Origin of the sequence: Amycolatopsis sp. 505 (genome assembly GCF_031625235.1) — a bacterium.
In the GTDB taxonomy this organism is placed as follows: domain Bacteria; phylum Actinomycetota; class Actinomycetes; order Mycobacteriales; family Pseudonocardiaceae; genus Amycolatopsis.
Genome location: NZ_JACKQP010000003.1, coordinates 634388 through 725300, shown reverse-complemented (window position 1 = coordinate 725300; position 90913 = coordinate 634388). Strand labels below are relative to the sequence as shown.

Here is a 90913-nt window from a genome sequence, read left to right as displayed (position 1 = left end):
TGGAACTCCTGGAACTCCTTCGCCGGGGCGATCGACCACACCGTCATCGAGCAGCAGGCGGACGCGCTCGTGTCCTCCGGCATGAAGGACGCGGGCTACGAATACGTCAACATCGACGACGGCTGGTGGACCGGCAGCCGCGACGCGAACGGCAACATCACCGTCGACACCGCGAAGTGGCCGGGCGGGATGTCCGCCATCACCGCCTACATCCACAGCAAGGGCCTCAAAGCGGGCATCTACACCGACGCCGGCCGCAACGGCTGCGGCTACTACTACCCCACCGGGCACCCCGCCTACCCCGGCACCGGCGCCGAAGGCCACTACGACCAGGACTTCCTCCAGTTCTCCCGCTGGGGCTTCGACTACGTGAAGGTCGACTGGTGCGGCGGCAACGCCGAAGGCCTCAACGCCCGCACCGCCTACACCCAGATCAGCGACTCCATCTCGCGCGCCACCGCCCAGACCGGCCGCCCGATGACCTTCTCCGTCTGCGAATGGGGCGGCAACCAGCCCTGGAACTGGGCGCCCGGCATCGCCAACCTGTGGCGCACCAGCGGCGACATCATCTACTGGGGCGAGCGGCCCTCGATGTCGAAGATGCTGGCCAACTTCGACGCCGCACAGCACCCCAGCGCGCAGAGTCCCGGCCACTACAACGATCCCGACATGCTCATCGCCGGCCTGCCCGGCTTCTCCGACGCGCAGAACCGCACCCACCTGAGCCTCTGGGCGATCTCCGGCGCCCCCCTGATCGCGGGCAACAAGCCCAGCGACATGAGCGCCGCCACGCGCGCGACGCTGACCAACCGCGAGATGATCGCCATCGACCAGGACTCGCTCGGCCGTCAGGGCACCAAGGTCGCCGAGGACGCCTCGGGCCTGCAGGTCTACCAGAAGGTGCTGTCCGGCACCGGCCGCCGGGCCGTCGTCCTGCTCAACCGCACCGGCTCGGCCGCCACCATCACCGCCCGGTGGTCGGCGCTGGGCCTGTCGGGCCCGGCGGTCGTCCGCGACGTCTGGGCCGGCGCCGACCGTGGCACCTTCACCTCGAGCTACGCCACCTCGGTTCCGGCCGGGGAGGCGTTCCTGCTCACCGTAACCGGCACCGACGGCACGCCCCCGGCCGGTGGCGGGCCGATCACCGGCAAGCAGTCCGGCCGCTGCCTCGACGTGCCCAACGCGACCACGGCGAACGGCACCCAGCTGCAACTCCTGGACTGCCAGGGCGGCCCGGGGCAGACCTGGACCCGCACGGCGAGCCGCCAGCTGACGGTCTACGGCAACAAGTGCCTCGACGCATCCGGCCAGGGCACCGCCAACGGGACGGCGGTGGTCATCTGGGACTGCAACGGCCAGGCCAACCAGCAGTGGACGGTCAACACGAACGGCACGATCACCGGCGTCCAGTCGAACCTCTGCCTGGACGCCAGCGGCCAGGGCACCGCGAACGGCACCAAGGTGCTCCTGTGGTCCTGCAACGGCCAGGCGAACCAGCAGTGGACCGCGCCCGCGGCGTGAGTGTCACCTCCGAGCGGCGCCTCGGCGGGTCGCCCAGCGGAAAAGCTCGTCCGCGGCCCACACGATCACCGGCATCGGGAGCAACATCGCCACCACCCAAGCCGGTAGGGCCGCGGTCCCGAACAGCGCCTGCAGCGGCGGCAGGTAGATCAGCGCCGCCGCGAACACCAGCTCGAACACGATTCCGCCCAGCAGCAACCGGTTCGTCGTCAGGCCCACCGAGCGCAGGGACACGCGCTCGGTGCGGGCCGCGAACGCCGTGCCCACCTGGCAGAACACGATGGCCGCGAAGCTCGCCGTCGTCGCCTGCAAGTACGCCGCGTGCAACGCGCCCGAGGAGACGTCCGCGCCCGGGTGCCAGCCCGCCGCGTACAGCACCGCGAAGAACGCGCCCAGCACCAGCACTCCCGACAACAGTCCCATGATTCCCCAGGCACGCAGGAGCATCCGCCCGGTGACCACGCCTTCGGAACGCCGTCGCGGCCGTCGCGACATCAGCCCCGGCTCCGCGGGTTCACGACCCAGTGCCAGCGCGGGCAAGGTCTCCGTGCCCAGGTCGATCGCCAGGATCTGCAACACCGTCAAGGGCAACGGGATCATCCCGCCCGACACCGCGAACAGCAGGAACGGCAGCACCTCCGGCACCGCGTGCGCGAAAATGTACAGCACGAACTTCCGGACGTTGTCGAAGACCCGGCGCCCTTCGCGGACATCTCGGCCGGGCTCATCGGCGCCGTCTGCATCACGTGCAGCAGCAGGCCCGGGTCGACCGAACCGGACCGGGTGGCCATCATGGCGCCCTCGAGCGGGGTGAAGCCCATGCTCGTGTCGACGCCGTGGCCGTCGCGGATCGCCGTCACCGACACCCCGGCGCCGACGTGGGCGCACACCAGCTGCAGGTCCTCCGGCGCGCGGCCCAGCAGCTCGCCGGTCCGGTGCAGGGCGTACTGGCAGGACAGGCCGTGGAATCCGTAGCGGCGCAAGCGGTTCTGCGCGGTCCACGCTCGCGGGAGCGGGTACCGGGCGGCGGCTTCGGGCATCCGGGCGTGGAAGGCCGTGTCGAAGCAGGCCACCACCGGAACGTCCGGCAGCAGGCGGCGGACTTCCCGCGTGACCGCCAGCGACAGCGGCTGGTGGTTGGGCGCCAGGGAGGTGAGCCGTTCGAGGTTGGCGAGCAGGGCGTCGTCCACGCGCGCTGGTGCCTTCTGCGAGCCACCGTGGACGAACCGGACCGCGATCGCGTCCACATCGGACCACCTGCGGACCGCGTGGCCCACGACGGCCGGGTCGGTCAGGTCCCAGGCGGCCCAGCCGACGGCGGTGCCGTCGGCGACCAGCGACACCTTCACGCTCGACGAGCCGGGGTTCAAGGTCAGCACACGCACAGGTCGCTCCTTCAGTCTCGCAGCCGGCGCAGGAACGGGTCTTCCGCCGCGACGGGCTCCAGGCGGGCGCGGACGTCCAGGGCCACGCACCCTTCCGAGCGCACGCGCACCGGGTTGAGGTCCAGTTCGGCCAGTTCCGGCACCAGCTCGGCCAGCCGGCTGACCTTCAGCAGCAGCTCGCGCAGCGCCGCCCGGTCCAGGCCGGACGCCCAGAGCGCCTTCGACGCCCGCAGCCCGTCCAGGAGCAGGTCCGCGTCGGCGCCGGTGAGCGGGGCGAGCCGGGCGGCGTGGTCGGCGATCAAATCGGTGTCGACGCCGCCGAGGCCGAACACGACCAGCGGCCCGAACACCGGGTCCGAGCGCACGCCGACCAGCAGCTCGCGGCCGGGTTCGGCCATCGGCTGGACCGTCACGCCCCGCAGGGCGGATCCGAAGCGGGAACGCAGGACCCGGAACGCTTCCATGGTCCGGTCGGCGCCGCGCACGTTGAGCAGGACACCGCCGCCGGCGGTCTTGTGCAGCAGGCCCTCGGCATCGGCCTTGAGGACCACCGGCGAGCCGAGGTCGGCGGCCGCGGCGTCCATCGAGTCCCCGGCTTCCACGTAGTGGGTCTCCACCATCGGGATGTCGGCGAGACGAAGCAGTTCAACGGCGTCGGCGGGCGGGAGCCAACCTTCGCGCTCGGCTACGAAGGCCCGCAGGGCGTCCGGATCTTCGAGGGGCTCGACATGCTCGTCCGCTTCGGGCCGGTTGAGCCACTGTTCGTAGCGGACGAGCCGAGCCAGCACCGCCGCGGCCGCGGCGGGGTCGTCGTAGCAGGCCGTGACACCGCGGCCGGGCACCAGCGGGGCCACCCGGGCGCGTTGCCCGGGCCGGACCGCGAAGACGGTCTTGTACTCGGGCGGGAGCACCGCGGCGAGCGACGTGCCGGGATCGCCGACCGCGGTGGGCACGGTCGCGGCGATGACCGCCTCGACACCGTCGTCGTCGAGGACGGCGCGCAGGGCGCCGGCGAACACCTCGGGCGGGACGGCCGCGGTCGTGTCGACCGGGTTGCGCACCGCCGCTTCGGCGGGCAGCAGCTTCGCGAGGCGGTCCCGGGTGTCCTGGGACAGCTCGGCCATGACCAGGCCTTCGCGTTCGCAGGCGTCGGCGGCGAGGACTCCGGCGCCTCCGGCGTTGCTCACGACGGCCACTCGCGGGCCACCGGGCAGGAGCTGCCAGGACAGCCCGGCGATGACGTCGACCAACTCGGCGACGGTGTCGACGGCGATGACGCCGGCCTGCTCGAACAGCGCGTCCCGGGTGACGGCGGGGGTGGCGGCCGCGGCGGTGTGCGAGGCGGCCGCGCGCTGGGCGGTGTCGCCGCTGCCGGAGCGGACGGCGAGCACCGGGCGGGTGCGGGCGAGGCGGCGGGCCAGCCGGCTGAACTTGCGCGGGTTGCCGAACGATTCGAGGTACAGCACGGCCAGTTCGGTGCGGAGATCGGCGGCCCACCACATCAGCAGGTCGTTGCCGCTGACGTCGTACTTGTCCCCGGTCGAGACCAGCGAGGACACGCCGAGGCCGAGATCGCCGAGCGATTCGGCCAGCGCGATGCCGACCCCGCCGGACTGGGTGACGACGCCGATGTTGCCCCGCCGGACCGGCGTGGCGAGGAACGTGAGGTCGTAGGGGCAGGCCGGGTCGGTGGAGACGACGCCGAGGCAGTTCGGGCCGACCAGCCGCAGGCCGTAGTCGCGCACGGCGGCGTGGACGCGCTCGCCCGCGCCGGTACCGGTCAATCCGGAGGAGATGATGACGACGGCCCGGACCCCGCGCTTCCCGCACTCTTCGACCGCCTGCGCGGCGGCCGGTGCGGGCAGGCAGATCACCGCGAGGTCGGGGGTGCGGGTCAGCGCCGCGACGGACGGCACGCTCGGCACACCGAGGATCACGTCCGCGTGCGGGTTCACCACCTCGACGGGACCGGGGAAGCCGGAGCCGACCAGGTTGCCGAGGACCGCGTGCCCGACCGAGCCCGGCCGTCGTCCCGCGCCGATCACGGCGATCGAGGACGGCTTGAACAGGTGGGCCAGGCTGGCGGCGTCGGCGACCGAGTCGCGCTCGAGCACCGCCTCGACATACGCGGGATCGTCTTCGAGGATCATCACGACGTCACGCTCGGGGCCGCCGATGCTGGCCTCGAAGCGCAGGCCGAGGTCACGGAAGACGTGGATGACGTTGGCGTTCTCGGCGAGGACTTCGGCGAGGAACCGCTTCAGGCCGGTCTTGCGGGCGTGGGAGACGAGGTGTTCCATCAGCAGGGTCGCCACGCCCTGGGTCCGCATGGTCGCGTCGACCACCAAGGCGACTTCGGCGTCCGCGGAGTCGTGCAAAACCTCGTAGTTCGCGACGCCGACGAGCTCGCCACGCCGGTAGCAGCCCACGGCGTAATGACCCGGGCCGGGGTCGGCGGCGATTCCAGCCGCCAGTTTGTCCAAACCGGACGGAGTACCGAAGAACCGGAAGTAGGTGTCCTGCTGGGTCAGCCGCGTGTGCAGGGCGAGCACCTCGGCGGTGTCGCCCGGGTGCAACGGGCGCACGAGCACCACGTCACCGTGCGCGAGCAGGGCCCGGGTCATCGCATCTCCTCGGGGCATGGGGGTGGGCGCGGCCGACCGAGGGCCGCGCCCACCGCGGAGGGTCACCTAGTCCTTGGTGACCTGGATCTTCACGTGCTTGTCGCGCGGGTGCTCCGAAACCGGCATCGAGATCTCGAGGATGCCGTCGGCGTACGTCGCTTTGACCTTCGCCGGGTCGGCCCCGGCCGGCAGGCTGACCGTGCGGCTGAAGGTGCCGTAGAAGAACTCGCTACGGCCTTCGCCGGTCTCCTTCGCCTCACGCTCGGCGGAGATGGTCAGCAGCCCGTTGTGCGTGGTCACGGAGATGTGCTTCTCCGGGTCGAAGCCGGGCAGTTCGGCCCGCACGAGGTACTTGCCGTCCTCAGTGGACTCCTCGATCCGGACCGGGTTGTGCTCGGCGAACGGCCAGGGGTTCTCCAGCCACGCCGCGATGCTCGGCAACGCCAGGCGTGAGCCCGGCACCAGGGCAGTCATCCGTTCCTCCTTCCGTGCGACATCCGGTGTCGCAGGACAAGGAGACCTCGGTTCGGTGGCCGCGCGACGCGGCCGGATTGCCCGAACCGGGAGGACCTTCGTCACCAAGCTGGAACGCTTGCCGACAGCTACACAGGCTGGCTAGTTACCAAGCCCCGTAGGCAGCAACCGGCCGCCAGCCGTTCGTCCATGAACATGGCTTCTAACCAGTCGTTTGATCACGTGGCATATTCCATGGGCCCAGCCATACAGTTTCATCAGTATCGGGATCATACCCCTCAAACACACGGCGATCACTGATGTCCGCATCACGCTCGTCATACTTCGCAATACCCAACAGGAGCGGCGAGGCCAAGAACCGCAACTTTGACTTTCGCTTGGTCGTCGGCGGTTCAGATGGCGTCATCCGCCTCTTGATCAAACAAAGTCCAGCAAGCCGCACCGCACCTGCGCCAAAGTCAGTAAAGGCGGAATTTGTCGTTATCAGGCTCGGATCCAATTGCATGATCACCCGCACACCGCTACGTTCGAAATATGCAATCGGATCGATATCCAAATTACCTGTCAGAGTTCGGCTTTCATTCGGCATTGCACCGTGCAACGTACGGATCTGTCGATCAAAAACAAGCAGGTCACCCGGATTGAGAGTACGAAGGTCGAAATCCAGAGTAAGACGTCGAGTCTCAAGTTGAACCTGACTCATCGCTTCGAGCACTGCAGCAAGCCACTGATTCATCCCGACGATCCCTGCCGGCGGACCCCCACTCGGCAAGGAGACATTCTGCCCGTGGAACAAAGCCAACTGGGCCAGTCTGACCGGATTCGCATAGTTGAGCGACATCAACTTCGGCAGATGTTGACGCAGTCCGACAGCATGCGTCCGCAACGCTTCGTCACGCATCGCCTGAAGTTGTTGCATAGTCTTCACAGTCACCCCCTCCCTCAGCTCTCGACCATGCCGCCCACATAGCAAGACGACGTTACTCTCCGCATTTACTTTTTCCTCAGCTGCGGGAACTGTCCGTTGATCGAGGGAATCACGGTCAGCCTGGATGACCGAACCAAGGAAGCGTTCGTCACCCACTCTATTGCTCATCAATGGATTGCGACACCCAGCGAAGGCGCAGACATTGCCGAAACGCGCACTAAGGAGACCCACCGAGTCCTCAGCAGCCAGCGGCTCACCCTCAGGAATTCCTCCAGCTTGAGTATTGCGATTACCGCGCCTAGCCTGATTCTCAGCATGAGCACCTCGATAAAGACGCAGAATTTTAGAACGTTCTTCCAGCGATAACGGAGCACCACGCCCCTTCGCAAGATCGGATAACACGCTGACAAGCACTTCCACAACACGCCGATCAGCCGGAACACTTTTGCCTCGAAACCAGTCACTAAGTGATGATCGATTCATCTTCGCCCGCAGCGGCTTGGCATCTCCGGCGCGGTCGACGATCGCCTGAGCGGTCGGGTTGCCAGCACGCATGCGCAACTCCGTGAGCGCGGCCTTGAACTGCTGCCCCGCCCCCACCTCGCTCACAGAGCGAGTCCAATCAGGTGCGGAACGTTCCGAAATCCGGTCCGGACCCGGTCCGGAATTCCGGGCACCCCTCGTGACCTGCACATCTGTACACCGTAGCGCGAGGAGACCTCGCCGGACACGGCTAAGAAGGGGCACAACTGAGGGCGACAGATCTGCTCTCTGGTTTGGAGACCAACATGACGAACCTGCCGCAGCTCCTTCACGACGGCGCCCTCGCAGCCGCTGCTGTGCCGCTTACCTACGCTGCGTCGGTTGCAGCCGCCGCGATGACAGCACTTTTGGCGCGCACGGCGGCCCGCCGGAAGTCAGCTCGCGAAGTTCTGGCGCTTCTTCTTCGTCGGCGGCAGTAGGCGCCCTCTCCGGGCGCCTGACCGGGAATCGACGCAATCACTGGTCAGGCGACCGGCGCCGACCATTCGATCCTGACCCCGCCCTCGGGGCCGTTGTCCAGCGAGAACGTGCCGCCAGAAGCCTCCGCGCGATCGCGCAGGTTCCCCAGCCCGCTCGGCGAGATCCCTTCCGCGAGCCCCTTGCCGTCGTCGACCACGACAACGCGGATCGCCTCGTCCCGCACCGCGATCGACACCGACACCGCCGACGCGTTCGCGTGCCGCACGGCGTTGCTGACCGCCTCCCGCACCACCGCTTCGACGTGCTCGGCCAGCTGGGTCGGGACCGTGTCGATCGGGCCGGACATGCTGACAGTCGGCTGTAGCGGTGCGTCGTCGGTCAGCTCGGCGATCGCGTCATGCAGGCGGTGCCGCAGCCGCATCCCTGTCTCGCCCGCCGCGCCGCCGTGGAGGTCGAAGATCGCCGTGCGGATCTCCTGGACGATCTCGTGCATCTGCTCGATGCTGTCCCCGAGCCGCTTCTGCAGCTCCGGCGACTTCGTCCGCCGCTGGGTGCTCTGCATCGACAGCCCGACCGCGAACAGCCGCTGGATGACGTGGTCGTGCAGGTCACGGGCGATGCGGTCGCGGTCGCCGAGCACGTCCAGCTCGCGTGCCGCCCGCTGTTGCGCCGCCAGCTGCAGGGCCAGTGCCGCCTGGTCGGCGAAGGACGCCACCACCGAGAGCTGGGCCGCTTCGAACCCGGAGGAACCGGCCTCGCGCGCCGCGATGAGCACGCCCGTCGTCCGGTCGCCCGCCCGCAGCGGCACCACCATCGCCGGCCCGAACCGGTGCTCGCGCAGCGCGAGCTCGGGCACGCTGCGCGGCGTCCGGTCCCGGTACACCGAGCCCGGCACGCTCTCCTCGATGTCGATGCGCGTCCCCGACAGCTCGGCCGCCCGCGTACCCGCGCACACCGTGACCGTCAGGTCGTCGACGTCGTCACCCCAGTCCTCGTCGACGTCGAGACGCCCGGAATTCGGCAGGGCGAGCATCGTGACGTCGGAGCCGGTCAGCTCCAGCGCGCGGCTGGCGATGAGGTTGAGCGCCTCCGCCGGGTCGGTGCCGCCGAGCAGCTCCGTCGTCACCTCGCTGGTCGCGGCCAGCCACTGCTGCCGGACCCGCGCCTGCTCGTAGAGGTGCGCGTTCTCAATCGCGATCCCGGCCGCAGCGGCCAAGGCCTGGACGACGACCTCGTCGTCGTCGGTGAACGGCTCCCCGTTCTTCTTTTCCGTCAGGTACAGCCGGCCGAACACCTCGTCGCGCACGCGCACCGGCACGCCGAGGAAGGTGTGCATCGGCGGGTGGTGGGCGGGGAAGCCGACCGAGGCCGGGTGCGCGGAGATCTCCTCCAGCCGCAGCGGCTTCGCCTCCTCGATCACCACGCCCAGCACGCCGTGTCCTTCGGGCAGGTCACCGATGAGCCGGCGGGTCTCGTCGTCGATGCCGATGTAGAGGAATTCGGACAGGCTGCCGTCTTCGGCGAGCACGCCTAGCGCGCCGTACTTGGCCTCGCCCAGTTCGATCGCCGCCTGCACGATCCGGGTCAGCGTCGTGTCCAGCTCGAGCCCGGAGGCGACGGCCAGCACGGCGTCGAGCAGGCCGTCCATCTTGTCGCGGGTGCCGATCAGCAGCTCGATCCGGTCCTGCAGGTCGCGCAGCAGCTCGCGCAGCCGCAGGCCGGACAGCGTGCCCGCCATCCGCCGTGGCCCCTGCCCGGCTTCGCTCACCACGGCCTCCGCATCATCGGTGACTTTGTCCCCTTTCCGCGGCACTGCGGTGCGAGAGACCGTCGAACCAAGCTTTCGGATCACCAGTGTGCCGCCTCGCGGCACGAGGGGAAACCATGACACTACCCATCACTTCGATCGGCTTGCTGGACTCCGATCAGGTGAAGTCCGTCATCGGCGCTGCGGTGCTGGCGCCGTCGACGCACAATACGCAGCCATGGCGCTACCGCTGCACGCGCGCGGGCCTGGAGCTGCACGCCGATCCGGACCGCGCCCTGCCGGTGGCCGACGCCGACCGGCGCGAACTGCTGCTGTCCTGCGGGGCCGCGCTGTTCAACGTGCGCGCCGCCATCCACGCACTGGGCGCCCACCCCGCGACGACGCTGTTCCCCCGGCGTGACGACCCGACTTTGCTGGCCGTGGTCCGGCCGTTCTCGGCACGGAAACCCGACCGGCGGATGGTCGAGCTGGCGGACGCGATCCCCCGCCGTCACACGAACCGGACGCCGTTCGAGACGGACGCGATCCCCGCGTCCGTGGTCGCCGAGCTGCGCCACGCCGCCGAGGTCGAGCAGGCGTGGCTGCCGCGGCTGACCGGGAACCAGCTGGAAGGCCTGCGCGAACTGGTCCACAAGGGCCACCACGCCCAGTTCACGGACCCGGCGTTCCTGGCCGAGTGGCGGCAGTGGACCGGGCGTGACCGGGACAGCCGCGACGGGGTCCCCGAGTACGCGGCCGGGTCGATGCCCTCGAACAACGGCGGCTGGGTGCTACGCGACTTCGGCACCCGGGACCGCGGCCGGCGCGACGACTCCGAGCCGCTGGTCGTGGTCATCGGCTCGTTCGACGACACCCGCGTCGACCGGCTCCGGGCGGGTCAGGCGATGCAGCGGGTCCTGCTGACGGCGACGGTGGCCGGGCTCGATGCGTCGTTCATCTCCCAGCCGGTCGAGGTCTCGGCGGTCCGGGCCGAACTGCGCCAGCTGCTCGGCGGCGGCCTGTGGCCCCAGATCGTGCTGCGCCTGGGCCGCGGCGCGCCCGTGCCGTGGACACCGCGGCGGTCGCTGGCGGACGTCCTGATGGAGCCCACCGCATTGAGCACCTGACCGTCAGGCGGTCAGGACCACGACCTTGCCGTGCACGGCACCTTCGGCAGCCCGGGCGTGCAGCGCGGCCAGGTCGGCCAGCGGCACCCGCTCGGCGACATCGATCCGCAGCTCGCCCCGGTCGACCTGGGCGACCAGCTCGGCCAGCTGACCGGCGTCGCTGCGGACGAACAGGTCGATGCCGCGGACACCGCGTTCTTCGTCGCCGGGTGCGGGCATCCAGACCGTCGTGTTCACCAGGACATCGCCGGGGCGGATCACCGTCACCAGCGCCGCCAGCTGCTCGGGGGTGACCGGGGCCAGGTTGAGGACGACGTCGACCGGCTCGGTCACCGCCGCGGGCACATCGGTGCTCGTGTGGTCGATGACCTCGTCGGCAGCCGTGACGCTGCTGCGCGGCCCGGCGACCGCGATGACGTGCGCGCCCGCGTTGTGCGCCAGCTGCACCGCATACCCACCAACCGCTCCCCCGGCCCCGTTGATCAGCACCCGCTGCCCGGCCGTCAGCTTGCCGTGGTCGAACAGCCCCTGGCGAGCGGTCAGCCCGACCACCGGTAGCGCGGCGGCATCGGCCAACGGGACGCTCTTCGGCGCCGCGGTCAGCACTTCGGCCGGAGCCAGCACGTAGTCGGCAGCAGCGCCGGGCTTGTCCATCGGCAGGAAACCGACGACCGGGTCACCGACCTCGAAGCCGGTCACACCCTCGCCGAGCGCGTCCACCGCGCCGGCGACGTCGAGACCCGGGGTGTGCGGCAACTCCACCGGGATCGGCCCCTGCATGAATCCGCCGCGGATGTTGCCGTCGACGGAGTTGAACGACGTTCCGGCCACCCGGACCCGGACCTGCCCGGCACCCGGCGCCGGAAGCTCCGCGTCTTCGTGACGCAGGACGCTCGGGTCGCCGTACTCGTGGAAACGCACTGCCTTCATCGGAAACTCCTTCAGGTTCTTTGCTTCGAGTTCGAAGCAACTGACGACGACAGTACAACTGCTTCGAACTCGAAGCAAGTGAGGTCGGTCACGCTCTCTTCGAATTCGAAGCAGTAGACTGGGCGCATGTCGCCGTCGCTCGATCCCGTGCAGCTGGGTGCCTACTTCGACCTGATCGAGGTGACCAGCCTGCTGCGCCACGCCGTAGAGCAGCAGCTGAAGGAAGCGGGGGACATCAGCTACGTGCAGTTCCAGCTCCTGGCCCGGCTCGGCGACTCCCCGACCGGCAGCCACCGCATGACCGACCTCGCCGACGGCGTCGTCTACAGCCGCAGCGGCCTGACCTACCAGGCGGGGCTGCTCGAAAAGGCCGGCCTGGTCGAGCGGACAACTTCCCCGGACGACGAACGCAGTGTCACGGTCACCATCACCGACGCCGGACGCGCACTGCTCGCGAAGGTGCTGCCGGGGCACGTCGAGGTCGTCAGCGGCCTGCTGTTCGAGCCGCTCTCGCGCGACGACGTGAAAGCCCTCGCCGGCCTCCTGGCCCCGGTGCGCGAACACATGCGCGCGACACCGCCGCGCTCGGCCGCGCCTCGCCGCCGCAAAGGCTGAGGCGCGTCAGGGCGAGCCGCTCAGCCGCCCTGGTTGCGCAGTTCGGTGGCGAGCACCGCGGCCTGCGTCCGCCGTTCCATGCCCAGCTTGGTCAGCAGCCGCGAGACGTAGTTCTTGACCGTCTTCTCGGCCAGGAACATCCGCTCGGAGATCTGCCGGTTGGTCAGCCCCTCGCCGATCAGCTCCAGCAGCTTCCGTTCCTGGTCGGAAAGGTCGGCCAGCGGCCCCTTCTTCGCCTGGCTGTCGCGCAGTTTCGCCATCAGCGCCGCGGCGGCGTGGGCGTCGAGCAGGGACTTGCCCGCGCCGACGTCCTGCACCGCCGAGACCAGGTCCATGCCCTTGATGTCCTTGATCACGAACCCGCTCGCCCCGGCCATCACCGCGTCGAGCATGGCCTGCTCGTCGGTGTAGCTGGTCAGCATCAGGCACTTCAGCTCGGGCAGCTTGGACCGCAGCTCGCGGGCCAGCTCGATGCCGTTGCCGTCCGGCAGGCGGACGTCCAGCACGGCCACGTCCGGGTTCAGCGCCGGGATGCGGGCCAGCGCCTGCGAGACGCTGCCGGCCTGGCCGACCACGGTGAGGTTCTCGTCCTCGTCCAGCAGGTCGGCAACGCCACGGCGGACGACCTCGTGGTCGTCGACCAGGAACACACGAAGCATGAAGAGCCTCCCAAAGACGGGTCGGACAGCATCAGCGTACGACCACAGGACCCTCGGCGGCAGGGACCCGGGACCGTCCGGGAAGTGACCAAGGACCCTAAGGCCGGACGCCGTCGGCACCGGATGCTCGCCGGGTAACCCGCGAACGAGCAGGAGATACCGGATGAGCGCCCTGGACCTCGCCCGATGGCAGTTCGGGATCACCACCGTCTACCACTTCATCTTCGTCCCGCTGACCATCGGGCTGTCCTTCCTGGTCGCCGGGATGCAGACGGCCTGGGTGCGCACGGGCAACGACAAGTACCGCCGGATGACGAAGTTCTGGGGGAAGCTGTTCCTCATCAACTTCGCCATGGGCGTGGCGACCGGCATCGTGCAGGAGTTCCAGTTCGGGATGAACTGGTCGGACTACAGCACCTTCGTCGGCGACATCTTCGGCGCGCCGCTGGCCATCGAGGGCCTGCTCGCGTTCTTCCTCGAATCGACGTTCCTCGGCCTGTGGATCTTCGGCTGGGACAAGCTGCCGAAGAAGCTGCACCTGGCCACCATCTGGCTCGCCGCGATCGGCACGCTGCTTTCGGCGTACTTCATCCTCGCCGCCAACTCCTGGATGCAGCACCCGGTCGGCTACGCGGTCAACCCCGCCACCGGCCGTGCGGAGCTCAAGGACTTCGGCGCCGTGCTCACGAACTCGACCGCCATCGGCGCCTTCGCGCACACCATCACCGCGTGCTTCCTCACCGCGGGGATGTTCGTCGTGGGGATCAGCGCGTGGCAGCTCCGCCGACAAAAGAACGCCGACGTGTTCCGGCCGTCGATGAAGCTCGCCCTGGTCACCGTGCTGATCGCCAGCCTCGGCGTCATCGTCACCGGTGACCTGCAGGCCCGGCTGATGACACAGCAGCAGCCGATGAAGATGGCCGCCGCCGAAGCGCTCTACGACACCGTCGCGCCCGCGTCGTTCTCACTGTTCACGATCGGCTCGCTCGACGGCTCGCAGGAGAAGTTCAGCATCCGCGTCCCCGGCGTGCTTTCCTTCATGGCCACCGGGAAGTTCGACGGGCAGGTCGAAGGCATCAACGACCTCCAAGCCGCCGAACAGCAGACCTACGGGCCCGGCGAGTACCGGCCGGACATCCCGGTCGCCTACTGGACGTTCCGCCTGATGATCGGCTTCGGCTTCCTCTGCCTGCTGATCTCCCTGGTGGGGCTCTGGCTGTTCCGCCGCGGCCGCACCCCGCGCGCCCGCTGGTTCTTCCCCGCCGCCGTCGCCGGGATCGCGCTGCCGTTCCTGGCCAACAGCGTCGGCTGGATCTTCACCGAGATGGGCCGCCAGCCCTGGTCGGTGTTCGGCGTGCTCAAGACCGCCGATTCGGTGTCGCCCACGGTTTCCGCGGGCAGCGTGCTGACCTCGCTGATCGTGTTCACCCTGCTCTACGGCGTGCTCGCGGTCGTGGACGGCGTCCTGATGGTCCGCTACGCCAAGGCCGGTCCCCCGCCGCCCGAAGCACCTCACGAGCCCGAGTCCGACGAGCCGCGCCCCGCGGCCTTCGCCTACTGAGCCGGAGACCCGTCATGGCCCTCACCGACATCTGGTTCCTGCTCATCGCGGTCCTCTGGACCGGCTACTTCGTCCTCGAAGGCTTCGACTTCGGCGTCGGCACGCTGCTGCGCGTCCTCGGCCACGACGACACCGACCGCCGCGTGCTGATCAACACGATCGGCCCGGTCTGGGACGGCAACGAGGTCTGGCTGCTCGTCGCCGGCGGCGCCACCTTCGCCGCCTTCCCGCTCTGGTATTCGAGCCTGTTCTCCGGCTTCTACCTGGCCCTGCTGCTCGTGCTGGTCGCGCTGATCCTGCGCGGGGTGGCGTTCGAGTTCCGCGGCAAGCTCGACAGCCCGCGCTGGCGGAACACCTGGGACTGGGTCATCGTCTTCGGCTCCGCCGCCCCCGCCCTGCTGTGGGGCGTGGCGTTCGGCAACATCGTCCACGGCGTCCCGCTCGACGCCCAGCACCACTTCACCGGCACGTTCTTCACCCTGCTCAACCCGTACGCCCTGCTCGGCGGCCTGGCCACGCTCAGCCTGTTCTCCTTCCACGGCGCGGTGTTCCTGACGCTGAAGACGACCGACGCCCTGCGCGACCGGGCCCGGACGCTCGCCCGCGCGCTCGGCGGCACGGCGATCGTCTTCGGCGGCGTCTTCCTCGCCTACACCGCGATCGAACACGGCGGCTGGGCGTGGCTGTCGTCGGCCCTCGCCGCGCTGCTCCTCGTCGCGGCGGTCCTGTTCGCCGCCGGTGAGCGCGACGGGTACGCCTTCGCGAGCACCGCCGCCGCGATCATCGCGGTCACCTTCACGCTGTTCTGGTCGCTCTACCCGAACGTCCTGCCCTCGACGACCGACCCGGCCTTCGGCTTGACCACGACCAACGCGTCGTCGACGCCGTACACGCTGCAGATCATGACCTGGGTCGCGGTCGTGTTCACCCCGATCGTGCTGGCCTACCAGGCCTGGACGTACTGGGTGTTCCGCAAGCGGATCAGCCGGGCGTCGATCCCGGCGGGCGGCGGCCTGCCCGCGGGCCGCCGGTGAAGCCCCTCGACCCGCGGCTGCTGCGCCACGCGAAGGCAGTCCGGCCGTTCGTCGTCGCCTGCGCCGCGCTGGGTGTGTTCACCGCGATGCTGGTGCTCGCCCAGGCGGAATTGCTGGCGAAGACGATCACGTGGGCCTTCCTCGACGGCTTCGGCGCCCGGAGCCTGGCGCTGCCGCTCGGCCTGCTGACCCTGGTGGTCCTGGCGAGGGCCGGGATTTCCTGGCTGGCCGAGACGACCGCGCACCGCGCCGCCGCCCGAGCGTTGTCCCAGCTGCGCGAGACGGTCATCGCGGCCGCGCTGCGGATCGGGCCCCGGCGGGCGGACCGCTCCCCCGCCGAGGTCGCCGCCCTGGCCACCCACGGCGTCGACCGCCTGGAAGGGTACTTCTCGCGGTACCTGCCGCAGCTGCTGATCGCGGCGGTCGTCCCGCTGGTCGTCGGGGTGCGGATCCTGGCCGCCGACTGGGTCGCCGCGGTGATCGTCGGCCTGACGGTGCCGCTCATCCCGGTGTTCATGATCCTCATCGGCCTCTACACCCAGCGCGACGTCCGGCGGCAGTGGAAGACCCTGTCCGTGCTGGGGAACCACTTCCTCGACCTCGTCGCCGGACTCGCCGAGCTGACCGCGTTCGGCCGGGCGCGGGCGCAGATCCGGTCGCTGCGGGAAATCACCGGGCAGTACCGCGCGCACACGATGCGGACGCTGCGCGTCGCCTTCCTCTCCGCGCTGGCCCTGGAACTGCTGGCGACGCTGTCGGTGGCGGTCGTCGCCGTGTCGATCGGCCTGCGGCTGCTGGCCGGCGAACTCGACCTGCAGACCGCGCTCACCGTGCTGATCCTCGCTCCGGAGGTCTACCTGCCGCTGCGCGCGGTCGGCGCGCGGTTCCACGACAGCGCCGAAGGTCTCGCCGCGGCCGAGGAGATCATCGCGCTCGCCGACACGCCCAGTGGCGACCACGGCACGGGTGTGGTCCCCGACTTGGAGCGAGTCGCCTTGCGCTGCGAAGACGTCACGGTCGACGGCCGGTCCGGACCGATCCTGGACGGCTTCAGCCTGCGCCTGCCACCCGGCGAGGTGGTCGGAGTGACAGGGCCGAGCGGGGCGGGGAAGTCGACGTTGATCGACCTGCTCCTCGGCTGGCGACGACCCGACGGCGGCCGGATCCTCGTCGGCGACACCGACCTCGCCGACATCGGCCGCGCGACCTGGCACCGGCACCTGGCCTGGGTGCCGCAGCAGCCGCACCTGGTTGCCGGGACCGTGGCCGACAACATCCGCCTCGGCTCCCCCGACGCAACCGACGACGCCGTGCTCGCCGCCGCCGACACCGCGGCGCTCGACGTCCCGCTTTCCACAGTGGTCGGTGAGCTGGGCGCCGGGCTGTCGACCGGGCAACGCCGGCGCGTCGCACTGGCCCGTGCGGTGCTGCTCGACCGGCCGCTGATCCTGCTGGACGAGCCCACCGAGGGCGTCGACGCGGAGACCGAGGCCGCCATCCTGGAGCGGCTGCCCAAGGTCCTGTCCGGGCGGACCTCGGTGATCGTCAGCCACCACCCGGCGGTACTGGCCCGCTGCGACCGGGTGATCTCGCTCGGCGAGCCGGCCGTCCTTCCTGCTGTCCCGGACGCCGTTGCGCCGCGGCCGATTTCGCGACCGGCTGCGCCTCCGATCTCTTCTTCGTCCACAGTGGATGTTTCCCGGTGGCGGCCGCTGCGGGAGGCGATCCGGCCCCACCGGATGCGGCTGGTCCTTGCCTGTTTGGCCGCGACGGCCGCCCTGGGCTCCGGAGTCGCCCTCACGGCGACGTCGTCGTGGCTGATCGCGAGCGCAGCCCTGCACCCACCGGTGCTGAGCTTGATGGTGGCGATCGTCGCAGTCCGGACGTTCGGCCTGGCCAAGGGCATCTTCCGCTACACCGAGCGGCTGCTGTCCCACGACGTCGCCTTGCGTGCCCTGGCGGAGCTGCGGGTCCGGGTGTGGGCACAGCTGGTCCGGATCGGCCCGGCGGGCACCGCCCGGCTCCGGCGCGGCGACCTGCTGCACCGGCTGGTGTCCGATGTGGACAGCCAGCAGGACGTTCTGGTCCGCGGCCTGGTCCCGGGGGTGTCGACGTTCCTGGTGCTGACGGCCACCGCGGTCACCCTCGGCGTGATCCTGCCGGGCGCACTTCTCGCGGCGGCTCTCGGTCTGGCTGTCGCAGGCGTGTTGGCCCCACTTGTCGCGGCGCTGGCGGCTCGGCGGGCACAGCGCGAAACGGCCCGGCTGCGGGCGGACCTGACCGCGGGAACGGTGGAGCTCCTGCAGGCGTCGGCCGACCTGATCACCCACGACGCGGCAACCCGGCGGCATTCGCGACTGCGCGAACTCGACGCCGTCCTGACGGCCTTCCAACGCCGGTCCGCGGTGTGGCGCGGCCTGGGCGGCGGCATCGCCACGCTCGGCGTCGGGCTGACGTCGGTGTCGTGCCTGGTGCTAGGCATCCTGGCCGGGGTTCCGGGTCCCGCGCTGGCGGTGCTGGCGCTGATCCCGCTGGCGACGGCCGAGCTGGTGGCCGGCCTGCCGGAGGCGGCCCAGCGGCTGCTCGGCGCGTCGGGTTCTGCCCGCCGTCTCGCCGAGCTGGACGTTCTTCCCGCGCCTTGCGGCCCGGCCACCGCACTCGCCCCGGAGGCCACGCGATTGGCGGCCGAGCACCTGTCGGTCCGCTGGCCGGATACCTCGGTCGACGCGGTCCAGGACGTGGACCTCCACCTCGGCCACGGCCGCCGGCTCGCGTTGACAGGCCGATCGGGCGCGGGCAAGAGCACGGTGATCGCGGCACTGATGCGCTACCTCGACCCCTCGGCGGGCCGCATCCTGCTGGACGAGACGAACACGCTGACCTGCGACGGCGACTCGGTCCGCGAGCGCATCGCCTGGTGCGGCCCGGACACGCACCTGTTCGACAGCACGCTGCGCGAAAACCTCCGCCTGGCCCGCCCTTCGGCCACCGACACCGAGCTGCGGACCGCTCTCGGGCAGGCTCAGCTTTCGCCGTGGCTCTCGGGCCTGCCGGACGGCCTCGACACCGCACTAGGAACACACGGAACCCCGGTGTCCGGCGGCGAGCGGCAGCGCCTCGGCGTGGCAAGGGCGTTGCTGTCGGACCGTCCGATCCTGCTGCTGGACGAGCCGACGGCCCACCTGGACGCGCCGACGGCGTCGGCGCTGGCGGCCGACGTACTGAAGGCGACCGAGAGCCGGTCAGCTTTGGTGGTGACGCACCGGCCGGCGGAGTTCACGTCGCTACCGACGATCGTCCTCGCAGTCCCAGGCGGATCGTCGCCGTCCGGATCGCGACCGATGTGAAGGGACAGTCAGTCATGACTCATCTCGTAACCCGGCTTCGCCGTCGATGAAGGATTCCCAGGGCATCTCGTTCACGTGCTCGTCGAGCCAACGGCCCGATTCCAGCCCCACCGCTTCGAGCAGCGCTCGTGTGGCCTTGGCTTTCTCGTCGTTCGCCGACCAACGCCAATAGGCCGTGTGCGCCAACGGTGTCCGCCGGCGGATCCAGCGTGACGTGGTCACCGGGAGATCCTTGATCCCGCAGCCCAGAACCGGTGCCAGGGGACCACCGATCGGGTCTCCGAAGACCAGCCATCGCGCCGGGAAGTACAAGTTCGTCCAGCGCACCAACGCGAACGGCGCTCCATGCGTCGGCATTTTGATCGACCTTATGTGTCCGTCCACAAGGAACTTCTCGTTCACAGTGAGCTCGTCAGCGTCGCATCGTGGCGGGCAGACCGGCAACTCGAACTGAGCAACCCGGGTCTGCAGTTCTTCCGGCGACCGAGCCAGCAACGTCTCCGCGTAGGTCAGCGGGCTGCCCAAAGTCACCAGATCCGTGATCAGCCACGGCTGGCCCATTCGCCGGTAATCCCGCCACAAGTCTCGTTGCGCCTTGCGGTAACCATCCAAGTCGTCCTGTGTGACGATCGGCTTGCCGAGCCGCTCGAGGAAACCGGGCAAAGCGGTTTGCCGGACGACCAGCGGCCGGCCGTGGGACCGGTGCACCTCGAGCCAGTACCGGCAGATCAGGTCGTAGCCTATGACACTGCCCAGGGAATGCCCCACAACGACGATACGATCGAATTTTCCTTCCTTGTGCAGTCTGCGCAACAGGGACATCCCGCTCTCGCGAATCGACTGGCGGACGGCGATGTTGTCCGGCGCGTCATCGAAGTACCGGGCGGCGTCCCCCAGAGTGGAGATGATCACCGTGTTCGCCGCGGCGCCGACGACCGACAACAGGAGGCTGACCCACCCGATCTTCGCCAGGGCCGCCACGCCGGACACCAGGTGGTTCACCCCGTCCACGCCCACAGCGGCAGCCAGCGCCACAACAGCGATCACCAAGGCGAGGAGCACGCCGTAGGAAAGGTAGAACACCGGACGCAGCCGCCGGCTGACAAGGGCCGGACGGCGAAGCATCAACGAGCGAAGCCAGGCCGTGATCTGCTTCAGTTTCGTCCCGGGTACTTTGTCCGCCCAGTAGAGTTCGAAGATGTCGGTGCGAGGCCGGAAGTGCGTACGTCGCAGCTGATGCCGCCGCAGCTCGTAGGAACGGGAAACCCGATCCGGTTTGCTCCACATTTCGCTGGGGCCGGCCAGCGCGGCCGTGAACCGCCTGAGGGTCGCCATTGGCCGCTGGTTCCCGATCCCGTGGATGACCACCACGGCCTGTCTGGCGTTACGCCTCTTCCTCACCTCGTCGATCAGGTACTGCGCCCCGGTCAAGACAGCCGACCACCCCTCAGCTGCAGCTGCAGCGCCACCTCGAACGGTCACGACCAGTTCGCTGCGTTTCCCAGCGGCAACGATTTCCAATGAAGCCCGCTCACCTCCGGGAAAAATCACGTGGAAGACGGCACCCAGTCCGACCTCTGCGATCTGACCTGGCATGCTCCCTCTACGAGGAAAGGTCGCACCGACCTCCATCCCCGGATGCGACGGGTCGGCGAGCCACCGCCGCATTCCCACCCGACTGCTCAGCACCTGCCACGCCGCTTCCGCCGGGACGGCGAACCCGCGGCGCACGACGCATGAAACCTCTTCCGTCACGATGCGGCCCTCCATCCGCGCTCACCGATGCGAAACGGGAGCAAGAAAGGATACCATCTACCTATGAGCGACGCGGAAATCCGGATGAATCTGGCTACCTTGGTCGTCGATGCACTGGAACTGGGCACCGGCAAGAATGAGCGGGACGTTATTGACGACCTGTTCGCGGCATTCGGGCTGGAATTCGCAACCCTGGACAAAAGCTTCCCCCGGCAAACGCCCAGACGCGCCTCAGCTCTCCGGACGGCTGCCGCGGAGCAGCTCGCCGGCGCCGCACCCACAGCGGGTGCTCTGCTCAACGAAGTCGTGCGCTGCGGCGGCCGCTTCGTGGCCATGGTCGATGAGATCTACCGCTACCTGGCCGCGTATTCCGCAACCACAACGGGAACAAGCGATACGTTCCACCTGCAGCGAGGCGATGTGGACGAGGAGCAACTGGTCATCAGTCCGGAATTCATCGAGCAGGTGCGAAGCCTTGAGCAGCGTCTCACGACACTCGAGATCGGGCTGATCGACCACGACGCGCTCCAGCGGTTCACTGTAGCCGACAACGGTGCCTTCTACGGAAGTTGGCCGATCCGGTCCAACGACGGAATCCGGCTCCTGGACGGCTTGCTCGCCCTTGCCTGGATTCGTCCCGAGATCGATTCCCGCGCGACCGGGACGACCGTCCAGGTGTACGTTCACGCTCCCGTCGGCTGGGAGGTCGCGGCCCGTGCCGCGGCCGAGGCCGCGGCGGCCGGCGAACGGCTGGTCTCGACCGCTCAATGGCTTATCCGAGCATACACGGCCCACATCGACGCCCTGCCGATGGAGCCCATCGAGCTCACCGGTGAGTTGTTCACCATCACCGACCACTATGATTGGCTTCCCAGACGGGTGCAATCGGAGGTCGAGCGATACCGGAGCGCGCGGGTGATCACCACCGGAGCAGAGCCGACATCAGTCTCGAACATCAAACGTCGCATGGATCTCGGCCTCGACCACGACCTGCGGCCGGTCGCTGTCGAGGCAGTGGACAGCTACGGAACGGCCATGGGACACCTGGCGGGCTTCGTCGCCGAATGGCGCAGTGGCCGGTGGCGGCCACAATCCCGCCGTGAGCTCGAGCGTGAGCTCCTCGACGATCCGGCCGCCCTCACGCTCTGGCTGAACACACTGGCCGACGCGAGCCGCGAAGCGGCCGACTGGCTGGCTTCCGAGGTCTTTCACCCGACCGGGTCCACCGATGCCACCGTACTCCTCGACTCCATCGAGGAGTTCCTGAACCTCCCGCTCTGGCGGCAGCGGGAACTGCTCTATGAAGTGTGGGTGCTCTGCACCACCATCGACGTCTGCGAGCAGGGCGGCTGGGTGCCGCGCCTGGTCCGCGCTCCAGGTTCGGACGGGGTGTGGGTGCTGTCCCGAGGGGCCACCGAGGAACCGGTCTGCCGGCTGGAACACGGGAAGGATCGGAGCCTGACGTTGGACGTGTGGCACGAGCCCCGGTGCCGAACCACGGACGGCGAGCTGACCCCGGACGTCACCGTGTCGACGCCACCGCCGTACCGTCGGGAACTGGTCGTCATAGAGGCAAAGGACCGCATCAAGATGCCCCGGGGCCGCCATCACGGGGACACCCGCTCCTCGACCGCGTGGGGGGTCGCCGATCGCTACGCGTCCAGCCTCCGGCCACATGTGACTTGGGTGGTCAACCACTGCGATTACCGTCAGAACAGCGATCCCGACGCCGAGTACGGCGGCAGCGTGTGGGCACAGGTCCGGCTCGCCGAGCAGTTCCGGCCCGGCAACGTGCCCGCGGCATTCGTGAACACTCTCCAGGTGGCGACCACTCCACCGGGCGTCACGACGCAGGAACCGGTCAACGGCCTCGTTCTGGTGGTCGACCGGACGGGGAGCATGAACGGCCGGCTGAGGCAGGCACGGAAATCCGTGCTGCTCGACGACGTGTTCGCGCCTGACTACCACGAATTCCGTATCATCGCCTACACCGATCACAACGATGGCGAACCTTTCCTCGTCCGCTCGCTGGGGCCGTTCCCGTCTCTCGCCGACGCCCTCGATGCAGCCGAAGGGTTGCCGTTGGGAGGCGGCGGCGACTTCGAAGAAGCCCTTGAAGACGCTCTGCAGCGTTGCCGTGAACTCGTCACCGACGTCGGCCCCCGGACGATCCTCGTCCTCACGGACGCCCCGGCGCACGACACCCGGAGCTGTCCCTATCGGATCGACGCGCAGGAGGAGACGGAGGCGCTGCTCGACCTCGGTTGCCGTGTGCTCGTCGCCGACGACTGGCTGCGCCGGCCGGATCCGACGTGGACGGCCGTCGCGAAATCGCCGGGCTTCGCCCTGCTGCCGTTGACTTCTATCGTGTCACCGACCCGGACGAGCCCGGCTTGACCGAACCAGATTTCGCGGCGCCTCAGCCCTCCCAGGCCCAGTCGCGGATCTCGGGCAGATCCTCGCCGTGGGCCCGGATCCAGCGACTGTGGTGTCCCTGGGCCTCGGTCATCTTCTGCCGCAGCACGCCCGCCGTCGCGACGAGGCCCGGCACCCGGTCGATCACGTCGATCACCAGCTGGAACCGGTCCATGTGGTTGAGCACCAGCATGTCGAACGGCGTGGTCGTCGTGCCGTGTTCGGTGTAGCCGCGCACGTGCATCCCCGCGTGGTTCGTGCGCCGGTAAGCCAGGCGGTGGATCAGCCACGGGTAGCCGTGGTAAGCGAAGATCACCGGGCGGTCCGGCGTGAACAACGCGTCGAACTCCCGATCCGAGAGCCCGTGCGGGTGCTCGACCTCCGGCTGCAGGCGCATCAGGTCCACGACGTTCACCACGCGCACCGCCAGGTCCGGCAACTCCGAACGCAGAATCTTCGCCGCGGCCAGGATTTCCAAGGTCGGGGCGTCACCCGCGCAGGCGAGGACGACGTCCGGCTCCCGGTCGGTGTGGCTGCTCGCCCACTCCCAGATGCTCACCCCACGCTGGCAGTGCAGCGCGGCCTGCTCGGCGTCCAGCCAGTTCGGCGTGTCGTTCTTGCCCGCCACCACCACGTTCACGTAATCGCGAGAACGCAGGCAGTGCGCCGCGACCTCCAGCAGCGTGTTCGTGTCCGGCGGGAAGTACACCCGCACGACTTCGGAGCTCTTGTTCGCGACGTGGTCGACGAACCCGGGGTCCTGGTGGGAGAACCCGTTGTGGTCCTGCCGCCACACGTGCGAGGTGAGCAGGTAGTTCAGCGACGCGATCGGGCGCCGCCACGGGATCTGCCGGTGCACCCGCAGCCACTTGATGTGCTGGTTGACCATCGAGTCGACAATGTGCACGAACGCCTCGTAGCACGAAAAGAGCCCGTGCCGGCCCGACAGCAGGTAGCCCTCGAGCCAGCCCTGGCACAGGTGCTCCGACAGCACCTCGAGCACGCGCCCGTCGCGCGCCAGGTGCTCGTCGACCGGTTCGATCGCCGCCTGCCATTCCTTGGCGGTGACGTCGTAAACCGCGTCGAGCCGGTTGGACGCCGTCTCGTCCGGCCCGAACAGGCGGAAGTTCGCCCGGTCGGCATTGAGCGCGAAGACGTCCCGCAGGAACCGGCCCAGTACCCGGGTCGGCTCGGCGGCCGTCGCGCCCGGCGTGCCGACGGCGACGGCGTGGGCCGCGGTGTCCGGCAGCGTCAGGGGCCGCAGCAGCACACCGCCGTTAGCGTTCGGGTTCGCGCCCATCCGCCGCTCCCCCACCGGGAGCAGCGCCGTGACTTCCGCGACCGGACGGCCGCGGGAGTCGAACAGCTCCTCCGGATGGTACGAGCGCAGCCACTCCTCCAGCTGCTTCAGGTGATCGGGGTTGTGCCGGACTTCGGCGAGCGGGACCTGGTGGGACCGCCAGGTTCCCTCCACCGGCTTACCGTCCACAACGGACGGTCCGGTCCAGCCCTTGGGGCTGCGCAGCACGATCATCGGGCGCCTGCCGAGATCGGCGATCGCCGAGTCGAGGGCCGCGGCCATCGCCTGGTGCATCGTCTCCGGGTCGCTGCCTTCGACGTAGATGGGCGCGTACCCGTAGCCGCGCAGCAGGGCGTCTAACTCGGCCGGACTGATGCGCGAAAGCAGCGTCGGATTAGCGATCTTGTAGCCGTTCAGATGCAGGATCGGCAGCACCGCGCCGTCACGGGCGGGGTCGAGGAACTTGTTGGCGTGCCAGGACGTGGCAAGGGGGCCGGTCTCGGCTTCGCCGTCCCCGACCACGCAGGCGACGAGCAGCCCCGGGTTGTCGAACGCGGCTCCGTAGGCGTGCGCGAGGGAATATCCCAGCTCGCCGCCTTCGTGGATCGAGCCCGGCACCTGCGGCGCCACGTGACTCGGCACACCGCCCGGGAAGGAGAACTGCCGGAACAGCTCGGCCATCCCGGCGGCGTCCCGCGTCACCTCCGGCCACGCGTCGGTGTAGCTGCCTTCGAGCCACGTGTTGGCCAGCAGGGCCGGGCCGCCGTGGCCCGGGCCGGTGACCAGCATCGCGTTCAGGTCGTGGGTGAGGATCGCGCGGTTGAGGTGGGCGTAGACGAAGTTGAGCCCGGGCGAAGTGCCCCAGTGCCCGAGCAGCCGCGGCTTGACGTGCTCGGGCCGCAGCCCCTCACGCAGCAGCGGGTTCGCCATCAGGTAGATCTGGCCGGCCGAGAGGTAGTTCGCGGCCCGCCAGAGGGCGTCCACCTGGGCGAGTTCGGTGCCGCCCAGCACCGCGGGGCGTGCTTCGACGGCGGTCATGCCTTCCGCTCCGGGCGGACCACGAGCACCGGGCACTGCGCGTGCTGGACCAGCGCCTGGCTCGTCGAGCCCAGGAGCATCCCGGTGAAGCCACCCCGGCCACGGCTGCCCACGACGACCAGCTGCGCTTCCGCGGAGATTTCGAGCAGCGCATGCCGGGGCCGGTCGCGCACGAGCACCCGCCGGACCTCGACGTCCGGGTACTTCTCCGGCCAGCCCGCGAGCCGCTCGGTCAGCAACCGATCTTCGCCTTCTTCCAGGCTTTCCGGCTGGGTCAGGATGCGGGCGGTGCCGCGCGTGTCCTCGTAGACGATGTCGTTCCAGGCGTGCACCGCGACCAGCGGGACGCCGCGCAGGGAGGCTTCCTCGAACGCGACGCCGATGGCTTGCTCGCTGTTCGGGCTGCCGTCGATGCCGACCGCCACCGGGCCGGCCTCCGGGACCGCCGTCGAGTCGTGGCGCCCGCGGATCACCGCCACCGGGCAGTGTGCGTGCGCGGCCACCGTCGCGGCGGTTCCGCCCACCAGGATGCCGGGGAATCCCCCGGTCCCGGTCCGCCCGACGACGAGCATCCTGGCGTGCCGGGACTCGTCGATCAGCATCGGCACCGGCGGGTCGTTGGGCAAATCAGTCACGATGACCAGGTCCTTGTCGACCGACGCGGCGAGGGCGCGGGCGTCGGCGATGGCCCGCTCGCCGTCCTTCTGGACCGCCTCGAACAGCGTCGCCGCGCCGATGCCGGTCATGCCGCCGCCGTAGTACAGGCCGGCGACCTGCAGGCCGTGCACGATCTTGAGCTGCAGGTGGCGCCGGGAGGCGAGTTCCGCCGCCCACGTGACGGCGGCGGTCGACCCCGCCGAGCCGTCGACGCCCACGGTGATCCTCGGGTCGTTGGCGGTCATCGTTTCTGCTCCTCACCCGCATAAGCGGTTTCCGCGGCGACGACCCCCGGGACGGCGAGCGCCAGCAACTGGGCGACGTGCCGGTCGGAGTCGTCGTCGAACTGGTCGGTGATGTGCACGAACCCGTCGTGGACGTCGACGTGCCAGCGGCCGCTGCCGCCGTAGATCTCCAGGCGGTGCTTGACGTCCCGGGCGATGTCGGCGTCATCCCGCGCGAGCACCCGCACGACGTCACCGCGGGTCACGATGCCGACGACGGCCGAGCCGTCGACGATCGGCACCGCCCGGATCCGGGCGTCGACCAGCGCCTGGCACAGGTCGGCGACGTCGGTGCCGGTGCTCATCGCGGTAACCGGAGTGGTCATCAGGTCGCCGACGGCCTTGCCGGTTTGGGGCGCCTCGTACGGTTCGCGAATGTAACGGGGGTCGGCCGGGATGCGGCCGCGGATCAGGTCGGCCTCGGTGACGATGCCGGCCAGCCGGTCGTCGTCGTCGACCACCGGCAGTGCGGTGAAACCGTGTGCCGCCAGCAGCTCGGCCGCCTCCTTGGCGGACGTCCACGGGTGCACGGTGATCACCGGCGCGGTCATCAAGTCGCGTGCTCGCATCGGGAATTCCTTTCCGGTCCCCATCAATCTAGGAAGACCGGTCCCCGCCCACCGCCGTCATCGGTCACCGGTCGCGAGGACTTACGTCCTTTCGCCCGGTCAGGTCCACAAAGGACCGAGGTCGATGCGCCGCCAGGCTGCGGGCAGCTCGTCCGCGCACCGCCCGGCCGTCTCCGCTTCGGCGGTCAGGATCGCGCCGAACCCGCCGTGGCGCGCCTGGAGGACGCGCAGGTGCGGGCGACCACGGCGTCCTGGAACTCGCCGAGCAGGTCCTGGAAGGCCCGCAGCGCCTTCACGTCGACGGGAAGGCCAGCCGCCCCGGCTTCGAGGGCGTACCGCAGCCGTTTGGCGGCCTTCCGGATGTCGTGGACGGCCCGTTCCCGGTCGGGCGCCGTGGCCAGAGCGGCAACCCGCCCGTCCACGTCTTCGGCCACCGCGCGGGCCAGCCGGGGCAGGACCTTCGCGGCCGGACGGCGGGCGGCTTTGGGCCACTCGTGGCGTGGTTGTTCCCTGAGCACCACCCGCCGAGGGTGATCGGGCCGTCCGGGGTGTCGAGGCACCACCGGCCGTCCCGGATCCCCAGCGTGAGGTGGTGCCGGAGCAGGCGCAGCGAGTCGGTGTCGAAGAACTCCGTCTCGTGCAGGCTCGTCACGGTGGCGCTCATGACGACCCCAGCCGGCGGCGGGCCAGCAGCGCGAGCCCGACCAGCACCACGAGGAGCGCCACGGTCACCCACTGGACCGGGGCACGCACCCCGATCACGCCGAACTGGATGGCCAGCCAGCCGGTGAGCACCGCGCCGGCGGCCAGGGCCGCGATCGGCGCCCGGAAGTCGATCCGCCAGGCGAACACCGACGCCGCGGCCAGCGACCCGCCGACGACGAGCACGAGCGCGACGCCCGGCAGCGCCCAGCTGGTCAGGCCGAGGGGTGCCAGCCATTCGACCGGCATGGTGAATCCCGGAGCTCCGGCGATCAGGGCGATCCCGCCGTAGACCGCGCTCGCGGCGAGCAGGGTCTCGAACGTCGCCAGCAGGCGCATCGTGGCGCGGGTCCGGGCCGTGGTCATCGCGGGCTCCCGACCGGCCGCACCACCGCCACCGGGCACGGCGAGTGCGCGATCAGCGCCTGGCTCGTCGAGCCGAGCAGCATGCCGGTGAACCCGCCGCGCCCACGGCTGCCGACCACGATGAGCTGCGCCTCCTCACCGCGCTCCAACAGTGTGCGCACCGGTCGCCCGCGGACGACCTCCAGCTCGATCGCCAGCTCCGGGTACTTGCGCTGCCAACCCGCGACCTGCTCGGCCAGCTTGCCGCGCTCGGCGGCGACGATTTCGGCCGGGTCTTCCTGCAGCGGGTGCGGGCGCAGCATGCCGTCGGCGAGGACGTCGCTCCACGTGTGCACCACGACCAGCGCCGTGCCACGAAGCCTCGCCTCATCGCAGGCGAACGCGATGGCGGCCTCGCTGTCGGGCGAGCCGTCGGACCCGACGACCACCGGCCCGGTGCTCGGCGGCGGATCGTGCGGAGTCCGGCCGCGGACGACGACGATCGGGCAGTGCGTGTGCGCGGCCACCGCGACGGCGGTCGAGCCGACGAGCAGCCCGGTGAACCCGCCCAGCCCGCGGGAGCCGAGCACGATCAGCTCGGCGTGCTGAGACTCCTGGACCAGCGCGGTGACCGGGCTCCACTCCCGGGCCGCGGTGCCGACTTCCAGGCCGGGGTGCTCGGCGAGCACCGCGGCCTTCGCCTCGGCCAGCCAGCCCTCGGCCCGCTCGGCCAGCCCGGCCCGCACCTGCTCGTGGGTACCGAACGCCACGGGCGCCTTCACCTGCGGCAGCGCGTAGACCTGGACCAGCCGCAGCGGACGCCCCCGGCGGACGGCTTCCGCGCCCGCCCACACGGCGGCCTGCACCGCCGAACTCGAACCGTCGATCCCGGCGACGACCGCGCCGTCAACGAACCCGGACATGGCCACCCTCCTCGTGGAGGTACCGCCGGACCCGGTCGAACCGGGTGCGGGCGTGGTCTTCGGCCGCCCGTTCCTCCTCGGCGGTCAGCACGACCGCGTCGGGGCCGGGGAAGACCGTCGACACGTGGTCGTCGGCCGTCCAGCGGACGACGTACGGCGGTGTCCCGTCGGCCGAGTGGACCTCGATGATCCGGCCGCGCTGTTCGGGCGCGTCGACCCACGGTCCCTTGACGACGAGCCAGTCGCCCGGCTGTGCATGCATGATCGTTCCTTCCTCAAGCGTCCACAGTGGATGGCTCAGCGGCGTTCGGGCGGTGCGAAGCCCGGTGCGCGGCGACGCCGATCAGCACCACCCCGCCGGCCAGCACGACGAGACCGGACACCAGCAGCGCCAGGGCGATCCAGCCGAGGGCGGGCGCGGTCGCGCCTGCTTCGGCGCGCACGGAGATCCCGCGCGCGGCGTCCGCGTTCATCACGACCGCGGTCCACTGCCCGTTCAGCACCGGCCAGGTGACGGTCTGCGTGCCCGCGCCGGACGCGCTCGCGACCCACACGCCGGCGTCGCCGGGCGAGACGGCCAGGGCGCCGCCGGGGTGTGTGCGGTTGCCCGGGGTTGTGTACTCGGTAGCGGCCAGGTAGCGCTCGACGTCGGCGGTGCGGCCGATACCGACGAAGACCGGACGGCCGGCGGTGTCCGTCACCCGGATCCGGACGTCACCGATGAAGCCCTCGAACTTCGGCACCGACACGCCCTCCAGCCGCACCGGATCGGTGGCGACGGCGTACCCGCCGGAGACGAAGGTGGTGGACGCGGTGAGGTAGCCGTCCGCGTCGCGCTGGGTCCGGTCGGCCCACAGCACAGCCGCGCCACCGGTGACCAGGCCCATCGAGCCGAGCACCAGCACGGCACCGGTGATCGCGGCGGCGATCCGCCCGGCGGTCCAGCCCGACGCGTGCGGGTGGGGCGGCTGCGGGTGCGGGGGTTCGTGGCCGGCCTCGGCGCCACCCATGTCGAGCCGGAACGGCGGGTACTCGTCGGTCATCAGCGACACGTACGCGGCCACGCGCAGGACCCAGCGGTCCATGCCGAGGACGAAGTCGAAGATCGGCCGCGGGTAGCGGCCGGTGAACAGCAGCACCACACCGGCCACGAGGACCAGCACGCCGACGAGGCCACCGGCGGCCCAGTCGAAGGTGCCGTCGCTCGTGCGGGACGCCAGCCAGGTGCCGCCGCCGACGAACAGGCCGACGACGATGAAGTGCGGGATGGCCAGCAGCCACCACTTCACCAGCACCAGGCCGCGCGAAAGCCGTTCGGGGTAGGCGATTTCGAGCCGGGCCGGGTAGTCCGGGACGTCGGCCAGGGTGAACGGCGGGTACCGGTCGGTCCCGAGCGCGGCGTAGGAGTAGTACTGCACCCGCCAGCTCCAGCGCAGCACGCCGGAGGTGAACTCGAACTGCGGCCGCGGGTACCGGCCGGTGACGAGGATCGCGAAGAAGGCCGCGATCGTGGCGAACGGGTAAGCGAACCAGAGGAACGCCAACACGATGTAGTGCGGGACGGCGAGCAGCCACTTCACCAGCCAGAGCCCGCGGGACAGCGGCTCGTCCAGCGTCGCCTCGACGCGGACCGGGTATTCGGTCATGACACGCTCCTTTCCAAGCGGGCGAGGTTCGTCCCGATCTCGCGGCCCCAGGCGCGGATCGTGGGCCAGTCACGGTTGTCGGCGTCGGCGACCCGCAGCGCCGTCACGACGGCGCGCTCGGGGAACTTGAGGGTGCGGCGATCGATCTTGCCGCCGAACAGGCGGTGCCCGCGGGCGTTCAACCGCTGCGCCAGATCCTCGACGGCGACCGGCTCTTCGGCGGGCCGCTTCGGTTCCCCGACGGGTCCGCTGGAGAACAACCAGACCGGAACCCGGCGCAGTTCGTCCGAAAAGGACTCCACGAGTTCCCTGGCCGGTTCCAGCCAGTGCCCCAGGTAGACGGCGCTGCCGATGACCACGGCGTCGAAGCCGTCGACCGAACGGACGAGGCCCGCGTCACGCACCTCGACCTGCGCGCCCACTCCGGCGTCGGTCGGCGCGGCGCCGAGCGCGGTGGCCACGCTTTCGGCGATTTCCCTGGTGGCACCGTGCCGGGTGGCCACCGCGACGAGGATCTTCATGTCCGCACCGACGCTTCTTCCCACAGCTCCACGCCGACGACGCCGTAGACCGTCTTCGCCAACGCCGTCACGACCCGGCGCTCGGCCTCGTCGGTGAAAGTGCCGCGGATGGTAACCATGCCGCCGGTGACCGAGACGGCCCACCGGTCGCGGTGCCCGCTGTAGTCCGTGAGCAAGGCGTTGAGGTGCGAAGCGATCGAGTCGTCCTGGCGCACCAGTGGGCTGAGCATGTCGCGGCGGCTGACGATGCCGACGAGGACGCCCTCGTCGTCGACCACCGGGATGCTGCGGCGCCGGTCGCCCAGCATGCGCCGGGCGATCTCGGTGATGTCCGTGTCCAGCCGCACCGTCTCCGCGGGTGTGGTCATCTTCGTGGCCACCAGCACGTCGGGCGCCGCACCGGTGAGGCCGCTGCGGAGTGCGTCGGCTTCGGTGAACACGCCGAGCACCGTGTCGTCCTCGCCCACCACCGGCAACGCCGCGACGCAGTGCTCGGTGAGCAGCACGATGGCTTCGCGGACCGGCGTCGCGGGCCCGACCCGGACCACCGGCCTCGTCATGATGTCGCGTGCCTTCACTTCGGCTCCTTTCAGTGCACGACCGCAACCGGGCAGGCCGCGTGCGCCAGCAGGGCGTTGCCGGTCGAGCCGAGGATTCCGCCGGCGACCGGGCCGCGGCCTCGGGTGCCGACGACGATCAGCCGGGCGTCCGGGGCGGCGTGCTGCAGCGCGCGGGCCGGTACCCGCTCCCGCACGACCTGCGTACGGACCTCCAAATCCGGGTACTTGCGCTGCCAGCCGGCGACCCGGGCCGCCAGTTCGGCGTCGTCGTCCCCCGCGTGCACGATCAGCACCGGCGCCCGCGTCGCGGCCGCCTCTTCGAAGGCGAACCGCAACGCGTGCTCGCTCGATTCGGACCGGTCGACCCCGGCGACGACCGGTCCCGTCCGGGTCGGCTGGTGCCCGGGCACCACGACGACGGGGCACGGCGCCTCCGCGGCCACGCGCAGGGCGACCGAACCGATCAGTGCGCCCCGCAGGCCACCGAGGCCGTGCGAACCGAGGACGACGAGTGCCGCGTCCGCCGCCTCCTCGAGCAGCAGGTCGGCGGCGAGCCCGAGCCGGACGGCCGTCTCGACCCGCACGCCGGGCGCCCAGTCGCGGGCGATCCCGGCCGCGCGGTGCAGCCGGCGGTAGATGTGTTCCAGCAGGAGCTCGTCGTGCTCGTGCGCGGGCGCGTCCTCGAAGATGCAGGCGTGCAGCAGGCGCAGCGTGGTGTCGCGCCGCCCTGCTTCCCTGGCCGCCCAGCGGACGGCGGCGTACGAGGGCTCGGAAGCGTCCACCCCGGCGAGCACCGGCCGGTTTGCGGTCATGAGTTCCTCCTGGGGGTCCGGGAGGTTCAGCATGGGTGGGGCCGGTAGTGGCCGGTCAGGGCCCGAAGTCCTTTTCACCGGGGACCAAATCCGCCTGTCCGCACGGCCGCCGTCGCCGACGCTGGGACGATGACCACACCTGATCTGTTCATCGACCACTTCCTGCCGCACCCGCACTTCGAGCTGGTGCGCACGACGATCGTGGACGCGCCGGTGAAGGAGACCTACTCCGCGGCGCGCGACCTCGACTTCACCGACGTCCGGGGCGGCATCGTCTCGGCAGCAGGGTGGCTGCGCACGCTGCCCGAACGCTGGCACAACCGGCGGCACGGCCCGCCTCGCCGGCCGACCCGCCTGACGGCCGACGACCTCGACGCCGGCTCCGAATGGACACTGCTCGGCGACCGGCCGGGCGCCGAATTCGCGCTCGGCGCCGCAGGCAAGTTCTGGAAGCCGGTGATCACGTGGCGCCGGGTGGAGGCCGACGACTTCGCGGCGTTCGACGAGCCCGGCTTCGGGAAGCTCGTGATGGCCGTGTCGGTCGCGCCCTACGGCGCGCACCGCACGGTGCTCACGGTGCACACCCGGGTCCGGATGAGCGATCCGGAGAGCTGGCTGAAGTTCCGCCGCTACTGGCGGATCGCCCGGCCGGCCATCGGGTCCGTGCACACGGCGCTCATCCGCACGATAGCCGCGAAAGCCCGGGAAAGGGCCCTCGCGGCCTACACGCGCACCGATCAGCCCTGACGTTCGCCCGCCGGTTGCCGCGGTTCGTCCGCGGCAACCGGAGGAAGGTCTTCTTCGTTCTCCTTGATCGCGTGGTGTTCGACCACGTGCAGGTACCGGCCCACCTTCGGCCCGTGCCGGCCGCGCTCGGCGACATCGCGGCGTGCCTCGGCTTCGATGGCCGCCTTTTCCTTGTCGTCCATGGTTTCTCCTCTGTTCAGCGCGGCAGCAGGGTCGCCGCGTGATCGGGAACGTAGGTCTGCAGCCGCCGGTCGGGCCGGAAGTAGCCCGTCGGCTCCGGCCGTGGGGGCAACGACACAGCCTGGCGGGGCACCTCGAAGTACGGGACGCTCGAAAGCAGGTGCGCGATCATGTTCAGCCGCCCGCGCCGCTTTTCCTCGCTTTCCACGACGTGCCAGGGGGATTCGGCGGTGTCGGTGTGCACGAACATGTCGTCCTTCGCCCGCGAGTAGTCCTCCCAGTGCGTCACGGACCGCAGGTCGATGGTCGAGAGCTTCCAGCGGCGCATGGGGTCGTCGAGGCGGGCGCGGAACCGGCGTTCCTGCTCGTCGACGCTGACGGAGAACCAGTACTTGCGGAGCAGGATGCCGTCGTCGACGAGCAGCCGTTCGAAGATCGGGCACTGCTGCAGGGACCGCCGATGCTCCTCCGGCGTGCAGAACCCCATCACCCGCTCGACGCCGGCGCGGTTGTACCAGCTGCGGTCGAACAGCACGATCTCCCCCGCGGCGGGCAGGTGCTCGATGTAGCGCTGGAAGTACCACTGCGTCCGCTCGCGCTCGGTCGGGCTGGGCAACGCGGCGATCCGCACCACGCGGGGGTTGAGGTGCTCGGTGACGCGCTTGATGGTGCTGCCCTTGCCGGCGGCGTCCCTGCCCTCGAACACCACGACCAGCCGCGCCCCTTCGGCCCGGACCCATTCCTGGAGCTTCACGAGTTCGGCCTGCAGGCGCAGCAGTTCACGCTCGTAGACCGCGCGCGGGAGCTTCTTGGTACCGGGCATGCCCCCGACGCTACGAACCCGGCAGTCGTCCGTGCTGCGGCCGGACGTCGGCGGAGCAGGGGTCTTTGGTCCCTCGCTCCGGAGCGGTGCGGCCCTCGTTCGCGCGCGCCCGCGGGAGGACGGTCGGAAGATGAACGCCACCTTCCCGCTCGGGCGCCCGGCCGGTATCCGGGTCGGCGCGCACTGGTCCGTGCTCCTGACCATGACCCTGCTGGCGTGGCTCCTGGCCCGGTCACTGCTGCCGGAAGCCTTGCCCGGCCTGGCCCCGCTGGTCTACTGGGCGACTGGGACGGTGGGGGCCGTGATGTTCCTGGCGTCGCTGCTGGTCCACGAACTCAGCCACGCGCTCGTGGCGCGGCACCGCGGGCTCGCGGTGGACCGCGTCACGCTGTGGCTGTTCGGCGGCAGTACGGAGCTGACCGACGATGCCCCGACGCCGCGCACCGCGTTCGCCGTCGCGATCGCCGGCCCGGCGGCGAGCCTGCTGGCCGGGGCCGGCTTCCTGGGTGCGTCCCTGTTGCTGTCCGACGTCGTGGGCGTCACGCTCGGCTGGCTGGGGTGGACGAACCTGGTCCTGGCGGCGTTCAACCTGCTGCCGGGCGCGCCCCTGGACGGTGGGCGGGTCCTGCAGGCACTCGTCTGGTGGCGTACCGGCGACAAGCGGCGAGCCCAGGCCGCGGCGGCCCGGTCGGGTCAGGTCCTCGGGCTGGTCCTGGCCGCGCTGGGACTGGCCTGGTTGCTGTGGTCCGGCAGCTTCGCCGGGCTGTGGCTGGCCGGCATCGGCTGGTTCCTGGGCCTGAGCGCCCGGGCCGAGCTGGCCGTGGGCCCGGCGCGCGAGCTGCTGGGGCGCATCCGGCTCGACGAGATCATGACCCCGGCCCCGGTGACCGCGCCCGGCTGGTTCACTATCCAGGGGTTCGTCGACCAGGCCGCGACCACCCGCTTCCGCACCTACCCAGTAGTGGCGTTCGACGGCCGCCCGGTCGGGGTGATCAGCCTGGCGATGCTCGCCCGGGTCCCGGAGCAGGAGCGCGCCGCGACGCGGGTCGAGGACGTCTGCGCGCGCCCGCCGGCGTGCCTCGTGTCGGCACCGTCGACCCCGCTGACGGCTGTCCTCGGCCGGATCGGCGGACGCCCGGGACAGGACCTCGCGCTGGTCGTCTCGGACGGCGTGCTCGTCGGGGTGGTGAGCCCGGGTGACATCGCCCGGACGCTGGAGCTGGCGATGCTGGGCGCGAAAGCCCACCGGCCGGCGAGGTAGCGCAGACCCTCGGGACGAGCGCCCCAATGCGGCCTTCGGTGCGTCTGACGCAACCAAGGCCACCTTGGGCACATCCTCGGTCCGCTCAGAAGGACGGCAGCGTGAAGTACGCTTCCTCCTCCTGCGCGAAGTGCAGCGTCAGCACGGCATCCAGCCCGTAGAGGGTCGCCCGCAGATCGTCCACCTGGTCCGGCTGGATGCCGTTCGGTTCCTCCGCCAGGTGCCGCTCCAGCCGGCGGACCAGGCGGCCGATCTCCGCGTGCTCGCGGCTCATCGTCACCGTGCTCTCCGGGCCGCCCAGTGCCGTCGACAACGCCGGATACAGCTCGGTCTCCTCGGCCTGCTCGTGCGGCAGCAGCTGGTCGGCGAGCAGCTGTGCCGCCGTGCGGACCGCCGCGTCCGCGGCCGGGGTCGCTCCCTCGGCCAGCGCGTCGGCCGCCTGGCGGACCGCGGCCCGGGCCGGGAGCAGCTTCTCGTGCTCGGACTCGAACCGCCGGACCATCGCCGCCGGGGCCGGCCTGCGGGGCTTCCGGTCGCCGAGCGCGCGCAACGCGTTGAGGATCACCACCACGTCGATGGCCTCCTGGACCAGCGCCCCGGCCACCGGCACCAGGACGCCGCCGGCCGCGGCCAGCATCGCCACCAGCGACAGCAGCGTCCCGGCGACCGCGCTCTGCACCGCGAGCCGGTGGGACCGGCGGGCGATCTCCGCCGCGTCCGCGAGCCGGTCGAGGCGGTCGTCGAGGATCACCGCGTCGGCGGCCTGCGCGGCCGCCGTGGCGCCTCGCGAGCCGAGCGCGACGCCCACGTCCGCCGCCGCCAGCGCGGGCGCGTCGTTGACACCGTCGCCGGTCATCACGGTCACGCCGCGGGCCCGGGCGGCCTCCACCTCGCGGAGTTTCTCCGCCGGTGTCACCTCCGCGTGGACGTCGTCCAGCCCCAGCATCGCGGCCACTTCACGCGCATTGTCGACGCGGTCGCCGGTGAGGAGCCGGATCTCGCGGATCCCGGCGACTTTCAGGCGGCGCATCGTCCGGGCGGCGTCGGGCCGGATCGGGTCCTTCGCCAGCAAGGCCGCGACGGGCTCGCCGTCCGACTCCACCCACAGCACCGAGGCGAGATCCAGCCGGCCACGGCGGGCCGCGCCCCGGGCCCACGCGGGCAGGTCCGCATCGAGCCGGCGGCCGACGCGAACCCAGCGGCCGCGAACCCGGCCGCGAACACCCGACCCGACCTCTTCGGTGACGTCTTCGGCGGCGGCCGGAGCCGCTCCGGCCGACGCCGCGGCCCGCACCACCGCGGTCGCCAGCACGTGCGGCGAGTACTGCTCCACCCCGGCCGCCAGCGCAAGGACCTCGGCAACGTCACGCCCCGGGGCGCACACGACGTCGGTGATCTCGGGACGGCCCTTGGTCACCGTCCCGGTCTTGTCCATCAACAGGATCCCGGCCCGCCCGAGCGCTTCGAGGGCAACGCCGTCCTTGACCACCACACCGGCCTTCGACGCCCGGGACATGCCACCGGTCACCGCGATCGGCACGGCCAGCAGCAGCGGGCACGGCGTCGCGGTCACCAGCACGGCGACCGCGCGGTCCGCCTCCCCGGTCAGCAGCCAGGCGAGCGCGGCGATCAGCAGGGAGGCGGGCAGGAACCAGACAGCGACCCGGTCGGCGATCCGGGCGACGCCTGCGGTGCGGGCCGCGGCCTCCTCGGCGAGCCGCACGACACCGGCGTAAGCGCTGTCGGCCGCGGCCGCGCTCGCCCGGACGGCGACGGCCGCACCGGTGTTGACCACTCCACTGTGGACAGTGTCGTCCGCGGGCCGCTGCACCGGGAGCGGCTCGCCGGTCAGCGCGGACTCGTCGAAGGTGCCGCCGTCGGGAAGCACGCCGTCGACCGGCACGACCTCACCCGGCAGGACCACGATGAGGTCGCCGGGCCGGACGGTGCCGACCGGGATGGTCTCGTGGCCGGTCGCGGTGCGCAGGTGCGCCACCCGCGGCGCCCGGTCGAGCAACGCCGTCAGGTTCCGGCTCGCCCGCCGTTGCGCGCCGGCTTCGAGGACGCGCCCGGTGGCGACCATCGCCGCGACGATCGCGCCCGCGAGGTACTCGCCCACCGCGAGCGTGGCGACCAGGGCCAGGACGGCGAGCAGATCGGCACCCCACCGGCGGGCCCGCAGATCGGCGGCGACCCACACGACGGCCGGCACGAGGGTGACCAGATCGGCGACGGCCCAGACGACGTCGGCGGCGACCGGCGCGCCCGTCCACCTGGTGATCCCACCGGCCGCGACGAGCAGAAGAACGAGCGTCAGCAGACCGGCTTCCCGCTGTCGCGTCCGGTCAGCCGGGGTGTGGTCCATGGTGCCTCCTGCGGTCGGCCGGGACACCCAGCCTCAGCCGTGGGCCCGGCGCCGGAAAGGGCCGAAGGGCCTCGCCACGGTCACCTCCGGGAAGCCCTTGGACCCTGTGGCCGGCGAAGCGCCGCGGCAAGCATGGAGGCACCCCATCCAAGGAGGACTGATGGACCCCACGACGCCCGACGCCTACACCGTGCGAGCGGCCGTCGCGCTCGCGGTGCGTGCTCCTTCGGTGCACAACTCCCAGCCGTGGCTCTGGCGGTTCGACGGCCACACGGTCGAGCTGCGCGCCGATCCGGGGCGCCGGCTGCAGCACACCGATCCCGACGGCCGCGACCTGCTCGTCAGCTGCGGGTGCGCGCTGCACTACTTCACCGTCGCCGCGGCGGCGATGGGGTGGGCCGCGCAGATCCGCCGGCTGCCTGAGCCCGGCGTCCTCGCCCGGATCGACCTGGTGCCTCACGACACGCGTGACGACGACATCGCACTCGCGGCGGCCATCCCCCGCCGCCGTTCGGACCGGCGCCGGTTCGCCGAGCGGCCGCTGCTGGTGCGGGACGAGGTGCTGCTGCAGAAGAGTGCTTCCGACCAGGGCGCGGCCTTGCACCTGGCGACGGCTGCACCGCATCGGACCGTGCTCAGCACCGCGGCCGCGGAGGCTGCCGGGCTGCACCGGGCTGACCAGGACTACGAGATCGAGCTGGCCGCGTGGAGCGGCCGCGATCATGCCCCGGACGGCGTGCCCGCCCGGAACGCGGTCCTGGCTCTCGCGCCCCGCCGGGAACTGCGGATCCGTGAATTCGCGGGCGGGCGCATCCCGGACACGACAGGCCCCGACGGCGCGGTAGTCACGGTGGTCGCCACCGCGGGCGACACCGAACTGGACCGCCTCCGGGCCGGCGAAGCCGCCAGCGCCGTCCTGCTCACCGCTACCCGGCTGAACCTGGCGTCCTGTGTGTACACCGAACCGTTCGAGTTCACGAGCACGCGCGGCCTGGTCCGCGACTGCGTCCTCGGCGGACGGCTCGAGCCACAGCTGGTCGTCCGTGTCGGCTACGGACCGAACGACGCGGCGCCCCTTCCGGCGACGCCGCGCCGGCCGATCAGCGAAGTCCTGCGGCCACTCCCCCACCCGTACGGCGTGGGCCTGCCGATTCCGGAACAACTGCGCGGCCGCCACTGACCGCGGAAACGACGCCACCTACCGGAAACCGGTTGTGATCACCGAGTTCGCAGTGCTCTCCTCGGAGTAACGGCCTACGCCCTTGGCGCAGGACAGCCAAAACGAGGAGCACGATCGCATGACTGACAAGGACCGGCACGTGGTGCCGAACCCCAACGGCGGCTGGGATGTGAAGAAGCCCGGAGCCGGCAGGGCGAGCGCTCACACCGACACTCAGGCACAGGCCTCGGCCCGGGCGCGGGAGATCACCGCGAACACAGGCGGGGAAACCGTCGTTCACGGCCGGGATGGGCAGATTCGGCAGAAGGACACGTCACCGAAGGGCCACGACCCGAACCCGCCGCGTGACAAGCACTGAGCGAGGACCGGAAGGCCTCCGCCCGAACCCGGGCGGAGGCCTTCCCGTCGCGGCTCAAGCCACGTCGTTCCAGACGTAGTCCAGCCGGTTGCGGACCTCCACCACGCCGGACAGCTCGCTGATCGACCGCGTCACCGGGTCGATGTCGCTGCGCCGCTCCACGCGGCCCACCACCGTCACGATCCCGGCCCGGACCTCCACGCGGACCCGGTCCGGGCCCCAGCTCAGCCGCCGGATCCGGTCGCACACCTCGCGTTCGAGCTCCGCGTCGCCGCGGGTGAACACCCGGACCAGGTCCCGGCGGGACAGCACGCCCGCCGGCTTTCCGTTGCGCAGCACGAACAACCGGCGGACGCCGGAGCGGGCGAACTTCGCCGCCGCGACGGCGAGGGAGTCCTCCGCGTCGATCGTGACGACCGGGCTGGTCATCAGGTCCTTCGCGGTGCACGCCGTCGCCTTGCGGGCCAGCCGGCGGTCGCGGCGGCGGGGTTTCGGGTCCTCCCACAGGTGCGGCAGGAGGTCCGCTTCCGAGACGACGCCGATCAGCGCGCCCGTCTTGTCGACGACGCCGACCGCGCTGATCCCGTTGCCGGTCAGCAGTTCGGCGATGTCCTTGAACGGCGTCTGCGGCGAGACGGTGATCGGGTCGGCGGTCATCACCGCGGCAACCGTGGTCATGTCTGTACTCCTTCAGGCGTTCTCGGTGCGGACGACCATCACGGGGCAGGCCGCGTGGTGCAGCAGGGCCTGGCTCGTCGAGCCGAGGACCAGCCCGGTGAAGCCACCGCGGCCGCGGCTGCCGACGACGACCAGCTGCGCGCCGCGGCTCGCCGACAGCAGGCGGTGGCGCGGCTTGTCGTGCTCGACGCGGCGCTCGACCTCGACGTCCGGGTACTTCTCCTGCCACCCGGCGAGCCGCTGGGCGAGCAGCCGCTGCCCCGAGTCGCGCAGGGACTCGCCCTGGAAGGCGACGTTGCCGTCGCTGAAGAGGCCGGCGGTGTCACCGTCGTGCCAGGTGTAGATGGCCACGAGCGGTGCGTTGCGGAGAGAGGCCTCTTCGAACGCCCACGCGATCGCCGCTTCGCTCAGCGGGCTGCCGTCGGCGCCCACGACCACCGGGCCGTCGACGCTCTCGCTGCCGCGCACCACGACCACCGGGCAGTGGGCCTTGGCGGCGAGGTCGACGTCGGGAGACCCGCTGAACAGCCCGGCGATCGGGCCGACAGGCTCGCCGGTGACGAGCAGCCGGGCCCGTTCCGACATCGCCAGCAGGGCCGGAACCGGCCCGCGGTCGCTGGCTTCGGTGCCGACCTCGAGCCCGGGAACGGCGGCTTCGAGGGTCGCCCGCGTCCGGCGCAGCAACTGGTCGGCTTCGGCTTCCTTGACCGCCAGCCAGTCCGACGGCGGGTAGACCTTGCCGCCGAACGCCGCGTCTTCGTAGCCGTAGGCCGTGAAGACGAGCAGCGAAGCGTGCCGCCGGGCCGCTTCCCCGGCCGCCCACAGCGCAGCCGCGGCGGCGGATTCCGAGCCGTCCACGGCCACCACGATCGGCGCGTTTCCGGTTGCGCTCATGACGTTTCCTTCCGGGGGTTGCGGTTCGTGATCCCGACGGTAGGGGGCGCGCGGAGGCGGTCGCTGCGGTCGTTCGTCCCCGCGGCCGGTGACCTTCGGCCGCTCCTGCCCACCGCGCTGCTGGGCCTGGCCGCGTTCGTCCTGGGCGCTGGATTCCGGACGGCGCGGCGAGGTGGTTCAGCGTGCGGCTCGGCGCCGGGGCGCCGGCCGCCCCGGTTCTGGCCCTCGTCACCGACGACGGCGGCCCGCTCGCCGTGCTGGTCGTCTTGGTTGCCCCGGTGGGTGGTTTCGACCGTCCGGCTGCTGCCCGGCTCAGCCGGCCCGGAGCACCGCCGCGCCGTTGACGCGGTCCGCGGCCAGGTCCGCCAGCGCCTGGTCCGCGTCGGCCAGCGCGTAGGGCACGGTGCTGACACTGAGGTGGTGCCTTCCGGCGAAGTCCAGGAACTCCCGCGCGTCGGCCCGCGTGTTCGCCGTGACACTGCGCACCTGCCGCTCCTGGAATAGGTGCTGCTGGTAGTTCAAGGGCGGAATGTCGGACAGGTGGATGCCCGCGATGGCCAGTGTGCCGCCGCGGTCGAGCGCGGCCAGCGCGGGCAGCACCAGCTCGCCCGCGGGCGCGAACAGGATCGCCGAGTCGAGTGGTTCCGGCGGTGGGTCGGCGGCTTCCCCGGCTGACGCCGCCCCCAGTTCCAGCGCCAGCTTGCGGGCCTCGGCGCTGCGCGTCATGACGTGCACGGTGGCGCCGCGGGCGATCGCCACCTGGGCGGTCAGGTGCGCGCTGCCGCCGAAGCCGTAGATGCCGAGGCGGCCGTTTTCGGGCACCTCGGCCCGGGCGAGGGCGTGGTAGCCGATCAGCCCCGCACACAGCAGCGGCGCCAGCTCGTCATCGGTGTAGCCGTCCGGCAACGGCAAGGCGTACGCCGCCGGGACGACCGCGAACTCCGCATATCCACCATCGGCGTCCCAGCCGGTGTACCGCGAGTCCGGGCAGAGGTTCTCCCGGCCGCGCAGGCAATACCGGCACGTGCCGCACGTTTCGCGCAGCCACGCGATGCCCACCCGGTCGCCGGTCGCGAAGCCCGTGGCGGCCGGCCCGAGCGCCACGACCTCGCCGACGACCTCGTGCCCCGGTGTCACGCCCGGCCGGTGCACCGGCAGATCGCCCTCCGCGACGTGCAGGTCCGTCCGGCACACCCCGCACACCAGCACGCGCACCAGCAGCTCGCCGGCAGCGGGCCGCGGCACCGGCACGCGGGATCGCTCGAGGGGCCCGGAGGACATGGGCCCGGGCCTGGTGACGCGCCAGGCGGTCATGGTCGTCGGCAGGGTCATCCGTCCTCCTCGGGTCGCGGGGACTCCCGGGCCAGGATGCGCCACCGGTCTCGGCGACGCGACCTGCCGTGGTCCTCCCGGCCGGGGACGTTAGGCCCTTCTTCCCCGTCGGCGCAGCGACGAAGGTGGGGGCATCCCGCGACCCCAGGAGCGCCTCCCATGTCCCGAACGGCCCGGTCCGGCCCGCCGCCCACGCCCGCACCGAAACCGGAGCCGCCGCGGCGCCCACGAGCCGGCAACTGGCTGCTCACCGCCATCGGCCTGCTGATCCTCGGTGTGCTCGTGGTGCCGGCCTTCCTGACGCCCGCCGCACCGTCGATGACCTACACCGAATTCCTGTCCGAAGTGGACGCCGGGCACGTCGAGTCGGTGACGGTCGACGACCAGGGCGCGGTGGACGGGAAGCGGCGCGGCGGTCCGGCGTTCACCACCCGCATCCCCACCGCCCTCGAGCCGGGGCAGCTCGAATCCAAGCTGCGCGAGAAGAACGTCGAGATCACCGCCGCCAAGGCCAGTGGTTCGCTGCTGTCGGTGCTCCTCGGCTACCTGCCGTTCTTCCTCTTGCTCGGGTTCCTCGTGTGGGCCGGGATGCGGGCCCGGAAGTCCGCCGGCGGCGGGCTCGGCATGACCGGGTTCGGCCGTGCGAAGGCCAAGATCATCGAAGCGCAGCGCCCGACCACCCGGTTCGCCGACATCGCCGGCTACGAAGGGGTCAAGCAGGAGATCGGCGAGATCATCGACTTCCTCCGCGACCCGGCGCGCTACGCCGCCGCCGGCGCCAAGGGGCCGCGCGGCGTGATCATGGTCGGCCCGCCCGGCACCGGGAAGACGCTGTTCGCCCGCGCGGTCGCCGGGGAGGCCAGCGTGCCGTTCCTGTCGATCACCGGCTCGGCGTTCGTCGAGATGTTCGTGGGGGTCGGCGCGTCCCGGGTGCGGGACCTGTTCGAAGAGGCCAGGACACGGGCGCCGTCGATCATCTTCATCGACGAGATCGACGCCGTCGGCGGCCGGCGCGGCACCGGCGGGCACGACGAACGGGAGCAGACGCTCAACCAGCTGCTGGCCGAGATGGACGGCTTCGACCAGAGCGGCGGCGTCGTCGTGCTCGCGGCCACCAACCGGCCCGAGACCCTCGACGCGGCACTGCTGCGGCCCGGCCGGTTCGACCGGCAGGTGACCGTGCCGCTGCCCAACCAGGCCGAGCGCGCGGCCATCCTGGCCACCCACATCGACGGCAAGCACCTCGCCCCGGACGTCGACCTCGGCATCGTCGCGCGCGGCACGCCGGGCTTCTCCGGCGCCGACCTCGCGAACCTCGTCAACGAGGCGGCGATCAACGCCGTCCGGGACGACCGCACGGTGCTGACCGCCGCCGACCTCGCCGCCGCCCGCGACCGGGTGCTGCTGGGGCGGCGGGACAGCTCGAACGCCCTGCTGCCCGAAGAACGCCACTCGGTCGCCGTGCACGAATCGGGGCACGCGCTGGTCGCCGCGCTGTGCGAACACGCCGATCCCGTCGCCAAGGTGACGATCCTGCCGGCCGGGATGGCCCTGGGCGCGACCGAGCAGCTGCCGGAGGCCGAGCGGCACCTCTACCGCGAAAGCCACCTCACGGACCTGCTCGCGGTCCGGCTGGGCGGCCGCGCCGCCGAACTGGCGGTGTTCGGCGAAACCTCGACCGGGGCGGCGAACGACCTCGCCGGCGCGACGGCACTGGCGGCGAAGATGGTGACCGAGTTCGGGATGTCGCCGGAGCTGGGCCCGATCGGCTACAGCGCGGCGGAAGGGCAGCCGGAGCTGCTGGGCCGGCCGTATTCGGAACAGACCCAGCGCGCGGTCGACGAGGAAATCGCCCGGCTGGTGCGCGCGGCGCAGGACCGGGCCACCGACCTGCTGCAGCGGCACCGAGCCGCCCTCGATGCACTCGCCGGGCAACTGCAGGAGCGCGAGACGGTCGATGGGACCGTCGTGCTTGCCGTGCTGCGGGAAGAGGCCGCCGGAAGTCCCCTCGCGGAAGGACTTCCGACCGCAGCGAACGGTCACGTCGTCGCCCTACGGTCGGCGCCCGACAGCCGGACCGGGAGCCGCCGATGAACACGACGAAACAACCGATCATCACCGGAATCGACGGGTCGGGCGAGGCGCTCGACGCCGTCCGCTGGGCGGCCCGCGCCGCCCGGCTGCGCAACGTCACTTTGGAGATCGTGCACGCCCTCGACTTCCCCGCGCTCCTCGCCGGCGGGGTCGTCCCACCGCCGGAGGAAATGAAGGATGTCCTCCGTGCGCACGGGCAGCGCTACCTGCGGGCGGCGCAAGAGATCGCCGAAGCGCAGGGCGCGACCGCCGTGACCACGCGACTCGATCCCGACCGGGCCGCGCAAGCCCTCATCGAAGCGTCGCGGACGGCGGCGCTCGTCGTGGTCGGCTCGGGTGGCCGCGGCCGGTTGACCGGCCTGCTCGCCGGTTCGGTCGCCTCGGCCGTCGGCGCGCACGCCGCCTGTGACGTGGTGGTGGTCCGCGGCGACTCCTGGGACAACCCCGAGGCGGCGAATCGGCCGGTCGTGGCCGGGATCGACGGCAGCAAGCCCAGCGCCCGCATCCTCGCGGCGGCCGTGGCCGAGGCACAAGCGCGGAAGGTCCGCCTGGTCGTGGTGCACGCGTCGGCGGACGAGCCGCGCCCGGAGACCGAACCGCACCTGGACCCGCAGGCCGCCACCGAGGCCGGCGAGCAGCTGCTGGGCGAAATCACCGGCGAACACGACGCCGGCGGCGTCACCGTCGAGCGGGTCGTCGTCCGCGGTCACCCGCGCCGCGAGCTGATCGAGCGCAGCGCGACCGCGCAGCTCGTGGTGCTCGGCGACCGTGGCCGCGGCGGCTTCCCCGGCCTGCTGCTGGGCTCCACCGGCCAGGCACTGCTGCACAACGCCGCGTGCCCCGTGTACCTGGTACGCACCGTCTCCTGACGGAAGTCCTCACGCGGATGGGCCTTCGCCCCACCGGAACCGGGGCCGAGAGGCCCCGGGAGCCGGGGCGGTCCGGCCCTCCTCCCCCGGCCTCACCAGGCGGACTCTGGAATCCGACGAAAGTGAGGCACACCATGGACACCAACCCCGGATTCGCCCCGGCGACCACCGCCGAGCCGACGTCCCTCCGCCGCAACCGCCGTGACCGGCTCGCCCTGCGGCCCGCCGACTTCATTGAACCCCGCTACGCCGACGTCGTCGACCAGCACCTGGCGCGCACGCTGACCGCGGAAGACCTGTCCGAAGAGGACGGCTTGGACCCCCTGGAGCGCGTCACCTGCCGCACCCACCGCCGCTGGCTGCACGACTGCGTCGCCTCGCCGCTGCACGTCGTCATCATCACCGGCACCCGCTGGTGCCGCGCCTGCGAATGCGCGCTGAACGTCGCGATCGACCAGCTGGCCGGCGACGTCTCGGTCCGCTGCCCGTCCTGCGGCGACACCCCGGCCACCCGGGCCACCCGCCAGCTGGTCCGCGCCTGCCGCGCCAGCCTCGCCGCCGCCCACGACCACTGAGCCGATGCCGCGCAGCCGGTTGTACCGCAGCGGTGTCCTCGAGCGGGAGGACTTCCCCGCCGCCGAAGCCGCCCGGCACCTCGCCGACCCGTCGGTGACGCTGTGGCTCGACCTGGACGCTCCCACCGGGCAGGACCTGGCCGCGCTCGCCACCGAGCTCGGGCTCCACCCGCTGGCCGTGGCATCGGTCCTCGACGAGGACCACCAGCGCCCCAAGTTCGTCCGCTACGACCACCACTCGTTCCTCGCCGCGTACACCGTGCTCGTGACCGACGGCGTCCTGGCTGCGTCGGAGCTGGACGCGTTCGTCACTGACCGCGTGCTCATCACGGTGCACCGCAACAACACCACCGACATCGACGCGATGGTGGCGCGCTGGGACACCACGCCGGAACTCGCCAAGAGCGGAACCGCGTTCCTGCTCCACGGCCTGCTCGACTACCTCGTCGACGGCCACCTCGACGCCGTCCAGGCCCTGGACGAGCAGGTCGAGGCCCTCGAAGACCTGGTGTTCGCCGATCACGTCGACCCCACCGAGCTGCAGCGCCGGTCTTTGCGGCTGCGCCGGAGCCTCGGCCGCCTGCGGCACCTGGCCGTGCCGATGCGCGAGATCGTCGCCGCCTTGATGCGCCGCGACGACACGCTGCTGCCGTACTTCCAGGACGTCTACGACCACGTCCTGCGCGCGACGGAGTGGACGGAGTCCCTGCGCGAGCTGATCGCCACGATCCGCGAGACGCAACTGACCATCCAGGGCAACCGGCTCAACACGATCATGAAGAAGGTCACCAGCTGGGCGGCGATCATCGCCGTCCCGACCGCGATCACCGGCTTCTACGGCCAGAACATCCCGTACCCGGGCTTCGGGACGGCTTCGGGCGTGTGGGTGTCGATGCTGGCCATCTTGATCATCTCGGCGACGCTGTATGCGCTGTTCAAACGCCGCGACTGGCTTTGACGGTGTATCGGCGCCAGAGCAGCTTGTCCGCCTCCACCACCGCGAACGCCACCACCGCGGCCCCGGCCACCCACAGCCAGGACGAGAACCCCACCGGCGCCGTGTGGAACCACGTGTTCATCACCGGCACGTACGTCAGCAGCAGCTGCAGCCCGGCCGTCAACCCCAGCCCCAGCAGGAACATCCGACTGTGCCCCGGCCACGCGCGCAGCACCGGCCGATCGAGCGACCGGCAGCTCAGCAGATAGGCCGCCTGCACGCCGACGAACACGTTGATCGCGGTCGTCCGCGCCTCCGCGAGCGAAGTGGAAGAACCGAGCTGCAGGCGATACGCACCGAAAGCCGCCACCACGAGCAAAAGCGACACGAGCACCACCCGCCGCAGCAGGGACGCGGTGAACAGCGGCCGCTCGGGCGGGCGCGGCGGGCGTCCCATGATCCCGTGCTCCGTCGGCTCGAACGCCATCGTCAAGCCGAGGAACACCGCGGTCGTCATGTTGATCCACAGGATCTGCACCGGGACGATCGGCAGGGTCGCGCCGAGCAGGATCGCCACCAGGACAACCATGCCCTCGCCGATGTTGGCCGGCAGCGTCCACGCGATGAACTTGCGCAGGTTGTCGAACACGCCGCGGCCCACCCGCACCGCCGCCTCGATCGAGGCGAAGTCGTCGTCGGTCAGCACCATGTCGGCGGCCTGGCGGGCCGCGTCGGTGCCGCCTTTGCCCATTGCGACGCCGATGTCCGCGCGGCGCAGCGCCGGGGCGTCGTTCACACCGTCGCCGGTCATGGCGACCACGTGCCCGCGCCGCTGCAACGCCCGGACCAGGTCGAGTTTCTGCGCTGGTGACACCCGTGCGAACACCTGGGTGCCCGCCACCGTCTCATCGAACTCCGCGTCCGGAAGCGCGGCCAGCTCGGCGCCGGTGAGGACCCGGCCGGAAGCCAGGCCCACCTCTCCGGCGACCGCGCGGGCCGTTCCGGCGTGGTCGCCGGTGATCATCTTGACGTCGATGCCCGCGCTCCGGCAGGCCGCGACCGAGCTGACCGCCTCCGGCCGCGGCGGGTCGTGCATCGCCTGCAGGCCGAGCAGTACTGGCGCGGCCCCCGGCGTGCTCCGAGCGAACGCCAGCACCCGCAAGCCCTGCGCCGTCAGCGATCCGTGCACCCGGTCCAGCTCGTCCCGGTCCAGCGGCCGCACATCGCCGCCGGGCACCACCTCGGCCTCGCACCGGGCCGCGACCTCTTCGACCGCGCCCTTGAGATAGGCGACCTCACCGTGCACCGTCGTCATCGTCCGGGTCTCGGACTCGAACGGCACGGTGTCCGTGCGCGGCGCCGCCACCCGGATCGCGTCCGGGTCCAAGCCCGCCGCGATCGCCGCGCCGAGCAGCGCGATCTCCGTCGGATCCCCTTCCTCGAGTTCCGCGTCGTTGCACAGGACACCCGCGATCAGACACTCCCGCAGCGTCTTCCCCGCTTCGGCCACCGGCACCGGCGAACCGGCCGCCGCGAGAGTGGTCACCGTCATCCGGTTGCGGGTGAGCGTGCCGGTCTTGTCGGTGCAGATCACCGTGGTGCCGCCGAGGGTCTCGACCGCGGGCAGGTGCCGCACGATCGCACCACGCCGGGACATCCGCACGACGCCGATGGCCAGGACGATCGCGACCGCGGCCGGCAGTCCCTCCGGGATCGCGCCGACGGCGAGCGCGACCACCGCGGTGAACATCTCCGGTGCCGGGGTGCCCCGCACGAGGCCGAGCACGAAGGCCGCGGCCGAGACCGCGACGATCACCCAGCTCAGGTGCCCCGAGAACCGTGCGAGCTTGCGGGTGAGCGGCGTCTCGACGACCTGGGCAGTGGCCACAAGGTGCTGGATCCCGCCCAGCTGGGTCGCGCCGCCGGTGGCGGTGACCAGCCCACGGGCCTGGCCCCGGGTCACCAGCGTCCCCGAATACGCGCAGCCGGTGCGGTCAGCGACCGGAGCCGACGGCGGAACCGGCTCGGCGGACTTCACCACCGGCACCGACTCCCCGGTCAGCGCCGACTCGTCGATCTCGGTCAGGTGTACTTCGGCCAGCCGCACATCGGCGGGCACCCGGTCGCCCGCGGCGAGCTCCACGACGTCCCCCGGCACCAGCCGGGCCGCGGGCACGCGCTGCGGCACCCCCTCGCGGACGACGGTCGTTTCGACCGGGACCATTTTGGACAGTGCCTCCAGCGCGCGCTGGGCCCGGGACTCCTGCACGAACCCGACGACGGCGTTCAGCAGCACGACCCCGGCGATCACCCCGGCGTCGACGTGCCCGCCGAACACCCACGTCACCACGCCCGCCAGCAGCAGGACGTAGATGAGCGGGTTGTGGAACTGCGCCAGGAACCGCCGGATCGGCCCGGGTCCGGCGGGCATGCGGACGACGTTGTCGCCGTAGCGCCCCAACCGCGCTTCGGCCTCTTCATGGCTCAACCCCCGGGCCGGGTCGACGCCGAGCTGCTCGGCGGCCGCGGCCACCGGCAGGGCGTGGAACTCCGCCGCGCCGGTCACTGTTTCCGCGTTCATCGTGCCGCCTCCAGGCTCTCGTCTTCGGTTCCCCGGGTCACCGCGGCCAGCCGGGCGGCGAACTCCGCCGGGGTGGCCGACACCGCCCGCAGCGCACGTTGCCGGACCGCGCCACCGCCGTGGTCGGCGAGCGCGCACCAACCGCGGTGCACCACGTCGAGATCTCCGGCCTCCTCCAGCGCAGGCCGGACGTACGCCAGGAGACGTGCGGCGCCCGGCCGATCGAGGCCGTGCCGGGCGGCGGCCCGCAGCGCGTGCGCGAGAGCCCTGTCGGACGGCTGCGGCACCACCTCGCCCCGCACCGCCGTGGCCACGAGCGCCCGCACCAGCCCCGCGAGCACGACGGCGTCACCCACGTCCAGGCAGACGTCGGCGATCCGCACCTCGACGGTCGGGTGCCGCGGCGACAGGCGGGCGTAGAAGTACACGCCGCGAGCGTCGGGCGCGGCACCGCTTCGGATCGCCTCGGCGACCGCAGCGTCGTACTCGGCGACGTCCCGACACGCGGCGGGCGGCCGGGCCGTCGGCCAACGGGACCACAGCGGGTACCGGGCGCTCGCCCACCCGGAGTCCGCGCCGTCGACGTAGGGCGAGTTCGCGGTGAGCGCCAGCAGCACACCGAGCCACGGCCGCAGCCCGGCGAGCGCGCGCACCCCCGCCGCCCGCGACGGGATGCCGACGTGGATGTGACAGGCGCAGGTGCCCGCGCCGGCGACCAAGGCGGGGAACCGCGCCGCGAGCCACTCGTACCGCGCGTCGGCGGTGACCAGCGGGGTGGTGCCGAACGGCGCGACGGCGGTCGCCACCGCCAGGCACCTCACCTCCGCCGCCGCCTCGCTCACCCGGTGGCGCAGCCTCGTCAGATCCGCGCGGACCTCGGCGAGTGAGCGGCACACCCCCGTCAGAGTTTCCACCTGGAAGCGCAGGAATTCCGGCACCACACCGGGTTCTCCCCGCAGGACGTCCAAGACTCGCGGGGCCGCTGGGACGGCCGCCCCGGTCCGCGTGTCCAGCAGCACGAACTCCTCCTCCACGCCGACCGTCGGGACGTCCGCCACGGCCGTCAGGAGCCGGCGCGGACCAGTGCCGCCCCGAGCGCCGCGCCCCACGCCTCGGCCCGTTCCGGTTCGCCGGGCTCCGGGCCGGTGTCGATGGACTCGGTCCCGACGAAGAAGCTCTCCGCCGGCAGGACGAGCCGGCACCCGTGCCGGCGCAGCCGCTTGGCCACCCCGAGCGACGCCGCCCCGGTGAACACGCGCGGCTTGTCGATCCGGGTGTCGAAGGCCGCGGCGGCCAGCTCGGCCGGCACCACGTCGAGGGAGTCCAGCCACTCCCGCACGCCGGTCCGCGACCGGATCGGGTAGTCCACCTGGTCCGCGGCGGATTTCCGGGTCGCGCCGCGGCTCATGCCGTGCACGTGGGTGGGCCCGCCGACGACGAGCAGGTCGACGCCGGTCAGATCCCGGGGCGCTTTGTCGACGTTGACCACCTCGACCGGGGCGGACACGGCCAGCCCCTTGCCGACCGCCTTGGCCACCTCTTCGGTGGCGCCGAACATCGACTCGAAGACGACGAGGATGCGCATGTCCGCTCCCTTCAGTTTTCGAGCCGGACCGGCTTGCGGGTCAGCGCTTCGATGTCGCCGGCCGCGCATTCGAGCAGGTTGTGGGCCAGGTCGCTCAACGCGCGCGACGCGGCCAGCTCGTCGCCGATCTCGGGCACGTCGGTGTCGGCGGGGTTGAGCCGCGCGACACCGGTCCCGGAGACCCGGGTGTCGTCGGCCGTGTGCAGCCGGGCAGTGGCCCGGGTGCGGCCGTCGTCGTCTTCGTCGATGTGCACTTCGACGTGCCAGCGTTTCTCCTGCATGATCTCTCCTCAGGTTTCTTCGGGCACCATTTCGATGGCGCCGCAGGGACATTCGGCAACGCAGATCCCGCAGCCCTTGCAGTAGTCGAGGTCGACCGCGTACTTCTCCCCCGGTTCGAGCTTGATCACCGCGTTGTCCGGGCAGACGCCGTAGCAGTTGTCGCATTCGAAGCAGTTGCCGCAGGACAGGCAGCGGCGGGCCTCGAACAGGGCCGTCGACGCGTCCAGACCGCCCTTGATCTCATCGAAGGTCGACACCCGCCGGGACAGGTCGAGGTGCGGCCGGACGGTCCGGTCGGCGTCGCTGTAGTACCAGGTGTTGAGGTCGTCGAAGGTCGCCTCGCGCCGCGCCGGCGGCTCCGGAGCGACGGCGTTGCGCAGCCAAGCGTCGATCTCGCGAGCGGCCTTCGCGCCGTGCCCGACCGCGACGGTCGCGGTCCGCCCCGAGGGCACCATGTCCCCGCCCGCGAAGATTCCCGGGTGGCCGGTCATCATCCCCCGGCCGACCCGCACGACCCCGTCCGCGCGTTCGACGTCCGGCAGCTCGTCCACCAGGGACAAATCCGTGTCCTGGCCGAGCGCCAGCACGACGCTGTCGGCGGCGAGGCGCTCGAACTCGCCGGTCGGCTGCGGGAAGCCTGACTCGTCGAGGCGCATCTTCTCGACGGTGATGCCGTCGCCGTCGATCTCGCTGATCGTCGAGAGCCAGCGCATCGCGACGCCTTCTTCGACTGCCTCCGCCACTTCGGATTCGTGGGCGGGCGTCCGGTCCCGCGTGCGGCGGTAGACGACGACGGCGTCGGTGGCGCCGAGCCGCTTCGCGGTGCGCGCGGCGTCCATCGCGGTGTTGCCGCCGCCGTAGACGGCGACGCGGCGGCCGAGCAGCGGCGGTTCGCCGTCTTCCATCTCGTGCAGCAGCGAAATCGCGTCGAGGACGTGTGCCGTGTCGCCGGCCGGGATGTAGGCCCGCTTGCCGACCTGGGCGCCGACGGCGAGGAAGACCGCGTCGAACCCCGCCTTCGCGGCCACGACGTCGGTGACCCGGCTGTTCTGCTCGAAGACGACACCCATGTCCGCGATCCGGCGGATCTCCGCGTCGATCACGTCGCGGGGCAGCCGGTAGCGCGGGATGCCGTAGCGCATCATCCCGCCGGGCGCGGCTTCGGCGTCCCGGACGGTGACGGCGTGGCCGAGCCGGGCGAGGTGGTAGGCGGCGGACAGGCCGGCCGGGCCCGCGCCGACGACCAGGACCCGCTTGCCGGACGGCTCGGCGACCGGGATCGTCCAGCCCTGCTCGATGCCCTCGTCGCCGAGGAAGCGTTCGACGGAGTTGATGCCGACGGCTTCGTCGAGCTGGCCGCGGTTGCAGGCGCTCTCGCACGGCCGGTAGCAGATCCGGCCGAGCACGGCGGGCAGCGGGTTGTCGGCCATGATCCCGCGCCACGCGTTCTCGTAGTCACCGGATTCGGCGTGGTAGAGCCACTTCTGGATGTCCTGCCCGGACGGGCAGGCCTGGTTGCACGGCGGCAGCAGGTCGACGTAGACCGGCCGCTCGGTCCGCCAGGCACCGGTCTTGTTCGCCCGACTCGAACCGACGTCGAGGGTGATCGCGAACGGCTTCTCGTGCTCCATCAGGCCTCCTCGAGCAGGTCGAACCGGCGGATGTTGCGGTCGGCGAGCGCCTGGATCTTCTCGATCACCTCGGTGTGCGGTGAGTCGCCGAACAGGTGCGCGTACCGGGTCTGAAGCCGCAGGTAGTCCTCGACCGGCACCCGGCGGCGGATCTTCGACGTCGCGACGATCTCGCCGGCTTCCGCTTCGAACACCGGGAAGATCCCGCTTTCCTTGGCGAGGCGGGCGATCCGGATCGTGTCGTGGGACGCGCTGCCCCAGCCGAGCGGGCACGGCACCAGGACATGCAGGTACCGCGCGCCGCGGAACTCCATCGCCCGCGTCACCTTGGCTTCCAGATCACGCAGGTCCGCGACCGTCGCGGTGGCCACGTACGGGATCTCGTGGGCCAGCGCGATCATCGGGACGTTCTTGCCCTGCCCGAACACCGCGCCCGGCTCGGCGCCGACCGCCGGGGTGGTGGCGGTGCGGGCGGCCGGTGGCGTCGCGCCGGAGCGCTGGACACCGGTGTTCATGTACGCCTCGTTGTCGTAGCAGATGTAGAGGACGTCGTCGTTGCGCTCGAACATCCCCGACAGGCAGGCGAAACCGATGTCGACGGTCCCGCCGTCGCCGCCCTGGCCGACCACACGGACATCCGTGCGTCCCTTGGCCTTCATCGCCGCGGCGACGCCGGTGGCGACGGCCGGGGCGTTGCCGAACAGCGAGTGCAGCCACGGGATCCGCCACGACGTCTCGGGATACGGCGTCGAGAAGACCTCCAGGCAGCCGGTTGCGTTGACGGCGACCATCTGGTTGCCCGTCGCGCGCATCGCCGCGTCGAGCGCGTACCGGGCGCCGAGCGCTTCGCCGCAGCCTTGGCAGGCCCGGTGGCCGCAGTCGATGGAGTTGATCCGCTGCCGGTCGGACTGGACGCTGCGCTGGTCGTCGCCGAGCAGCCGGCCGCCGACCGCGAAGCTGCCGGTCTGGTAGAACTTGATCGGCGTCACCGCCATGTCATCACCCGATTCGCGAAGCGACCGCACCGAGGTCGCGCAGGAGGTTCTCGGCCGTCGGCCCCGACCGGCGGGTCGCGGCGAGGCGGCCCAGCTCGCGGTCGATCAGCGTGCGGTCGAGGTCGAGGAAGGTCAGCGGCGGCAACCGGTCCGCGGAGCGCAGGACCCGGCGCAGCGAGTCCTTCGTGATCGCACGGCCGCCCAGCCCGGCGACCACCGTGTGCACCTCCGCGGTCGCGACGACGTTCTGCGTGACGATCCCGCCCACACCGGGCTCGAAGGCCCGTTCCAGGACGACGACGTGCCGGGCGTGCCCGAGCGCCGCGCGGACCGCGTCGGCGGGGAACGGCCGGAAGCAGGTCAGGCCGAGAACGCCGACACGCAGTCCGTCTTCGCGCAGCGCGTCGACGGTGTCCTTGAGCGTGCCCAGCACCGAGCCGAGCGCGATCACGATCGTCTCGGCGTCCTCGGTGCGATACGGCCGGATCAACCCGCCGGAGTTGCGGCCGAACGCTTCGGCGAAGCGGTCCGCGACGTCCGGGACGACGTCGAGCGCCTCCATCAGCCGGGCGTGGGCGAGGTAGCGGACCTCCGTGAAAGCCTCTGGCCCGACCATCGCCCCGATCGACGACGGCTCGGCCGGGTCGAGCACCTGACGGGGCTCGTACGGCGGTAGGAAGGCGTCGACCTGGTCCTGGTCCGGTGTGTCGACCGGTTCCCAGGCGTGGGTCAGCACGAAGCCGTCCATGCACACCATCACCGGCGTGGACAGCTCCTCGGCGATCCGGAACGCCTGGACGTGCAGGTCCGCGGCCTCCTGGTTGGTCTCGGCGTAGAGCTGGATCCAGCCCGCGTCCCGCAGGGCCATGCTGTCGCTGTGGTCGTTCCAGATGTTGATCGGCGCGCCGATCGCCCGGTTGGCCACCGTCATCACGATCGGCAGGCCGAGCCCGGAGGCGTTGAACACCGCCTCGGTCATGTACAGCAGACCTTGGCTCGCGGTGGCCGTGTAGGCCCGCGCCCCGGCGGCGGACGCGCCGATGGCGACGGACATCGCGGCGAACTCCGACTCGACGTTGACGAACTCGCACGGCGTGAGCGCACCGGACTTCACCAGCTCCGCCAGCCCTTCGACGATGTGCGTCTGCGGCGAGATCGGATAGGCGCAGACGACCTCCGGACGGCACAGCGCGACCGCGTCGGCGACGGCCCGGGAGCCCTCAATCTGCCTGAGCACCGGTCAGCTCCTCCCGCTCGGCGCGGACGAACCCGTAGGCCGCGGTGGCCGCCGCGATGTTGCCGTCGGCTTTCGCCCCGGTGAACCGGCCGGCGATCGCGGCGATCACCGACCGCAGCTCGACCACGCCGGTCAACGCGGCGAACCCGCCGAGCAGCGCCGCGTTGGGCACCGCCCGGCCCAGGTGTTTCTTCGCCAGCTCGGTCGCGGGCACCACCAGCAGGCGCTCCCGGCGGAACCCGCGGACGAACTCGCCCAGCCCCAGCTCGTCGAAGCTGTGCGCGGAGTTCACGAGCAGGTAGCCCTCGGGTTTGAGGCCTTCGAAGACGTTCACCTGGTGCAGCAGGGTGGCGTCCTGGATGATCAGCGCGTCAGGCTGGACGATCGGTTCGCGGGTGCGGATCGCCGCGCCGGAGATCCGGCAGAACGACACGACCGGCGCGCCGGTGCGTTCCGAGCCGAAGCTGGGGAACGCCTGCGCGTGCCGCCCTTCGGTGAACGCGGCTACCGACAGCAGCTCGGCCGCCGTCACCACGCCCTGACCGCCACGACCGTGGATGCGGACCTCGGTCGTGCTCATGCGCTCGGGTACTTGGCGAGGATGTCCCGCAGCGCCGAGACGAACCGCAGGGACTCGTCGTGATCGCGCTGCCAAACGTTGCGGCCGAAGATCAGCCCGGTCGCCCCGGCCTCCATCGACTCGCGTGCCTTCTCCAGCATCGCCTCGTCGCCGGCCTTGCCGCCGCCCGAGACCAGCAGCAGCGTCCGCCCGGCCGACCGAACGACGGCGTCGATCGCCTGCTGGGCTCGTCGTCTCCTTGGCGTAGGCACTGGGCACGTTGTCGATCTTCGCCGGGTGCGGGAAGTTGACCTTGACGACGTCGGCGCCCAGCTCGGACGCGGTGCGCGCGGCGTAGTCGACGGCGTAGAAGGAGTCGCGGCCGCCCTTGGCTTCGATGGCCGAGCCACGCGGGTAGGCCCAGACGATGAGCGGCATGCCCAGCCGGTGGGCGTCGGCGCGGACCTGCCGCAGCTGGGCGAAGTCCTGCTCCTGGGCCGGGGTCCCGACGTAGAGGGTGTAGCCGACGGCGTCCGCGCCGAGCCGGACCGCGTCCTCGACGCTGCCGTGCAGCAGGGACAGCGCCTCGGCGTCGGACGGGATCTCGGTCTTGCCGTTGAGCTTCAGCACCAGCGGCAGCTCGCCCGCGTAGTCCCAGTAGAACTTCTCGGCCAGCCCGATCTGGATCGCGATGCCGTTGAAGCCGCCCTCGAGCGCGAGCTTGAGGATGTACTTCGGGTCGCTCGCGGCCGGGTTGGCGAAGAAGTCGCGGGGACCGTGCTCCAGGCCCTGGTCGTAGGGAAGGAAGAACGCGGTGCCGTTGCGCAGGCCGTGTTCGTGCAGGATGCGGTGCAACCGCGTCTTCTTGCCGGTGTTCAGCCCGAGCTCGGCCAGCGGGGGACGGTACGCCATGACGGCCTCCGGGGTCGCTGATTTCGTGTGTCCCCAGCCAATCGCGACGAGGTGGCCGCCACCGCGGGCGAACGCCACCGGCACCGGGGCCCTCGGTCACCCGCGCAGGGGACCATCGGCTCTGTGGCTCCCGCGCTGCCGGCGGTGAGACTTCGCCGCATGAAGGTCGACGAACTGCTCGCGAAGGCGAAGGACGGGCTGGAGACCAGGATGGTCTACGGCGAGCCGTACGAGGTCGACGGCGTCACAGTGATCGTGGCGTCGGCTGTCGGCACCGGCGGTGGCGGCGGCGACAGCCGCGACGAAAAGGGCCGTTCCGGCGAAGGTGCGGGATTCGGGCTGTCGGCCAAGCCGGTCGGGGCGTACGTCATCAAGGACGGCAAGCTCCGCTGGGAACCGGCGGTCGACGTGAACCGCCTGCTGGCCACCCTCGGCGCGGTCGCCGTCGCGGCACTCTTCGCCGCGACCCGGCTCGTGAAGCTCAAGTACCGCGCCGACCAGGATTGACCCGAGCCGGAACGTCGAGGATTGGCTCCGCCGTAACCGGGGTATCGCCGAAGCGCGGACGTCTTCAGCAGCGAGGACGGAGACCCGGAAAGGGACGATGCCGCCATGTCCGAACGGAGCGGCGCCGGCGATGAGCCGTCGCGATGGTCGATGGACCTCCGCGGCACCACCGCACCGGCTCTGGTGCAGATCCGCCGCTGGGCCTCACGCACCCTGACCCACGTCGACGACGCCCACCTGGGGGACGTGCTGCTGGTGGCCACCGAACTGGTGACCAACGCCTACGACCACGGCCAGGGCCCCCTGGCAAGTCCGGATGAGCCACACTCGGGCGCCATGCCGGGTGCGGATCGAGGTCGACGACGGCAGCCGGGATCGGCCCGTCGTCGCCACGCCGTCCCTCGACAGACCCGGTGGCCGCGGTATGCAAATCGTGGAAAGCTGTCGGACGCCTGGGGCGTGCTGGAGAATCCGGTCGGCAAGACGGTGTGGGCGGAGGTGCCCTGCTCCGGGGTCGATGCGGCACCGCTTGCTTCATCGCCCGGCACCGGACCGGTCCGGATTACCGACCGTTAACCCGCCGCTGGCGCCCCGAAAACCTGGACAGGACGCGAAGCTCGCGCGGGGGCATCATGGCGGCCATGCCGCACCGCGTCCTGCTCGCCGACGACGACCGCGCCATCCGCGAGTCCCTCGTCCGGGCCCTCGACCTCGAGGGTTACCACGTCACCGAGGTGACCGACGGCGTCAGCGCGCTCGCCACCGCCCGGCGCGACGAGTTCGACGTGATCGTCCTCGACGTGATGATGCCCGGCGTCGACGGCCTCGGCGTGTGCCGCGTCCTGCGGGCCGAAGGCGACCCCACGCCGATCCTCATGCTCACCGCCCGCGTCGAGACCCCCGACCGGGTGGCCGGGCTGGACGCCGGGGCGGACGACTACCTGCCCAAGCCGTTCGAACTCGACGAACTCCTCGCGCGCCTGCGGGCCCTGCTCCGCCGCACGTCCCCCGAACCGGACGCGCGGCGCACGCTGCGGCTGGGCGAGCTGGCGGTCGATCCGGCGGCGCGGCGGGTGTGGTGGCAGGGCACCGAGATCGCGCTCTCGAAAACCGAGTTCGACCTGCTGGAACTGCTCGTGCGCAACGCCGGGATCGTGCTCGACCGCACCACGATCTACCAGCGGATCTGGGGCTACGAATTCGGCGCGGACTCGAAGAACCTGGCCGTCTACATCGGCTACCTGCGCCGCAAGCTGGAGCAGGCCGGGGCGACCGGGCTGATCCACACCGTCCGCGGCGTCGGCTACTCGGTGCGGCCGGCATGAACCTGCGCAGCAAGTTCGCCATCGCCTTCGCCGGGGTCGGCGCGGCGGCCGCGATCCTCGTCGGGGTGCTGAGCTACCAGGCCGCTTCGGAACGGATCAACGCCGAACTCGACCGGTCGCTGCTCACCACCTCCGCCGAGGTCGCCGCCGGAGCGACGCAGATCCTCGCCCCGAGCCCGGTCACCCGCGGCCCCGATGACGACGACCACGACGAGGCTCAGCCCATGGTGGCGCAGGCGATCGCTCCGGACGGCAGCACCCGGCCCCTCGGCGGCCGTCCGGTGCGCCTCGACGTCGGCGACGACGACCGGACGCTCGCCGCCACCGGTTCCCTCGGCGACCACCGCTACACGAACTTCACCGCCGGGCGCGACGACTACCGGGTGATCACCGTGGCTCTCGGCCCCGGCCGCGGGGCGATCCAGCTCGGCATCGACGTCGACGAATCCCGGCACGTCCTCAAGGGACTGGCGGCCCGCATCACCGGCGTCAGCGCCCTGGTCCTGGCCGTCGCGGCCCTGGCCGGATGGCTGCTGGCCCGGCAGATTACCCGCCGGCTGGTCCGGCTGACCGACGTCACCGAGCAGGTCAGCGACGGCCGCCTCGACGAAGTCGCCGTCCCGACCGGTGGGCGCGACGAGGTCGGCAGGCTCGCGACGTCGTTCGACCGGATGCTGGGCCGCCTGGCCGACGCCCGCGCCGACCAGGAACGCTTGGTCCAGGACGCCGCGCACGAACTGCGGACCCCACTGACCAGCCTGCGCACCAACGCCAGCGTCCTGCGGCGGTTCGCCGAGCTCAGCCCGGATTCCCGCGCCCGCCTGCTCGACGACGTCCACGGGGAAGCCCGCGAACTCACCCACCTGGTGGACGAGCTCGTCGACCTGGCCACCCGCCGCTACGAGGCCGAGGAGCCGGGGCGGGTCGAGCTGGGCGAGATCGCCGGCCGCGCCGCCGAGCGCGTCCGGCGGCGGTCCGGGCGCGCCATCGCCGTCGAGGCCGACGCGTCCACGCTGACCGGCCAGGCCAAGGCGTTGGAACGAGCGGTGACGAACCTGCTGGAAAACGCCGTGAAGTTCGCGCCCGAGGGCCCGATCGAGGTCGTCGTGCGCGACGGCCGCGTCGAGGTGCTCGACCGCGGCCCGGGCATCGGCGACGACGACGCGGCCCGCATGTTCGACCGCTTCCACCGCGCCGACGGCGCCCGCGGCCTGTCCGGCTCCGGCCTCGGCCTGGCCATCGTGCGGGACATCGCGCTCGCCCACGGCGGAACGGTCTTCGCCGGGCCGCGCCCCGGTGGTGGCGCCGTGGTGGGGTTCACCGTCGGCGCGGATCTTCTCTTACCGAGCTCTCACCCTCGTCACGCCGACAGCTAACCGGGCTTCGGAAGGGTGGATGGCGATCACCCCCGAGGAGCCCGATGTCCACCACCATGCTGTCCGCCCGCCGCGTCACGCGGCCTGTGACCCGCGTGTGGTGGCGGGACGCCGCCGGGCTGACGGCCTGGCTGAGCGTGCTGTTCGTGGTCGCGCTCTGGGTGTCCGGCCGCGGCGTGCAGGACCTCGGCGCGGACTTCTTCACCTCCACCGGACGGCTCACCGGCCTGTTGTCCGCGGACCTCCTGCTGCTGCACCTGCTGCTCATGGCGCGGATCCCCTGGGTCGAGCGCAGCTACGGCCAGGACGAGCTCGCCCGGCGGCACCGGATCGCCGGCTTCACGTCGATCACGCTGCTGGCCGCGCACTTGGCGCTCATCACCCTCGGCTACGCCGCCACCGACCGCTCCGGCGTCCTGGGCGAAGCCTGGGCGCTGGTGACGACCTATCCGGGCATGCTCCTGGCCGCCGCCGGGACCGCCGCGCTGGGCATGGTCGCCGTGACGTCGGTCCGCGCCGCCCGGCGGCGGCTGCGCTACGAGTCCTGGCACCTGCTGCACCTCTACGCCTACCTCGGCGCCGGGCTGGCACTGCCGCACCAACTGTGGACCGGCGCCGACTTCACGGCTTCGCCGGTCGCGACGGCGTTCTGGTGGACCGCCTACGCCGCGGCCGCGGGTGCCGTGCTGGTGTTCCGCGTCGCGCGGCCGGTGTGGCTCAACGCGCGGCACCGGCTGGTCGTCGAGCGGGTCGTCCCCGAAGGCCGCGGGGTCGTCTCGGTGTACCTGCGCGGCCGCGACCTCGACCGGCTGCCTGTCGCGGCGGGCCAGTTCTTCGTCTGGCGCTTCCCCGACGGCCCCGGCTGGACCCGGGGCAAACCGTTCTCGCTCTCGGCCGCCCCGGACGGGTACCGGCTGCGAATCACCGCGAAGGACCTCGGCCCGGGCAGCCGACGCCTGGCCGCGCTCCAGCCTGGCACGCGAGCGTTCTTCGAAGGCCCGTACGGCCGGCTGACCGGCACTGTCCGGAAAGGACGGAAGATCGCGCTGTTCGGTTCGGGCATCGGGATCACGCCGTTGCGCGCGTTGCTGGAGGAACTGCCCTACCACCCCGGGGACGCGGTGCTGTTCCAGCGTGCCGGGCACCAGGCGGACCTGTTCTTCCGGCGCGAGCTCGAAGACCTCGCCGTCCGCCGCGGGGTCCGCGTCCACTACCTGCTCGGCCCGCGTTCGCGGGATCGGGCGTCCTGGCTGCCCGCCGGGTACGCCCCGGTGCCCGACGAGCAGGTGCTGCGCCACCTCGTACCCGACATCGCCGACCATGACGTCTACGTCTGCGGTCCCGACGCTTGGACCGTCGCGGTACTCGGCAGCGTACGTCGCGCCGGTGTTCCCGCGGACCGCGTCCACTGCGAACGGTTCGCCTGGTAGGAAAGGAGACGCCCGATGCGCCGGATCGCCATCGCCGCCGCGGCGACCGTGTCCGTCGTCGTGCTGCTGTTCAGCTACCGCACGAGCACGGACGCCACGCCCGTCGCCACCGGCCGGACCCAGCCGTCCCGTACGGCGAGCCCGGCCACCACCGCGACAGGTGCGGCGGCCACCGGTGACGGGACGTTCACCGGCGACGCCGCCGACACCCGCTACGGCCCGGTCCAGGTCCGGATCACCGTCTCCGGCGGCCGGATCACCGCGGCGGACGCAATCGAGTACCCGCAGGAAAGCGGCCGCGACGTCCGGATCAACTCCGCAGCCGTGCCGGAGCTGAACCAGGAGACCCTGCAAGCGCAGAGCGCGCAGATCGATACCGTCAGCGGCGCCACCTACACCTCCGAGGGCTACCAGCAGTCCCTGCAGTCGGCGATCGACCAGGCTCACCGGTGACCAGCGCACCCCGGCGGTCCTGGACGCGGCCCGTCATGGGCACCCAGGCCAGCCTGCACCTGCGCGGCCGGCGCATCGACTCCGACGCGGGCGTCGAACCGGCCGTGGCGGCGGTGTTCGGGCACCTGCGAGCCGCCGACGAGCTGTTCAGCACCTACCGGCCCGGCAGCCAGGTGAGCGCGCTCCGCCGCGGCGAGCTCCCCCGCGGAACGGCCGCCCGCGGCCCCCAAGTCGTCGACCCGCACACCGGCACTGACCCCGGCGGACTGCAGGCCGTTACGGTCACCGGGCCGACGCTCCTGTGGGCCGACGTGTTCGCCACGGCCGCCTTCGCCCGGGGCGGCGAGGACGTCGCGGAATGGGTCGCCACCCGGGCGCCTGGTTACGAAGTCGCCGCACTTGCCCGAGCGCCCTGAGAGAGTCCGCGTCCAAGCCCCCCGCATCCCTCCACAAAGGACACCATGACCACCGTCAACGGTCTGCCCGCCCACATCCTGCTCGTGCACGCCATCGTCGTGCTGCTGCCGCTTTCGGCTCTGCTCCTGGTCCTCAGCGCGCTGTGGCCGGCCGCACGCGGCAAGCTCGCCGGGCCCAACGCGATCCTCTCGGTCCTCGTCGTCATCTTGGTCCCGATCACCACCGAGGCGGGCGAGTGGCTCGAACGCCGGGTCGCGCGGACCCCGCTGGTCCGCACCCACACCGAGCTCGGCGACACGGCGCTCTGGGTGGCGCTCCCGGTGGCCGTGCTCGCCCTGCTGGTGTGGTGGCGCCAGCGCGAAACCCGGCGGCCGGGCCGCACGTTCCTGGGCCCGGCGTCGACGACCGTCACGGTGGTGCTCTCGGTGCTGTCCATCGCAGCCGCCGGCGCGGCGGTCGTCGACATCTACCGCATCGGCGACTCCGGCGCCCAGGCCACCTGGCAGGGCCAGTTCAGCACCGCACCGGCATCGGAAGGGCGGGACCGCTGATCCCGCCTTTCCGATGGCACCGGTTGCCCCCCGCCGGTTGTTCCGCGCGCGTGGCAGTCCGCGGGTCTGCGGCGCGGCAGTTTCACGGGAGACGCTCCCGGGTAACCGGAGTCGTTCGCGCTCCTGCGGAGGGTCGCTGGTCCCAGGAGTTCGCGTCGGTGTGGGCGGACCGGAGGAGGCTGGCCGATGGCACACGGTGGGCTCCCGATCCCCGACGGCCCGCTCGGTGAGGAAGCGTTCCCGGAGGGCGCGTCGGTCCATGTCATCGGCGGTCAGTACCGCGACGCCCGCGGAGTGGTGATCGCCAAGGACCCCGATTTGCGACCGGGCTCCGTATGGGTTCGGCTCACCGACGGCAGGCAGGTCCTCGTCCCCGGTTACCGCCTCTCACCGGACGCACCGTGAACCCGTTCGGCGCCCGACTACCCGGTGACAGGTGACTCGCCGGGGTTTCCCAACCGGTCCCGCACCGCGCGGACCACCTCGGGGACCGCGGCCTGCACCGCCGGGGTCAAGCCGGTACCCAGACCGAGCTCCGCAGCTTCCACGGCGTACACGACCAGCTCTTTCGGCACCCGGCCGAGCGCGGCGCCGAGCCGGACCGCGTCCGGGATGCCCAGTGCGTGCGAGCTGGCCGGCACTGCCCGGGGTGGCCAGCCATCCACGGTGGACGTCCACACGCGACCCGGCGTGGCCGGCTCGCACAGCACAGCGTCCACGACCACCGCGGTGTCCACCTCGGACCACGCGTCGAGCAGGGCCGCCGGCTCGCCGTCGCACAGGACAGTGCGGACACCGGGGATCGGGTCCGCGTCCAGCGCGGCCAGCACCGCCACCGCGACCCCGTCGTCGCGGCGGTATTCGTTGCCCACGCCGATCACCACCGCCCGGGTCACCGGCCCTCCCAGGTGATGTCCAGGAAGTGCGCGGCGCACGAGATGCAGGGGTCGTAGTTGCGGATCGTGCGTTCGGCCAGCGTGGTCAGCTCGGCGTCGCCCAGGTCGAGGTGGTCCTCGACGACCCGCCTCAGGTCGGCTTCGATCACGGCCTGGTTCTGCGAGGTCGGCGGGACGATCGTCGCGGCGCGGATCAGCCCGTCGGGGCCGAGTTCGTAGCGGTGGTACAGCGTACCTCGCGGTGCTTCGCTGATCCCGTGGCCGGTTCCGGCGCGCGGTGGTACCTCGACGAAGGCGCGTGGCGGACGTTCCCACGCCTCGATGATCCGCAGCGCTTCCTCGATCGCGTACACGATCTCGACCCCGCGGACGAGGATGCTGCGGAACGGGTTGCGGCACGCCGGCCCCAAACCGGCCTCGGCCGCTGCCTGCCGGGCGGTCTCGGACAGCTGGGCCGAGTTGAGGGTGTAGCGCGCGAGCGGCCCGGTCAGGTAGCGGTGGCCGTCGAGTGCGGCGTGCAGCGCCGTCGAGTGCGGGACATGGGTTTCGACGACGTGCTCCGGGAACTCGCGCGGGGTGAACGCCAGACCCGAGGCGGTGTGCAGGGTGCCGTCCGCGATGGCGTAGCGGCCCGGCTCGGCCGCGGCCAGCAGGTCGTCGTCCAGTTCCCCGTCGGGGAAGTCGAACCCGGCGGTCCACCGCACGGTCGCGAGGGCGTCGTCGAGGGCCCGCCGCAGTGTTTCGGCGAGCGGGCGGAGGTCCGCGCGCGTGGGCAGCGAGTAGAACCCGCCGACCCGGACGTTGACCGGGTGGATCGCCCGGCCGCCGATCGTCTCCAGCAGCGTGTTCCCGGCCTTCTTCAGCGCCAGGCCGCGTTCGACGACGTCGCGGTGCCGGGTGGCGAGGCTGATCGCGTCCGGGTGGCCGAGGAAGTCCGGGGCGTGCAGCAGGTAGATGTGCAGGGCGTGGCTGGAAATCCATTCACCGCAGTAGAGCAGCCGCCGTGCGGCGGCGATCCCGGGGTCGAGGGTGACGCCGCAGGCGTCTTCGATCGCGTTGCACGCGCTGGTCTGGTAGGCCACCGGGCAGATCCCGCAGATCCGCGCGGTGATGTCCGGCGGTTCGGTGTGCGCCCGGCCGCGCAGGAACGCCTCGAAGAACCGTGGTGGCTCGTAGATGTTCAGCTCGGCCCGTTCGACCCGCCCGTCGGCGATCCGCACGCGCAGCGCGCCTTCGCCTTCGACCCGGGCCAGCGAGCTGACCTTCAGCTGCCGGCTGCGGTGGCTCACGGTTCCTCCCGGCGCGTTTCCGTGACGGTGAAGGTGCTGAAGACGCGGTCGACGTCGTCCTCGCTCATCCCGCGCGAGCGCAGCAGCGGGATCAACACCGGGGTGTTGGGTTTCGCCATCGGCCCGAAGCACCCGAAACAGCCACGGCCGACACCCGGGCAGAGCGCCCCACAGCCTGCCCGGGTGACCGGGCCGAGGCAGGGCGTGTCGCCGGCGACCAGCAGGCAGGTGAGCCCGCGGCGCTTGCAGTCGGTGCAGACGCTGGTGTCCGGCAGGTCGGGGGCGCGCCCGGCGAGCAGCGCGGTGATCGTGCCGAGCAGCTGGCCGCGGTCGATCGGGCAGCCGTGCAGCTCGTAGTCCACCGGGACGTGCGCGGCCACCGGCGTGGACGTCGCCAGCGTGTCGATGTACTGCGGGTGCGCGTACACGATCGAGGCGAACTCCCTGACGTCGGCGAAGTTCCGCAGGGCCTGGACGCCACCCGCGGTCGCGCAGGCCCCGATCGTGACGAGCACCTTCGAGGCGGCCCGGACCTCCTGGATGCGGCGCAGGTCTCCCGGCGTGGTGATCGACCCTTCGACGAGCGACACGTCGTAGGGACCGGGGAGGACGGTGCTGGAGGCTTCGAGGAAGTGCGCGATCCGTACCCTTCCGGCCAGCTCCAGCAGCTCGTCTTCGCAGTCGAGCAGGGTCAGCTGGCAGCCGTCGCAGGAGGCGAACTTCCAGACGGCCAGCGTCGGCGTCGTCATCACAGCTCCTTCATGGCGAGCAGCGGGCCCGCGACGGTGTAGTCGACGACCGGGCCGTCCCGGCAGACCAGCAGCGGCCCGAGCTGGCAGTGGCCGCACAGGCCGATGCCGCACTTCATCGCGCGTTCCAGGGAAACCCGGATCGCCGCGGCGGGAACTTCCTTCGCCAGCAGGATTTCCGCGCACGCGCGCATCATCGGCTCCGGCCCGCAGAGGAACGCGCGGGTCTGCCCGGGGTCGAGGTCCAGCGCCGACAGCGGTTCCGTCACGAAGCCGACCGGCCCGGTCCAGCCCTCGGCCGGCCGGTCGATCGTCCGCACCACCTCGACGTCGTGCCGCCGCGCCCAGGCGGCCAGCTCGTGCGGGAACAGGAACTCCGCCGGGGTCCGGGCCCCGGCCACGACGACCAACCGGCGGTACTGGGCCCGGTCGTCGAGCACCGCCGTGAGCACCGGCCGCAGCGGGCACAATCCGGCCCCGCCGGCGACGATCACGACGTCGTGCCCGGCCGCGTCCTCGACGTTCCAGCTCGTGCCGTACGGGCCGCGCACGCCGACGACCCGGCCCGGGGTCAGGTCGTGCAGGGCGCGGCTGACCGCGCCGACGGCGCGGATGGTGTGCATCGGCCCGGGGCCGCTGACCGAGATCGCCACCTCGCCGATCCCGGGGGCGTACAGCATCATGAACTGCCCGAGGCGCGCCTCGGGCACCGGTTCGCCGACCGGCTCCAGCCGGACGGTCACCGAGTCGGCGGTCTCCACGACCCGCCCGGCGACCCGGTACGGCACCGGCACCATCGGTTCGGCCGTCACGAGCAGCCCCCGGCCAGCTTCGCCGCTTCCTCGGTGATGTCGATCCCCGCCGGGCACCAGGCGATGCACCGGCCGCACCCGACGCAGCCGGACGTCCCGAACTGCTCGTGCCACGTACCGAGCTTGTGGCTGAACCACTGGCGGTAGCGGCTCGACCCGGAGGTCCGGACACTGCCGCCGTGCACGTAGGAGAAATCGAGTTCGAAGCAGGATGCCCAGCGCTGGTGGCGTTCGGCGTGCTCGCCGGACAGGTCGGTGACGTCCTCGGTGGTGGTGCAGAAGCACGTCGGGCACACCATGGTGCAGTTGCCACAGGTGAGGCAGCGGCTCGCCACCTCATCCCACTGCGGCGACTCCCGGCTTTTCCGGATCACCGACGGCAGATCGGCGGCCGGCATGGCCCGGCCCATCCGGTCCGCGGCGGCCGCGACGGCTTCCCGGGCCGCACGGACTTCGGCACCGCGGGCCGGCCGGGTGCCGACCTGGGCCAGCAGGCGCGCGCCGTCCGGGCTGCCGACGTCGACGACGAACCGGTGCCCGTCTTCGTCGACGCGCTCGGTGAGGCCCAGGTCGTACCCGGGGCCGGCCGCGGGGCCGGTGCCCATGGACGCGCAGAAGCACACTTCGCCCGGCTCGGTGCAGTTGGCGGCGATGATGAACAGGTCGGCACGGCGACGCCGGTATGAGCCGTCGGGGTGCGCGCCGCCGCCGAGCACCCGATCGAGGACGGCGATCGCGGCGAGGTCGCACCCGCGCACGCCCAGGAACGCGTAACGCGGCTGCTGGGGCTCCTCGACCGTGAACCGGCCGTCCGCGGTGGCTTCGAAGAGCTTGCGACGCGGCGGGTGGAGCCAGCGCTTCCAGCCCTGAGGGCCGGCCGAATGCCCGAACACGGCGCTGTCGGCGCGCCGGCGGAGCCGGTAGTGGCCCGGTCCGGTGCTGACGCCCCAGCCGACCGGGAGCTGTTCGGCCGACTCGAGCTCGGCGAGCACGATCGCGTCGTCGCGCACGGTCGGGCCGATCACCCGGTAGCCGTCAAGGATCAGCGCCTCCACCAGCCCGCCAAGTCCCGCGAGGTCGATCGTCACCGTGCCGTCGCTCGTCATCCGGACCTCCCGGAGCCACTGAACCGGCGACGCCGCGAACGGGCCTAGGGCCGAAGGTCACCGCCACGGGTACTTCGTGCCCTGTCCGCCGGACGGCCCGGAGGGGAACCGTGGTGGTCCGGACGCGGGAGGTGGGATGGCGGAGACACCGAGCGGTGACCGGGTGCGGATCGACGTGCGCGGAACCGTGCAGGGTGTCGGGTTCCGGCCGTTCGTCCACCGCCTGGCCACCGAGCTGGGCGTGGGCGGGGACGTGCGCAACGCCGGGGGCCACGTCGTGATCCGCGCGGCGGGCGGCCGGGTGGCCGACTTCGTCGCCGGGCTCACCACTTCAGCGCCTCCGCAGGCCCGCGTCACCGGCATCGACGTCACCGCGCTGGCCGACCGGATCTCGCTCGGCCCCGGCTTCCGTGTCGCGGCCAGCGTCGAGGGCCGCGGGGGTGAGGTGCCGCCGGACCTGGCGACCTGTCCCGAGTGCGTCCGTGAGCTGTTCGACCCGGCCGACCGCCGCTACCGCTACCCGTTCCTCACCTGCACCGCCTGCGGGCCGCGTGCGACCATCCTCGAGCGGCTGCCCTACGACCGCACCCGGACCACCATGCATGCCTTCCCGCTGTGCGCGGCGTGCGCGGCCGAGTACCGGAACCCGGCGGACCGGCGGTTCCACGCTGAGCCCATCGCCTGTCCCACGTGCGGTCCGCGGCTGAGCTGGGCGCCGGACGTGCATGGTGAGGAGGCCCTCGCCGCCGCCTGTGCCGTGCTCGCCGGTGGCGGAATCGTGGCCATGAAGGGACTCGGCGGCTACCAGCTCGTCTGCGACGCCGTCGACGAGTCCGCGGTGCGCCGGATCCGGCAGGTCAAGGACCGGCCCGCGAAGCCGCTTGCCGTTCTGGCCCGCTGCCTCGGCGACGTCGGCTTGCTGTCCGAAGTGGACGAGCAGGCAGCCGGCGTGCTGACGTCGGCCGCGGCGCCGATCGTCCTGCTCTCCCGGCGCCCCGGCGCACCGCTGGCCGACGGCATCGCGCCGGGCCTCGCCGAGATCGGCGTGTTCCTCCCGACCACCCCGCTGCACCACCTGCTGCTGGCCGAGCTCCGCCGCCCCCTGGTCGTCACGAGCGGCAACCGCGCGGGCGGCCCGATGGTCGTCGACGACGCCGAGGCGCTCGCCACCCTCGGGCCGGTGACCGACGGCGTCCTCGCTCACGACCGGCCGATCCGGTCCCGGTCCGACGACTCCGTCGTGCGGCCCCGGCACGGCCGCACCACGACGATCCGGCGGGCCCGCGGGTACGCGCCGGCGCCGCTGCCGCTGCCCTTCGCGGCCCCGGAACCCCTGCTGGCCCTCGGCGCGCAGCTCAAGCACACCTGCGCGCTCGCCCGCGACGGCCTGGCCCACCTCGGCCCGCACACCGGGGACCTGGAGGACGCCCGCACGCTCGCCGCGTTCGAATGCACCGCCGCGGACCTGGTCCGCTGGCTCGACGCCGAACCGGTGTGGTGCGCCCACGACCTGCACCCGGGCTACCTGTCCACGCAGCACGCCCGGCGCTGGCCCGCCGAGCGCCGGATCGGCGTGCAGCACCACCACGCCCACGTCGCCGCCACCGCCGCGGAACACGGCGTCTCGACGCCGTTCGTCGGAGTCGCGCTCGACGGGCTCGGGCTCGGCGACGACGGAACGCTCTGGGGTGGTGAAGTCCTGCTCGCGGGCTACCGGGAGTTCCGGCGGTTCGCCCGGTTCGCCACGGCCCCGCTGCCGGGTGGCGCGGCCGCGGTGCGGCGCCCGGCCCGGATGGCGCTGGGTTACCTCTACGGGGCCGAATCTTTCGACGACACCGTGCCCGGACACCTCGCCGGCTCCCTGCTGACCCGAGTGGACAGTCAGGAACTCGCGGTCGTCCGCACCATGATCGCGCGGGACGTCAACTGTCCGCGTGCCTCCAGCGCCGGACGGCTCTTCGACGCCGTCAGCGCCTTGCTCGGCCTCTGTGACGACAACAGCTACGAGGGCGAAGCGGCCATTCGCTTGGAAGCGGCTGCCATGCGGTACGACGCGCGGAAAGCGCTCGGATGGGAGCTGCACGAGCGGGACGGCCTCTGGGTGTACGACCCGGTCCCCACCCTCCGCGACGCACTGCAGTCCGCGGCGAACGTCCCGGCCGGGGAGGTGGCCGCGCGGTTCCACCGCACCATCGCCGAAGTCGTCGTCACGCTCGCGGTGAAGGCCGCCGACGCCGCGGGGACCGACGTCGTCTGTCTCGGCGGTGGCGTCTTCCAGAACAGCCTGCTCACCGCGAACGTCGTCGACGGGCTCACCGCCGCGGGCCTGCGGCCGCTGACCGGTGCGCGCGTCCCGATGAACGACGGCGGCATCAGCTACGGCCAGGCAGCGATCGCCTGCGCCCGGATGAACGGGAGGTGAGCCCGGTGTGCCTCGGGGTACCCGGCCGGATCGTCGCGCTGACCGACGGCCCGGCCCTGCTCATGGGCACCGTCGACTTCGACGGTGTGCGGCGGCCGGTGTGCCTCGCCTACACCCCCGAAGCCGAGGTGGGCGACTACGTGATCGTGCACGTCGGGTTCGCGATCAGCCAGGTCGACGAGGCCGAAGCCGCCCGGACGCTGGCCGTGCTCCGCGCGATCCCCGACGCACTGGCGGGCGAGCTGGGGCCGGAGTTCGCGTCGTGAAGTACCTCGACGAGTACCGCGACCCCGTCCTGGCCCGCCGGCTGCTGGCCGAGCTGCGGGCGACGGCCACCCGGCCGTGGGCGATCATGGAGGTCTGCGGCGGCCAGACGCACACCCTCGTCCGCCAGGGCATCGACGAGCTGCTGCCGGCCGGCATCCGGATGATCCACGGACCCGGCTGCCCGGTCTGCGTCACCCCGCTGGCCACGATCGACGCAGCAGTCGCCATCGCGGCCCGCCCCGGCGTGATCTTCACCAGCTACGGCGACATGCTCCGGGTGCCCGGCACCGCGGGGGACCTGCTCGGCGTGAAGGCCCGCGGCGGCGACGTCCGGGTCGTGTACACCCCTCTCGACGCGGTCCGGATCGCCCGCGAGCACCCGGACCGGCAGGTCGTCTTCTTCGCCGTGGGGTTCGAAACCACCGCGCCGGCCAACGCCATGGCCGTGCTGCACGCGGCCGCCACCGATCTCGAAAACTTCTCCGTGCTGGTGAGCCACGTCCTGGTGCCACCCGCGATCACGGCGATCCTGGACGCCCCCGACAACCAGGTGCAGGCCTTCCTCGCCGCCGGGCACGTCTGCGCGGTGATGGGCTGGACCGAGTACGAGCCGATCGCCCAGCGCTACCAGGTGCCCATCGTGGTCACCGGGTTCGAGCCGCTGGACCTGCTCGAAGGCATCGTCATGGCGGTGCAGCAGCTCGAAGCCGGGCGCGCGGCCGTGGAGAACCAGTACGCGCGGGCCGTCCGGCGGGAGGGCAACACCGCCGCGCAGCAGGCCGTGCGCCGGGTCTTCCGGGTCGGCGAGCGTACCTGGCGCGGGATCGGCCCGATCCCGGCGAGCGGGCTGGTGCTCACCCCCGAGTTCGCCGCCTTCGACGCCGAAGCGCGCTTCCCGACCGGCGGGACACCCGCGGTCGAGCACCCGGACTGCATTGCCGGGCTAATCCTGCGGGGAACCGCGATCCCCACCGACTGCCCCGCCTACGGCACCCGCTGCACCCCGCTCACCCCGCTCGGCGCACCGATGGTGTCCACCGAAGGCACGTGCGCGGCCTTCCACCACGCGGGCCGCCGGAAGTCCACTGTGGAGGCACGATGACCACCATCGACCCGGAGCGGCTCACCTGCCCGCTCCCCGGTACCGAGACCGAACGAATCCTGCTCGGCCACGGGTCCGGCGGCCGGCTGATGGCCGATCTGATCACGACCGTGATCGCCGGCGAGCTGGGTGAGCGCGGCCCGCTCGAGGACGCCGCGCTCGTCGGCGCCGACCTGGTCGTCAGCACGGACGGCTTCGTGGTCACGCCCCGCTTCTTCCCGGGCGGCGACATCGGTTCGCTGGCCGTGTACGGCACGGTCAACGACCTCGCCATGCGCGGCGCCCGGCCGGTCGCGCTGACGCTGGCGTACGTGCTCGAGGAAGGCCTGCCGCTGGCCGAGCAGCTTTCGCGAAACCCGCGGCTACCTGGCGGCCATGACGTTCCTGCGCGACCAGGGCTGGCCCGTCGAGATGATCGAGTGCGCCGATGATCCCCGGACCACGGCTGGCACCATCGTTGACCTGATCCACCGCACCCTCACGGAGAGCCCGGCATGCCCCTGACCGCCCTCACCCTCAACGTCGGCAACCCCGCCGTCGAACGAGCCTGCCGCCAGCGCGACTGGCTCGCCCACCGCGACGAGGACGTCTTCGTGCTCACCGAGACCGGTTCCGGGCCCGGCACTCGGCTGATCGCCGAGTCCTACCGCGACGCCGGCTGGGCAGTCACGTTCCCCGAGCACCCCGACAAGGAACGCGGCGTCATGCTGCTCTCCCGGTTCGCGTCCACCGTGGACCCGATCGGCGCGGCGATGTCCTACCTTCCTGCCCGGCTGGCCGGCATCGTGCTGGACACCGACAGTGGTCCGCTGCGCATCCTTGGCGCCTACGTCCCTTCTCGCGGCGCCACCGAAGCGAAGACCACCCGCAAGCGCGAGTGGATCGAGTCCTTCCACCGAGCGTACGAAGCCACCGGGGACGCCGCCGCCGTTCTACTGCTTGGTGATCTCAACGTCCTGGAACCCGGGCACGTACCGCCTCACCCAGGGCAGTTCGCGCCATTCGAGACCGCCTTCTACACGGCCCTGACCGACCGGCACGGCCTCATCGACCTCTTCCGCGCGCTGCATCCGACCGCCGTCGAGCACAGCTGGGCCCGCCGCGCCGAACTCGGCTACCGCTACGACCACGCCCACGCCTCCACCACGCTTCTTCCCCGCCTCGCCAGCTGCGTGTACGTCCACAACACGCGCCAGGAGAACCCGGTGCTCACGGATCACTCCGGACTCGCCGTCCAGCTGACTCTCACCGCGCTCGCGCCGCTGATAACCTCCGACCCGGCCGCAGATCGCGAGGCAACGCTGTTCTAGCCAGGGTGCTCGTGCCCGGCCGTCACATCAGCCGCCGAGCCCGAGGACCCACCGGATGACCGTCGCCAGCGAACCGACCCTGCGGGTCGGCGCCCGCGTCCTGCTCCTCAACCGCGCCGACGAGGTCCTGCTCATCCACGCCCGAGACCCGGACAACCCCGATCACCACTGGTGGGAACTTCCCGGTGGCGGCCAAGACCCCGGCGAGAAGCTCCAGGACACCGCCCGCCGCGAGATCGCCGAGGAAACCGGCCTTATCCTCGACGAGATCGGCCGCAAGCTCTGGACCCGCGAAAGCCGCTTCACCTACCGCGGCCGCGAGCACCACCGGCTCGACCATGTGTACTTCGCCCGCACCGGGCACGACTCGCCACAGGTCGCCCTCCGCCACACCGCCAACGAACGCGCCGGCCTCATCGAACGCCGCTGGTGGTCCGCTGCCACGCTGTCACGGTCTACGGACAAGCTGCTGCCGGCCCAACTGCCGGACCTGCTGCAGAGGCTCCTCGACGACCGTTTCCCCAACGCTCCCCTGGCCCTCATTGCCTGAAATCGGCGTCGAGGTCAGGTAGAGCCGTTCGCGAGGTCAACGAGCACCAGGCGCAGCTCGGCGACGTGGTCGTAGCTCAGGTCCACGGAGCTGTCGTGGACGGTCGTTGCGGTGGCAAGAACAGGCCCGTCGACCGTGACCCAATTCTGGACGACGCGAGGTTTGCGCCAACGGCCGAGATCCGCATCCGCGGTGTTGATGTAGTCGAAGTAGCAATCGTCCGCCAGGACGAGATCGAGCGCGGCGATCACCGGCCCGAGGTCGGCAGCCACGAATCCCAGCCGGCGCGCGGACGAGTTCGGCAGCTCCAGCTCAGGCAGCACCACGCCGGCGTGCGCTGGATCTGCTGACACTGCCGCAGCTCCACGTTCAACGGGTGCGCGTGACGCAGGCGAACCCGGTCGGCGAAAGCCTCCATCGTCCACGATCCCGGTGTCGGGTTCGGCACACCCACATTGGCTCCTTCCCTGCCATCCGGCCACGTTCAGGGTAGGAGCGATAGGGACTGCAGCGACGCCGCCACAGACGAACAACCCGAACGGGCGATGCCCGCGGCACAGCTCGATAGGACCGCTCCCGCGGCGCTTACCGTCGGAGATCAGCCTCCCCTGCGTGCACGCATCGCTGACCAGGTCGGCGCATGGCGATCCGGGCACGAAACGACTGCGCCACCGGACCATCCGGCAGCGGCGCCGTCCACCGGTACGACGGCGCCCGAGCCACGGCGGCCGCCACTAGTGTCCGGCCGAAGCCGAGGCGCCGGTAGTTGGCGGCAATGTGGACGTAGTCGAGGGTGGCCGTCCGGCAGCTCGCGCACGGGCTCGCGGTGGCTGCGCCGACCTCGGTGCCGTCGAGATGGAGTTCGATCCGACCGGCCAGCGTCCCCGCGGTCGGCGGACAGGCGACCAAGACGAGCCCATCGGCTGGAGCCGTGCCGGGCGCGTGCTGAATCGTGACGTCGAGGTGCGCCCACTCGGCGAGGCGCCGGGCGGCGGGATCGCAGCCTTCCTGTGCGCGGCAGACTTCGCAGAGCGCTCCGTGCAGCTGATAGCGGTGGCTGTAGGGCTTGAGCTTGTCGTAGAGGTCCAGATCGAGCCGGTGACCACGCAAGCAAACTACGAGCTTGCCGGTCGCCGGCCGGACCGGAATCAGCCCACCGAACTCACCTCGCGCCCCCGCCCGAACGGCACCACTAATCACACCGTCGATCACAGGCCGGCTCACGATGATCCCGGCCGGGATGGGCGCCACCACGACGTCGTGCAGATCATCCAGCGACGTCCCACAGCCGACCGCTGGCGGTTGCCTCAACGGCGGCGATAGCGCCATCGGGGCCTGGAAGCTGCAGCGCGACGTGACGTGGGCGAGTCGCCGCCCCGCGGCCTCGGCTGGTCGCGACGACCTCGCGGGCATCCAGGTGGCCGAAACCGTCTCCTGAGAGTCCGCGCCACCGGCGTTTCGCGACTCTGAGCTCGAGGTCGGCGCCCGGCCATCCGCCGGCAGAGATCAGGACCGCGCCCTGGTTGCGCACGCGTCCGGCCAGCCGACGCGCGAGTGGCGGCTGGATCCCGCGGGCAGCGGCCGGGCCGAGCACGACCAGGTCGAACCCGTCGATCAACGCCGACACGACCGCAACCAGCTCAACTCCCGGGTCCGGCACGAGCGCAAGCCGATTCAAATCCACGCCCAGCTCGGCGGCCGCAGCCACCCCGACAGCCGGCATGCCCGTGATCGCCGCCCACGATCCTTCCCGCGTCGCCTCGGCCAGCAGCGCCAGAACCAGCGCAGTCGATCCGCCGACGGCCACGGTGCTGCCGCGCCGCAGCCCGCCAGGCAGCAGCCCCGCCAGGGCCGGCGCCACCGGCAGGGATCCGGCGGACCCTGCGGTATCCAGGCTCGGCTCACCCAGCTGCGCAGCCATGCGGACGCCTGGGATCGCTGCGAACCCGGCCACCGCCTCCGGCACCGCCACCACACACCTCCAGCACCACGAACACGCACCGGAGACGCCCACTAGGGGAAGCCGCGGGCGAACCCGAATTCATCGCACACTTGTTCGAATAGCGAGACTCTGCAGCATCTGTCAAGCCGGGCTGGTCAAGGTCACCTCGCAGAACCTTGCCCCGCAGCGCAGGGCACCTGTACTCCTACCAAGTGTCATCATTCAGGGTGTTGACCAGCGCAAACACTGCACCGTTAGGCCAGCCGGGTTACCGTCGGAACCGGACGATAGCGTCTCGCTCCCGAGAAGCTGGCCATGGCTGTGCATGGCTCCAACGTGTGCCGGCCTGGATCAGGTCAATGCTGACCAACGCCGACGGCGGTCGCCTGTGCGAAGGCCCGGAATGGGCTTACGAGTACACGCTGAACGGCTACCGGACCTGCATGCAGATCGCCCGGACGGCACGACTGTGCCCACCAGCGGCAACAGCATCGACTCCACCCACAAGTTCGCCGACCTCGCCGGCGTCCTCACCCGCTCTCGACGGCCGAGCCGCAGTGCTGAACCGTGAGATCGTCGTTCACTACGGCCCGCCAGCCAGATCGACTTCTGGCTCCTGCAGCTTCCGACGGAAGGCCGGAGCCTTGAAGGGCGGCGTCGAGACCTACCACCAGAACGGCCAGTGGAAGAACGAGGTCGAAGGCAGCCGCCGACCGCCAACACCAAGGCCGGCCACCGCCAAGGGGCAAGCAGATAGCGCAGAACCGCCAATTCTAGCACGTCATCTGCAACAAGGACGGTGAGATCGGCCAGCGCAACAGCCAGTGGGCTCGCCGGTGTCAGTGTCACCCATCCACCGGGCTAGTCACGACGGCCAGGCAGCCACCGTCGCCGGGACTCGGCCGATGCATCGTGCACCAGCGCCCATGCGACACGCCTAAAACCGGGTCATATGCGATAATCAGGTGATGTCAGATGAACAAGCGCGGTACGTCATCGTCTATCAGAACGCAGACTTTGTTGGAAGTCTCTACCAGAGCGCAACGAATGACGGTCTTCCCAACTCCAGCCAGATCGAGACCACCGAAGCATCGGACCAGGCTCGCACCAGCACAAACTCCGGAAAAGGTAGCGCCAAGGCGGCCGTAAGCCTTCCCGGGATCACCAAGCTGGAAGCCAACCTTGGCGGCGGAAGAGATTCATCGACAAAGAACTCTCTAAGCTCATCACGTCGATACCGCGTTGAAGTATCTCGCGATATTGCCCTATATTTACATCATCTTCATCTTCTTCTGGATAGTTCCACCAGAGTCATTGATAGCAGCGTTAACATCGAAGAACTCGACGCGGGCACTCTCGTAAAATTCCGTGGCAGCTTCCGTCCAGACCCGATCAGCGCCCTGCTAGATCTAGGCAGCCCCAACCTGGTCGCCGAGATAACTCGGTTTTCAGTCCGCCAGTCAAGTCGGCCCAAGTTAGTCGAAGACAGCTGGGATATCGATAAATTGAAATCCCAGTGGGAACTCGCCGAGCAAGAAGCTACCACGAAAGCCGATCTAGCGCGAACAATTGCTGATGCAGTACGCACCGACTTCCGCCGAGGAACCACCACCGAATTTCATTGCAAGATCAATGAAGCACTGACTGCTCTCGTAGTGTGCGAGGCAGAACACTTCATTACCGCAGACCCTGATCGACCACTCGACGGCGAGTTCACCGTGTTTGGCAAGGTAATCACCAGGCCTGAGCGCGATGTTCCCATCTTCCGAAAGAACAAACTACTAAGCCGCATGAACCAAGATTGGGTTCAGTCAATTTTCTCACAGATAACCGACACGATGAAAAAGTCAGTCAACGAAGGTGCGATACCGGAGGCCCTAAAGAAGAAGTCGACCAACGGGAAGACTCCACCACCCTTCGACCTTGACTTCCCGGCCACGATCGAGGGTCTCTCTTTCACAGTGCTACCAATTGCAATCTACGTATAGTCAGCAACTGCAATCGTGTACATCCAACAGCAGGCATCAGCATAGAAGTATTCTTAATTAGCGATCTCGTTACAACGGAATGATTTTACTAGAGGCGCGAGACGACGACGTCGTCGTCGTGCTCCTTTGCGACTACGGCCGACTTAGATCGTGTCAACTCCCAGTTATGCATACTATTCGCTTGCAGCCGCATCGGGCAAATACCCTTGCACAGGTGGTTCACTCCCGAATCCCTGCCGAAGAGGCCAAGAACCTGCGGTTCGAGCGAGGCACGATCGATGCCCTGTGGCCATCAGCCGAAAGCCAGCATCTCGCTGACATCGAACAGTTCGAAGACATCGGGATCAACCAGCTGATCGCCCTGGGTTCGCTTTTCGAACGACCGCATGAGATCCAGCGGACGCTGCATAAGCTCGGTGTCCCGGTCCCGGCCGTCCCGACGACGGTCACAACGAGGAGTTCGTCGACGCTGTCAAGGCCCGGTTGAACAATCTCAGGCAGCGTCCCGATTCGGTGGTGGTCTACCAGCAGGGCCTGCTGCCGGCGGATGACATCTCGCGATGGCAGCTGGCCTTCGGTCCGGCGGTGTGGACCACGTTTGTCAAGCTCCTGCGAGATTCCCAATCGGCCAAGCTGGTCCCCATGGCGGCCAGCGGTGCGGCAGTGCTGCGCCTGCGGGTTCAATTCATCGATCAGTTGTGCCGCCGAGACACCAGCGAGAACCCTACCGTGGCGGACTTCTGGGATTGGGTGATGTCTCACAGCGTCAAACCGGGCTGAAGCCCGGCTTAGTTGAGAGGCAGCTGACCGAGCGCCCCACAGCGGCGCAGCTCGGCGATATGTGTAGCTGCACTCGGCCGGGATGTGGGTGGTGTCCCCTCCCGGCGCCGCCGGAGTACGCGTCGACGAGCAGCTTGCTCACCGGCTGGTCGCCGCCTCTCCTACCGCTCTCCTGCAGTGACAACCGCTTCACCTCAACAGCCCTGACGGGTCACCGGCAAGCTGGAAGTGGTTCAGTGCAAGCCGTTCGATACGATCAAGCGGCTCGGCGACGTCGCGGGTGACGTGCTCGACGACGTCGATCAGCACCTGGAAGTGCTCTTCATAGTCGGCGATGTAACGCTCCTGCCGGGCGTCACACCGCTGAGTTCACGGGGTTTCTGGACGGCTGATGTCGAGGATGTACGGCACGATCCGGAAGCCGGCCTCGGCCGCTTGGCGTGCCTGCTCGTCGAGTTGACGTGCCAAGGTCGTCACGTCTGCTGCTTTGGTCCTCGACCAGCCGTCGGGACGTTGGGTCGGGGTGATCCAGTAGACGAGGTAGATGCCGTGGCGGCGATTCTTGGGGATGAGGTATCGGTCGATCAGTTGGTTCTTCATGGCAGTCATGAGTTCCCGGTTGTCGACGCGCTTCGCTTCGACGAAGACTCGAGCCTTATTGCCATCCGTCGTCTTGGTGGTCGCGGTGAGGTCGATGCGGGTGCCGATGCCGCGGCTTTTCCGCCTGACCTGTACTTCGCGGTCGATGATCAACTCGTCGAGGTGCTCGAGCCTGCGTTCGAGCCAGTCGGACACGTCGTCCTCGGTCTGCGGTCGACCGTCGTTCCAGATCTCGCGCCAAGCACTCGCCAGGTAGTGCTGGAGCTCGTCGAGCTGTTGCAGCAGGACGTGCTGGAGGTCGGCGTCATCGCGCACGAGTCGGGCGTCACCGCGACGGAGCAGGTTCAGCAGTGTGCGGGGCAGGGTCGTTCCCAGTGAGAGGTCGGCCTGGCGGGCCCGGGCGATCCGCTGGTGGTAGGCCAGTGCCTGCTGGTCGGTGTCCGGGCGGCCGTGGCTCAGCGCCGCGAGTTCCTCGCTGTGACCGTTCAGCGCCATCCGCTCGAGGATGTGCCGACGCAGATCGCGAGCGCGGTGGCGCGGGGTGTAGGAGAACCCAGACTCTAGGGGCGGGTCCTCGGCATAGGGGTGGCTGTCGAGTAGCAGGCGGGCCGCGACCGCGAGACGCGGTGGGTCGAGTAGGGCGACGTCGAGGTTCTGGACTGCCTCGGCCAGTTCGTCCGGCGGCGGAGGGGCGGCGGCGAGGGCGTCGATCACCGAGTCCGGGTCGAGTTTCGCCAGGTGGGTCTGAGCGTGCGGGGCGAGCGGCGAGTCGGCTTTGATGAGGTGACGACAGGTGTCCAAGGCGGTTTCCGGGGTACCGTCCTTGACGAGCAGGTTGAGCAGTTCTGCGTCAAGGCCGGTCTCGGTGGATGCGGCGAGGAGACGCTCGGCGATCGACGGTGCGAGCTCCTTCGCGAGATGAATGTAGACAGCTTGCGGTGTGAGCGAACCACCTTCGGCGGTGAGAGCGGCCAGGTGCTCGAGCGCAGCATCGATCAGCTGCTGGCGTAATTGGGCGGGTACGGCGTCGAGCAGACGGCGGCGCGGCCCGATGGAGTCGTCCCCGCCGAAAACGGGGGTGGCGACGATCGACGGCATCCAGCGTGCCCACACCTCGTCGGGCAGACCGTCGAGCAATTCCGAGAAGTGCTCGGCCAACGTCGCCAGAAGGTACACACCTGACCAGTCCGGGAGCGCCGCTTCAAAAGTCCACGTCCTCTCCGTCCACCACGTGGCAGCGGAGGGACGGTGGGTGTGCAGGTAGACAAAACCCGCGGTCAGAATGAGCCGGCGCTCCTCAGTATCCAGTTTGGACCAGCCGGGCCGTCTGGTGAGGTCCGGGGTGGTGGCCTCGACGATGTCGTTGTAGTTTCCGGCATCCTCGGCAAGAAGCCATGGGATGCGCCACCACGATCCGGGCTCCGCAGCGAGGTTCGCCAACGCGGTACGAAGATCTTCTCGCACGCGCTCCTGCCGAGCAGCCAGCTCACGCTGGTGCTTGTAGTCTTCGGCGGCGATGCGACGCTGCGGCTGCACCGACTCGTCGTAGATCTGGGCTTCAGCGCGAAGGAACGCCGTGGCTTGGTAGCCAGGGTGGTCCGGTGCGAGTTCGAGAATGCGATCCGCGAGGGCCGCGGGCGGGCTGTGAAGCAGCTGGGGCAGGCAATTGGCCAACGCGGTTTTCGCTTGCGGTGCGATGGAAGGCAGCGTGTCGAGGAGCCATTTTGCGTCGTCGCTGGTGAGTAGTCCCAGAGTCAGGACCGCGTACCAGGTGTCCTCCCCGACGGCCGCCGCGTCGATGGCGAGCACCCGACGGTGCTCGGGCGCGCCATCGGCCCAGGGACGCCGCTTGTTTTGGGCCGACGGTCGGTGCCAGCGGCCGGAGCGAACCAACGCCACGAGCAGCCGAGCCAACTGACCTCGGACGACGTCGTCACCGACCTGCTGCCATGCCCGGTCGATCGCGCCGGCGCGGAGGTCGTCGAATTGGTCCTCGTCACGAACATCGGTTCGCCACGTGTGGTCAGCCAACCAGGTGACAAAGGCGGCAACGTCGTGGTCGGGAACGCGGCTGGGTAACTCCCGCAAGGTCTGGAGGTAGCCACCGTACAGAATCGACCGGTGCGGCCTCAGCGCACGGGTCAGCTCGGCGGTGCTGAGCAACCGGGGGTAGAGGGCGTCGATCACCGCGGCGCGGACTTCGTTGTCCGCGTCGGGATCGTCGTCGTCCGGCACGATGAGCAGTTCGCGCAGCGAGAGCAGCACGTGCTCGTCGTCTAGCTCGGCGACGGCGGCCACTGCCGCGCGGCGTGCATAGCCGACCCATTCCGTCTTGAGCGCGGCGCGTGCCAACGCGTGCGCGACCGCACGGCAGTTGCCCGCGGCGGCCAGCCGGGCGATCCACCAGAGCTGGACCGCGTTCGCCGGGCCGCGCGCGAGATACTCGGCCAGCTGTTCGGTCAGCCCGGCGTGCAGCAGGCCGGCCCGGTCGAGTCGCCAATCAGGCTCGGCGTCATCCTGGGCCGCGGCTTCCAGCAGGCCCTTCACCAGCGCTGCGCGGGCTTCGTCGGACGGCAGCTCGACGACCGCGGCGGTCGAGGCAAACATCGCTGCGTTATCGGTGAACAACCGAGCGACCAGGTCCGGAGCCAGCGCGGCCAGCCAGGACGCGACGCCGATCCGCGCGGTCGGCAGCACGCCATTGGCGTGTACCCCGAGCAGGACGGGGATCTGACCGGCGCGGATCCCTCGCTCAACGAGGTACGCAGCGGCCAGGTATTCAAGGTGACGCTGGTGCTTGAATACCACGGACCCCGCCGGGCCGGGATCGAACAACGCCGTATCGAGCACCGCGCGGTAGTCAGCAGGTTCGATCGTCCGCGCGAGCTGGTCGGGCTCCGGATCGGATGGGAGTTCCCCGACCGGGAGCGTCGCACGGTTGCCCACGGGGCCGACGGTGAGTGCCTGGTTCCCGGCGAACATCGTGAAGGCGCCGAGCCGTTGGGCCAGCCGCATCGACCGGTCCATCGGCAGCCGCGGCTGCCGACGCTCGTCGGTTTCGCGCAGCAAATACTCGATCTCGAACTTCATAGCGTCCGCCGCGCTGCGCGGCAGCTCGCCCTGCTCGGACCAGTATCTCGCCACGGCAACGAGCTGGCCGACACAGCCCGACAGCCGGCCCAGCCTTGCTCCGACCAAGTCCTTCATGAACGCCGCGGCATCGAATTCCGACGCATCGACCGCGCACTCGACCGCCTCCGTCGCGGCATCGCGGTCTAGCGGGGCCAGCTTCCAGACGGTGAACGCTGGCAGATCCCGAAACAGAGCACGGCCGAGGACCGCGTCCCATGCAGCCGCACGGCAAGCGAGCCGCCATCGCGTCCCGCGGCGGGCGGGCGCGGTCAGGTACCGCTGCAGCCACGGCAGCAGACGCGGCTCGACGGAGGCTGACTGGTCGAGGCTGTCGAGGTAGACCGCAGACTCATCCAAGCACGCGTCGTCCAGCTCCCGCTCGAGCCGATCGATCGTAAGCGCGGCGGTATCGATCCGCCGCGCGCCCCGCTCGGCCTTGGCCAGATCGGTAAACGTGACAGACTTACCGGCTCCACCGGCGGCAAGCAGCGCGAAACTCGCCGTTTCCGCAAGCAGCTCAGTCACCGAGACCGGCGACACCGCGTCACCGGAGCGCCACCCGGGATCCGACGGCGGCAGGAGAAAGCCGTCATCGTCGAGCAACACAGCCTTCTCCACCGGCACAGCGAACCGGCGCAACCCATCGAGGACCACTTGATCTCACCTTCGGAACAAGGATTATCACTATAGGTAGACCGGCTCGCGGCTGACGACGGGGTCCGCAGCGGCCCCACATCTGGCGCTATCGAGCCGCAGCACAACCCCGGCGGAGGCGCAAAGTCGCGGGCGCCGGTCCCCCGGGTGCCGGTGTCGCCGCATCGGTACGCCACCGAAACAACCGGGAGTCCGCCAGATTACTTAGTCGGGCACGGCGCAAGCTTCACTCGATTGGGCGTTCTCGATTCGGCAATGTGAGAGTTACGTTCGGTAGTCATGATCGGCGAGGAGGAGGGCCGATGACCCAGATGTCGATGTTCGGGCAACCGAACGAATTGCCGGACAAGCCGGCTGGCGATCAGGCCGTCACTTTAAAGGTCCTGATCACAGTCAAGGCGGCGCCAAATCCGTCAGAAAAGTACGGGGAAACCGTCTGCGTCGCCGGACCGAGCCTCGATCCCATCCGTCCAGGATGGATACGCCTGTACCCGATCAACTTCCGCGAACTCGGAGGCGACGAAAGCTTCAAGGAGTACGACATCGTGTCGGTCAAGGCCGTTCCGGCACGGCAAGATAGCCGACGGGAAAGCTGGCGCCCCGCAGATGCACACGCTGAAGGTCACCGGGCACCTCAACCCCTGGGCACCTCGCCGCCGGTGGCTGGACCCGGCGATCAGCACCGACACGACGATGTGCAGCCTGCACCGCGGGGCGACCATGGCCAGCCAGTCCCTCGCCTTGATCCGACCACGACGGATCTCCGATCTGCGGATAACCCGTCATGCCGGGTGGACCAAAGAGCAGCAAGCCAAGATCAACGACTACGTCAGCCAATTCAGCCTCTTCGACAACGAAGACCGCACCCCGCTGCGCGCGCCGCGATTCGCCGGCACCTACCACTACCAGTGCGCTGAACCGGACTGCGGAGGCCACAAACAGGGCTTCATCGACTGGGAGTTTGTCGCCGTTCAACTCCTGCGCCTACGCGGCATGGACGACGACACCGCTGCCGAGCACCTGCGCCGACGCTTCCTGGACGAAATCTGCGGGTCCAGCCATGACGTCGCCTTCTACGTCGGCAACGTCACCGCGCACCCCCGCACATTCAGCGTCCTCGGCGTCTACTACCCACCCCGCGCGAAGCAGTGCGGGCAGCACTCGAACCTGGCGGGCCAGCGGAGGAGTTCATCTAAGCAGCGGCCTCGCCAGGCCTGTGAGCGGCAACGCGCCATTGCCGCAGCACGCGGGACCGGAGTTTGTTCGTTCCAGCGACGCGATCAAGGTCAGCCCCGGTCGGAGCGCGTCGACAGAACGAACGAGTGCGGTTGCCTGACGACTGCTTCCCGCACCTGCCGGCAGACGACGCCTGGCCCGTCGGCGCATAGTGCTTTGTCCACGTGCCGATCCAACCCATCAACTGCGCCCCTCGGCTGCGGCCGACGTCCCCGCCAGTCAACGGCCTAAGCGCCACCGGCGCGCACGACTCAAGAGACTGGACGGCTGATGTCCAGTACAAAAGGAACCACCCTGAACTTGGGTTCAAGGCCACGCGCCTGCTCCGCTAGCTCGCCGAAGAGAACGGTCAGGTCCGATCGGACGCCCCGCCAAGACTGCGGACGCTGCGCCGGGTCAACCCAATACACCAGGTAGATACCACATCGCAGACCCATCGGCTCGAGATATCGCTCGGCCAGTTGCGCGCGCATGGCCGTGAACAGCTCACGGTGATTGACGAGTTTCGCTTCAACAATCACCATGATCTGGCGACGGGGCTGGGTAGCTGTCGACACGACTATTGTCAGGTCCGCGCGAGTGCCGATTCCCTTGTCGTTGAGGCGCCGCACTTGAAGTTCGCGGCCGACGACCGAGCCACCGCCTAGGCGTTGCTCCAGGTTGCGCCGCACCCAGTCGGAGATGTCGTCTTCGGACTGAGGGGTCGCGACGTCCCCGAGATTCCATACGTCACGATGAGAGTCGCGACGGAGAGTGTGCTGAAGATCGCGAAGGGCCTCGATCACTGCGCTCTGCAGGTCCTCGTCGTTGCCCACCAGTCGCGCGTCGGCGCGTCCGAGGAGCTGCAGTAGTTCGGCGGGTGCGACCGGGCTGAAGGCCATGTCGCGGGCGCGGGCCCTCGCCTGCCGAAGATAGCGAGCAAGAACCCATCGATCGGTCTCGTGCTGATCCTTGTGCAGGTCTTCGAGAACGTTGACGAAGCCGCGTGCGACAACTTCGCCGAGCACTCGATCGCGGGCCCGCACTACCTCCCAGTTTCCGTTCGGACGTTCGCTCCATGGCGGATCCTGATGCGGCGGATGCCGATCGACGAGTATTCGGGCAAGTAAACCGACACCTGGATCGCTCAAGGCGGCAACCTCGAAGCAAGGCGCCACATTCGCCAACTCCTCGGCGTCAAGCTTGTGCTCGTCGTACAGCTTGAAGACCAAGTCCGGGTCGTGCTCGGCGAGGCCACGCAGGGCAGCGTCCGCCAACATGGCCTGCCCCGTCTCCCAAAGGCGCAGGCAGAATTCGGAGGCGGTAGCCGGAGCCTCTTTGACGAGTAGGCCTACGAGATTTACGCCGAGAGGTCCGTAGTGATCGCCTCGAAGCAGACGCGTCGCCAGCCTCGAAGCCAGCTCCGGGGTGAGACTCCGGTAGGTAGCATGCTGGGGGAGAAAATCGGATTCGGCCGGCAACGCGGCGAGCGCAGCGTCGGCCAGAGCGACACGAGCAGGCGGTTGGGCGAGCCCGAGTAGGGCCTGCCGAAGTTTTCGGCCGTTGTCATCGTGGTCGTTGTTCCACGCCGTGACAATGGGTGAAGCCCAACGCCGCCACACCTCGACGTCGAGTCCTCGGACAGCTTCCGGCCGGTGAGCAGCCAGCGTCGTGAGGAAATAAACACCGGACCAGTCGGGTATGACATCAAGGTCATTGATGTGATCTAGATGTTCGGGACCGGTAGTTGGCTGGTGTCGTTCGAGGTATCGGAAGCCGATCTTGAACACAGTCTCGCGTTCCAACTCGTCCAGAAGCTTCCAACCGGAGCGGGAGGTGAGGTCCTGAGTGAACAGATCGTCACGATCGTGCCCCTCCCGGGCCAAGGCACGAGCAATCGTCCACCACTCGGTGGCATCGGCGTCGGCGGCGGCGATCGCCTCGGTCAGACGGTCTCGCTGACGGCGGACCTGGTCGTCAGCTTCTTTTTCCTTGAGTAGCTCGCGTCGGCGAGTTCGACGACGCTGCTCTGAAAACGACGAGTCGGGGTTCACTGCGCCACGAAAGCCCGCCGTCGCAGCGAAGGCGGGATGGTCCTCCGACATCATCAGGACAGCATCGGCCTGGACGCGGTTGGGTTCGCGAAAGACACAGCCAAGGGTCTCGACGAGCACCGGCCAGCTCTCCGCGGGTAGCATCGGCAAGGTCGCGAGAAGATAGTCGACGTCGTCATCACCGGCGAGGTGAAATGTGATCAGGTCGTACACATTCTCCGGACTAATATTCCGTGCGATAAGAACCAGAAGCGAGCGCCTCTCCTCGTCGGCAGCCGCTTCCCAGGGCAGCTTCCGGCGGTGGGTCCAGCGGACGCCTGACGACGGTGCTATCAGTCGCGCGACCAGACGCGCCAAGGCCGGCAGGACGCCGTAGACCCGCCGGTTTCGCCAGGCGATATCGACGAGCCGCTCCGGAAACAGGCCGTAGCCGTCGCCAGCGATGGCCGTCAACTCGGAAGCCCACTCCAGGATCTCCGGCAGATCGCCGACCGCGAACAGCTCGGGCAAGCGGGTCAGCAACACAAGGTAGGCACCGACCAGGGAGCGATTGGTGCGCGGGCGCAGCACCTCCAGCAGTGCCGTGGTGCTGAGCAACCGCGGATACAGGGCTTCAATCGCCGAGGCCAGCAAGTCGTCATCCGGGTCTCGCTCGGCGTCGAGCCTCAGCAGCGGAGACAAGGCGTTGACCGTGGCGAGATCTCCACCGGCCGCGACCGCGGCTACTGCCTGACGGCGTGCCCAGGCCGGCCACTTCTCCGTCAACGCTTCCGCGAGAAGGGATTCCGCAACACCGGGGCACCGTGCCGCTTCGGTCAGCCGAGCGACCCACCACAGGTGCCCGGCGTCCGTCAAACCAGCGGCCAGGTGCCGACAGAGGGTGGATTGAAGCGCCGGATGCACCAGCGGAGACAGTTCGTATCCCCACTCCGGCTCGGTGTCGCCGGCTCGTGCGGTCTCGAGCAGCGCCGAGGTGATCAAGCCGCGGACTTCGTCAGACGGCAGTTCCACTCCGGTTTGAGCCAGCAAGGGGGCGTTCGCCGTGACGAGATCATCCGCCAGCTCGAGCCGGAGAGCGAGCAGCCAGGCCAGGACTCCACCGAAAACCCCAGGCACCTGCCCATCCGGTCCCGCTCGGAGCAGGTCCCTGATCTGAGCGCGAGTGACGCTGTCGCGGCCGGTCACGTACCGCGCAGCGAGGTACTCCGAGTACTGCTCATGCCGGAAAGCCACCGTGCCGCCGGGCGCCGCATCGAAGAGTGCCGTATCGAGCACTTCGGAGTACATATCCGGTCCGACCGGCACCCCCGGCTCATCCGGTTCGGCAGTGGACGGAAGTGTCCCCACCGGGCAACGGCCCGCCGCCGACTCGCCGGAACGAGCAAAACGATTGATGCCGCCGAAGACAGCCATCGCGGCCATGCGCATGGCGATGCGACGCTTCCGGTCGAGCGGGAGCGTTGGACTGGCCGTCGTGCCGGAGTCGGCCAAGAGACGGCCGACCTCGTACTCGATCGCGGCCAATGGGCTGGCGGGCAGTGTTTCGCTGTCTCGCCACCGCTCCGCAGCGGCTTGGAACCACAGCGCCGAGGCTGCCAAACGGCCGAGCTTCGCCTTGGTCACGACGTCAACAAAGCCAGCCGGCGCGCCCACTCGTTCGCACAGCGCCGCAGCCCGCGGCGCGGTCCAAGGGCAAAAGCACAAACTCGTGGAAGTCGGCCAGAGCGCCGGACAACGCAGCGGTCAGGCGCGTGTCCCACGCGGCCGGGCGGCAGGCCAGCCGCCAGGGAACCGCGCGCGCTTCGGGCTTCACAAGATGGGCCTGCAGAATGCGAAGCGCGGCAGGATCTTCCCGAGCGGCGACGTCCAGCCCGTCGAGGTAGACAGGCCGGCCGAGGTCGACCGCCGCGGCCAACTCGCGATGCATCCCGCTCCTGTCGTGCAGGCTGAGGTCCACGACCGTCGCGGCCGGCTCGCTGCTTCTCAGGGCATTGAGGACCGTCGTCTTGCCGGCACCACCCGGCGCGAGCAAAACAAAGCTGCCTGAGCCCGCCAAGCCGACCACCGGGATGGGTTGCGGGCCGCCATACCACCGGAAGGTCTCCGCAATCGGCACCTGGAGAAATCCGTCCTCGTCGAGGACGCCGTCGACTCCCTCGGTGGACCGCCGGACGTAACGATCCAACCCCACTGGCACGCTACCCGGCACTGTCCTCCTCAACCCGATCGAGCACCGTGATGCAGCTTAGCCCGGGGTCCGTATCGCCGAAAACTGACGCGACAGCCCGTATCGTGGGTGAAGCACTGACAGCCGGAGTCCACAATGCCCTAGATCTAAAACTGACAGAGGTTGTTGACAGTCTGGGTTCCTGATCAAGGGAGGCCCATGGCTGCGCGAGTGTGGAGTGAGAAGGACCTGGTCAGGCGCGCGAGCCGGCGTCTGGCCGTCCTGCGTCATACCGAAGAGATCAGCGGCAACGTCGCGGCGACCTGCCGCCTGTTGGCAACACAGTGGTTGGGTTCTATGCCACTACCCCTCCTACACGAAAGAGTGATTTCGGCGGCCCGCAAGTGCGCTCTGCAAAAGAAGCCTCACAGAGCTATCGTGAACTGGTGAGACCACCAACGTTCAAGAATTGGCTTGCTGATGGCTGGGGAATCAAAGTCGAAACACCCCACCAGCTTCTCAAGCTGATCAGCCGTATCGCCTTGCTGGCGCAGGATCGCACGTACGCGTGGCGAGGCCAGAACGACGCGGCTTGGGACTTCAGTGCATCCTTGTTCCGCGAGATTCGAGGCACGGGCGAAGAGGTGACAGAGGAGCGCATTCGATCCCGTGAATTGGACATCCTCACTGAAGCTCGCCGCTGGGGTCTTGGCCGCGACCTTGGACCGTCAGCCACGGACATGCACATGCTGGCCGTTCTCCAGCACCACGGCGTCCCGACCCGTCTGATCGACGTGACCGCCAACCCGATGACCGCACTATGGTTCGCAACAGAACAGCAAGAGTCCCACGAAGACGGCAAGGTACCGAAATCCGATGGCGTCCTGTTCGCGATCGACGTCACCAAGACACCATGGTACGAGACGTTCCAGCATGGCGCTCGCACGTGGGGCGACATGTCAAATCCCCTCGGGTCAGCCTACGAGGAGGCGTTGAAGAAGTCAGCCGCAGACCGTCAAATGTTCCGAGCGTTCCCAGCTCTGCCGGACGAGCGCATGAAAGCACAAGAAGGGTTTTTTCTCGGCTGTGCGGTTCCGAAGCAGCACAAGGCACCCGGAGTGATGGGCTTGAACCCGATGGGGCCAGCGCCAGGCGCCGACAAGCTGAGCAAACTCCTCTCAACGGAGAGCGGGCCGGGACGCCCGGCCAGCCTCCCGTTCTGTGCGATCGTGATCCCCGCCACCGTCAAGGACAAACTGCGCGACCCTCTGAAACGCACATACAACCGTCGACGGCGCGTGCTCTTTCCAGACGTCGACGGATTCCGCGAGGGTCTACGCCGCGGACAACTCGATTAGCTCGACAACGTGTCATCCGGCGCGCGGTACCGGCGGCTCGGGATGGACCTAGCCGAACGTGACCGTGTCCGAGTCGGACGGCGGGAGCGCCAGATCCACCTTGATCTCGTCGCGGGTCAGCGCCGCGGCCTGATCGTTGGCCCATCCGCTCCGACAGCCCGAATGCGCCCGTTCCTGAACCTTCGATAGGCACCGAACCCGAACTTCGGAAGCCCTCGGAGCAACACGCGGGCTGCCGCCGTTCAGCCAAAGACGCCAAGCGACACCAATCAACGCATGGAAACCGGATTGTTACACCGAGCATTACTGAGCCGTTGTCCGCCTACTCAGCACCTGATCGGCCAGTCGCGGACACATGGAGCCCGTCGACTGATCTGGCGACTATTCGGCGACGGCAACCCGCGGCGACGTCGCTGAGCCAGCCCCTCCGGGGAACATGCCGGGCCACAACCTGCCGCGATACGCATTTGACCTGGTTTAACCATGGTTTCCACTTCCCTGACACGGAAGAGGTCACTGGTTCAATCCCAGTATCGCGCACCACAAGTTTTTGCAGGTCAGACGCCCTGTCCCTCCCCGGAGGGGCGGGGCTTCAGTCGTCAGATGGCGATGGGGCCCCGGGCCGTCGTCCAAACGCCGCGACCGCAAGTGCGGGAACCAGCTTGGCCCGCTCCCCCGGATACAGGGACGCCAGAGACCGCAGCCGGCGTTCCTCCAGGGCGTCCAGGATCTGGTTCACCATCGCCGGCGTCAGGTGTTCGTAGACCCATGTGCTGTGGGTGTGGCGGCCCTCGTGAAAGGTGGACGTCGGAGGATCGGGCGGGCGCCGCTCCCCCGCCCCGGCATCGTCGAACTCGACTCCGTCCCACGCCGGCCGCAGAACCGGATCCGGAAGTTCGATCGCCGCCGCGGATGCCCTTTTCGGCTGCACAGCACGAACGGTCCCGATGGCTGTCCATCAGCTGGGCACAGCACGAACCTCGACATCCCCAGCCCCATCTCGTGGAGCCGCATCGCGGCCCGCCACGCCTGCGCCGGCGTGGCGACCAACCGCTCGGCGTCGAACTCACCCATGGACACGCGGACACCGCTGCACGGGTTGGCCGGAATCATCCGCGCACGCACCGCGATCAGCGGCCATGCCTTCCATTGTGGAAGCAACTGGGTGTTCGGAGGGAGCGGTACTTCGCGACCGTGTTCGGCTCCAGCCGCGGGGCACGGCAGCGACTCACTCCTCGTCCGCCTTCTTGGCGGGGGAACCTGACCTGTGGCCCCACGTCCCATCGGGACGCTCGTACCGGGCACGCCACTCCCCGTGCCGGGCTCTTCCTGCCGTGGGCCAATCCTGGGCAGCGTCCGCAACGGACACCCGCCCCCGCGGCGGCTTCACCGGAGCAGCACTGAACCGCACGATCTCGGCGACATCGCCACAGGTGGACCGGTAGTGCTTCCCAAACCGGTGATGCGGCAACACCCTGGCGGCGGACTGGTCCTTCAAGATCCTCGGCGACACACGTACTCCATCCTTGTTGTCGAACAATCGAGTCGGGTCCGGGAAGTGTTCGCCGCAGCACGCACCTATCCACGCCGACGACACGACCGACAGTCAATAGGATCTCGAAAGAATCGATAGCCTCGTCCATGAGCCATTTGAAGCGGCACCGAAAAGAAAGGGTGCAGCGGGATATGCGAAGCGAACCAGCAGGAAACGTGATCATTTCGGAGGGTGAAAGACCACCCACGGTGGCACTCGACTTGCATGGATGCGTTTTTGGCACGTGCAAGGCCCCGGCAACCCGCAAGCCGACGGCCTGGACGAGCGCCACCACATGCATCCGGTGACGGCGCGTACACGGTGCCTTAAGGCGCCGTGCACCACCGCGATTAATCGAAAAAATTACGTGTCAGGGCTTGGCACCTCACCTGCGCACGGCGATTCTCTTC

At 70.3% G+C, this 90913-nt stretch carries 78 protein-coding genes, 1 tRNA gene and 4 pseudogenes; 36 read left to right on the top strand and 47 right to left on the bottom strand.

Features of this window, described 5'->3' with window-relative positions:
* A partial coding sequence (locus H5965_RS14895; protein WP_310970335.1) for an RICIN domain-containing protein occupies positions 1–1521 on the top strand: 1521 nt, incomplete at its 5' end.
* A gap of 3 nt (positions 1522–1524) precedes the next feature.
* Here the strand turns inward: H5965_RS14895 and H5965_RS14890 are convergent.
* The 6 genes and pseudogenes from H5965_RS14890 to H5965_RS14865 form a co-directional block, all read right to left on the bottom strand.
* A pseudogene (locus H5965_RS14890) lies at positions 1525–2232 on the bottom strand (cation transporting ATPase C-terminal domain-containing protein); the annotation flags it as partial.
* Positions 2229–2906: pseudogene (locus H5965_RS14885) on the bottom strand (acetate kinase); the annotation flags it as partial. The pseudogenes H5965_RS14890 and H5965_RS14885, both read right to left, overlap by 4 nt.
* Positions 2907–2917: 11 nt before the next feature.
* Positions 2918–5530 carry a GNAT family N-acetyltransferase gene (locus H5965_RS14880; protein WP_310970334.1) on the bottom strand — a complete coding sequence of 871 codons (2613 nt, stop codon included), beginning with the start codon at positions 5528–5530 and terminating at the stop codon, positions 2918–2920.
* Positions 5531–5596: 66 nt separating this feature from the next.
* The gene (locus tag H5965_RS14875; protein WP_310970333.1) at positions 5597–6004 is read right to left on the bottom strand and encodes an Hsp20/alpha crystallin family protein; all 408 of its coding nucleotides are present in this window, start codon (positions 6002–6004) and stop codon (positions 5597–5599) included.
* A gap of 202 nt (positions 6005–6206) precedes the next feature.
* A complete protein-coding gene (locus tag H5965_RS14870) occupies positions 6207–7541 on the bottom strand; it encodes a hypothetical protein (protein ID WP_310970331.1) in 1335 nt (444 codons plus the stop codon).
* A gap of 397 nt (positions 7542–7938) precedes the next feature.
* Positions 7939–9633 (bottom strand): GAF domain-containing protein, encoded by a 1695-nt coding sequence (locus H5965_RS14865; RefSeq protein ID WP_310970601.1) that lies wholly within the window; start codon positions 9631–9633, stop codon positions 7939–7941.
* Between the two features lie 146 nt (positions 9634–9779).
* On the opposite strand from H5965_RS14865, the gene H5965_RS14860 reads away from it, so the two are divergent.
* Positions 9780–10769, top strand: coding sequence for an Acg family FMN-binding oxidoreductase (locus tag H5965_RS14860; protein WP_310970330.1), 990 nt, complete (start codon positions 9780–9782; stop codon positions 10767–10769).
* Positions 10770–10772: 3 nt separating this feature from the next.
* On the opposite strand, the gene H5965_RS14855 is transcribed toward H5965_RS14860, so the two are convergent.
* The gene (locus H5965_RS14855) at positions 10773–11699 is read right to left on the bottom strand and encodes an NADP-dependent oxidoreductase (protein ID WP_310970329.1); all 927 of its coding nucleotides are present in this window, start codon (positions 11697–11699) and stop codon (positions 10773–10775) included.
* A 126-nt stretch (positions 11700–11825) separates the two neighbouring features.
* On the opposite strand from H5965_RS14855, the gene H5965_RS14850 reads away from it, so the two are divergent.
* Positions 11826–12314, top strand: coding sequence for a MarR family transcriptional regulator (locus tag H5965_RS14850; protein WP_310970327.1), 489 nt, complete (start codon positions 11826–11828; stop codon positions 12312–12314).
* Positions 12315–12334: 20 nt separating this feature from the next.
* On the opposite strand, the gene H5965_RS14845 is transcribed toward H5965_RS14850, so the two are convergent.
* Entirely contained in the window at positions 12335–12973 is a 639-nt protein-coding gene (locus H5965_RS14845) for a response regulator transcription factor (protein ID WP_310970325.1), read from the bottom strand.
* A gap of 163 nt (positions 12974–13136) precedes the next feature.
* Here H5965_RS14845 and H5965_RS14840 point away from each other — a divergent pair, with 163 nt between their 5' ends.
* The 3 genes from H5965_RS14840 to cydD are packed head-to-tail and all read left to right on the top strand — an operon-like array spanning position 13137 to position 18915.
* Positions 13137–14534: a cytochrome ubiquinol oxidase subunit I gene (locus tag H5965_RS14840; RefSeq protein ID WP_310970324.1), complete on the top strand. Its 1398-nt coding sequence runs from the start codon at positions 13137–13139 to the stop codon at positions 14532–14534.
* Positions 14535–14548: 14 nt separating this feature from the next.
* Entirely contained in the window at positions 14549–15568 is a 1020-nt protein-coding gene (gene cydB / locus H5965_RS14835) for a cytochrome d ubiquinol oxidase subunit II (protein WP_310970322.1), read from the top strand.
* Positions 15565–18915, top strand: coding sequence for a thiol reductant ABC exporter subunit CydD (gene cydD, locus H5965_RS14830; protein WP_310970320.1), 3351 nt, complete (start codon positions 15565–15567; stop codon positions 18913–18915). Before cydB ends, cydD begins: the two co-directional genes overlap by 4 nt.
* A 12-nt stretch (positions 18916–18927) precedes the next feature.
* Here the strand turns inward: cydD and H5965_RS14825 are convergent, their stop codons facing one another.
* On the bottom strand, positions 18928–20670 hold the full coding sequence (locus tag H5965_RS14825) for a hypothetical protein (protein ID WP_310970318.1): 1743 nt from the start codon (positions 20668–20670) through the stop codon (positions 18928–18930).
* Positions 20671–20733: 63 nt separating this feature from the next.
* Between H5965_RS14825 and H5965_RS14820 the strand changes: the two genes are divergently transcribed.
* On the top strand, positions 20734–23067 hold the full coding sequence (locus H5965_RS14820) for a vWA domain-containing protein (RefSeq protein WP_310970316.1): 2334 nt from the start codon (positions 20734–20736) through the stop codon (positions 23065–23067).
* A 22-nt stretch (positions 23068–23089) separates the two neighbouring features.
* On the opposite strand, the gene H5965_RS14815 is transcribed toward H5965_RS14820, so the two are convergent.
* The 11 genes from H5965_RS14815 to H5965_RS14765 all read right to left on the bottom strand — a co-directional run bounded on the left by H5965_RS14815 (position 23090) and on the right by H5965_RS14765 (position 32442).
* Positions 23090–25423, bottom strand: a complete 2334-nt coding sequence (locus tag H5965_RS14815; protein WP_310970314.1) for a phosphoketolase family protein — start codon at positions 25421–25423, stop codon at positions 23090–23092.
* The gene (locus H5965_RS14810) at positions 25420–26325 is read right to left on the bottom strand and encodes a universal stress protein (RefSeq protein WP_310970312.1); all 906 of its coding nucleotides are present in this window, start codon (positions 26323–26325) and stop codon (positions 25420–25422) included. The genes H5965_RS14815 and H5965_RS14810 overlap by 4 nt, the downstream gene beginning before the upstream one ends.
* Positions 26322–26933, bottom strand: coding sequence for a CBS domain-containing protein (locus H5965_RS14805; protein ID WP_310970310.1), 612 nt, complete (start codon positions 26931–26933; stop codon positions 26322–26324). The genes H5965_RS14810 and H5965_RS14805 overlap by 4 nt, the downstream gene beginning before the upstream one ends.
* 185 nt (positions 26934–27118) lie before the next feature.
* Positions 27119–27454, bottom strand: coding sequence for a CHAD domain-containing protein (locus H5965_RS14800; RefSeq protein ID WP_310970309.1), 336 nt, complete (start codon positions 27452–27454; stop codon positions 27119–27121).
* Positions 27455–27593: 139 nt separating this feature from the next.
* Entirely contained in the window at positions 27594–28001 is a 408-nt protein-coding gene (locus tag H5965_RS14795; RefSeq protein WP_310970308.1) for a hypothetical protein, read from the bottom strand.
* Positions 27998–28903 carry a universal stress protein gene (locus H5965_RS14790; protein ID WP_310970306.1) on the bottom strand — a complete coding sequence of 302 codons (906 nt, stop codon included), beginning with the start codon at positions 28901–28903 and terminating at the stop codon, positions 27998–28000. The genes H5965_RS14795 and H5965_RS14790 overlap by 4 nt, the downstream gene beginning before the upstream one ends.
* Positions 28887–29165: a DUF1918 domain-containing protein gene (locus tag H5965_RS14785; RefSeq protein WP_310970305.1), complete on the bottom strand. Its 279-nt coding sequence runs from the start codon at positions 29163–29165 to the stop codon at positions 28887–28889. Before H5965_RS14785 ends, H5965_RS14790 begins: the two co-directional genes overlap by 17 nt.
* A gap of 13 nt (positions 29166–29178) precedes the next feature.
* Positions 29179–30549, bottom strand: coding sequence for a DUF4389 domain-containing protein (locus H5965_RS14780; RefSeq protein ID WP_310970304.1), 1371 nt, complete (start codon positions 30547–30549; stop codon positions 29179–29181).
* Positions 30546–31070, bottom strand: a complete 525-nt coding sequence (locus H5965_RS14775) for a flavodoxin domain-containing protein (RefSeq protein ID WP_310970303.1) — start codon at positions 31068–31070, stop codon at positions 30546–30548. The genes H5965_RS14780 and H5965_RS14775 overlap by 4 nt, the downstream gene beginning before the upstream one ends.
* Entirely contained in the window at positions 31067–31648 is a 582-nt protein-coding gene (locus H5965_RS14770) for a CBS domain-containing protein (RefSeq protein ID WP_310970301.1), read from the bottom strand. The genes H5965_RS14775 and H5965_RS14770 overlap by 4 nt, the downstream gene beginning before the upstream one ends.
* A gap of 11 nt (positions 31649–31659) precedes the next feature.
* Positions 31660–32442 (bottom strand): universal stress protein, encoded by a 783-nt coding sequence (locus H5965_RS14765; protein WP_310970299.1) that lies wholly within the window; start codon positions 32440–32442, stop codon positions 31660–31662.
* Between the two features lie 129 nt (positions 32443–32571).
* On the opposite strand from H5965_RS14765, the gene H5965_RS14760 reads away from it, so the two are divergent.
* Positions 32572–33189, top strand: a complete 618-nt coding sequence (locus H5965_RS14760; RefSeq protein WP_310970297.1) for a hypothetical protein — start codon at positions 32572–32574, stop codon at positions 33187–33189.
* On the opposite strand, the gene H5965_RS14755 is transcribed toward H5965_RS14760, so the two are convergent.
* Both H5965_RS14755 and ppk2 read right to left on the bottom strand, forming a co-directional pair.
* Complete coding sequence (locus H5965_RS14755; protein ID WP_310970296.1) at positions 33180–33371, bottom strand: hypothetical protein; 192 nt, start codon at positions 33369–33371, stop codon at positions 33180–33182. The genes H5965_RS14760 and H5965_RS14755 overlap by 10 nt on opposite strands.
* A gap of 14 nt (positions 33372–33385) precedes the next feature.
* Entirely contained in the window at positions 33386–34192 is an 807-nt protein-coding gene (ppk2, locus tag H5965_RS14750) for a polyphosphate kinase 2 (protein WP_310970295.1), read from the bottom strand.
* A 130-nt stretch (positions 34193–34322) separates the two neighbouring features.
* Between ppk2 and H5965_RS14745 the strand changes: the two genes are divergently transcribed.
* Entirely contained in the window at positions 34323–35453 is a 1131-nt protein-coding gene (locus H5965_RS14745; protein WP_310970293.1) for a site-2 protease family protein, read from the top strand.
* 85 nt (positions 35454–35538) lie between these two features.
* Here H5965_RS14745 and H5965_RS14740 read toward each other — a convergent pair whose 3' ends face one another.
* Positions 35539–37818 (bottom strand): heavy metal translocating P-type ATPase, encoded by a 2280-nt coding sequence (locus tag H5965_RS14740; protein ID WP_310970291.1) that lies wholly within the window; start codon positions 37816–37818, stop codon positions 35539–35541.
* A 160-nt stretch (positions 37819–37978) separates the two neighbouring features.
* Between H5965_RS14740 and H5965_RS14735 the strand changes: the two genes are divergently transcribed.
* Positions 37979–38998 (top strand): Acg family FMN-binding oxidoreductase, encoded by a 1020-nt coding sequence (locus H5965_RS14735; RefSeq protein WP_310970289.1) that lies wholly within the window; start codon positions 37979–37981, stop codon positions 38996–38998.
* 118 nt (positions 38999–39116) lie between these two features.
* A complete protein-coding gene (locus H5965_RS14730) occupies positions 39117–39356 on the top strand; it encodes a DUF2188 domain-containing protein (RefSeq protein ID WP_310970288.1) in 240 nt (79 codons plus the stop codon).
* A gap of 54 nt (positions 39357–39410) precedes the next feature.
* Here the strand turns inward: H5965_RS14730 and H5965_RS14725 are convergent, their stop codons facing one another.
* The 3 genes from H5965_RS14725 to H5965_RS14715 all read right to left on the bottom strand — a co-directional run bounded on the left by H5965_RS14725 (position 39411) and on the right by H5965_RS14715 (position 42242).
* The gene (locus H5965_RS14725) at positions 39411–40034 is read right to left on the bottom strand and encodes a CBS domain-containing protein (protein WP_310970286.1); all 624 of its coding nucleotides are present in this window, start codon (positions 40032–40034) and stop codon (positions 39411–39413) included.
* Positions 40035–40046: 12 nt separating this feature from the next.
* Positions 40047–40928, bottom strand: a complete 882-nt coding sequence (locus H5965_RS14720; RefSeq protein ID WP_310970285.1) for a universal stress protein — start codon at positions 40926–40928, stop codon at positions 40047–40049.
* A 312-nt stretch (positions 40929–41240) separates the two neighbouring features.
* Positions 41241–42242 (bottom strand): zinc-binding alcohol dehydrogenase family protein, encoded by a 1002-nt coding sequence (locus H5965_RS14715; protein WP_310970599.1) that lies wholly within the window; start codon positions 42240–42242, stop codon positions 41241–41243.
* Positions 42243–42419: 177 nt separating this feature from the next.
* Here H5965_RS14715 and ftsH point away from each other — a divergent pair, with 177 nt between their 5' ends.
* The 4 genes from ftsH to H5965_RS14695 all read left to right on the top strand — a co-directional run bounded on the left by ftsH (position 42420) and on the right by H5965_RS14695 (position 46756).
* Positions 42420–44354, top strand: coding sequence for an ATP-dependent zinc metalloprotease FtsH (gene ftsH, locus H5965_RS14710; RefSeq protein ID WP_310970284.1), 1935 nt, complete (start codon positions 42420–42422; stop codon positions 44352–44354).
* A complete protein-coding gene (locus H5965_RS14705) occupies positions 44351–45223 on the top strand; it encodes a universal stress protein (RefSeq protein WP_310970282.1) in 873 nt (290 codons plus the stop codon). The genes ftsH and H5965_RS14705 overlap by 4 nt, the downstream gene beginning before the upstream one ends.
* A 134-nt stretch (positions 45224–45357) precedes the next feature.
* The gene (locus H5965_RS14700) at positions 45358–45798 is read left to right on the top strand and encodes a hypothetical protein (RefSeq protein ID WP_310970281.1); all 441 of its coding nucleotides are present in this window, start codon (positions 45358–45360) and stop codon (positions 45796–45798) included.
* 4 nt (positions 45799–45802) lie between these two features.
* A complete protein-coding gene (locus H5965_RS14695; RefSeq protein WP_310970279.1) occupies positions 45803–46756 on the top strand; it encodes a magnesium transporter CorA family protein in 954 nt (317 codons plus the stop codon).
* Here the strand turns inward: H5965_RS14695 and H5965_RS14690 are convergent.
* The 10 genes and pseudogenes from H5965_RS14690 to H5965_RS14645 all read right to left on the bottom strand — a co-directional run.
* Positions 46734–49316, bottom strand: a complete 2583-nt coding sequence (locus H5965_RS14690; RefSeq protein ID WP_310970277.1) for an HAD-IC family P-type ATPase — start codon at positions 49314–49316, stop codon at positions 46734–46736. The two genes, H5965_RS14695 and H5965_RS14690, sit on opposite strands and share 23 nt — an antisense overlap.
* Positions 49313–50374, bottom strand: coding sequence for a YbdK family carboxylate-amine ligase (locus H5965_RS14685; RefSeq protein WP_310970275.1), 1062 nt, complete (start codon positions 50372–50374; stop codon positions 49313–49315). The genes H5965_RS14690 and H5965_RS14685 overlap by 4 nt, the downstream gene beginning before the upstream one ends.
* Before the next feature lie 5 nt (positions 50375–50379).
* The gene (locus tag H5965_RS14680; protein WP_310970273.1) at positions 50380–50901 is read right to left on the bottom strand and encodes a flavodoxin domain-containing protein; all 522 of its coding nucleotides are present in this window, start codon (positions 50899–50901) and stop codon (positions 50380–50382) included.
* 11 nt (positions 50902–50912) lie between these two features.
* Positions 50913–51182: a DUF1876 domain-containing protein gene (locus H5965_RS14675; protein ID WP_310970272.1), complete on the bottom strand. Its 270-nt coding sequence runs from the start codon at positions 51180–51182 to the stop codon at positions 50913–50915.
* Positions 51183–51191: 9 nt separating this feature from the next.
* Positions 51192–52814 (bottom strand): NAD(P)-binding protein, encoded by a 1623-nt coding sequence (locus tag H5965_RS14670; RefSeq protein ID WP_310970271.1) that lies wholly within the window; start codon positions 52812–52814, stop codon positions 51192–51194.
* Positions 52814–53809 carry a thiamine pyrophosphate-dependent enzyme gene (locus H5965_RS14665; protein WP_310970270.1) on the bottom strand — a complete coding sequence of 332 codons (996 nt, stop codon included), beginning with the start codon at positions 53807–53809 and terminating at the stop codon, positions 52814–52816. The genes H5965_RS14670 and H5965_RS14665 overlap by 1 nt, the downstream gene beginning before the upstream one ends.
* Positions 53810–53813: 4 nt before the next feature.
* Positions 53814–55046: a transketolase C-terminal domain-containing protein gene (locus H5965_RS14660; protein WP_310970268.1), complete on the bottom strand. Its 1233-nt coding sequence runs from the start codon at positions 55044–55046 to the stop codon at positions 53814–53816.
* Positions 55030–55605, bottom strand: a pseudogene (locus H5965_RS14655) (2-oxoacid:acceptor oxidoreductase family protein); the annotation flags it as partial. The gene H5965_RS14660 and the pseudogene H5965_RS14655, both read right to left, overlap by 17 nt.
* A 17-nt stretch (positions 55606–55622) precedes the next feature.
* The gene (locus H5965_RS14650) at positions 55623–55877 is read right to left on the bottom strand and encodes a hypothetical protein (RefSeq protein WP_310970597.1); all 255 of its coding nucleotides are present in this window, start codon (positions 55875–55877) and stop codon (positions 55623–55625) included.
* 76 nt (positions 55878–55953) lie between these two features.
* Positions 55954–56517, bottom strand: a pseudogene (locus H5965_RS14645) (class I fructose-bisphosphate aldolase); the annotation flags it as partial.
* 159 nt (positions 56518–56676) lie between these two features.
* On the opposite strand from H5965_RS14645, the gene H5965_RS14640 reads away from it, so the two are divergent.
* The 9 genes from H5965_RS14640 (at position 56677) to H5965_RS14600 (ending at position 62981) form a co-directional block, all read left to right on the top strand.
* Entirely contained in the window at positions 56677–57024 is a 348-nt protein-coding gene (locus H5965_RS14640) for a spore germination protein GerW family protein (protein ID WP_310970266.1), read from the top strand.
* 105 nt (positions 57025–57129) lie between these two features.
* Positions 57130–57600 (top strand): ATP-binding protein, encoded by a 471-nt coding sequence (locus H5965_RS14635; RefSeq protein ID WP_310970264.1) that lies wholly within the window; start codon positions 57130–57132, stop codon positions 57598–57600.
* Between the two features lie 56 nt (positions 57601–57656).
* Entirely contained in the window at positions 57657–58349 is a 693-nt protein-coding gene (locus H5965_RS14630) for a response regulator transcription factor (RefSeq protein ID WP_310970262.1), read from the top strand.
* Positions 58346–59725 carry a HAMP domain-containing sensor histidine kinase gene (locus H5965_RS14625; protein WP_310970260.1) on the top strand — a complete coding sequence of 460 codons (1380 nt, stop codon included), beginning with the start codon at positions 58346–58348 and terminating at the stop codon, positions 59723–59725. Before H5965_RS14630 ends, H5965_RS14625 begins: the two co-directional genes overlap by 4 nt.
* 44 nt (positions 59726–59769) lie before the next feature.
* Entirely contained in the window at positions 59770–61155 is a 1386-nt protein-coding gene (locus tag H5965_RS14620) for a ferric reductase-like transmembrane domain-containing protein (RefSeq protein WP_310970258.1), read from the top strand.
* 15 nt (positions 61156–61170) lie between these two features.
* Positions 61171–61608 carry an FMN-binding protein gene (locus tag H5965_RS14615; protein ID WP_310970257.1) on the top strand — a complete coding sequence of 146 codons (438 nt, stop codon included), beginning with the start codon at positions 61171–61173 and terminating at the stop codon, positions 61606–61608.
* Complete coding sequence (locus tag H5965_RS14610; protein WP_310970255.1) at positions 61605–62024, top strand: hypothetical protein; 420 nt, start codon at positions 61605–61607, stop codon at positions 62022–62024. Before H5965_RS14615 ends, H5965_RS14610 begins: the two co-directional genes overlap by 4 nt.
* 45 nt (positions 62025–62069) lie before the next feature.
* A complete protein-coding gene (locus H5965_RS14605; RefSeq protein ID WP_310970253.1) occupies positions 62070–62576 on the top strand; it encodes a DUF2231 domain-containing protein in 507 nt (168 codons plus the stop codon).
* 186 nt (positions 62577–62762) lie between these two features.
* Positions 62763–62981, top strand: a complete 219-nt coding sequence (locus tag H5965_RS14600) for a hypothetical protein (protein ID WP_091310454.1) — start codon at positions 62763–62765, stop codon at positions 62979–62981.
* Positions 62982–62998: 17 nt separating this feature from the next.
* Here H5965_RS14600 and H5965_RS14595 read toward each other — a convergent pair whose 3' ends face one another.
* The 5 genes from H5965_RS14595 to H5965_RS14575 are packed head-to-tail and all read right to left on the bottom strand — an operon-like array spanning position 62999 to position 67428.
* On the bottom strand, positions 62999–63472 hold the full coding sequence (locus H5965_RS14595; protein WP_310970250.1) for a hydrogenase maturation protease: 474 nt from the start codon (positions 63470–63472) through the stop codon (positions 62999–63001).
* Positions 63469–64761, bottom strand: coding sequence for a Ni/Fe hydrogenase subunit alpha (locus H5965_RS14590; RefSeq protein WP_310970249.1), 1293 nt, complete (start codon positions 64759–64761; stop codon positions 63469–63471). The genes H5965_RS14595 and H5965_RS14590 overlap by 4 nt, the downstream gene beginning before the upstream one ends.
* The gene (locus H5965_RS14585; protein ID WP_310970247.1) at positions 64758–65510 is read right to left on the bottom strand and encodes an oxidoreductase; all 753 of its coding nucleotides are present in this window, start codon (positions 65508–65510) and stop codon (positions 64758–64760) included. The genes H5965_RS14590 and H5965_RS14585 overlap by 4 nt, the downstream gene beginning before the upstream one ends.
* Positions 65510–66322 (bottom strand): FAD/NAD(P)-binding protein, encoded by an 813-nt coding sequence (locus H5965_RS14580; protein ID WP_310970245.1) that lies wholly within the window; start codon positions 66320–66322, stop codon positions 65510–65512. Before H5965_RS14580 ends, H5965_RS14585 begins: the two co-directional genes overlap by 1 nt.
* A complete protein-coding gene (locus H5965_RS14575; RefSeq protein ID WP_310970243.1) occupies positions 66319–67428 on the bottom strand; it encodes a 4Fe-4S dicluster domain-containing protein in 1110 nt (369 codons plus the stop codon). The genes H5965_RS14580 and H5965_RS14575 overlap by 4 nt, the downstream gene beginning before the upstream one ends.
* Positions 67429–67564: 136 nt before the next feature.
* On the opposite strand from H5965_RS14575, the gene hypF reads away from it, so the two are divergent.
* From hypF to H5965_RS14545, 6 genes are all read left to right on the top strand, one after another.
* Positions 67565–69850 (top strand): carbamoyltransferase HypF, encoded by a 2286-nt coding sequence (hypF, locus tag H5965_RS14570; RefSeq protein WP_310970242.1) that lies wholly within the window; start codon positions 67565–67567, stop codon positions 69848–69850.
* A 5-nt stretch (positions 69851–69855) separates the two neighbouring features.
* Entirely contained in the window at positions 69856–70116 is a 261-nt protein-coding gene (locus tag H5965_RS14565; RefSeq protein WP_091319689.1) for a HypC/HybG/HupF family hydrogenase formation chaperone, read from the top strand.
* Positions 70113–71219: a hydrogenase formation protein HypD gene (gene hypD, locus H5965_RS14560; protein WP_310970239.1), complete on the top strand. Its 1107-nt coding sequence runs from the start codon at positions 70113–70115 to the stop codon at positions 71217–71219. Before H5965_RS14565 ends, hypD begins: the two co-directional genes overlap by 4 nt.
* Complete coding sequence (locus tag H5965_RS14555; RefSeq protein WP_310970238.1) at positions 71216–71650, top strand: AIR synthase related protein; 435 nt, start codon at positions 71216–71218, stop codon at positions 71648–71650. The genes hypD and H5965_RS14555 overlap by 4 nt, the downstream gene beginning before the upstream one ends.
* Before the next feature lie 63 nt (positions 71651–71713).
* A complete protein-coding gene (locus H5965_RS14550; protein ID WP_310970237.1) occupies positions 71714–72529 on the top strand; it encodes an endonuclease/exonuclease/phosphatase family protein in 816 nt (271 codons plus the stop codon).
* Positions 72530–72584: 55 nt separating this feature from the next.
* Entirely contained in the window at positions 72585–73079 is a 495-nt protein-coding gene (locus H5965_RS14545) for an NUDIX domain-containing protein (RefSeq protein WP_310970236.1), read from the top strand.
* Between the two features lie 14 nt (positions 73080–73093).
* Here the strand turns inward: H5965_RS14545 and H5965_RS14540 are convergent, their stop codons facing one another.
* From H5965_RS14540 to H5965_RS14530, 3 genes are all read right to left on the bottom strand, one after another.
* Complete coding sequence (locus tag H5965_RS14540; protein WP_310970234.1) at positions 73094–73432, bottom strand: hypothetical protein; 339 nt, start codon at positions 73430–73432, stop codon at positions 73094–73096.
* 232 nt (positions 73433–73664) lie between these two features.
* On the bottom strand, positions 73665–74330 hold the full coding sequence (locus tag H5965_RS14535) for a GNAT family N-acetyltransferase (protein WP_310970232.1): 666 nt from the start codon (positions 74328–74330) through the stop codon (positions 73665–73667).
* Between the two features lie 16 nt (positions 74331–74346).
* Positions 74347–75051, bottom strand: coding sequence for a hypothetical protein (locus H5965_RS14530; protein WP_310970231.1), 705 nt, complete (start codon positions 75049–75051; stop codon positions 74347–74349).
* 938 nt (positions 75052–75989) lie between these two features.
* On the opposite strand from H5965_RS14530, the gene H5965_RS14525 reads away from it, so the two are divergent.
* From H5965_RS14525 to H5965_RS14515, 3 genes are all read left to right on the top strand, one after another.
* Positions 75990–77009 carry a hypothetical protein gene (locus tag H5965_RS14525; protein ID WP_310970230.1) on the top strand — a complete coding sequence of 340 codons (1020 nt, stop codon included), beginning with the start codon at positions 75990–75992 and terminating at the stop codon, positions 77007–77009.
* A gap of 214 nt (positions 77010–77223) precedes the next feature.
* On the top strand, positions 77224–77496 hold the full coding sequence (locus H5965_RS14520; RefSeq protein ID WP_310970228.1) for a hypothetical protein: 273 nt from the start codon (positions 77224–77226) through the stop codon (positions 77494–77496).
* Positions 77497–77522: 26 nt separating this feature from the next.
* Positions 77523–77789 (top strand): hypothetical protein, encoded by a 267-nt coding sequence (locus H5965_RS14515; RefSeq protein ID WP_310970226.1) that lies wholly within the window; start codon positions 77523–77525, stop codon positions 77787–77789.
* A gap of 369 nt (positions 77790–78158) precedes the next feature.
* On the opposite strand, the gene H5965_RS14510 is transcribed toward H5965_RS14515, so the two are convergent.
* On the bottom strand, positions 78159–82175 hold the full coding sequence (locus H5965_RS14510) for a hypothetical protein (protein WP_310970225.1): 4017 nt from the start codon (positions 82173–82175) through the stop codon (positions 78159–78161).
* Positions 82176–82781: 606 nt separating this feature from the next.
* On the opposite strand from H5965_RS14510, the gene H5965_RS14505 reads away from it, so the two are divergent.
* Entirely contained in the window at positions 82782–83642 is an 861-nt protein-coding gene (locus H5965_RS14505) for a hypothetical protein (RefSeq protein ID WP_310970223.1), read from the top strand.
* Between the two features lie 20 nt (positions 83643–83662).
* On the opposite strand, the gene H5965_RS14500 is transcribed toward H5965_RS14505, so the two are convergent.
* Both H5965_RS14500 and H5965_RS14495 read right to left on the bottom strand, forming a co-directional pair.
* Positions 83663–87067: a hypothetical protein gene (locus H5965_RS14500; protein ID WP_310970222.1), complete on the bottom strand. Its 3405-nt coding sequence runs from the start codon at positions 87065–87067 to the stop codon at positions 83663–83665.
* A gap of 4 nt (positions 87068–87071) precedes the next feature.
* Positions 87072–87629 carry a hypothetical protein gene (locus H5965_RS14495; RefSeq protein WP_310970221.1) on the bottom strand — a complete coding sequence of 186 codons (558 nt, stop codon included), beginning with the start codon at positions 87627–87629 and terminating at the stop codon, positions 87072–87074.
* 428 nt (positions 87630–88057) lie between these two features.
* Here H5965_RS14495 and H5965_RS14490 point away from each other — a divergent pair, with 428 nt between their 5' ends.
* Together H5965_RS14490 and H5965_RS14485 are read left to right on the top strand one after the other, a co-directional pair.
* Positions 88058–88969: an FRG domain-containing protein gene (locus tag H5965_RS14490; protein WP_310970219.1), complete on the top strand. Its 912-nt coding sequence runs from the start codon at positions 88058–88060 to the stop codon at positions 88967–88969.
* A 453-nt stretch (positions 88970–89422) separates the two neighbouring features.
* A tRNA-OTHER gene (locus H5965_RS14485) sits at positions 89423–89512 on the top strand.
* The last annotated feature ends 1401 nt before the right edge of the window (positions 89513–90913 follow it).

What these genes read in the sequence shown, in the direction of transcription:
- H5965_RS14880 (WP_310970334.1), bottom strand. Translation starts at nt 5,530, where the DNA reads ATGACCCGGGCCCTGCTCGCGCACGGTGACGTGGTGCTCGTGCGCCCG.
- H5965_RS14875 (WP_310970333.1), bottom strand. Translation starts at nt 6,004, where the DNA reads ATGACTGCCCTGGTGCCGGGCTCACGCCTGGCGTTGCCGAGCATCGCG.
- H5965_RS14865 (WP_310970601.1), bottom strand. Translation starts at nt 9,633, where the DNA reads ATGGCGGGCACGCTGTCCGGCCTGCGGCTGCGCGAGCTGCTGCGCGAC.
- H5965_RS14860 (WP_310970330.1), top strand. Translation starts at nt 9,780, where the DNA reads ATGACACTACCCATCACTTCGATCGGCTTGCTGGACTCCGATCAGGTG.
- H5965_RS14855 (WP_310970329.1), bottom strand. Translation starts at nt 11,699, where the DNA reads ATGAAGGCAGTGCGTTTCCACGAGTACGGCGACCCGAGCGTCCTGCGT.
- H5965_RS14850 (WP_310970327.1), top strand. Translation starts at nt 11,826, where the DNA reads ATGTCGCCGTCGCTCGATCCCGTGCAGCTGGGTGCCTACTTCGACCTG.
- H5965_RS14845 (WP_310970325.1), bottom strand. Translation starts at nt 12,973, where the DNA reads ATGCTTCGTGTGTTCCTGGTCGACGACCACGAGGTCGTCCGCCGTGGC.
- H5965_RS14840 (WP_310970324.1), top strand. Translation starts at nt 13,137, where the DNA reads ATGAGCGCCCTGGACCTCGCCCGATGGCAGTTCGGGATCACCACCGTC.
- cydB (WP_310970322.1), top strand. Translation starts at nt 14,549, where the DNA reads ATGGCCCTCACCGACATCTGGTTCCTGCTCATCGCGGTCCTCTGGACC.
- H5965_RS14820 (WP_310970316.1), top strand. Translation starts at nt 20,734, where the DNA reads ATGAGCGACGCGGAAATCCGGATGAATCTGGCTACCTTGGTCGTCGAT.
- H5965_RS14815 (WP_310970314.1), bottom strand. Translation starts at nt 25,423, where the DNA reads ATGACCGCCGTCGAAGCACGCCCCGCGGTGCTGGGCGGCACCGAACTC.
- H5965_RS14810 (WP_310970312.1), bottom strand. Translation starts at nt 26,325, where the DNA reads ATGACCGCCAACGACCCGAGGATCACCGTGGGCGTCGACGGCTCGGCG.
- H5965_RS14805 (WP_310970310.1), bottom strand. Translation starts at nt 26,933, where the DNA reads ATGCGAGCACGCGACTTGATGACCGCGCCGGTGATCACCGTGCACCCG.
- H5965_RS14795 (WP_310970308.1), bottom strand. Translation starts at nt 28,001, where the DNA reads ATGACCACGGCCCGGACCCGCGCCACGATGCGCCTGCTGGCGACGTTC.
- H5965_RS14790 (WP_310970306.1), bottom strand. Translation starts at nt 28,903, where the DNA reads ATGTCCGGGTTCGTTGACGGCGCGGTCGTCGCCGGGATCGACGGTTCG.
- H5965_RS14785 (WP_310970305.1), bottom strand. Translation starts at nt 29,165, where the DNA reads ATGCATGCACAGCCGGGCGACTGGCTCGTCGTCAAGGGACCGTGGGTC.
- H5965_RS14780 (WP_310970304.1), bottom strand. Translation starts at nt 30,549, where the DNA reads ATGACCGAATACCCGGTCCGCGTCGAGGCGACGCTGGACGAGCCGCTG.
- H5965_RS14775 (WP_310970303.1), bottom strand. Translation starts at nt 31,070, where the DNA reads ATGAAGATCCTCGTCGCGGTGGCCACCCGGCACGGTGCCACCAGGGAA.
- H5965_RS14765 (WP_310970299.1), bottom strand. Translation starts at nt 32,442, where the DNA reads ATGACCGCAAACCGGCCGGTGCTCGCCGGGGTGGACGCTTCCGAGCCC.
- H5965_RS14760 (WP_310970297.1), top strand. Translation starts at nt 32,572, where the DNA reads ATGACCACACCTGATCTGTTCATCGACCACTTCCTGCCGCACCCGCAC.
- H5965_RS14755 (WP_310970296.1), bottom strand. Translation starts at nt 33,371, where the DNA reads ATGGACGACAAGGAAAAGGCGGCCATCGAAGCCGAGGCACGCCGCGAT.
- ppk2 (WP_310970295.1), bottom strand. Translation starts at nt 34,192, where the DNA reads ATGCCCGGTACCAAGAAGCTCCCGCGCGCGGTCTACGAGCGTGAACTG.
- H5965_RS14745 (WP_310970293.1), top strand. Translation starts at nt 34,323, where the DNA reads ATGAACGCCACCTTCCCGCTCGGGCGCCCGGCCGGTATCCGGGTCGGC.
- H5965_RS14740 (WP_310970291.1), bottom strand. Translation starts at nt 37,818, where the DNA reads ATGGACCACACCCCGGCTGACCGGACGCGACAGCGGGAAGCCGGTCTG.
- H5965_RS14735 (WP_310970289.1), top strand. Translation starts at nt 37,979, where the DNA reads ATGGACCCCACGACGCCCGACGCCTACACCGTGCGAGCGGCCGTCGCG.
- H5965_RS14730 (WP_310970288.1), top strand. Translation starts at nt 39,117, where the DNA reads ATGACTGACAAGGACCGGCACGTGGTGCCGAACCCCAACGGCGGCTGG.
- H5965_RS14725 (WP_310970286.1), bottom strand. Translation starts at nt 40,034, where the DNA reads ATGACCACGGTTGCCGCGGTGATGACCGCCGACCCGATCACCGTCTCG.
- H5965_RS14720 (WP_310970285.1), bottom strand. Translation starts at nt 40,928, where the DNA reads ATGAGCGCAACCGGAAACGCGCCGATCGTGGTGGCCGTGGACGGCTCG.
- H5965_RS14715 (WP_310970599.1), bottom strand. Translation starts at nt 42,242, where the DNA reads ATGACCGCCTGGCGCGTCACCAGGCCCGGGCCCATGTCCTCCGGGCCC.
- ftsH (WP_310970284.1), top strand. Translation starts at nt 42,420, where the DNA reads ATGTCCCGAACGGCCCGGTCCGGCCCGCCGCCCACGCCCGCACCGAAA.
- H5965_RS14705 (WP_310970282.1), top strand. Translation starts at nt 44,351, where the DNA reads ATGAACACGACGAAACAACCGATCATCACCGGAATCGACGGGTCGGGC.
- H5965_RS14700 (WP_310970281.1), top strand. Translation starts at nt 45,358, where the DNA reads ATGGACACCAACCCCGGATTCGCCCCGGCGACCACCGCCGAGCCGACG.
- H5965_RS14695 (WP_310970279.1), top strand. Translation starts at nt 45,803, where the DNA reads ATGCCGCGCAGCCGGTTGTACCGCAGCGGTGTCCTCGAGCGGGAGGAC.
- H5965_RS14690 (WP_310970277.1), bottom strand. Translation starts at nt 49,316, where the DNA reads ATGAACGCGGAAACAGTGACCGGCGCGGCGGAGTTCCACGCCCTGCCG.
- H5965_RS14680 (WP_310970273.1), bottom strand. Translation starts at nt 50,901, where the DNA reads ATGCGCATCCTCGTCGTCTTCGAGTCGATGTTCGGCGCCACCGAAGAG.
- H5965_RS14675 (WP_310970272.1), bottom strand. Translation starts at nt 51,182, where the DNA reads ATGCAGGAGAAACGCTGGCACGTCGAAGTGCACATCGACGAAGACGAC.
- H5965_RS14670 (WP_310970271.1), bottom strand. Translation starts at nt 52,814, where the DNA reads ATGGAGCACGAGAAGCCGTTCGCGATCACCCTCGACGTCGGTTCGAGT.
- H5965_RS14665 (WP_310970270.1), bottom strand. Translation starts at nt 53,809, where the DNA reads ATGGCGGTGACGCCGATCAAGTTCTACCAGACCGGCAGCTTCGCGGTC.
- H5965_RS14640 (WP_310970266.1), top strand. Translation starts at nt 56,677, where the DNA reads ATGAAGGTCGACGAACTGCTCGCGAAGGCGAAGGACGGGCTGGAGACC.
- H5965_RS14635 (WP_310970264.1), top strand. Translation starts at nt 57,130, where the DNA reads ATGTCCGAACGGAGCGGCGCCGGCGATGAGCCGTCGCGATGGTCGATG.
- H5965_RS14630 (WP_310970262.1), top strand. Translation starts at nt 57,657, where the DNA reads ATGGCGGCCATGCCGCACCGCGTCCTGCTCGCCGACGACGACCGCGCC.
- H5965_RS14625 (WP_310970260.1), top strand. Translation starts at nt 58,346, where the DNA reads ATGAACCTGCGCAGCAAGTTCGCCATCGCCTTCGCCGGGGTCGGCGCG.
- H5965_RS14620 (WP_310970258.1), top strand. Translation starts at nt 59,770, where the DNA reads ATGTCCACCACCATGCTGTCCGCCCGCCGCGTCACGCGGCCTGTGACC.
- H5965_RS14615 (WP_310970257.1), top strand. Translation starts at nt 61,171, where the DNA reads ATGCGCCGGATCGCCATCGCCGCCGCGGCGACCGTGTCCGTCGTCGTG.
- H5965_RS14605 (WP_310970253.1), top strand. Translation starts at nt 62,070, where the DNA reads ATGACCACCGTCAACGGTCTGCCCGCCCACATCCTGCTCGTGCACGCC.
- H5965_RS14600 (WP_091310454.1), top strand. Translation starts at nt 62,763, where the DNA reads ATGGCACACGGTGGGCTCCCGATCCCCGACGGCCCGCTCGGTGAGGAA.
- H5965_RS14585 (WP_310970247.1), bottom strand. Translation starts at nt 65,510, where the DNA reads ATGACGACGCCGACGCTGGCCGTCTGGAAGTTCGCCTCCTGCGACGGC.
- H5965_RS14575 (WP_310970243.1), bottom strand. Translation starts at nt 67,428, where the DNA reads ATGACGAGCGACGGCACGGTGACGATCGACCTCGCGGGACTTGGCGGG.
- hypF (WP_310970242.1), top strand. Translation starts at nt 67,565, where the DNA reads ATGGCGGAGACACCGAGCGGTGACCGGGTGCGGATCGACGTGCGCGGA.
- H5965_RS14555 (WP_310970238.1), top strand. Translation starts at nt 71,216, where the DNA reads ATGACCACCATCGACCCGGAGCGGCTCACCTGCCCGCTCCCCGGTACC.
- H5965_RS14550 (WP_310970237.1), top strand. Translation starts at nt 71,714, where the DNA reads ATGCCCCTGACCGCCCTCACCCTCAACGTCGGCAACCCCGCCGTCGAA.
- H5965_RS14545 (WP_310970236.1), top strand. Translation starts at nt 72,585, where the DNA reads ATGACCGTCGCCAGCGAACCGACCCTGCGGGTCGGCGCCCGCGTCCTG.
- H5965_RS14525 (WP_310970230.1), top strand. Translation starts at nt 75,990, where the DNA reads ATGTCAGATGAACAAGCGCGGTACGTCATCGTCTATCAGAACGCAGAC.
- H5965_RS14505 (WP_310970223.1), top strand. Translation starts at nt 82,782, where the DNA reads ATGCACACGCTGAAGGTCACCGGGCACCTCAACCCCTGGGCACCTCGC.